At 37.6% G+C, this 115343-nt stretch carries 109 protein-coding genes, 1 pseudogene and 2 riboswitches (2 of these 112 only partly in view); of the genes and pseudogenes, 72 read left to right on the top strand and 38 right to left on the bottom strand.

What is annotated here, in order from left to right:
* The 10 genes from IGL36_RS07000 to IGL36_RS06955 form a co-directional block, all read left to right on the top strand.
* A protein-coding gene (locus IGL36_RS07000) for a YozE family protein (protein WP_002357449.1) crosses the window boundary here: on the top strand, nucleotides 1-183 show its 3' portion. It extends 36 nt beyond the left edge of the window; 183 of the gene's 219 nt are visible here — the last part of the coding sequence; its start codon lies beyond the left edge, outside the window; its stop codon occupies nucleotides 181-183.
* Nucleotides 184-270: 87 nt separating this feature from the next.
* Complete coding sequence (locus tag IGL36_RS06995) at nucleotides 271-1713, top strand: S41 family peptidase (RefSeq protein WP_002369330.1); 1443 nt, start codon at nucleotides 271-273, stop codon at nucleotides 1711-1713.
* A gap of 17 nt (nucleotides 1714-1730) precedes the next feature.
* Nucleotides 1731-2285 (top strand): signal peptidase I, encoded by a 555-nt coding sequence (gene lepB, locus IGL36_RS06990; protein ID WP_002382369.1) that lies wholly within the window; start codon nucleotides 1731-1733, stop codon nucleotides 2283-2285.
* Nucleotides 2286-2399: 114 nt separating this feature from the next.
* Nucleotides 2400-2849, top strand: a complete 450-nt coding sequence (locus IGL36_RS06985; protein WP_002357452.1) for a hypothetical protein — start codon at nucleotides 2400-2402, stop codon at nucleotides 2847-2849.
* Nucleotides 2850-2997: 148 nt separating this feature from the next.
* Nucleotides 2998-3366 carry a GntR family transcriptional regulator gene (locus IGL36_RS06980; protein ID WP_002357453.1) on the top strand — a complete coding sequence of 123 codons (369 nt, stop codon included), beginning with the start codon at nucleotides 2998-3000 and terminating at the stop codon, nucleotides 3364-3366.
* Nucleotides 3363-4217 (top strand): ATP-binding cassette domain-containing protein, encoded by an 855-nt coding sequence (locus IGL36_RS06975; RefSeq protein ID WP_002398323.1) that lies wholly within the window; start codon nucleotides 3363-3365, stop codon nucleotides 4215-4217. Before IGL36_RS06980 ends, IGL36_RS06975 begins: the two co-directional genes overlap by 4 nt.
* A gap of 1 nt (nucleotide 4218) precedes the next feature.
* Nucleotides 4219-4950 (top strand): hypothetical protein, encoded by a 732-nt coding sequence (locus IGL36_RS06970; protein WP_002398322.1) that lies wholly within the window; start codon nucleotides 4219-4221, stop codon nucleotides 4948-4950.
* A 192-nt stretch (nucleotides 4951-5142) separates the two neighbouring features.
* On the top strand, nucleotides 5143-5823 hold the full coding sequence (locus tag IGL36_RS06965; RefSeq protein WP_002357457.1) for an ABC transporter ATP-binding protein: 681 nt from the start codon (nucleotides 5143-5145) through the stop codon (nucleotides 5821-5823).
* A complete protein-coding gene (locus IGL36_RS06960) occupies nucleotides 5824-7107 on the top strand; it encodes an ABC transporter permease (RefSeq protein ID WP_002398320.1) in 1284 nt (427 codons plus the stop codon).
* Nucleotides 7108-7197: 90 nt separating this feature from the next.
* Nucleotides 7198-8166, top strand: coding sequence for an NADP-dependent oxidoreductase (locus IGL36_RS06955; protein ID WP_002398318.1), 969 nt, complete (start codon nucleotides 7198-7200; stop codon nucleotides 8164-8166).
* Between the two features lie 79 nt (nucleotides 8167-8245).
* Here the strand turns inward: IGL36_RS06955 and IGL36_RS06950 are convergent, their stop codons facing one another.
* The 4 genes from IGL36_RS06950 to IGL36_RS06935 form a co-directional block, all read right to left on the bottom strand.
* The gene (locus IGL36_RS06950) at nucleotides 8246-8848 is read right to left on the bottom strand and encodes an alpha/beta hydrolase (RefSeq protein WP_002361880.1); all 603 of its coding nucleotides are present in this window, start codon (nucleotides 8846-8848) and stop codon (nucleotides 8246-8248) included.
* Between the two features lie 12 nt (nucleotides 8849-8860).
* Nucleotides 8861-9823, bottom strand: coding sequence for a ring-cleaving dioxygenase (locus tag IGL36_RS06945; RefSeq protein WP_002381868.1), 963 nt, complete (start codon nucleotides 9821-9823; stop codon nucleotides 8861-8863).
* A gap of 10 nt (nucleotides 9824-9833) precedes the next feature.
* On the bottom strand, nucleotides 9834-10262 hold the full coding sequence (locus IGL36_RS06940) for a MarR family winged helix-turn-helix transcriptional regulator (RefSeq protein ID WP_002398317.1): 429 nt from the start codon (nucleotides 10260-10262) through the stop codon (nucleotides 9834-9836).
* A 129-nt stretch (nucleotides 10263-10391) separates the two neighbouring features.
* Nucleotides 10392-11186 (bottom strand): SDR family NAD(P)-dependent oxidoreductase, encoded by a 795-nt coding sequence (locus tag IGL36_RS06935; protein WP_002398316.1) that lies wholly within the window; start codon nucleotides 11184-11186, stop codon nucleotides 10392-10394.
* Nucleotides 11187-11382: 196 nt separating this feature from the next.
* On the opposite strand from IGL36_RS06935, the gene IGL36_RS06930 reads away from it, so the two are divergent.
* Both IGL36_RS06930 and IGL36_RS06925 read left to right on the top strand, forming a co-directional pair.
* Nucleotides 11383-12135, top strand: a complete 753-nt coding sequence (locus tag IGL36_RS06930; protein WP_002385886.1) for a DUF7006 family protein — start codon at nucleotides 11383-11385, stop codon at nucleotides 12133-12135.
* A gap of 104 nt (nucleotides 12136-12239) precedes the next feature.
* Nucleotides 12240-12962 carry a TraX family protein gene (locus tag IGL36_RS06925; RefSeq protein ID WP_002357468.1) on the top strand — a complete coding sequence of 241 codons (723 nt, stop codon included), beginning with the start codon at nucleotides 12240-12242 and terminating at the stop codon, nucleotides 12960-12962.
* Nucleotides 12963-13021: 59 nt separating this feature from the next.
* Here the strand turns inward: IGL36_RS06925 and IGL36_RS06920 are convergent, their stop codons facing one another.
* Nucleotides 13022-14053 carry a YdcF family protein gene (locus IGL36_RS06920; protein ID WP_002398315.1) on the bottom strand — a complete coding sequence of 344 codons (1032 nt, stop codon included), beginning with the start codon at nucleotides 14051-14053 and terminating at the stop codon, nucleotides 13022-13024.
* Between the two features lie 282 nt (nucleotides 14054-14335).
* Here IGL36_RS06920 and ptb point away from each other — a divergent pair, with 282 nt between their 5' ends.
* The 7 genes from ptb (at nucleotide 14336) to IGL36_RS06885 (ending at nucleotide 22203) form a co-directional block, all read left to right on the top strand.
* Entirely contained in the window at nucleotides 14336-15157 is an 822-nt protein-coding gene (gene ptb, locus IGL36_RS06915) for a branched-chain phosphotransacylase (protein ID WP_002405354.1), read from the top strand.
* An 18-nt stretch (nucleotides 15158-15175) separates the two neighbouring features.
* Nucleotides 15176-16258 carry a butyrate kinase gene (buk, locus tag IGL36_RS06910; RefSeq protein WP_002398312.1) on the top strand — a complete coding sequence of 361 codons (1083 nt, stop codon included), beginning with the start codon at nucleotides 15176-15178 and terminating at the stop codon, nucleotides 16256-16258.
* A gap of 5 nt (nucleotides 16259-16263) precedes the next feature.
* Nucleotides 16264-17673, top strand: coding sequence for a dihydrolipoyl dehydrogenase (gene lpdA, locus IGL36_RS06905; protein WP_010716999.1), 1410 nt, complete (start codon nucleotides 16264-16266; stop codon nucleotides 17671-17673).
* Between the two features lie 10 nt (nucleotides 17674-17683).
* On the top strand, nucleotides 17684-18676 hold the full coding sequence (locus IGL36_RS06900) for a thiamine pyrophosphate-dependent dehydrogenase E1 component subunit alpha (protein ID WP_002398310.1): 993 nt from the start codon (nucleotides 17684-17686) through the stop codon (nucleotides 18674-18676).
* A gap of 21 nt (nucleotides 18677-18697) precedes the next feature.
* Nucleotides 18698-19684 (top strand): alpha-ketoacid dehydrogenase subunit beta, encoded by a 987-nt coding sequence (locus IGL36_RS06895; protein WP_002357475.1) that lies wholly within the window; start codon nucleotides 18698-18700, stop codon nucleotides 19682-19684.
* A gap of 23 nt (nucleotides 19685-19707) precedes the next feature.
* Entirely contained in the window at nucleotides 19708-21006 is a 1299-nt protein-coding gene (locus IGL36_RS06890) for a dihydrolipoamide acetyltransferase family protein (RefSeq protein ID WP_002398309.1), read from the top strand.
* A gap of 144 nt (nucleotides 21007-21150) precedes the next feature.
* The gene (locus IGL36_RS06885; protein ID WP_002384478.1) at nucleotides 21151-22203 is read left to right on the top strand and encodes a PTS sugar transporter subunit IIC; all 1053 of its coding nucleotides are present in this window, start codon (nucleotides 21151-21153) and stop codon (nucleotides 22201-22203) included.
* An 8-nt stretch (nucleotides 22204-22211) separates the two neighbouring features.
* Here IGL36_RS06885 and IGL36_RS06880 read toward each other — a convergent pair whose 3' ends face one another.
* Nucleotides 22212-23102: a LysR family transcriptional regulator gene (locus IGL36_RS06880; RefSeq protein WP_002357478.1), complete on the bottom strand. Its 891-nt coding sequence runs from the start codon at nucleotides 23100-23102 to the stop codon at nucleotides 22212-22214.
* Between the two features lie 176 nt (nucleotides 23103-23278).
* Here IGL36_RS06880 and IGL36_RS06875 point away from each other — a divergent pair, with 176 nt between their 5' ends.
* The 12 genes from IGL36_RS06875 (at nucleotide 23279) to IGL36_RS06820 (ending at nucleotide 36280) form a co-directional block, all read left to right on the top strand.
* Nucleotides 23279-24220, top strand: a complete 942-nt coding sequence (locus IGL36_RS06875; RefSeq protein ID WP_010716997.1) for a 2-dehydropantoate 2-reductase — start codon at nucleotides 23279-23281, stop codon at nucleotides 24218-24220.
* 275 nt (nucleotides 24221-24495) lie between these two features.
* On the top strand, nucleotides 24496-25347 hold the full coding sequence (gene ylqF, locus IGL36_RS06870) for a ribosome biogenesis GTPase YlqF (RefSeq protein ID WP_002357480.1): 852 nt from the start codon (nucleotides 24496-24498) through the stop codon (nucleotides 25345-25347).
* Between the two features lies 1 nt (nucleotide 25348).
* Complete coding sequence (locus IGL36_RS06865; RefSeq protein WP_002357481.1) at nucleotides 25349-26116, top strand: ribonuclease HII; 768 nt, start codon at nucleotides 25349-25351, stop codon at nucleotides 26114-26116.
* 60 nt (nucleotides 26117-26176) lie between these two features.
* Nucleotides 26177-27040 carry a DNA-processing protein DprA gene (dprA, locus tag IGL36_RS06860; protein ID WP_002382350.1) on the top strand — a complete coding sequence of 288 codons (864 nt, stop codon included), beginning with the start codon at nucleotides 26177-26179 and terminating at the stop codon, nucleotides 27038-27040.
* A gap of 90 nt (nucleotides 27041-27130) precedes the next feature.
* Complete coding sequence (locus IGL36_RS06855) at nucleotides 27131-27784, top strand: CPBP family intramembrane glutamic endopeptidase (protein WP_002365693.1); 654 nt, start codon at nucleotides 27131-27133, stop codon at nucleotides 27782-27784.
* 184 nt (nucleotides 27785-27968) lie between these two features.
* Nucleotides 27969-30047, top strand: a complete 2079-nt coding sequence (gene topA, locus IGL36_RS06850) for a type I DNA topoisomerase (protein ID WP_002357484.1) — start codon at nucleotides 27969-27971, stop codon at nucleotides 30045-30047.
* Between the two features lie 107 nt (nucleotides 30048-30154).
* Nucleotides 30155-31462: an FADH(2)-oxidizing methylenetetrahydrofolate--tRNA-(uracil(54)-C(5))-methyltransferase TrmFO gene (trmFO, locus tag IGL36_RS06845; protein ID WP_010716995.1), complete on the top strand. Its 1308-nt coding sequence runs from the start codon at nucleotides 30155-30157 to the stop codon at nucleotides 31460-31462.
* 211 nt (nucleotides 31463-31673) lie between these two features.
* Complete coding sequence (xerC, locus tag IGL36_RS06840) at nucleotides 31674-32573, top strand: tyrosine recombinase XerC (RefSeq protein WP_002398307.1); 900 nt, start codon at nucleotides 31674-31676, stop codon at nucleotides 32571-32573.
* Nucleotides 32574-32601: 28 nt separating this feature from the next.
* Nucleotides 32602-33150 (top strand): HslVU peptidase proteolytic subunit, encoded by a 549-nt coding sequence (gene hslV, locus IGL36_RS06835; RefSeq protein WP_002357489.1) that lies wholly within the window; start codon nucleotides 32602-32604, stop codon nucleotides 33148-33150.
* 14 nt (nucleotides 33151-33164) lie between these two features.
* Nucleotides 33165-34568, top strand: a complete 1404-nt coding sequence (gene hslU / locus IGL36_RS06830; protein WP_002360239.1) for an ATP-dependent protease ATPase subunit HslU — start codon at nucleotides 33165-33167, stop codon at nucleotides 34566-34568.
* A 20-nt stretch (nucleotides 34569-34588) separates the two neighbouring features.
* Nucleotides 34589-35371: a GTP-sensing pleiotropic transcriptional regulator CodY gene (codY, locus tag IGL36_RS06825; protein WP_002357492.1), complete on the top strand. Its 783-nt coding sequence runs from the start codon at nucleotides 34589-34591 to the stop codon at nucleotides 35369-35371.
* Nucleotides 35372-35404: 33 nt separating this feature from the next.
* Nucleotides 35405-36280: an aldose 1-epimerase family protein gene (locus IGL36_RS06820; protein WP_002391795.1), complete on the top strand. Its 876-nt coding sequence runs from the start codon at nucleotides 35405-35407 to the stop codon at nucleotides 36278-36280.
* A gap of 41 nt (nucleotides 36281-36321) precedes the next feature.
* On the opposite strand, the gene plsY is transcribed toward IGL36_RS06820, so the two are convergent.
* Nucleotides 36322-36951 (bottom strand): glycerol-3-phosphate 1-O-acyltransferase PlsY, encoded by a 630-nt coding sequence (gene plsY, locus IGL36_RS06815; protein ID WP_002360243.1) that lies wholly within the window; start codon nucleotides 36949-36951, stop codon nucleotides 36322-36324.
* A gap of 205 nt (nucleotides 36952-37156) precedes the next feature.
* Nucleotides 37157-37316: riboswitch (cobalamin riboswitch) on the top strand.
* 118 nt (nucleotides 37317-37434) lie between these two features.
* Between plsY and IGL36_RS06810 the strand changes: the two genes are divergently transcribed.
* The 29 genes from IGL36_RS06810 to IGL36_RS06670 all read left to right on the top strand — a co-directional run bounded on the left by IGL36_RS06810 (nucleotide 37435) and on the right by IGL36_RS06670 (nucleotide 66793).
* Nucleotides 37435-38463 carry an ABC transporter substrate-binding protein gene (locus tag IGL36_RS06810; protein ID WP_002382345.1) on the top strand — a complete coding sequence of 343 codons (1029 nt, stop codon included), beginning with the start codon at nucleotides 37435-37437 and terminating at the stop codon, nucleotides 38461-38463.
* Nucleotides 38456-39463 (top strand): FecCD family ABC transporter permease, encoded by a 1008-nt coding sequence (locus tag IGL36_RS06805; protein ID WP_002361862.1) that lies wholly within the window; start codon nucleotides 38456-38458, stop codon nucleotides 39461-39463. The genes IGL36_RS06810 and IGL36_RS06805 overlap by 8 nt, the downstream gene beginning before the upstream one ends.
* Nucleotides 39460-40227: an ABC transporter ATP-binding protein gene (locus tag IGL36_RS06800; protein WP_002365688.1), complete on the top strand. Its 768-nt coding sequence runs from the start codon at nucleotides 39460-39462 to the stop codon at nucleotides 40225-40227. The genes IGL36_RS06805 and IGL36_RS06800 overlap by 4 nt, the downstream gene beginning before the upstream one ends.
* A gap of 141 nt (nucleotides 40228-40368) precedes the next feature.
* Nucleotides 40369-40812: a EutP/PduV family microcompartment system protein gene (locus tag IGL36_RS06795; protein ID WP_002363995.1), complete on the top strand. Its 444-nt coding sequence runs from the start codon at nucleotides 40369-40371 to the stop codon at nucleotides 40810-40812.
* Nucleotides 40809-41390 (top strand): cob(I)yrinic acid a,c-diamide adenosyltransferase, encoded by a 582-nt coding sequence (locus IGL36_RS06790; protein ID WP_002371113.1) that lies wholly within the window; start codon nucleotides 40809-40811, stop codon nucleotides 41388-41390. The genes IGL36_RS06795 and IGL36_RS06790 overlap by 4 nt, the downstream gene beginning before the upstream one ends.
* A gap of 44 nt (nucleotides 41391-41434) precedes the next feature.
* Nucleotides 41435-41584, top strand: a riboswitch (adenosylcobalamin (AdoCbl) riboswitch).
* A gap of 292 nt (nucleotides 41585-41876) precedes the next feature.
* Nucleotides 41877-43007 (top strand): 1-propanol dehydrogenase PduQ, encoded by a 1131-nt coding sequence (locus IGL36_RS06785; RefSeq protein ID WP_002378260.1) that lies wholly within the window; start codon nucleotides 41877-41879, stop codon nucleotides 43005-43007.
* 159 nt (nucleotides 43008-43166) lie between these two features.
* Nucleotides 43167-43514 (top strand): ethanolamine utilization microcompartment protein EutS, encoded by a 348-nt coding sequence (eutS, locus tag IGL36_RS06780; RefSeq protein WP_010716993.1) that lies wholly within the window; start codon nucleotides 43167-43169, stop codon nucleotides 43512-43514.
* A gap of 27 nt (nucleotides 43515-43541) precedes the next feature.
* The gene (locus IGL36_RS06775; RefSeq protein WP_002357503.1) at nucleotides 43542-44114 is read left to right on the top strand and encodes an ANTAR domain-containing response regulator; all 573 of its coding nucleotides are present in this window, start codon (nucleotides 43542-43544) and stop codon (nucleotides 44112-44114) included.
* Nucleotides 44115-45548, top strand: a complete 1434-nt coding sequence (locus IGL36_RS06770) for a sensor histidine kinase (protein WP_002366726.1) — start codon at nucleotides 44115-44117, stop codon at nucleotides 45546-45548.
* A 66-nt stretch (nucleotides 45549-45614) separates the two neighbouring features.
* Nucleotides 45615-47063 (top strand): ethanolamine ammonia-lyase reactivating factor EutA, encoded by a 1449-nt coding sequence (gene eutA, locus IGL36_RS06765; protein ID WP_002382341.1) that lies wholly within the window; start codon nucleotides 45615-45617, stop codon nucleotides 47061-47063.
* 17 nt (nucleotides 47064-47080) lie between these two features.
* Entirely contained in the window at nucleotides 47081-48445 is a 1365-nt protein-coding gene (locus IGL36_RS06760) for an ethanolamine ammonia-lyase subunit EutB (protein ID WP_002357506.1), read from the top strand.
* A gap of 17 nt (nucleotides 48446-48462) precedes the next feature.
* Entirely contained in the window at nucleotides 48463-49374 is a 912-nt protein-coding gene (gene eutC, locus IGL36_RS06755) for an ethanolamine ammonia-lyase subunit EutC (protein ID WP_002363986.1), read from the top strand.
* Nucleotides 49375-49387: 13 nt separating this feature from the next.
* Nucleotides 49388-50041: an ethanolamine utilization microcompartment protein EutL gene (gene eutL / locus IGL36_RS06750; protein WP_002357509.1), complete on the top strand. Its 654-nt coding sequence runs from the start codon at nucleotides 49388-49390 to the stop codon at nucleotides 50039-50041.
* 13 nt (nucleotides 50042-50054) lie between these two features.
* Nucleotides 50055-50573, top strand: coding sequence for a BMC domain-containing protein (locus IGL36_RS06745; protein WP_002357510.1), 519 nt, complete (start codon nucleotides 50055-50057; stop codon nucleotides 50571-50573).
* Nucleotides 50564-52042 (top strand): acetaldehyde dehydrogenase (acetylating), encoded by a 1479-nt coding sequence (locus IGL36_RS06740; protein WP_002357511.1) that lies wholly within the window; start codon nucleotides 50564-50566, stop codon nucleotides 52040-52042. Before IGL36_RS06745 ends, IGL36_RS06740 begins: the two co-directional genes overlap by 10 nt.
* Before the next feature lie 123 nt (nucleotides 52043-52165).
* Nucleotides 52166-52456, top strand: a complete 291-nt coding sequence (locus tag IGL36_RS06735; RefSeq protein WP_002357513.1) for a BMC domain-containing protein — start codon at nucleotides 52166-52168, stop codon at nucleotides 52454-52456.
* Nucleotides 52457-52523: 67 nt separating this feature from the next.
* A complete protein-coding gene (locus tag IGL36_RS06730; RefSeq protein ID WP_002398304.1) occupies nucleotides 52524-53087 on the top strand; it encodes a hypothetical protein in 564 nt (187 codons plus the stop codon).
* A 3-nt stretch (nucleotides 53088-53090) separates the two neighbouring features.
* Complete coding sequence (gene eutD / locus IGL36_RS06725) at nucleotides 53091-53726, top strand: ethanolamine utilization phosphate acetyltransferase EutD (protein WP_002357516.1); 636 nt, start codon at nucleotides 53091-53093, stop codon at nucleotides 53724-53726.
* Nucleotides 53727-53740: 14 nt separating this feature from the next.
* Nucleotides 53741-54340 (top strand): TIGR02536 family ethanolamine utilization protein, encoded by a 600-nt coding sequence (locus tag IGL36_RS06720; RefSeq protein WP_002398303.1) that lies wholly within the window; start codon nucleotides 53741-53743, stop codon nucleotides 54338-54340.
* A 12-nt stretch (nucleotides 54341-54352) separates the two neighbouring features.
* Nucleotides 54353-54616, top strand: coding sequence for a EutN/CcmL family microcompartment protein (locus IGL36_RS06715; RefSeq protein ID WP_002398302.1), 264 nt, complete (start codon nucleotides 54353-54355; stop codon nucleotides 54614-54616).
* A 12-nt stretch (nucleotides 54617-54628) separates the two neighbouring features.
* Nucleotides 54629-55729 (top strand): ethanolamine utilization protein EutH, encoded by a 1101-nt coding sequence (gene eutH, locus IGL36_RS06710; RefSeq protein ID WP_002357520.1) that lies wholly within the window; start codon nucleotides 54629-54631, stop codon nucleotides 55727-55729.
* Between the two features lie 12 nt (nucleotides 55730-55741).
* The gene (locus IGL36_RS06705; RefSeq protein ID WP_002357522.1) at nucleotides 55742-56185 is read left to right on the top strand and encodes an ethanolamine utilization protein EutQ; all 444 of its coding nucleotides are present in this window, start codon (nucleotides 55742-55744) and stop codon (nucleotides 56183-56185) included.
* 87 nt (nucleotides 56186-56272) lie between these two features.
* Nucleotides 56273-56701, top strand: a complete 429-nt coding sequence (locus IGL36_RS06700; RefSeq protein ID WP_002365680.1) for a CoA-binding protein — start codon at nucleotides 56273-56275, stop codon at nucleotides 56699-56701.
* A gap of 204 nt (nucleotides 56702-56905) precedes the next feature.
* Complete coding sequence (gene parE, locus IGL36_RS06695; RefSeq protein ID WP_002381887.1) at nucleotides 56906-58963, top strand: DNA topoisomerase IV subunit B; 2058 nt, start codon at nucleotides 56906-56908, stop codon at nucleotides 58961-58963.
* Nucleotides 58964-58975: 12 nt separating this feature from the next.
* A complete protein-coding gene (gene parC, locus IGL36_RS06690; protein ID WP_002357527.1) occupies nucleotides 58976-61438 on the top strand; it encodes a DNA topoisomerase IV subunit A in 2463 nt (820 codons plus the stop codon).
* A 289-nt stretch (nucleotides 61439-61727) separates the two neighbouring features.
* On the top strand, nucleotides 61728-63974 hold the full coding sequence (gene pflB / locus IGL36_RS06685; protein ID WP_002357529.1) for a formate C-acetyltransferase: 2247 nt from the start codon (nucleotides 61728-61730) through the stop codon (nucleotides 63972-63974).
* A 76-nt stretch (nucleotides 63975-64050) separates the two neighbouring features.
* On the top strand, nucleotides 64051-64815 hold the full coding sequence (pflA, locus tag IGL36_RS06680) for a pyruvate formate-lyase-activating protein (RefSeq protein ID WP_002357530.1): 765 nt from the start codon (nucleotides 64051-64053) through the stop codon (nucleotides 64813-64815).
* A 95-nt stretch (nucleotides 64816-64910) separates the two neighbouring features.
* A complete protein-coding gene (locus tag IGL36_RS06675; protein ID WP_002398300.1) occupies nucleotides 64911-65837 on the top strand; it encodes a manganese-dependent inorganic pyrophosphatase in 927 nt (308 codons plus the stop codon).
* Nucleotides 65838-65908: 71 nt separating this feature from the next.
* The gene (locus IGL36_RS06670; protein ID WP_002365679.1) at nucleotides 65909-66793 is read left to right on the top strand and encodes a DUF1803 domain-containing protein; all 885 of its coding nucleotides are present in this window, start codon (nucleotides 65909-65911) and stop codon (nucleotides 66791-66793) included.
* A gap of 58 nt (nucleotides 66794-66851) precedes the next feature.
* On the opposite strand, the gene IGL36_RS06665 is transcribed toward IGL36_RS06670, so the two are convergent.
* Nucleotides 66852-67403: a DUF2179 domain-containing protein gene (locus tag IGL36_RS06665; protein ID WP_002361848.1), complete on the bottom strand. Its 552-nt coding sequence runs from the start codon at nucleotides 67401-67403 to the stop codon at nucleotides 66852-66854.
* Between the two features lie 180 nt (nucleotides 67404-67583).
* Here IGL36_RS06665 and cls point away from each other — a divergent pair, with 180 nt between their 5' ends.
* The 4 genes from cls to IGL36_RS06645 all read left to right on the top strand — a co-directional run bounded on the left by cls (nucleotide 67584) and on the right by IGL36_RS06645 (nucleotide 72886).
* Entirely contained in the window at nucleotides 67584-69044 is a 1461-nt protein-coding gene (cls, locus tag IGL36_RS06660; protein ID WP_002371124.1) for a cardiolipin synthase, read from the top strand.
* A gap of 282 nt (nucleotides 69045-69326) precedes the next feature.
* Complete coding sequence (locus tag IGL36_RS06655) at nucleotides 69327-71207, top strand: beta-glucoside-specific PTS transporter subunit IIABC (RefSeq protein ID WP_002365677.1); 1881 nt, start codon at nucleotides 69327-69329, stop codon at nucleotides 71205-71207.
* Complete coding sequence (locus IGL36_RS06650; RefSeq protein WP_002360277.1) at nucleotides 71207-72616, top strand: glycoside hydrolase family 1 protein; 1410 nt, start codon at nucleotides 71207-71209, stop codon at nucleotides 72614-72616. Before IGL36_RS06655 ends, IGL36_RS06650 begins: the two co-directional genes overlap by 1 nt.
* A gap of 108 nt (nucleotides 72617-72724) precedes the next feature.
* Nucleotides 72725-72886 (top strand): hypothetical protein, encoded by a 162-nt coding sequence (locus IGL36_RS06645; RefSeq protein WP_002361843.1) that lies wholly within the window; start codon nucleotides 72725-72727, stop codon nucleotides 72884-72886.
* Between the two features lie 59 nt (nucleotides 72887-72945).
* Here IGL36_RS06645 and IGL36_RS06640 read toward each other — a convergent pair whose 3' ends face one another.
* Nucleotides 72946-73926 carry a LacI family DNA-binding transcriptional regulator gene (locus tag IGL36_RS06640; protein ID WP_002363973.1) on the bottom strand — a complete coding sequence of 327 codons (981 nt, stop codon included), beginning with the start codon at nucleotides 73924-73926 and terminating at the stop codon, nucleotides 72946-72948.
* 18 nt (nucleotides 73927-73944) lie between these two features.
* Complete coding sequence (locus tag IGL36_RS06635) at nucleotides 73945-75405, bottom strand: sucrose-6-phosphate hydrolase (RefSeq protein WP_002392409.1); 1461 nt, start codon at nucleotides 75403-75405, stop codon at nucleotides 73945-73947.
* Between the two features lie 242 nt (nucleotides 75406-75647).
* On the opposite strand from IGL36_RS06635, the gene IGL36_RS06630 reads away from it, so the two are divergent.
* From IGL36_RS06630 to IGL36_RS06615, 4 genes are all read left to right on the top strand, one after another.
* Nucleotides 75648-77321, top strand: a complete 1674-nt coding sequence (locus tag IGL36_RS06630; RefSeq protein WP_002390639.1) for a glycoside hydrolase family 13 protein — start codon at nucleotides 75648-75650, stop codon at nucleotides 77319-77321.
* 16 nt (nucleotides 77322-77337) lie between these two features.
* Nucleotides 77338-79266: a sucrose-specific PTS transporter subunit IIBC gene (locus IGL36_RS06625; RefSeq protein ID WP_002360285.1), complete on the top strand. Its 1929-nt coding sequence runs from the start codon at nucleotides 77338-77340 to the stop codon at nucleotides 79264-79266.
* Nucleotides 79267-79538: 272 nt separating this feature from the next.
* Entirely contained in the window at nucleotides 79539-80420 is an 882-nt protein-coding gene (locus IGL36_RS06620; RefSeq protein WP_002363971.1) for a helix-turn-helix domain-containing protein, read from the top strand.
* A gap of 132 nt (nucleotides 80421-80552) precedes the next feature.
* Entirely contained in the window at nucleotides 80553-81986 is a 1434-nt protein-coding gene (locus IGL36_RS06615) for a cryptochrome/photolyase family protein (RefSeq protein ID WP_002365672.1), read from the top strand.
* A gap of 212 nt (nucleotides 81987-82198) precedes the next feature.
* Here the strand turns inward: IGL36_RS06615 and IGL36_RS06610 are convergent, their stop codons facing one another.
* The 5 genes from IGL36_RS06610 to IGL36_RS06590 all read right to left on the bottom strand — a co-directional run bounded on the left by IGL36_RS06610 (nucleotide 82199) and on the right by IGL36_RS06590 (nucleotide 89121).
* Nucleotides 82199-83635: a catalase gene (locus IGL36_RS06610; protein ID WP_002398299.1), complete on the bottom strand. Its 1437-nt coding sequence runs from the start codon at nucleotides 83633-83635 to the stop codon at nucleotides 82199-82201.
* Nucleotides 83636-83937: 302 nt separating this feature from the next.
* On the bottom strand, nucleotides 83938-84948 hold the full coding sequence (locus IGL36_RS06605) for a hypothetical protein (protein ID WP_002357550.1): 1011 nt from the start codon (nucleotides 84946-84948) through the stop codon (nucleotides 83938-83940).
* Between the two features lie 139 nt (nucleotides 84949-85087).
* Nucleotides 85088-85513, bottom strand: coding sequence for an 8-oxo-dGTP diphosphatase (locus IGL36_RS06600; protein ID WP_002385906.1), 426 nt, complete (start codon nucleotides 85511-85513; stop codon nucleotides 85088-85090).
* Between the two features lie 88 nt (nucleotides 85514-85601).
* Nucleotides 85602-87380, bottom strand: coding sequence for an ABC transporter ATP-binding protein (locus tag IGL36_RS06595; protein ID WP_002360293.1), 1779 nt, complete (start codon nucleotides 87378-87380; stop codon nucleotides 85602-85604).
* Complete coding sequence (locus IGL36_RS06590) at nucleotides 87373-89121, bottom strand: ABC transporter ATP-binding protein (protein ID WP_002357553.1); 1749 nt, start codon at nucleotides 89119-89121, stop codon at nucleotides 87373-87375. Before IGL36_RS06590 ends, IGL36_RS06595 begins: the two co-directional genes overlap by 8 nt.
* 136 nt (nucleotides 89122-89257) lie before the next feature.
* Here IGL36_RS06590 and IGL36_RS06585 point away from each other — a divergent pair, with 136 nt between their 5' ends.
* Nucleotides 89258-90076 (top strand): helix-turn-helix transcriptional regulator, encoded by an 819-nt coding sequence (locus IGL36_RS06585; protein WP_002357554.1) that lies wholly within the window; start codon nucleotides 89258-89260, stop codon nucleotides 90074-90076.
* A gap of 54 nt (nucleotides 90077-90130) precedes the next feature.
* Here the strand turns inward: IGL36_RS06585 and IGL36_RS06580 are convergent, their stop codons facing one another.
* Nucleotides 90131-90658, bottom strand: coding sequence for a GNAT family N-acetyltransferase (locus IGL36_RS06580; RefSeq protein WP_002357555.1), 528 nt, complete (start codon nucleotides 90656-90658; stop codon nucleotides 90131-90133).
* A gap of 19 nt (nucleotides 90659-90677) precedes the next feature.
* A pseudogene (locus IGL36_RS06575) lies at nucleotides 90678-90782 on the bottom strand (GNAT family N-acetyltransferase); the annotation flags it as partial.
* Nucleotides 90783-91015: 233 nt separating this feature from the next.
* On the opposite strand from IGL36_RS06575, the gene IGL36_RS06570 reads away from it, so the two are divergent.
* On the top strand, nucleotides 91016-91624 hold the full coding sequence (locus IGL36_RS06570) for an NUDIX hydrolase N-terminal domain-containing protein (protein WP_002357557.1): 609 nt from the start codon (nucleotides 91016-91018) through the stop codon (nucleotides 91622-91624).
* Nucleotides 91625-91671: 47 nt separating this feature from the next.
* On the opposite strand, the gene IGL36_RS06565 is transcribed toward IGL36_RS06570, so the two are convergent.
* From IGL36_RS06565 to IGL36_RS06550, 4 genes are all read right to left on the bottom strand, one after another.
* On the bottom strand, nucleotides 91672-93012 hold the full coding sequence (locus IGL36_RS06565; protein WP_002361833.1) for an NADH oxidase: 1341 nt from the start codon (nucleotides 93010-93012) through the stop codon (nucleotides 91672-91674).
* A gap of 297 nt (nucleotides 93013-93309) precedes the next feature.
* Nucleotides 93310-93753 (bottom strand): Fur family transcriptional regulator, encoded by a 444-nt coding sequence (locus IGL36_RS06560; protein WP_002357560.1) that lies wholly within the window; start codon nucleotides 93751-93753, stop codon nucleotides 93310-93312.
* Between the two features lie 138 nt (nucleotides 93754-93891).
* Entirely contained in the window at nucleotides 93892-94824 is a 933-nt protein-coding gene (cysK, locus tag IGL36_RS06555) for a cysteine synthase A (RefSeq protein WP_002357561.1), read from the bottom strand.
* 228 nt (nucleotides 94825-95052) lie between these two features.
* Nucleotides 95053-95913, bottom strand: coding sequence for a glucosaminidase domain-containing protein (locus IGL36_RS06550; protein ID WP_002357562.1), 861 nt, complete (start codon nucleotides 95911-95913; stop codon nucleotides 95053-95055).
* Nucleotides 95914-96267: 354 nt separating this feature from the next.
* On the opposite strand from IGL36_RS06550, the gene IGL36_RS06545 reads away from it, so the two are divergent.
* The gene (locus IGL36_RS06545; protein ID WP_002357563.1) at nucleotides 96268-97458 is read left to right on the top strand and encodes an MFS transporter; all 1191 of its coding nucleotides are present in this window, start codon (nucleotides 96268-96270) and stop codon (nucleotides 97456-97458) included.
* Between the two features lie 51 nt (nucleotides 97459-97509).
* On the opposite strand, the gene tkt is transcribed toward IGL36_RS06545, so the two are convergent.
* Both tkt and IGL36_RS06535 read right to left on the bottom strand, forming a co-directional pair.
* On the bottom strand, nucleotides 97510-99504 hold the full coding sequence (gene tkt, locus IGL36_RS06540; protein WP_002380305.1) for a transketolase: 1995 nt from the start codon (nucleotides 99502-99504) through the stop codon (nucleotides 97510-97512).
* 71 nt (nucleotides 99505-99575) lie between these two features.
* Nucleotides 99576-99818, bottom strand: a complete 243-nt coding sequence (locus IGL36_RS06535) for a DUF896 family protein (protein WP_002384502.1) — start codon at nucleotides 99816-99818, stop codon at nucleotides 99576-99578.
* Nucleotides 99819-99968: 150 nt separating this feature from the next.
* Between IGL36_RS06535 and lexA the strand changes: the two genes are divergently transcribed.
* Nucleotides 99969-100589: a transcriptional repressor LexA gene (lexA, locus tag IGL36_RS06530; protein WP_002357566.1), complete on the top strand. Its 621-nt coding sequence runs from the start codon at nucleotides 99969-99971 to the stop codon at nucleotides 100587-100589.
* Between the two features lie 13 nt (nucleotides 100590-100602).
* Here the strand turns inward: lexA and queG are convergent, their stop codons facing one another.
* From queG to aroC, 15 genes are all read right to left on the bottom strand, one after another.
* Nucleotides 100603-101772 (bottom strand): tRNA epoxyqueuosine(34) reductase QueG, encoded by a 1170-nt coding sequence (gene queG, locus IGL36_RS06525; protein WP_002365666.1) that lies wholly within the window; start codon nucleotides 101770-101772, stop codon nucleotides 100603-100605.
* Nucleotides 101773-101795: 23 nt separating this feature from the next.
* Nucleotides 101796-102290 carry a trimethoprim-sensitive dihydrofolate reductase gene (gene dfr / locus IGL36_RS06520; RefSeq protein WP_002365665.1) on the bottom strand — a complete coding sequence of 165 codons (495 nt, stop codon included), beginning with the start codon at nucleotides 102288-102290 and terminating at the stop codon, nucleotides 101796-101798.
* 17 nt (nucleotides 102291-102307) lie between these two features.
* The gene (locus tag IGL36_RS06515) at nucleotides 102308-103255 is read right to left on the bottom strand and encodes a thymidylate synthase (protein WP_002398298.1); all 948 of its coding nucleotides are present in this window, start codon (nucleotides 103253-103255) and stop codon (nucleotides 102308-102310) included.
* Between the two features lie 17 nt (nucleotides 103256-103272).
* Nucleotides 103273-105162 (bottom strand): ABC-F family ATP-binding cassette domain-containing protein, encoded by a 1890-nt coding sequence (locus tag IGL36_RS06510; protein WP_002398297.1) that lies wholly within the window; start codon nucleotides 105160-105162, stop codon nucleotides 103273-103275.
* Between the two features lie 110 nt (nucleotides 105163-105272).
* The gene (locus IGL36_RS06505; RefSeq protein WP_002398296.1) at nucleotides 105273-107327 is read right to left on the bottom strand and encodes a cation:proton antiporter; all 2055 of its coding nucleotides are present in this window, start codon (nucleotides 107325-107327) and stop codon (nucleotides 105273-105275) included.
* 35 nt (nucleotides 107328-107362) lie between these two features.
* On the bottom strand, nucleotides 107363-107695 hold the full coding sequence (locus tag IGL36_RS06500) for an ACP phosphodiesterase (protein WP_002357572.1): 333 nt from the start codon (nucleotides 107693-107695) through the stop codon (nucleotides 107363-107365).
* Nucleotides 107696-107772: 77 nt separating this feature from the next.
* Nucleotides 107773-108249 carry a hypothetical protein gene (locus IGL36_RS06495; protein ID WP_002398295.1) on the bottom strand — a complete coding sequence of 159 codons (477 nt, stop codon included), beginning with the start codon at nucleotides 108247-108249 and terminating at the stop codon, nucleotides 107773-107775.
* An 11-nt stretch (nucleotides 108250-108260) separates the two neighbouring features.
* Complete coding sequence (locus IGL36_RS06490; RefSeq protein WP_002357574.1) at nucleotides 108261-108455, bottom strand: hypothetical protein; 195 nt, start codon at nucleotides 108453-108455, stop codon at nucleotides 108261-108263.
* A 193-nt stretch (nucleotides 108456-108648) separates the two neighbouring features.
* Nucleotides 108649-109497: a DegV family protein gene (locus IGL36_RS06485; RefSeq protein ID WP_002398294.1), complete on the bottom strand. Its 849-nt coding sequence runs from the start codon at nucleotides 109495-109497 to the stop codon at nucleotides 108649-108651.
* A 75-nt stretch (nucleotides 109498-109572) separates the two neighbouring features.
* A complete protein-coding gene (locus IGL36_RS06480; protein ID WP_002365661.1) occupies nucleotides 109573-110745 on the bottom strand; it encodes an LCP family protein in 1173 nt (390 codons plus the stop codon).
* A gap of 143 nt (nucleotides 110746-110888) precedes the next feature.
* Entirely contained in the window at nucleotides 110889-111737 is an 849-nt protein-coding gene (gene pheA, locus IGL36_RS06475; RefSeq protein WP_002398293.1) for a prephenate dehydratase, read from the bottom strand.
* A 7-nt stretch (nucleotides 111738-111744) separates the two neighbouring features.
* Nucleotides 111745-112251 (bottom strand): shikimate kinase, encoded by a 507-nt coding sequence (locus tag IGL36_RS06470; RefSeq protein ID WP_002360319.1) that lies wholly within the window; start codon nucleotides 112249-112251, stop codon nucleotides 111745-111747.
* Between the two features lie 19 nt (nucleotides 112252-112270).
* Nucleotides 112271-113557: a 3-phosphoshikimate 1-carboxyvinyltransferase gene (gene aroA, locus IGL36_RS06465; RefSeq protein WP_002357580.1), complete on the bottom strand. Its 1287-nt coding sequence runs from the start codon at nucleotides 113555-113557 to the stop codon at nucleotides 112271-112273.
* 6 nt (nucleotides 113558-113563) lie between these two features.
* A complete protein-coding gene (locus tag IGL36_RS06460) occupies nucleotides 113564-114658 on the bottom strand; it encodes a prephenate dehydrogenase (RefSeq protein ID WP_002357581.1) in 1095 nt (364 codons plus the stop codon).
* A gap of 33 nt (nucleotides 114659-114691) precedes the next feature.
* Nucleotides 114692-115343, bottom strand: the 3' portion of a protein-coding gene (gene aroC / locus IGL36_RS06455) for a chorismate synthase (RefSeq protein WP_002357582.1). 515 nt of this gene lie beyond the right edge of the window; the window shows 652 of its 1167 coding nt (coding positions 516-1167); its start codon lies beyond the right edge, outside the window — the gene reads right to left on this strand; the stop codon is at nucleotides 114692-114694.

Below are 115343 nucleotides of genomic sequence, written 5' to 3'. Positions count from 1 at the left end.
AAAGGTCCGGCTAAAGATCCTGAAACTGATTTTGCCAATGAAGCGGCCAAAGATATTCAGTTTCCAAAACAAACCGAGGATTATCATGAACTTTCTTCTTATTTAGAAATGAATGCTGACTATTTAAGCAACATGGACATCTTTGATGAGTTATGGGAAAAGTACCTTGAAAACAATAAATAAATCCAGAGGAAAAGCAAACAAAGCTTTTCCTCTTTTTTCATTCATGTTATAGTAAACAAAAGTAGTGACGAATTTGTTAGAAATGAGATGAAATCTATGAAGAACAAACGAACTGTTCCTTTTTATCAATATATTATTTCGCTCCTCTGTGTCGCATTTTTAGCTGGAGGAAGTAGTTATATTTATTTTGATCATCGTGTTAAAAAGATGAGTCAAGAAGGGGCAATTACCAATGCTGATTTAAGCAAAGTGCAGGATTTATATAATGAAATTAGTACCAATTATGTAGGTGAAGTAGATAAAAATGAATTAGTTGAAGGCGCCTTAAAAGGCATGTCTGAAGCCATTGGAGACCCATACTCAACTTATCTAAATGAATCTGCTGCCAATGATTTAAACGAAAGCTTATCTGGTGATTTTGAAGGAATTGGTGCCACTATGACAATGAAAGATGGCGAACCAGTTGTAGCAGAGGCCCCTGTAGCAGATTCCCCAGCTGAAAAAGCGGGAATCAAAGAAGGCGATATTATTGAAAAGGTTGATGGTACAGCTACAAAAGGGATGAAACTAGCAGAAGTCGTCTCAAAAGTCCGAGGTAAAAAAGGAACTTCCGTTGAATTGACTATCCAAAGAGAGGGAGAAACTAAAAATATCTCAATCAAACGTGGGAAAATTCCCGTTAAAACAGTGACTGGTGAGTTAGACAAAAATGATGCACAAATTGGCTCGATTAAAATTACGTCCTTTGGTAAAAAAACATATCAAGAATTGAAAGAAACAATCACGAATTTACGTGACAAAGGAGCTAAATCCTTTGTAATTGATGTACGCCAAAATCCTGGTGGACTGCTAGATCAAGCAGAGCGAATGGCCAGTATGTTTTTAAAAAATGGCGAAACAATTGTTCAATTTGAAGACAAAAAAGGACGTACGATGAAAGAAGTTGCTTCCAAAGAATTAGACGGCGGCTTTAAAGTAAAAGAACCTGTTGCAGTTATCATTGATGGCAATAGTGCCAGTGCATCCGAAATTTTTGCTGCAGCACTGCATGAATCTGCGAATGTCCCATTAATTGGAACGAAAACATTTGGCAAAGGAACGGTCCAAACGGTGAAAGATTTAAATGACCAAACCGAAATAAAATTGACTGTTTTAAAATGGTTAACACCAAAAGGCGAATGGATCAACGAAAAAGGAATTGAACCAACCATCAAAGCTGATTACCCCGAGTATGCCTATTTAAAATTGATTCCTCGCGATAAAACGCTAAAAGAAGGAGATCAATCTGAAGATATTCAGAACTTAAATGCTATTTTAGCTGTATTAGCGTATCCTGTTGATGAAAACAATGCAAACTACACCGCAGAAACAAAAGCAGCGGTTAGCGATCTTCAACAGAAAAATGGCTTGCCTGTAACTGGAGAAATCGACAATGAAACAGCCACAAAAATTGAAGCCACTTTAGGTAAATTAATTCTTGAAAATGACGCTGCTTACGATACAGCAGTCAAAGAAATTCAAAAAAACTAGAAAAAGGTGGCACGAAGTTGAAGAAGAAACGTGATTATGTTGGGTATTTAATGTACTTTCTGAAAATTTTAGTACCAGCAATCGTAGCCGTTTTTATTTTAAGAGGATTTTTCCTGATTCCTGTTCGGGTGGATGGCCATTCTATGCAAAAAACCTTGAATCAAGGAGATATGATTGTGATGGAAAAATTCTCCGCCATTAAACGGTTTGATGTGGTGGTCTTTAAAACAGACACAGGATCGATTCTGATTAAACGTGTGATTGGTTTACCAGGAGAAGCTGTGCGTTACGAAAACGATCAATTATATGTCAATAATCAGCCAATCGCTGAACCGTATTTAACTAAAAACAGAAAAAAAGATCATGAAACGATGCCTTACACTACGAATTTTGATTCAAAAGAATTGTTAATGCAAGAAAAATTACCTAAAGATAGCTATTTTGTGCTTGGTGATAATCGCCGTATGTCCAAAGACAGCCGTTCTTTTGGTGCAATACATGCAGATCAAATCTTAGGGAAAGCACAATTTGTTTATTACCCACTCACTCATATGAAGATCATTCCTAAATAAGTAAGACCACTAGTTCGTTTATTTAAATAACGACTAGTGGTCTTTTCTAATCTGAAAAATTGTTCTCTTAGCTGAAAAATGTTAAGGTTAAAGTAATGATAGATGTAGGAGGTCATGCAAATGATTAGAAAAACAATTTTAGCAAGTTCTATCTTAGGCGTTGGGTTGCTAATTGGTGCATGTGGGAATCAAACCCAAACTCAAATGAATTCAACTAATACCAGTGAATCATCACAGCCTAAAGTAACCGAATCAAGTCGCAAGTCATCTGAAAGTGCGTCTAATAACGAAGGTGTATCAAGCGATTCTAGTAAATCCACAAGTTCCACTACAGAATCAGAAATCTTAAAAGGTCTGGCGGAAGAAAAAACGCTAAAAGAAAAAATCCCGTCCTTAAATCAAACAACGATTAAGAAAGTCACTGATAATGAGTATAAACGCATTCTTGTGATGGAAGAAAAGGCTACAGGAACGACCTATAAAAGTATTTTGATAAAAAAACAAAATCGCTTAAAAATTGTCAACGAAACAACCGATGAATTGTTATACAATGGAACCCTATAAGAACGAAACCATTCAATAAACTCAAAAGTATAGCCATTGTTTTCAAAGAAAAATTTCTTTGGAAACAATGGTTTTTTTATTGACAAAAGAATTTCTAGGATATATAGTTAGTTACATAAGTAGTTAACCGTTTAAGCGAGGTGTAAAAATGGAATTTAATTTTTCGGGGGAAAAGCCTTTATTTCAGCAAGTAGCCGATCAGATTGCCGAAGGAATTTTTAATGGCGCTTACTTAGAAGGCGAACAAATTCCCTCAACCACAGAAATATCAAAAAGTTATCAAATCAATCCAGCCACCGTTTTAAAAGGAATGAATTTATTAGTAGAACGACAGTTGATTGAAAAGAAACGGGGGATTGGCATGTTTGTTTTACCAGGCGCTCAAGAGAGAGTAAGAAGTGCACGGAAAGAAGAATTTTTAAATAAAGAAGTCTTAGAAGTTGTCGCAGAAGCTAAAAAATTAGGGATTACAGCTGAACAATTAAAACAACTAATTGAAAGAGGGTATGACGCATGAGTTTGCGGGTGGAATCAGTAAGTAAAAAATATCATCAAAAACAAGCACTAGATAATATTTCAATTACTTTTGAAAAAGAAACGATTTATGGGCTCTTAGGCAGAAACGGGGCTGGTAAAAGTACGTTATTAAATATCATAAATAATCGAAGTTTTGCCACTTCAGGTTCCGTTCAATTGGCGGGAGAAACAGTGACCGATAATGAGGCTGCTTTGACTCATATTTACTTAATGAGTGAAGATAATTTGTTTCCTCCTCAGTTAAAAATTAAAGATATTTTTAAAACGACTGAGGGTTTTTATGGATCCTTTGACTGGTCTTTAGCCGAACAAATGTTAAGCGATTTTGGTTTAGATAGTAAAAAGACATTCAAAAAATTATCAACTGGTTATCGGAGTATTGCTAAACTAATAGTGGCGCTATCCGTCCCCTGTGAGTATATTTTTTTAGATGAGCCAGTCTTAGGTTTAGACGCCAATCATCGGGAATTATTTTATACTTATTTAATTGAGACATACCAAGAACGTCCCCGTACGTTTGTGATTTCCACCCATTTGATTGAAGAAATTGCGAATTTATTAGAAGATATTATCATCATTGATCAAGGAAAATTGATTCGCGCAGAATCTATTGAAACAATTTTGAAAAACGGTCGCATTGTTTCTGGGCCGAAAGAACAAGTAGAGCGCTATACTCAGTCATTGGAAATCTTAGGCATGGACACTTTAGGTGGGGCAGTTACGGCTTACGTGTACGGCGACTTGCCGACTGAAAAAGCAGAGGTTCAAATTGCGCCGCTAAATTTACAAACATATTTTGTGCAATTAACCAATAGAAAGAAGGAAAAGTAAAATGAAATTTAAAACAGCTTTGCAGTATCGTGTTATTTATCAAGTCCGTTCTTTAGCAATTTATTTTGGCTTTTATGCTTTGTTCGGCATTCTTTTTCCTCTTATTGGCTTGCTCTTTTCTAACGACGTAAATACTGTCAGCTCTGATGCAGTAATTCCTTGTCTGGTTTTTATGGGGATACTATCATTTTTAGGGGTAAACACAGATTTTAAACTGTTTATTCAAAACGGGCTTTCCCGCTGGACGATTTTTTTGGTGAATTTTGTAAGTAATGCTATTTTATCTTTGGTTGGATCCTTGGCTGTACTTGTACTGATTAAAGTATTTAGCGGCAATTTCATTTCTCATTTTCAATTATCAATGAAATTAATTGATGTCTATGCGCAAGGAAACTTTTTCATGTCGTGGTTGCTCTTTTTTATCTTACTAATGCTTAGCGGCTCACTTGGTTTGTTAGCAGGTGTCTTTAATGATCGGATAGATGGCGTAAAAAAACTCATTGTTTTATTGCTGTTATTAATGATTCCTATTTTACTGGGCACGATTGCACAATTAGGGGGGGCACCAATGCGCCTGAGAATGCTCCACGTCTTGCAAACAATGGTGGGTTATCAATCCACTGGTTTTACTGTCCTGCCACTTCTTCTGACAATCAGTTGCTTTGTTGGCATTAATCTTGGTTTGGCCTATTTATTGAATAAACATCGTGAAATTAAACGCGTAAATGCATAACTAATTAATAAGAACATGTTCAATGAGGTGAATTTGGAACATGTTCTTATTGTTTTAATTAAGAGATACATCGGAAGTACCATGACAAAGGAAAGGGCTTCCGTCAAAATAGAAAGAGAAGAAAGGAGTATGAAAAGAGTAAAAAACTTTGTAAATAAGTAAACGACAAAGAATGAAAAATGGAGGGGTAACATGGCGGTAATTGAAGCAAAAAATATTAAAAAAAGTTATGGAAAGAACGAAACAAAATTTGATGCGTTAAAAGGTGTTGATTTAAAAGTTGAAAAAGGTGAATCTGTGGCCATAATTGGTAAAAGTGGCTCTGGGAAATCAACATTTATGCACATTTTGGCATTGTTAGATCAACCAACTTCAGGAGATATTTATTTAAATGGTAAAAATGTTACTAGTATTAGAAAGAAAGTGCTGAATAAAACGAGAAATGAAGAATTTGGTTTTGTTTTTCAACAATTCTTTATGAATGCCAAGGATACAGTTTTAAATAATGTTCTTTTACCATTAAAAATTGGTGGAATTTCCGGTAGCAAAAGGAAAAAGATGGCTTTAGATGCGTTAAAAGCAGTCGGTTTGGAAGATAAAGTTCAAAACAAAGCGAATAATTTATCTGGTGGTCAAAAACAACGGGTATGCATAGCGCGTGCTTTAGTTAATAATCCGCAAATTATTTTTGCGGACGAACCTACAGGGAATTTAGATTCTGCCACTGGGAAGAAAATTGAAGAATTATTATTTGATTTAAATAAAAATAAAGGAATTACCTTAATTATTGTGACACATGATCCAGACTTAGCAGCACGTTGTGATCGGCAAGTTCATGTTCGAGACGGCTTGATTGTAGGAGGAGATGAGTAAATGAAATTTAGAGATATTTTAAAATCAGCTAGTACCAATTTAATGCGTAATAAAGGTCGAACCGTATTGACCATTATTGCAATCTTTATTGGAGCATTTACCATAGCTTTAACTACAGGAGTCAATATTGGTGTAAATGATTATATTGACAAACAAGTCGGTAGTGTCGGTGGTGCAAATCAGCTATTTATTCAGCCAAAAATGGAGATGAATGTTGGTAACGGAACAGAACCAAGTAAATATAATCCAGAGAAAAAAATCAGTACGATTCAACAACAAAGTATGCTTGCTGAAAAAGATATTGAGAAGATTAAAAAAATCTCGGATGTTACATCAGTGGAACCAATGAAATCCGTTGCTATCGATTATATAAAAGGATCAGATAAGCATAAATATGTATTTTCAGCTACTTCTGCGCTAGATGAGATGACCATTGATTTAGCGGCTGGCCGTAAAGTTTCGCAAACGAGCCAGGACTTCGAAATTAATTTGTCACCAGAATATGTAAAAGCGCTCGGCTATACATCTAGTAAAGCTGCCGTGGGGGAAACAGTTCAATTAGGTATCTCAAGTTCCTTGAAAGGACAAGAGCAAGTTATTGAAGCAAAAATTGTTGGCGTTAGAAATGCCAGTGTCATTCAAAATGGGCTCTCGCTGATGAATAAAGCATTGATTGATAAAGTTGTCTCAATCAATCAAGCAGATCTTCCAGAACATTTAAAAAATCAATACGCGATGATTATTGCTGAAGTTAAAAAAGACAGCACGCCAGAGCAGATTAAGGACATCAAAAAAGATTTAGACAAAGCTGGCTATTTAGCGACTACTGTCGAAGATGAAATTGGCATGATTCGTAATATAATCAATGCAATCACTGGTGTTTTAACCATGTTTGGTGCAATTGCCTTGTTAGCTGCAAGCTTTGGCATTATTAACACGCTGTATATGTCTGTCCAAGAAAGAACGCGAGAAATTGGTTTAATGAAAGCCATGGGTCTTAGCAATGGGAAAGTCTTTACAATTTTTAGTGTTGAGGCGGCTTTAATTGGCTTTTTTGGCTCAATATTAGGCATTTTAGGAGCTGTTGGGGTTGGAAATTTAGTTAATCGTTTGGCAACGGATTCTTTTTTAAAGGCTTTAACAGGATTTAAATTAATTCAATTTTCATTGCCATCTTCACTAACGATTATCTTAGTTATTATGTTTATTGCTTTTTTAGCAGGAACTTTACCAGCTCGAAGAGCAGCAAAATTAGATCCAATTGAATCTTTACGTTATGAATAATAGACTAAAAACAGCTACTTTCTCTCAATTTAACTAAAGCATATTCTTATATAAAAAGAAGGCAATAGGCGTATACTAAAAGTGTGAAAAATGAAACAAATGAGAGGAAGTTGGTTTATGAAAGCTGTTATGATTAATCAGTACGGAAGTAAAGAGGTACTTGAAGAAGCAGAAGTAACACTGCCAGAATTATCGGAACATCAAGTGTTGGTAAAAGAATACGCGACATCAATTAATCCGATTGATTGGAAATTGCGTGAAGGATATTTAAAACAGATGTTTGATTGGTCCTTTCCGATTATTCTTGGTTGGGATGTCGCTGGTGTGATTACAGAGGTGGGGAGTCAAGTAACGGATTGGCAAGTTGGCGATAAAGTTTTTGCTCGTCCTGAAACTACTCGTTTTGGTACCTATGCAGAAGTAACGATTGTGGATGATTATTTATTAGCAAAAATCCCTGAAACAATTAGCTTTGAAGAAGCGGCTGCCGTTCCGTTGGCTGGTTTAACCGCTTGGCAAGCATTGTTTGATCATGGTCACCTTAAAGAAGGAGAAACTGTTTTAATTCATGCGGGTGCAGGTGGGGTCGGTACTTATGCGATTCAACTAGCAAAAGAAGCGGGCGCACATGTCATCACGACCGCTAGCGCAAAAAATCATGCCTTACTGAAAAAAATTGGTGCAGATGAAGTGATTGATTATCATACAACGAATTTTGCAGAGGTATTAACTGATGTTGATTTGGTTTTTGATACAATGGGTGGTGAGGTTCAAAAAAATAGTTTTGACGTCTTAAAACCAAACACAGGTCGTCTTGTTTCAATTGTGGGCATTGAAGATAAACAATTGGCAGCCGAAAAAAATATTTCTGCTGAAAGTATTTGGCTTCAACCAAATGGAGAACAATTACAAAAAATTGCTGATTTGATGGCAGCTGGAAAAGTGAAATCAATTATTGGTGAAGTTTTCCCTTTTTCTAGACAAGGGATTTATGATGCACATGCACTCAGTGAAACGCACCATGCAGTTGGTAAAATAGTTGTTCAAATGGCAGAATAAAAAGAAGATCAGACAGTGAATTATCTTAAAATAGAAAAAGTGGGTCCTAAGTCATTTCGACTTAGGACCCACTTTTTTGTTAAGAGGACAGATGTGCCAACCAAGTTTGTGTTTCCTTAATTTCTTGATAGGTTAATTGATGACTTTGTGTCCAAACCTCTTGTACGGTTGCTCCATGATTCTGAAATAATTGAATCACACGCATACTCTCAGGAAGTGGGACAATCGGGTCATGCTCTCCTAGAGATAATAAAACAGAGGTGTCGGTCAAGTCTGGTTGATTGGTCAATTCAACAGGAAACATGGGATGATAGAGGACAGCTTGATGGTAACTATCGGGATGAGTAAGCAATAATTGAATAGCGATATTGGCCCCATTTGAATAGCCAATAAAAATAATTTTATCCAATGAAAATTGATGCTCGTTAGCGGCTTGTTGAATAAACTTATGAAGCGCCTCGCCGCGTTTTTCTAGATCTTCTAAGTCATAATGACCTTCCGCTAGGCGCTTAAAATAACGATTCATTCCATTTTCTGAAACATCACCACGAATACTTAGCACAGTAGCTTGTTTATTTAGTTCTTGAGCAATTGGCAGGAGAGATGTTTCATCACCACCTGTACCGTGAAGTAGCACAAAGACAGGTGCTTCAGGATGTCCTTTTTTAAAAATTGAATGCATGTTTTTTCCTCCTTAGGCTCGTTTTGTATTGAACGGCTTGATAACACTCTCAATATACTCACGACGGTTTTCTAAAAATGGTGCAAGAGATAACTTTTCTCCTAATGTTTCGTAAGGTTCATCCCCCATAAACCCTGGTTCATCGGTGGCTAATTCGACTAAAATATGCCCAATGCGAACATACAATGATTCAAAATAATAACGATCGACATAGCCAGAGTTTTGTAAGCCTAAATGATCAAAGAGCGCTTGCCAAGTCCCAAGTGATTTACGATCCGCTAGGCGGAATGCAACGTGATGTACTTCACCATATCCTTGTTGCGCTTGTGAGCTAGTATCATCGTCTACCAAAACGACTTGGGCACCATTGCCACCTTGGCCAACTTCTAGTAAATAGCGATTGCCTTCTTGTGCCACTACGTGAAAGCCTAGAATTTCTTCAAAGACTTCTTTGAATTCATGAAAATAGGAAATAGCTATTTCGACAGGTCCTAAGCCATAAATCGCAAATTCTGTTGGAACAGGTCCTTTTTTCCAAGGGGTGCCCGCTGCAACGCCCTGATTTAATTCATCAGAGATTAATTGATACGCTTGATCATCAAAATCCCAGAAGCGAAGGACTTTTTTGCCAAATTCTTCAGAAATACCTGTGTGTTTGACCGCAAATTCATTAAAGCGATTTTCATAATAAGTCAAAGCTGCATCTGAAGGAACCCGGAACCCTGTTCTTGAAATTGTATTGGTTCCTTTTAATCCTTTAGGGTTATTGGGAAAATCGAAAAAGGTCATGGTTGTACCTGGTGTACCCAAATCATCAGCAAAATAGGTATGGTAGGTATAGATATCATCTTGATTCACTGTTTTTTTGACTAAACGCATCCCTAAAACGTCTGTAAAGAAGTGATAGTTTTTTTCTGCATCACTTGTCATAGCTGTAACGTGGTGGATTCCTAATAATTGATCTTCTTTTTTCATCATTATTTCCTCATTTCGTTTCATTTGTTATTTTTCGTAAAGTTTTTTGAAGAAGTGTTAATTCTTCAGAAGAGAGTTGTTCAAATGCTTCTGCAATTCGCTTTGCATGCGTCGGGAAAATTTCTTTAATTAATGTTTTTCCAGCTTCTGTTAATTCAACGTAAGTAATGCGTCGGTCTTTTTCACTGGGGGTGCGCGTTACATAGCCTTTTTTATGTAATTGGTCAATAACATAAGTGGTGCTACTGCTAGCAATTAAAATTTTCTCCTTAATTTTTTGGATGGTCTGAGGACCTTTATGGAGTAACAGCTCTAACACTGAAAATTCTGTAATGTTTAAGTCATAACAAGTGACATCTTGCTTGGCAAGTTGCTCTAGTCGATGGCTGGTTCTTAATAAACCGATATAGGCTTTTAAAGCTTCTTGCTGTTGGCTCATTGTTTCACCTCTTTTTTATTTCGAATTCGAGATAAATATAACTTACTTTTGGTAAGTAATCAATTAATATGCTTAAAAAGACAGCCAGCAAAAAATGTGAATTTTTGCTGGCTGTCTTTTTTGTTTATTTTAGAATATTGTTGGAACTAAGCCGCCATCGATTCTTAAGGCTTCTCCTGAGAAGGAAGAAGAATCTGGGCTGGCCACAAAGGTAACAAAACGACCAATTTCTTCTGGTCGAATGAGCCGTTGGATTTGTGAACGAGAACGATGATTTTTCATGAAATCTTTTTCCCAATCCTCTTTGGGAATGTCTGAATCAGCGTACATATCTTCCAACATTTTTTCTACACCTTCGGTAAGGGTTGAGCCAGGCATAACCGTGTTAACGGTGACATGTGTGCCGACAGTTAAGTTGGATAAACTTTTAGCTAAGGAAAGATTCATCGTTTTTGTCATGCTATATTGGGGCATTTCGCCAGAAGGCATCACCGCTTCTTCGCTAGCGATGAAAATAACGCGACCAAAATCTTGTGCAAGCATTTTAGGTAGATAAGCTTTTGCTAATGCATTGCCTGACAACACGTTCACAGTAAAAAATTTTTCCCAAGTGGCATCATCGATGTCCCAGTATTCCATTGGCTCAAAAATCCCCATATTGTTCACTAAAATGTCGACTTTAGGGAATTTTTCAAGCAAAGTAGCTCGTTGACTTTCAATGGAAATATCGGCAGTCCCTGCTTGAGGATGAGTGTCTGGAAACATTGCTTGTATTTCTTCAACAACTTTGATTACTTCGGCTTCATTGCGACCATTGATAATGACATCGGTCCCTTCACGAGCCATTTCAATCGCAATTGCTTTGCCAATTCCTTTGGTTGAACCAGTAATTAATGCTAATTTATTCGTTAAGTGTAAATCCATTTAAATCCCTCCAACGTTTGTCTATCTCTAGTGTAGGTCTTTTTCTGGACTTTTAAAAGGAAAAAATTTTTTCGGCCCTCGGGAAACAAGCCCCAATAATTACTTAACAGCTAGATTTTCACTTTTTGGGCGTAAAACGAGTAATTATTGTCAGTAAAAAAGCGTCACTTTTTTGATAGAATAACTAGAGACGAAATTGGCTAAGACCAATTTTGTAAAATTGTACATAAAAAAGAAGAGTGGGAATGCTATGAAGAAACAATATTACTGGAATATACCCGATAACTTACTAAACTCGTTAAAACAGCGGAAAAAGTTATACAACTTTTATAAAAATGAACAAAATAAGGCAAGAGAATTAGTAGAAAATTGTCAGTCGGTTCTTTTTCCTGAATTAGTCGCTTCGCTGAATAAAATAGATGAGCGGATTAAATTATTGATATTCTATCAAAATTTAGAAGATTGTGAGCTTTCAGAAGAAGAAATTATTACTGTGATTGAGCGAGAATATTTTGTGACTTTTTATGAAACAATTGAAGAACCGACCACTGAAATTATTAGTAGTCATTCCATGTATTATTTATTGCAACAGCCGACTAAAGAAATGCTTTGGGATTTAGACTTTAGTAACATGTTAAAACAAGGTCAGTTAGTTGATTTAATGGATTACCAAAAATTGACCAAATGTTATCAAAAGCTACAGAATCAAGCTAAAAATTTGATTGAAAAATTAAATAAAGAAACATTTTACACATTTTATAGTCAACTTTTATTGATTGATTGCCAATGCAAATTATTAATAGAAGAGGCGCTTCTGAAAGAAGAATCATTGATGACGGTCGATGAATGCTTAATAGCCATTAAGCAAGAAATTCGAAAAATTCATTTTGAACAATTTAAATACCAACATTATTTATTCGAAGATTTATCTTTGCGGTATCAAGTTTAACGAAAGTGACAAAAAGAATGGTTGAATCTAACAAGAATGTTCGTTGTTTTCTGTTATATAAAAAGATATGATAGTTTCTGTAGAAAAAATAAAGGAGACGATTCATGAACGCAAATCGCTTAAAGTTATTGATGATGGGGTTAATGGTTCTTGACCATATTAGTTATTTTGTTCCGCCAGAATGGGCACTGATTTTTCATGTAATTACTCGTTGTGTCGGTGTGTTTTTTGGTTACATGGCTGTAGAAGGTTTCAACTATACACGGAATGTTTATCGCTACAATGGTCGTTTGTATATTTGGGCAGCAATCATGTTTGTTGGAAATACGCTTCTAAATCATTTAGTGAATAATCCAGCTGTCGCTGTTCACAACAATATTTTCTTCACCTTAGCCCTTGGTGTCAGTATGTTAATTGTGACAAAAGCGATGCTAGAGATGCCAAAAATCAGTTTAAAAATTGTTTTATTGATTAGTATATTAGCAATTTTAGGAATAGGAGCAATGTTTGCTGAAGGTGGCATTGTGATGTTACCTTTTATGTTGATTACGTATTTAGCCAGAAAGAGACTTGTCTTACGGAACTGTTTATATGGTGCATTAGCGCTCTTTTTCTTAGTTACAAGTTTTCAATGGTTGGGAGATTGGCCAACGACAATTGAAATGTTAGCTTATAATTCTGATTTTATGTTTATCACTGTGTTACCATTTATATCGCTTTACAATGGTGAGAGAGGGAGCAAAGCACCATTTTTCAAATATTTATTTTACGGATTCTATCCGCTTCATTTATGGCTGATTGCATTGATAGCCAATTACGTTCATTAAACCTTTTTATATTAAAAGAATAAAAACAGCGGCTCACAAAAATGTGAGTCGCTATTTTTTTAGATGGGTAAGATACTGATTCCTAAAAGAAGAGTGACAAGTAGAAAAACAAAAAGCACAATTCGCTTATCATGAACCAGTAAGGCAATGTATTCTCGGATTAGAGCAGTTGGTAAAAAATATAAGGCAGTTGGCGCCCCGACACCTTCAGCTTTTAAGCCGACACGATGGGCATACATAGCTCCTCGTAAGACATGATAGTTATTTGTTGAAAAAATAACAGAGGGTTGTTTAGAATCAGACGGCATCTTTTGCCAATCTGCCTGAATTATTGCTTTAGAAAACAACATATTTTCATAAGTGGTTGTGGATTGGTCCTCCATCAAAATTGCTTCTGCAGGAATATTTTGTGAAAGTAAATATTTTTTCATTGCGAAAGCTTCGGCCACAGGTTCGTCAGGACCTTGACCCCCGCTGACTACAAATTTAGCGGTGGGATTTTTTTCATAATATTCAATCCCTTTATCTAATCGACTCTTCAAAAGTGGAGGTACTTCCTCGCTACGAATTCCCGAGCCTAAAACAATGATATAGTCAACCGCTTTTTTTAAAGGAATCATTTGGTACATCCATGAATACAAGACGTAAGCAGCAAATAGAAAGGTCAGCAAAAGATCCATTAACAATAGAAAAAGTAAGAACAGAAAAAGGACATAGGGTACTTGCATTGTGCCAATCGATAATAAATAAAGAAAGGCTGGTAAAGCAATTAATAAGTTCAACCCTAAGCCCGCCGACAATTTAGCCGTGACACTTTTGCCTTCTTTCGTTTGCATCGTACGTGAGTTAAAAATAAAGTAAAGGCAAATACCGATAAACACAGCGGGAATTAATAGATAAGCAATGGCTAAGGTAATGAGGTCGCCATTCTTAAAATGTAAATAAATTTTGTCTAGTCCGATAAATAGTAAGGTGACTAATGACAATAAGGTGCCAGAAGCCAGAGTGATACCGCCGAGGATACTGCGGTTATTAATTTTTAATATACCAAATCCTAGTAGGGCGATAAACAAAAAGAATAGTAGTGCCATTTAATTCCTCCTAAAAATAAGTATCTAAAGTATAACATGGTTTAGAATCTGACATGAATAAACAGCTGTGCCGAAGCATAAGTTTTCCTTTCATTCTTAGAAAAGAAGTTTTTTCATGAAAAGTAAATTAGATAACAATTGTTTAGAGAAAGAAAAGCTTGATTTACTAAGCTTTTCCTTCTCTATAAAAAATATTAATAAGGACATAAAAATTAACAATTTGTATGCGCTTACATACTAAGGTAGATTTAAAGTGTAAAGAAGAAAAAATGAGGTGAGAAAATGATCACTGTTTCAATTGCAGGAGGTTCACAACCAGAGATTTTACAGCTAGTTAAAAAAGCGCTAAAAGAAGCCGAGCAACCGTTGCAGTTTATTGTATTTGATACAAATGAAAATCTTGATACTGAAAATCTCTGGAAATATGTTCATTGCTCAGATGAGGCCGCGGTAGCACAGGAAGCTGTCAGTCTAGTTGCAACCGGTCAAGCACAAATTTTATTGAAAGGAATTATTCAGACTCACACATTACTGAAAGAAATGTTGAAAAGCGAGCATCAATTAAAAAATAAACCGATTCTTTCCCATGTAGCAATGGTGGAGCTGCCTGCGGGAAAAACCTTCTTGTTAACCGATTGTGCGATGAATATCGCCCCCACTCAAGCGACACTCATTGAAATTGTTGCAAATGCTAAAGAAGTCGCCCAAAAATTGGGACTGCACCACCCGAAAATTGCTTTGTTAAGCGCAGCGGAAAATTTTAATCCTAAAATGCCTTCGTCTGTTTTAGCAAAAGAAGTCACGGCACATTTTAATGATCAACAAGAGGCTACGGTTTTTGGGCCACTTTCGCTTGATTTAGCGACCTCTGAAGAAGCGGTTGCGCATAAACGTTACAGCGGTCCTATCATGGGGGATGCAGATATTTTAGTGGTCCCAACTATTGATGTTGGTAATTGTTTATACAAATCATTAACCTTGTTTGGGCACGCAAAGGTGGGAGGAACGATTGTTGGCACAAAAGTCCCAGTCGTTTTAACATCTAGAAGCGATTCAACAGAAAGCAAATTCCATTCATTAAGATTTGCCATGAGACAAGTTTAAAAAAAGGAGCAGAAAACAATGGAAACAGTATTGGTTATTAATCCTGGCTCGACCTCCACTAAGTTAGCGCTTTTTGCTAATCATGATTGCTTGGCGGAAGAAACGCTTAGACATAGCGTCCAAGAATTGGCACCTTTTGAAAATGTTGTCAGTCAAACATCATTTCGAAAACAAATGATCGCGGAATTTTTAGAAACACATAACATCACACAATTAGCCGCTGTCGTGGGGCGTGGTGGTTTGCTTAAGCCTATTCCTGGCGGTACGTATCTTGTCGATCAACAAATGCTAGAAGACTTGCGGACAGAACGCTTTAATACCCATGCTTCAAATTTAGGGGCGATTTTAGCTAATGAGTTTGCAGAAAAATATCACGTGCCAGCCTTTATTGTCGATCCTGTTGTTGTAGATGAGCTACAGCCATTAGCCAGGATTTCCGGATTAAAAGGCATTCACCGGCGTAGCGTTGGTCACGCCTTAAATCAAAAAGCGGTCGCTCGAAAAATCGCTGAGGATTTAGGAAAAACATATGAGCAAAGCAATTTTATCGTTGTTCATTTAGGTGGGGGCATTAGCATGGGGGCGCATCAAAAAGGCCGCATGGTGGATGTGGTAAATGGGCTTGATGGTGAAGGTCCTTATACGCCAGAACGCAGTGGTGCCTTACCGCTCGTTGAATTTGCGCAATGGATACTTGAACAGGAGTTAACGATTAGCGAAGTGAAAAAGCTAATTGCGGGGAATAGCGGACTTAAATCATACCTAGGTGAAACAGATTTACGGCATATCCAAGCACAAATAGCTGCAGGTAACCAAACAGCAAATTACTATTTAAAAGGAATGTGTTACCAAATCGCAAAAAGTATTGGCGAGATGGCCGTGGTTCTTGAAGGCACAATTGATGCAATTATTTTAACAGGGGGCGCAGCCTATTCGCAAACCGTTGTTCAAGAAATTAGTCAAAAAGTCACTTGGATTGCACCAATTAAGGTTTACCCAGGTGAAATGGAGATGGCTGCTTTATATGAAGGCGTCAATCGAGTATTAACAGGGGAAGAACAAGCTTTAAATTATAGTGAAGCAAAAATTGAGCAGGAGTGATCAAAATGGCGGAACAAACAGATTTACTGATTTTAGGTGGCGGAACAGGAGGCTATGTAGCAGCAATTCGAGCCGCACAAAAAGGGCTAAACGTGACAATTGTTGAAAAATACAAATTAGGTGGCACTTGTTTGCACAAAGGCTGTATCCCTACAAAAGCTTTATTAAGAAGCGCAGAGGTTTTTGATACCTTAAAACAAGCGGCTTCTTTTGGGATTGAAACAGAGGCAGCGTCCATTGATTTTTCTAAAATACAACAACGGAAAGAAGGAATTATTGAGCAGTTACACAAAGGTGTTGAAGGCTTATGCAAGAAAAATAAAATCAAAATTTTAGCAGGCGAAGGTGCGATTTTAGGTCCCTCTATTTTTTCACCAGTCTCTGGCGCAGTGGCAGTTACGTTTAATGATCCAACACGGGAAGAAGAAATTATCGTTCCTAAAAATGTCATTATTGCGACAGGCTCTAGTCCTAAAACGTTACCTAATTTGCCACTGGATGAAGAATTTATCTTATCTTCTGATGGGATGCTTGAATTAGAAGAGCTACCAGAATCAATTGCAATTATTGGAGGTGGCGTTATTGGTGTCGAGTGGGCTTCTTTATTAAATAGTTTAGGTGTCAAAGTAACTATCATTGAATTTTTGGATCGGTTACTTATAAATGAAAGTGCAACAATTTCTAAAGAATTAAAGAAACGTTTAGAGCAACGAGGAATCAACATTTTATTAGGTAGCAAAGTCCAAGATGCGAAAGTTACCGGGCAGAAGGTTCAAGTAGAAGTTGCAGGACAAGAAAGCCTCGCTGTTGACAAAGTCATGGTAGCAATTGGGCGTCAACCCAATATCAATAAGTTAGGGTTACAGAATACCTCAGTGAAATATACTGACAAAGGCATTGAAGTAAATGAATTTTATCAAACCACAGAAGGACATATTTATGCGATCGGTGATTGTATCGATACACTCCAACTAGCCCATGTGGCTATGAAAGAAGGAGAGTTAGCTGTTCAGCATCTTTTAGGCGAGACAGTTGAACCTTTAAATTATACAAACGTGCCTCGAGGTGTTTATACAAATCCTGAAATAGCAAGTGTCGGCTATACTAGAGAAACTTTACCAGCAGATAAAGAAGTAGTGATTGGCACCTTTAATTTTAATGGTAATGGTAAATCACTTGTTTATGGAGAAACAGATGGCTTTATAGAAGTAATTCGTGACAAGAAGACCGATGATTTATTAGGGGTTTCTATGATTGGCCCACATGTCACGGATTTAATTGCCGAAGCAAGTACTGCCATGTATTTAGATGCCGCGCCCATTGAAATTGGTGAAGCAATCCATGCGCATCCAACAATGACAGAAGTATTGCAAGAAGCAGCCTTAGATACTTATGGCTTAGCGATTCACAAATAGAGAAAGGTTGATGAAAATGAAAGCGCTTAAAAAATCAGGTTTATCAAAAGAAGAATTGATTCAGGCATATCGTGAAGTACTAAGAGGACGTCGTTTAGACGAACGGTTGTGGCAATTAACAAGGATTGGTAAGACCTCTTTCAATATTTCTGGTCAAGGGGCAGAAGTTGCACAAGTAGCGATGGCGATGGCTTTTGATCCTCAAAAAGATTATTTTTTACCGTATTATCGTGATATGACCGCGTGCTTGGTTTGGGGCATGACCTCCAAAGATATTTTAATGGGTTCTTTTGGAAAAGAAGCGGATCCTTCTTCCCATGGTCGTCAAATGCCGAATCATTATGGTTCAAAAGAGCATAATATTGTTTCCTTCTCTTCAACAGTAAGTACACAAATGCCATTAGCGACAGGTGTTGGTTATGCAGCGCAACTTCAAAAAGCTGATTTTGTTGCATTGACCACCACTGGGGAAGGCTCTGCCAATCAAGGAGAAGTCCAAGAAGCTATGAACTTTGCAGGCGTAAAAAAATTACCCGTCATTTTTGTTGTTGAAAATAATGAATATGCGATTTCTGTCCCAATTGAAGAACAGTATGCCAATAAACGAATGGCCGATCGCGCGAAAGCTTATGGCTTTGAAGGTGTGACCGTTGATGGTAGTGATTTTACTGCAGTCTATCTAGCATTTAAAGAAGCAGTAAAAGCGGCTCGCGGGAAAAAAGGACCAAAATTGATTGAATTAATGGTTTCTCGCTTGACTTCTCATTCCGCTGACGATGATCAATCTGTTTATCGTTCAAAAGAAGAAATTGAAGAGATGAAAAAGAACGATGCAGTGAAGCTTTTTGAAAAACAATTATTAGAAGAGGGCTATTTAACAGACGAAGACATTGCCAAAATTGATGAAGAAATTCGTGCAGAAATCAATCAAGCAACGGATGAAGCAGAAGCAATGCCAGATCCTGTACCGACATCAATTTTAGAAGAAGTGTATGCAAAATAAGAGAAGAGGAGAAGAAATATAATGGCTGAGATGACTTATTTAGAAGCAATTAACTTAGGAATTTCTGAAGAAATGGCTCGTGATGAAAAAGTAGTTATTTTTGGGGAAGATGTCGGCGGCGACAAAGGCGGCGTGTTCGGTGTAACAAAGGGCTTGGCTGCTAAATACGGTGACGAGCGTTGTTTTAATACACCGTTAACAGAAGGCTTAATTGGTGGTTTAGCTGTCGGCTTAGGTTTAATGGGCTATCGCGCAATTGGTGAATTTCAATTTGCGGATTACATTTTGCCTGCAACCAATCAATTGTTATCAGAGGCTCGGACAATGCGCTATAGAACAAAAGGCGATTGGACTGCGCCAATCGTTTATCGGACCCCTTATGGCGGCGGTGTTCGTGGTGGGCTGTATCATTCTCAGTCTACAGAAAAAGTTTTTTGTGGACAACCAGGATTAAGAGTGGTGACCCCCTCTAATCCTTATGATGCAAAAGGGATGATTAAAGCAGCGATTCGTTCCGATGATCCAGTCATTTTTTACGAACATAAGCGTTTATATCGTTTACTAAAAGATGAAGTGCCTGCAGATGATTATATCGTACCAATTGACAAAGCCAATGTCGTTAGAACGGGTAGTGATTTAACCGTGATTAGTTACGGCATGACCTTGCAATTAGCTTTAGCTGCGGCGGAAAAACTAGCCGCTGAAGGAATTGATGCCGAAATCGTCGATGTTCGCTCGTTATATCCTTTAGATCGCGAAACATTAGTGGCTGCAGCTAAGAAAACAGGGAAGGTCTTACTCGTAACAGAAGACAATAAAGAAGGCAGCGTGATGAGTGAAATTGCGGCAATGATTTCAGAAGATGCTCTCTTTGATTTAGATGCACCGATCCAAAGACTTGCAGGACCTGATTGTCCAAGCATGCCTTATGCATTACCTTTAGAAAGAGAATTTTTAATCAATGAAGAGCAAGTATTAGCAGCAATGAAAGAATTAGCAGAATTTTAATTGAAGCAAGGAGGAAAAAATAAATGGCCACAAAAGAAATCAAAATGCCTCATCTAGGCGAAAGTGTCACAGAGGCAGCCATTGTTCAATGGTTAGTTAAACCAGGGGATTCAGTGAAACGCTATGATCCCTTAATGGAAGTCGTTTCTGATAAAGTCACCACGGAAGTCCCATCAGATTTTGATGGCGTAGTAAAAGAATTTCTGATTTCTCTAGATACAGATGTGCCTATCGGAACAGCGGTGATGACGTTAGAGACAGAAGAAACAACCGAAGAAACAGAAGTAGCTAATTTAGCACCAGTGAAAGAAGCAAGTGCGGAACAAACACAAGAACATGAAACCGCTGCAACAACAAGTACTGAGACGCCCCATCAAAAAAATAATGGTCGTTATTCCCCAGCAGTCCTTAAAATTGCCCAAGAAAAAAAGATTGATTTAACACAAGTTACAGGGACAGGTCGTGATGGTCGAATTACTAGAAAAGATGTTACAAACTTTACACCAACACAGGCAAGAACACCTGAGCAAGCAGTGAGTCCAGGAACTAGCCCTTCAATTTCAGAGGAGCCAGTTGCTTCGCAAAATGAAAGCGCCACAATAGCTAGTCCAACTGAAACAACCACAGATAAAATTGTCTCTGCAGATCCTGTACGTAAAGCAATTGCTAAAAAAATGGTCCAAAGCGTCAACGAAATCCCTCACGCTTGGTTAATGGTGGAAGCGGATGTGACCAACTTAGTCCAACTTAGAAATTCATTAAAAGATGAATTTAAACAACAAGAGGGCCTATCTCTAAGCTTCTTCCCATTTTTTGCCAAAGCAGTCATTCAAGCGTTAAAGAAAAATCCAAAAATCAATACATCTTGGGATGATGGCTCAATTATTTATCATAAAGATGTTAATTTATCCATAGCTGTAACGACAGACGAGCATCTTTATGTGCCAGTGATTCAACAAGCGGATAACTATTCGATTGCAGGGCTAGCTAAAGAAATCAATCGCTTGGCACAAGAAGTCCGACAAGGAACGCTGGCAAGCAAGGAAATGCAAGGAGGGACCTTTACCCTTAATAATACTGGGACACTAGGTTCCGTCCAATCGATGGGAATTATTAACCATCCACAAGCTGCGATATTACAAGTAGAGTCAATTAATAAACGCCTTGTGCCAACCGCAGATGGAGGCTTTAAAGTGGCAGATATGGTTAACTTATGTCTTTCTATTGATCATCGAATTTTAGATGGACAACAAGCAGGTAAGTTCTTGCGAGATGTTAAAGATAATTTAGCGAAATATAATGCGGATACGGATGTATATTAAAAATCGTTCCTTGCTTTAGTTAAATAAAAAGCGCCTCAAAGAAATAAGCGCTCTTCTTTGAGGCCGCTCTTTATCTAACAGAAAGTTCAATCATTCTCAAACTTATTCTAAAAAAAACAAAAATAATCAATAGGAGTGTTGAAAATGCCCACTGATAAACTGGATGCTCAATTAACCCCAAGAATATTTTTTAACAAAGTGTTAGCTGGAACAGCTTCCGGCACCATTATCGCCTTAATTCCCAATGCTGTATTAGGAGCCATTTTAAAATATTTTGCAGAATACAAGATTATCGAAATGATTATTCATGCGGCGCAAATTTTCCAACTAGCCACCCCTTTAATTATTGGTGGACTGATTGCTTTTCAATTTGGCTTAACGCCACAGAAAATGATGATTGCTGGCGGTGCAGCATTTGCTGGCTCTGGCGTGATTAAATTTAATTCAGAAGTGAAAGGCTTTATTGGTGCAGGCACTGGTGACATCATTAATATTATGATTACCGCTTCTGTTGCAGTCTTACTTTTATTAGTCATCGATAAAAAATTCGGTTCAGTGGAAATCATTGCTTTACCGATCGTTGTTGGAGTAGGTGCAGGCTTGTTTGGCATGTTGATTTACCCATATGTGACACAAATCACGGTCGCCATCGGGAAAGTGATTAACAATTTTACTGATTTTCAGCCAATTATCATGAGTATTTTAATTGCTTGTTCATTTGCTGCACTGATTATTTCGCCAATCACTACTGTGGCAATCGGTTTGGCGATTCAGTTGAATGGCTTGTCTGCAGGTGCTGCTGCAATGGGAATTGCAGCCACAACTGTTGTTCTTGTGATTAATTCTTGGAATGTCAACCAATCGGGAGTGACACTGGCTGTCTCTTTGGGCGGCATGAAAATGATGATGCCTAATTTATTTAAATACCCAATTATTTTAATTCCTTGTTTATTTACAGCGACTATTTCAGCAATTCCTGTGGTTCTATTCAACATTTCAGGAACCCCACAATCGGCTGGATTTGGCTTGGTTGGACTCGTGGGACCACTTGCTTCATTGGATGCGGGCTTAGGGATCTTACCCTTACTCTTTTCTTGGTTTGTTGTTCCAATTGTCGCGGGTTTATTCTCAAAATTCTTATTTGAAAAAGTGTTGAAACTTTATGATAGTAAAGTCGTCTTTGCTTATCAAGGCTAGATTATCCATTAATTTTCTTTAATGATTTGGATAAAATCTCTAACATCTTCTGTCATACTAAAATCGCGGCGCAAAGCAATGCCGATGGGGAAATAGTCAAACTTATCTTTTAAAGGAATCCATTTCAGTCCCTGACTTTTTCCCACTTCATAATATTCAATCGGCAGCAAACAAATCGAATTATTTTTTTGCAAACTATAAAGAAGTACTTGTAAATCATCGTTATGCAAAATGATATTCGGCTCATAACCGAAGCTCCGAGTCCGATCTAGTAGTAGGCGACCAATCATAAAATTATCACTTAACGATGAAAATCGTTGATCTTTCAAATCTTTAAAAGTTAATTTTTCATATTGGGAGAGAGGATTTGATTCTGGTACCACGACATAAACATGGTAGCCTTTGGTAGTCGTTTCTAAAGGTTCAATATGAATAATTTCAGGTAAGGTATTTGGGAAAGAAATTAGTCCCATATCAATTTCTTTATTTGCTAACATCGTTTGTAATTTTGGCGAGCCATCTTGCTGTAATATTAAATTCACATGTGGATGGGTTGTTAAAAATCGTGAAATTTCTTTCATAAATTGTACAGCAAATAAAGTAGTTAAGCCTAAACGCAATTGCTTTTTAACTGGTTTCTGGTTCATTTCACGAATATCTGTTACCAATTGATCGAATTGAAAAACAACTTCTTGGCCATGTTCATATAAATAAACACCAGTATCGGTCAATTGAAACGGTTGATCAGAATGATCAAACAACGCTGTGCCTAACTCAGATTCCATTTTTTTCAATGCTAAAGAAAGTGTTGGTTGGGTGACAAATAAATTGCGAGCGGCCGCCGATAAACTGCGGGTATTAACAATTTCAATGAAGTACTTTAAAAGCTGAATATTCATCAGAAACTCCCTTTCTTTTTAAAAGCGCTTACACAAATGCGCTTGGATAAAAAATAACAAATAGATCACTTATAATATAACATATGTTTTGCCTTTTTATTGCTATAAAAGTAAGAGATAGAGATTTTCTTAGCAGATTTTTACCTAAAAATAAAAAATTGAACGGAGGAAAAGAAATGAAGATTATTATCGCAGGTGCTGGCGCTATGGGCAGTCGCTTTGGACTAATGTTACATCAAGCAGGAAATGATGTTATTTTTGTCGATGGTTGGCCAGAACATATTGAAGCAATGAGAAAAAACGGGTTAGTTGCTGATTTTAATGGCGAAGTGGTGACCGCTAAAATTCCTATCTATCCTCAGACAGAAGTAGCAAGCATCGATTTTACAGCAGACTTAGTTATCCTATTTACAAAAGCAATGCAACTGGCAGGAATGCTTGAAGCATTAGAACATTTCCTTAATAAAAATACGAAAGTTTTATGCTTGTTAAATGGAATTGGGCACGAAGATATTATCAAAAAATACGTGCCTTACGAAAATATTTTATTAGGAAACACAATGTGGACCGCTGGGTTAGAAGGACCGGGCAAAGTAAAATTATTTGGTAATGGTTCGATTGATTTACAAAATTTAGGGGCGCAAAGTGAACAAGCAGCAGAAGCAGTCATTAAGGTATTAAATAACGCTGGCTTAAATGCTCGTTATTCTGAGAATATTTTATCATCCATTTATAAGAAGGCCTGTGTGAATGGAACAATGAATGGTTTATGTACTTTGTTGGATTGTAATATGGCAGACTTTGGCGAAACAGAGCAAGCAGATCAAATTGTTCAACAAATAGTTAATGAATTTTTAGCAGTCGCTGAAGTGGAACAAGTTACGTTAGATAAACAAGCAGTGCTTCAACAAATCCGCTCGTGTTATAATCGAGAAACAATTGGTTTGCACCATCCATCGATGTATCAGGACTTAATAACCAATCATCGTTTAACCGAAATTGATTATATCAATGGAGCAATTGTTCGCAAAGGGAAAGTCTATGGGATTGCTACACCGTACTGTCAGTTTTTAACAGAGTTAATTCATTGTAAAGAAAATTTACTTCATGCTAAATAACAAGTAAAAACAGAAATATTCTTGAGTCGGTCTTGAGAAGAGCTTGACCTACTTCTTTCTATACTTTGCCAGTGTACAAGGCTGAGACAAAATCCAAAGTGAGTTTGTCTCAGCTTTTTTGTTTTTTAAAGAACACTACAGAAAATAAATCAAATCCGTGAAAAATATGTTAAACTAGAGAAGGTGTTTTTTCGCAAGAATCTACGCGGAACACAGGACTCGTTGAAGAATTGAATCAAAGAAACAATGTGTTAAAGAAGGGATTTGAACAGATTATGACCATTCAATGGTTTCCCGGCCATATGGCCAAAGCAAGAAGAGAAGTTTCTGAAAAAATCAAATATGTCGATATTGTATTTGAACTAGTTGATGCGCGGTTACCGCTTTCTTCCCGTAACCCAATGATGGACCAAATTGTCCAACAAAAACCACGATTAGTCCTTTTAAATAAAGGGGACTTAGCAGATAACGACCAAAATAAAAAATGGCAACATTACTTTCAAAAGAAAGGATACCAAACCCTAGTCATCAATGCCCAACAAAATAAAGGAATCAATAAAATTGTGCCAGCAGCCAAGGAAGCGTTAAAAGAAAAATTGGCTCGTGAACAGGCGAAAGGCTTGAAACCGCGTGCGATTCGCGCCATGTGTATTGGGATTCCCAACGTTGGTAAGTCAACCTTAATGAATCGTTTAGTCGGAAAAAAAATTGCGCAAACTGGGAACAAGCCAGGCGTGACAAAAGGACAACAATGGTTACGCTCTGGTTCCCAATTGGAATTACTGGATACACCAGGGATTCTCTGGCCAAAATTTGAAGATGAAGAAATTGGAAAAAAATTAGCTTTAACTGGCGCTATAAAAGATCAATTATTGCATCTAGATGATTTGGCGATTTATGGATTAGAATTTTTTGCACGTTTTTATCCGCAACGTTTGACGGAACGATATGGTTTAACAGAGGAAGAGCTATTTTTACCTGCCCCAGAACAATTGATGTTAATTAGCCAAAAACGTGGTTTTAGAGATGATTATAATCGAGCCAGCGAAATGATTATTTTAGAAATTCGCAGTGGAAAATTAGGTACGTATACTTTGGACCGCTGGGAAGAACTAGGAGACGAATAACATGGCAAAAGAGTCGATTCAGGCAATCAAAGAAGCGTTGTTAACTGTCACTGATGCAACCGATGAACGATTAGCAAGCTGGCGAGAAGATGAACGTTCAGGAGTGCAACAAGCGATCAAACAATGGGAACGTCGCCAGTTAGCCAAAGAAAAAGAGTGGCAACTTTTTAAAGAAATGAGTCAATTTGAGGAAGCGGCCTATAAAAAAGGCCATCGTTTAATTGCAGGAATTGATGAAGTAGGCCGCGGACCATTAGCTGGCCCTGTTGTGACAGCTGCAGTTATTTTACCGAAAGATTGTCAATTATTAGGCTTAAATGATTCAAAAAAACTATCTGCTAAAAAACGGGAAACGTTATATAACCAGATTCAAGAACAGGCTGTCGCTATCGGGTTAGGTATCGCTGATCAAGGAGTCATTGATCAAATTAATATTTATCAAGCAACTAAACAAGCGATGAAAATGGCAATTGACGATTTAGCTTTTGCACCAGATTATTTATTAATTGATGCAATGCAGTTAGACGTTCCCCAACCACAAGAAAGTTTGATTAAAGGGGATGCACGCTCCATTTCGATTGCAGCAGCCAGTATTATTGCAAAAGTAACAAGAGATCGATTAATGGAAGAATATGATGAATTATATCCTGGATATGGATTTAAAAACAATGCAGGCTATGGAACAAAAGAACATCTTCTCGGGTTAGAAAAATACGGTGTAACACCCATTCATCGACGTACGTTTGCGCCAATAAAAGATATGATTTAAAAATAAAACACTTTTTTTACGTATTCTTATTTTAAGAAGATGTGAAAGAGGTGTTTTTTGTTGGAAATTTTACAACGACAATTATTATTTAAATTAGCGGTATGCCAAGGAATTGGCAATTTAGGTATCTTAAAAGTGTTACAAGAAGCTATCGCACAAAAGCGTGTTGATTTTTCCAGTACAGAAATTATTAGAATTGCTGAAATCAAGAAATATCGTGAATTATTTGAACAATCTTGGTTACACCATACGATTCATAGTGAAGCGTTATATATACGACAATGCCAACACCAATTTATGACAATTTTAGATGCCGTCTATCCTAAATTATTACGAGAAATTTATAATCCACCAGCAATTCTTTTTTATAGAGGAAATTTACAATTGTTAAGTAGAAGGAAAATTGGCATCGTCGGCGCTCGCTATGCCACTTCGTATGGGTTAAGAGTGACTGAAGCTCTGGTTCCTAAAATAGTCAAAGAAGGATTCACAATCGTCAGTGGTCTTGCCAAAGGCATTGATAGTCGTAGCCATGAGATGGCCATCCAGAACGGGGGTCAGACAATTGGAATTTTAGGCACTGGATTAGATGTATATTATCCGTATGAAAAGAAAGAATTACAGCAAACTATGAAGCAGAATCAGCTTGTTTTAACAGAATATGTGAATGGGAGTGGGCCGAAAAAATATCATTTTCCTGCACGTAATCGCATTATTGCTGGATTATCTTTAGGGGTCTGCGTGATGGAAGCTCGTAAGAATAGTGGCTCTTTAATTACTGCACAAGCGGCGATGGATTACGGGCGCGAGGTATTTGCCGTACCGGGAAGTATTTTCCAGTCTTTTTCAACAGGCTGCCATGAATTAATTCAGGACGGCGCTAAATGTGTTCAGACAATTGATGATATTTGTGAAGAATTGTGACTTTTACTAATTGTGAATTGACAACCTACGTTCACTTCGGTACTATTTAATCAGATTTTAATCTTTTGGTTGGTAGTTAGGAGTGTCTAAATGGAAACGGTTGTTAGAAAAAGATGGTTGTTTGGTATGCAGCTACTGGGCTTTTTGATTTTGGATCAAATTCCTTTGATGATGGTCTCAGTTGTTCAATTTTCTACAGAAAATTTTTGGTTTCGCTTTGTTAGTGGATTAGTGGCTGTTGGACTTGGTGCCTATTTCGTCTATCTATTTGTTGCTTTTTTGAAAAAGAAAAAGCTCATAACTTGGACTTTTTTAGGAATCAAAGAAACCTTGCCAGTGGTCTTGTTAGGTTTGGTGATAATCTTTTGTGTGGGAATATTTGGTGATTTCTTATTACGTCTGGAAGGACTAGAGACGACCTCTAACCAACAAAGTGTTGAAGAAATTGTCCAAGCCATTCCTAAAGGGCTTATACTTATTTTTGCAGGTGTGATTGGGCCAATTTTCGAAGAGGGAATTTTTCGTGTCGGGATTCAAGCGTTTTTCAAGCCAGCTTCAAAAATAGGCATACTCGTTTCTTCTATTTTATTTGCACTTGTGCACACGCCCACAGATATAGGTAGTTTTATTATTTATTGGGGCATGGGTTTAGCGTTAAGTTGGGTCTATCTACGCACGGGTCGCTTTGAAGCTGCTGTCTTGACTCATTTTGTTTGGAATGTTATAGGTATTTTAATGCTTTAGGATAAAATCTATAAATCATAGGCATTTTTTATTTATAAATTCGGACAGTCAAACAGAAATGACAGAAATGTTAGAAAGCCTAGTCTTGACAAACCTGTTCTATATAGCATATGATGTATTACGATTTGTGCGTTTTTTACATATATTATATAGTAGGAAAGCGAACGCGAAAGGAGCTAATTGAATGGCCTATAAGTATCTCGTGATTGTAGAATCACCTGCCAAAGCCAAAACAATTGAAAAATATCTAGGAAGAAACTACAAGGTGGTTGCCAGTGTTGGTCACATTCGCGATTTACCAAAAAGTAAAATGGGGATTGATATTGAAAATAATTATGAACCTCATTATATTTCGATTCGCGGAAAAGGCGATGTCATCAAAAGTTTAAAAGCGGCTGCAAAAAAAGCTGAAAAAGTCTATCTCGCAGCCGATCCGGACCGAGAAGGTGAAGCAATTGCTTGGCATTTAGCTTATCTTCTTGGCCTTGATTTAAAAGATAAAAACCGTGTGGTATTCAATGAGATCACTAAAGAAGCGGTAAAAGCGGCATTTAAAGAACCTAGAACCATCAACGTTGATTTAGTTGATGCACAACAAGCACGGCGCATTTTAGACCGTTTAGTCGGATACTCGATTAGTCCTATTTTATGGCGTAAAGTCAAAAAAGGTTTGAGTGCTGGTCGTGTGCAATCTGTTGCTTTAAAAATGATTATTGATCGAGAAAATGAAATTCGAGAATTTAAACCTGAAGAATATTGGAGCATTGATGGGAATTTCCAAAAAGGTCGCAAGAAATTCAAAGCAAATTTCTGGGGCGTAGATGGTAAAAAGAAAAAATTACCAAATGCAGAAGCGGTGAAAGAAATCACTTCTCGGATTGACGGTAAAGATTACGATGTTACAAAAGTTGAGAAAAAAGAACGGAAACGTAATCCTGCATTACCTTTTACAACCAGTAGTTTACAACAAGAAGCGGCACGTAAATTAAATTTCCGTACCCGTAAAACCATGATGGTTGCGCAACAATTGTATGAGGGAATTGCTTTAGGGAAACAAGGCACTGTGGGGCTGATTACATACATGCGTACAGACTCAACCAGAATTGCCGATTCCGCCAAAGCAGAAGCTGCTGAATTCATTGAAAAGACCTACGGAGATGAGTTCTCAGCACATGGCGGCCGCAAAGCAAAAAATACGCAAGGTGCACAAGATGCCCATGAAGCGGTTCGTCCGTCAAGCGTTTTAAGAACACCTGATGAAATGAAGAAGTATTTAGATAAAGATCAATTAAAATTATATACTCTTATTTGGTCGCGCTTTGTAGCTAGTCAAATGACACCAGCGATTTTAGATACCATGAAGGTCACGCTTCAACAAAACGGCGTAACGTTTATTGCCAATGGCTCCAAAGTGAAATTTAAAGGGTTTATGCAAGTATATGTTGAAGGTCGCGATGATGGTAAAGAAGACAAGGAAAATATTTTACCTGAATTAGTGGAAGGTGACGTTGTTAAATCGGTCGATATCGAACCGAAACAACACTTTACTCAACCACCGGCTCGTTTTAGTGAAGCCACGTTAATCCGGACTTTAGAAGAAAATGGTGTGGGCCGACCATCAACGTATGCGCCAACATTAGAAACCATTCAACGGCGTTATTACGTGAAGCTAACCAATAAACGGTTTGAACCAACGGAATTAGGTGAAATTGTGAATTCTCTAGTTTCAGAGTTTTTCCCACAAATTGTCGATACACATTTTACAGCGACAATGGAAACGGACTTAGATAAAGTCGGTGAAGGCCAAGAAAAATGGGTTGAAGTTGTCGATCGTTTCTACAAGCCCTTCGAAAAAGAATTAACAAATGCCGAAGAAAAGATTGAAAAAATCCAAATTAAAGATGAACCAGCAGGCTTTGACTGCGAACTATGTGGACATCCAATGGTGATTAAACTGGGTCGCTACGGAAAATTTTATGCATGTAGTAATTTCCCAGATTGTCGGAATACAAAAGCGATCGTTAAAGAAATTGGCGTGACGTGTCCTGTGTGTCACGAAGGACAAGTTATCGAACGCAAATCAAAGAAAAATCGGATTTTCTATGGCTGTAGTCGGTACCCAGAGTGTGACTTCACTTCTTGGGACAAACCAGTAGGCCGACCATGTCCAAAATGTGGGCAATATTTAGTAGAGAAAAAAGTTAAAGGCGGCAAACAAGTCGTTTGTATCAATGGCGATTATGAAGAAAACGTCCAAAAATAAGAAAAATTGAGACCGAAGAATTTACTTCGGTCTTCTCTTTTAGTAAAATGAATTGAGTTTGTAAGAGACAGCTCTTAACTTCTTGACATAGAAAGGAATTTTTATACATGACAAAAAAAGTCACAATTATTGGTGCCGGTTTAGCCGGAAGTGAAGCGGCATGGCAAGTGGCCAATGCTGGCGTACCAGTTGATTTATATGAAATGCGCCCTGTCAAAAAGACACCAGCGCATCAAACAGAAAATTTTGCAGAGTTAGTTTGTTCTAATTCATTACGTGGAAATAGTTTAACCAATGCGGTAGGTGTTTTGAAAGAAGAAATGCGCCGTTTAAATTCAATCATTATTGGTAGTGCAGATCAAACCGTTGTACCAGCTGGCGGCGCCTTAGCAGTTGACCGTGATTCTTTTTCTGAAACAATCACTGAAAAAATTAAAAGTCATCCATTAATTACAATCAAAAATGAAGAGATCACCGATATTCCGGAAGGGATTGTAATTATTGCAACGGGTCCCTTAACCTCTGAAAGCTTATCTCAAAAAATTCAAGAATTTAATGGTTCTGAAGGCTTTTATTTTTACGATGCAGCAGCACCAATTATTGATAAATCAACAATTGACATGGATAAAGTTTATTTAAAATCTCGTTATAACAAGGGGGAAGCGGCTTACTTAAATTGTCCGATGACTGAAGAAGAGTTCAATGCTTTTCATGAAGCACTAGTCAATGCAGAAGTGGTTCCTTTACGCACGTTTGAAAAAGAGAAGTTTTTCGAAGGCTGTATGCCCATCGAAGTAATGGCGCAACGTGGCATTAAAACCATGTTGTTTGGCCCAATGAAACCTGTCGGACTAGAAGACCCTAAAACAGGTAAACGCCCTTATGCTGTAATTCAATTACGTCAAGACAATGCTGCAGCTTCTTTATACAATATTGTTGGTTTCCAAACGCATTTAAAATGGGGTGAACAAAAACGAGTATTCCGTATGATTCCGGGATTAGAAAATGCTGAATTTGTTCGCTATGGCGTCATGCATCGTAATAGTTTTATGAATTCTCCAGAGTTGCTAAAACCAACCTACCAATCAAAAAAACGTGACGATCTGTTTTTTGCTGGACAAATGACTGGTGTTGAAGGATATGTTGAAAGCGCGGCAAGTGGTTTACTCGCAGGTATTAACGCAGCTCGTCTTGCCAAAGGGGAAGAGCCGATTGAATTCCCTCGCGAAACGACTTTAGGAAGTATGGCTTATTATATTACACATGCAGAAGGCAAACATTTCCAACCAATGAATGCAAACTTTGGGCTTTTCCCAGAGTTACCTGAACGAATTCGTGACAAAAAAGAACGCTATGAAGCAATTGCTAATCGGGCCTTAGATGTCCAAGCTCAAGTTATCCAATCTTTAGACTAAATTAGAAAAAATATGAGAAAAGACTGAGCATCATTGCTAAGAAATGCGATGATACTCAGTCTTTTAATTTTTAGAAAAAAATAACAAAAGCTAAAGAATAGTTAAAATTGTGAACATATTTAGAAATATTGATTAAATTCTGACAACTTAATTGTCTTTTGAAAAAGGTTATGCTAAAGTTACTTTGTAATCGAATGAGGAGGGCTATCACATGGAAGAAAAGAATTGGCCTGAGTTATTTGCTCGTTATCTTATTGTCGAAAGAGGCTATTCAGAAAAAACAAAAAAAGCATATCAAGAAGATATACAACATTTTTTTTCGTTTTTAAAGACTTCAGGTAGTGACAATTATTTGACTGTGGAACATTTGGATGTTCGGGCTTATTTGAGCGAATTATACGATCAGGAATATAGCCGCAATTCGATTAGTCGAAAAATTGCCAGTCTGCGTTCTTTTTATCAATTCTTATTAAAAAATGAAGCAATCCAAGAAAATCCTTTTTCCTATGTTCATATGAAAAAGAAACAGTTACGGTTGCCCCGTTTTTTTTATGAAAAAGAAATGGATGCATTATTTGAGAGCGCACAAGGTGAGCAACCTCTTGATTTGAGAAATCAAGCGTTGCTAGAAGTTCTGTATGGGACTGGCATTCGGGTCAGTGAATGTGCGAACTTAACGGTGGACGCAGTTGACTTTCAAGCTTCTGTTTTATTGGTTCACGGAAAAGGAAATAAAGACCGCTATGTGCCTTTTGGTTCATTTGCACAAGACGCCTTAAAGGATTACTTAGAGAATGGCCGCGCGCTATTAATGACAAAATATCAAAAAAAACATCCGTATGTCTTTGTTAATCATCATGGTGAACAAATCACGCCAACAGGGATTGAATATGTCTTAAACCAACTAATTAAAAAAAGTTCATTAAATGCGGAAATTCATCCCCACATGTTACGCCATACATTTGCGACACATTTATTAAATAATGGCGCCGATATGCGGACAGTTCAAGAATTATTAGGACATGCTAATTTATCAACAACTCAGATATATGCGCATGTGACAAAAGAAAGTTTACAAAAAAATTATCGAACGTTTCATCCTCGTGCATAATGGAGGGAAACGTCTAGGAGGAACAATAATGGTTGAATCACAATTTCACTCTACAACAATTTGTGCAGTCGAAAAAGATGGAAAATTTGCAATGGCTGGTGACGGCCAAGTAACAATGGGCGAATCTGTCGTTATGAAAGGTACAGCCAAAAAAGTGCGCCGTATTTACAATGATGAAGTCGTTGTCGGTTTTGCAGGAAGTGTGGCAGATGCCTTTACATTAGAAGAAAAGTTTGAAGGAAAATTAAATGAATACAACGGAAACTTAACGAGAGCTGCGGTTGAGTTAGCCCAAGAGTGGCGGACACAACAGTCTATGCAAAAATTAGAGGCTATGCTGATTGTGATGAATAAGGAAGAAATGCTCTTAGTTTCAGGAACTGGGGAAGTCATCACACCAGACGATGGTATTTTAGCAATTGGTTCTGGCGGTAATTTTGCTTTGTCCGCTGCAAGAGCCATGAAAAACTTTGGCGATAAAGAAATGCCAGCGAAAGAGATTGCTAAAAATGCCTTAAATATTGCTGCAGATATCTGTGTATTTACGAATCATAATATCATTGTAGAAGAATTATAAGCGAGGGAAAATCCATGAATGAATTAAACAAAACACCAAAAGAAATAGTCAAAGAACTAGATCAATATATTGTTGGACAGCAAGCTGCCAAAAAATCAGTGGCGGTAGCTTTACGTAACCGCTATCGTCGCTTGCAATTAGAAGAAAATATGCAACAAGATATTACGCCTAAAAACTTACTAATGATTGGACCAACAGGTGTTGGTAAAACTGAGATTGCTCGTCGTCTCGCAAAAATTGTCAATGCGCCTTTTGTAAAAGTTGAAGCAACCAAATTTACAGAAGTAGGCTATGTCGGTCGGGATGTCGAATCAATGGTTCGGGATTTAGTAGAAAATGCGATCCAAATTGTTGAAAAACAACAATACAGTCGCGTGTATGCGCAAGCGTTAAAAAAGGCCAATCAACGTTTAGTCAAAGTATTAGTGCCTGGAATTAAAAAAGAACAAAAACAGGCTGGCGGTAATCAATTTGAACAAATGATGAACATGTTTAACATGGCTCAGCAACAGCAAGAAGCACAAGAAGAAGTAACGGAAGATATTCGAACGAATCGCCGAACAATTTTGGAACAGCTGGAAAAAGGTCTATTAGATAATCGTGAAGTAACAATTGAAATTGAAGAACCGAAGAAAACGATGCCAGCTATGAACAATGGCCTAGAACAAATGGGTATCGACTTAAATGAAACGTTAGGCGCTCTGTCACCAAAGAAAAAAATCGAACGTACTGTAACGGTGAAAGAAGCACAAGAATTATTAGTGAAAGAAGAATCAGCAAAAATTGTCAATGACGCTGATATCCATAGTGAAGCGATTCGTTTAGCTGAATCAAGCGGAATTATTTTTATCGATGAGATTGATAAAATCACCTCTAAAAGTCAACAAAATTCGGGCGAAGTCTCTCGTGAAGGAGTACAAAGAGACATTTTGCCGATTGTTGAAGGCTCCCAAGTTAACACGAAGTATGGTCCTTTACAAACAGATCACATTTTATTTATCGCTTCAGGTGCTTTCCACTTGTCAAAACCAAGTGACTTGATTCCAGAATTACAAGGCCGCTTCCCAATTCGAGTTGAATTAGATGATTTAACGGCGGATGACTTCGTAAGTATCTTAACTGAGCCAAACAATGCTTTAATTAAACAATATGTAGCATTAATTGGCACAGAAAATGTTTCAGTCATCTTTACAAAAGAAGCAATTGAACGGTTAGCACACATCGCTTATGATGTAAACCGTGATACAGATAATATTGGGGCGCGTCGTTTACACACAATTTTAGAGCGTTTATTAGAAGATTTATTATATGAAGCACCAGATATGCAAATGGGTGAAATTACGATTACCGAAGCATATGTCAATGAAAAATTGAATGACATTGTTCAAAATGAAGATTTAAGTCGTTACATCTTATAAAAAAGGCTGGAGGAGAAAAGATGGCTACATTATTAGAAAAAACACGTCAAGTGAACGAGCTTTTGCAAAAAAATAATCTGTTTGACGTACAAGCAGAACTTCCGTACAACAAAATGGCAATGATTTTAGGGGATATTTTAGAAAGTAATGCGTATATTATTAGCAGTTCAGGGGATTTGTTGGGGTATACTGAAAAATTAGATGTTAATAATGCCCGTATCAAAAATATGTTTAAAGAGAAAAAATTTCCTCAAGGATACACCGAGGCCGTGGATATGCTCAAAGTAACCGAAGCAAATATTCCAATAGATAGTGATTTAACTGCATTTCCTTTTGAATCACGAGAGCTGTATCCGTTTGGGTTAACCACTATTGTGCCTTTGTACGGTGCTGGCAAACGCTTGGGTACGATTATTTTAGCGCGTGTTGAAAAATCCTTTAACGAGGATGATTTAGTGTTAGCTGAATATAGTGCGACCGTTGTCGGCATGCAAATTTTGTATCATCAATCCAGAACAATTGAAGCAGAAGTTCGCAGTGCGACTGCCGTGCAAATGGCCATCAACACTCTTTCCTATAGTGAATTAAAAGCCGTCCATGCCATTTTTGAAGCCTTAGATGGCGAAGAAGGTCGTTTAACTGCTTCAAGTATTGCAGATGAAATAGGCATTACTCGTTCCGTAATTGTGAATGCCTTAAGAAAATTAGAATCAGCTGGAATTATTGAATCACGTTCTCTTGGTATGAAAGGGACTTATTTAAAAGTATTAAATCAACAATTTATTAAAGAGTTGGAAAAATAAGCAATTGCTCGTATCAACTAGGAGGACAACGCAATGACTGTACAAATTGAAAATGAATTTCTAATCGCAACATTTGCTGAAGAAGGAGCAGAATTAGTAAGTTTACAATCAAAAGAAACCGGCATTGAATATATTTGGCAAGGAAATCCTGAATTTTGGGCCCGCCATGCGCCCGTACTTTTTCCGATTGTCGGTCGTCTAAAAGAAGATACGTATATGTACCAAAATCAAGCGTATCATTTAACTCAACATGGTTTTGCTCGTGATCAAGTATTTGATGTGATTGAAAAAGGTGGAGAAGAAGTTTCTTTTTCACTAAAATCAACAAAAGAAATCAAGAAGAAGTATCCTTTTGATTTTGAACTAGTGATTACTTATACATTAGAACACCAAGAATTGACTGTAAACTACCAAGTAGAAAATACAGGGAAAGAAGAGATGTATTTTGGGATTGGTGGTCATCCAGCCTTTAATGTACCTTTAGAATCTTCACTAACGTTTGAAGATTATTATCTAAGTTTTTCACCTAAAAAATCACGGACACAAATTCCCTTAGCAGGCCCGTTTATTGATTTAGCGAATAAAACGCTAGCCCAAACGAATACCAGCTTTGACTTAACGCATCAATTATTTGAAAATGATGCAATGATTTTTGAAACAAAAGGTCAAACAGCGATTACAATTGCCACAGACGAAAGTGAGCATCAAGTCACTTTGAGTTATCCAGAAATGCCTTTTGTGGGGATTTGGTCACCGACACCGAAAGAAGCGCCTTTTGTCTGTATCGAACCTTGGTGCGGGATTGCTGATGCTGTCGACGCAACTGGCCAACTTGCTGAAAAATTTGGCATCAATAAGTTACCAGCTAACGAACTATTTAAAACACAGTATATGATTAGTGTAAAATAAAGAAAAAGGCTGTGAACATTATTTGTTCACAGCCTTTTTCTTTATTTTTTTGCACGTAAGCCAAAAGAGAGGCGACTTTCTGTTCCATTTTTAATTCGCTGAATGTTTTCACGATGACGGACAAAGATAAAAGTAGTCAAAGCAATCGCAATCACGGTTAATAACCAGTTAAATGTTGGTAAAATAGCTGGGACAGTGAAAGGCAAAATAATAGTAGAAAGTGTAATTAGTACAGCGCTAATCATACTTGTTAAACTCACCATACTGGTTAGATACAGACAAATCACAAAAATAAGAGCAGAATAAATAAAAAATGTGGGGCTGTATGCTAATAACATGCCAGCGCTAGTGGCTACGGCTTTACCACCTTTGAAATTGGCAAAAATAGGGAAGGTATGCCCTAAAACAGCTGCTACCCCAAAGAAGAGCGGATTCACGCCTTGTAAACCAAACAAATAGGGTAATGAAGTGGCTAACGTTCCTTTCAAGATATCCATTAATAATACCGTAATTCCGGCAGGTTTCCCTAAGACACGAAATGTATTGGTTGTTCCTGTATTCCCACTCCCAAATTGGCGTATATCTTTTTTAAAGAAAAGTTTACCAATCCAAACACCTGAGGGAATTGAACCTAATAAATAGGCAACAAGTAACAAAATGACGATTTTCATCAAGTTAACCTCTTTCTTATTCAAACTAGGATTTATTTTATCATGAATAGAAAAACGGAACAACGTCTAATAACTAAAACAAGAAAAGTTTTTCTTTTGCTTGAGGAAGCGTTGACAAATGGTTGATAACCGTTATAATAAATGTGTGTCATTAGACAAAGACGTCTAATCACTGGTTTGAAAATTAGTTATCAACGAAGATACAATATATATGTACTTATGAAGTGTCAGGGAAAGAGGTGCGAATCCTCTACAGACCTACCTACTGTATGGTGGATGAAACCAATAAGACCACAGATTATTCTGGAAGGATTGGGAGTAAGAAGAAGCTAAGTCAGGATACCGGCTTGATAAGTCTAATCATTCTTTTGTAGGAAAAAGAAGGGGCTTTGAAGATAACTGGCTGAGTATATCATTAGCATAGTTAAGTGACTGCTTTTTTTCTATTGGAGAAAAAAGTGGTTTTTTTGTATTGTTTTGACGTTGAGACAAAGGAGGTTCATTTCAGAAAATTTTCCCCAAAATAAAATAGACGAATGCGAGGATGAAAAAATGAAAAAATTTACTTTAACAATGATGACTTTAGGTTTAGTAGCAACACTTGGCTTAGCAGGGTGTGGTAAACAGGAAAAGAAAGCAACTACCTCTTCTGAAAAAACAGAAGTAACGTTACCAACCAAAGACCGTAGCGGCAAAGAAATTACTTTACCCAAAGAAGCAACCAAAATTATTTCCCTAGTACCATCAACAACAGAAGTGATTGAAGACTTAGGTAAAACCGACCAATTAATCGCAGTTGATACTCAAAGTAGCACAATGATGACTGATTTAAAAAAATTACCACAAATGGATATGATGGCTGTCGATGCCGAAAAATTGATTGCCTTGAAACCACAAATTGTTTATGTGAATGACATCAATTTAGCTAGCTCAGAAAGTGTTTGGAAACAAGTGGAAGATGCTGGAATTACAGTCGTTAATATCCCCACTAGTACAAGCATCAAAGCAATCAAAGAAGACGTCCAATTCATCGCGGATAGCTTATCTGAACATGAAAAAGGACAAAAGTTAATCAAAACAATGGATCAAGAAATCGACGAAGTAGCCAAAATTGGGAAAACTATTAAAAAACCAAAAACTGTTTTGTTTGAAGTGGCTGCCTTACCAGACATTTATAGTTTTGGTAATGGGACATTTTTAAATGAAATGATTGAAACAATTGGGGCAAAAAATGTTTTGGCAAATGAAAAAGGCTGGTTACCAGTGACAGAAGAAGCGGCCATTGCTGCAAAACCAGAAGTCATTTTAACCAATGTTAACTATATGAAAGATCCCGCCAAAGAAATTTTAGCTCGTAAAAACTGGGAAAGCGTTCCAGCAGTTCAAAACAAAGAAGTTTTCGAAATCGATAACATGTCTAGCTCTTTACCAAATAACCACATTACCAAAGCATTAAAACAAATGGCAAAAGCTGTTTATCCAGAGGAATATAAGGATTTAAAAGATGAGTAAAAAAACGTGTCTCATACTGATGCTCTTGATCAGTATGAGCATGCTCTTTTTGGGTATTAAAATTGGAAGTGTTCAGATTTCGTTAACGGATTTGCTTCAAATTTTAGTGAAAAAGACGGTTTCAGAAGACGGGATTTTAGAAGGAATCATCTGGAATGTTCGGTTACCGCGTGTCGTGATGGCCTATCTCGTGGGCGCAGGCTTAGCAGTAAGTGGCACGGTGATGCAATCGCTCTTAGGTAATCCTTTAGCTTCTTCGTATACTTTGGGCGTATCAGCGGGAGCATCCTTAGGCGCTGCGTTAATCATGGTAACTGGAGTAACTGCTTCGATCTTAGGGGCATTTTTATTGCCTTTAACTGGTTTTATCTTTGGCTTAGCAACGGTCTTTTTAGTTTTGTTATTTACGCAAACAATGGATAGTCAAATGTCCAATCAAACAGTTGTTTTAGTGGGAATGATTATGACCTTGTTTGTCGGTGCTATTTTGACGTTGATTACAGCACTTTTCCAAGATTATTTGAAACAATTAGTCTTTTGGCAAATGGGTAGTTTTTCTGGCAGTAATTGGCAAAAAATTGCTATTTATTGTCCAATCTTGCTTGTCAGCAGTCTGTTTCTTTGGTTTGATGCCAACGCATTGGATGTTCTCGGTTTAGGAGAAGAACATGCGATGTTAGCGGGAGTAGAAGTCAAAACAGCAAAACTACGCATTATTCTTTTGGCTAGTTTACTAGCAGGAAGTGCGGTTTCATTTGTCGGTGTGATTGGTTTTGTTGATTTAATAGCACCACATATTGTCCGTCGCTATTTAGGGGCGACTCATCGCTGGCTGATTCCCGGTTCAGCAATCTTAGGTGGGACCATCATGGTAATAGGGGACACAATTGCTCGCACGATTTTATCACCAAGAGAAATTCCCATCGGGGCCGTAACAGCCTTGATTGGAGCGCCATTCTTCTTGTATATTTACTTTAAAAAAAGGGGCGTTGCTGCATGATTGAATTAAAAGAAACAGCTGTAACGCTCCAACAAACCCCCATTTTAAAAGATATTTCCCTCGTTTTTCCGACAGGTAGTAAAACTTGTATTTTAGGTCCAAATGGTTGCGGTAAAACGACACTTTTAAAAACGATTGCCGGACTTGTCCCTTATAGTGGTTCTGTTTTAATTGATGGTCAAGAAGTTCATGGACAAAAGCGGAAGGAATTGGCAACGAAAGTAGCGATGATGAGTCAATTCACGACAGTTGCTTTTGATTATACGGTTTACGAAACAGTTTTGATGGGGGCGTATCGACAACAAGCACAACGTTTTTTACCTATTGTTTCTAAACAAGAAAAAGAACGAGTCCTTTATTATTTAGAACGCACGGGTTTATTGCCTTTAAAAGATAAAGTTGTCAATCAGCTTTCAGGAGGACAACAACAACGAGTATTTTTGGCTAAATTATTTGTACAAGATCCAGAAATTATTTTATTGGATGAACCCAATAATCATTTGGATATTCGGTATCAACAAGAATTGATTCAGCAGTTAAATGAGTGGAGTGCGCAAGAAGGGAAAACGTTAATCGGGGTGTTTCATGATATCCGTTTAGCGTTAACGCTAAGTGAAAAAATTGTGTTTATGAAGCAAGGGAAAGTGGCCGCGCAAGGTGATTTTCAAACGTTGGCTTCCAAAGAATTTTTACAAACGATTTTTGAAACAGATATTGTCTCCTATTTTCAGAAACAACATAAAGTTTGGGAAACTATTCAATAATTTTGACAAGTTTTTTGGAAACAGGTAAGATAAAGGCAAAGAAGCAGAAACACAATGGCGTGTTTTAACAAATCGGCAAAGGAGCCCAAGACTAAGTACGTGATGGTACTTGCTTTGGGCTCCTTTTTTATGGAGGTAGCGATGAAACGAATCATTTTAATGGGAGCTATCGGTTGTGGCAAAACCACGTTATGTCAAGCTCTGCAAGGCAAAGAATTAATTTATGATAAAACACAGGCGGTGGAATTTCATACAGAAATGATTGATACACCAGGCGAGTTTATTTTGCATCGACAATATTATAATGCGTTAAACGTCACAGCGGCAGAAGCAGATGTGATTGGTTTGGTTCAAAGTGCTGTAGAAACACAACAAGTTTTTTCACCAGGATTTGGTAGTATTTTCCCGAAAGAAATCATTGGTATTTTAACCAAGATTGATTTAGCACAAGATTCTCAGCAGTTAGAGATTGTTCGGCAACAATTAAAAAGTGCGGGTGCAACAAGAATTTTTGAAATTTCTTCTGTTGAAAAAATTGGCTTGCAAGAATTAGTAGATTATTTAGAGGAGGATGAAGCAGAATGAAAATTTATACAAAAACTGGCGATAAGGGAATGACGAAATTAGTCGGCAGCTCAACCGTCGCTAAGGATTCTGATCGAGTTGAAAGTTATGGAACGATTGATGAATTGAATTCTTGGGTCGGCTATATTATCAGCCAACTTCCACAAGAAAATCAAGAAATTAAAGAAGAACTAGAAGCTTTACAACATTTACTTTTTGATGCGGGAACAGATTTGTCAACACCGATTGAAGCACAACGACCATTTAAATTACAAAAGGAAAGTGTGCATTGGCTAGAACAGCGGATTGATTTCTACACTGCACAATCACCAGATATTGATCGTTTTATTTTACCTGGCGGAACCCCAGCAGCCAGTATGGTTCATGTGGCTCGGACGATTGCACGGCGCGCAGAACGCATCATTGTTCGTTTAAATTGGACAGCCAAAATTAACGAAGAGGTATTAATTTTTACCAATCGTTTATCAGATTATTTTTATGCGTTGGCTCGCTATTTAAATGTTCAAGCACAACGACCTGATGTTTTTTATGAACGAAGCGAAATGGTTTTCCATAAAATTAAAGAAGATGGATTGTAAACAGTTGCTTTTCTAAAAAACTTATGGTAAATTTCAGATAGATTAAACGAATATTTTATGAAAAATATGAATGGAAGCCAGTGAGAATCTGGCACGGTCCCGCCACTGTGAAGAAGCAAGGTTGCTTTTAAGTCAGGTCTTTTCATTTTTTCATTATTGGGCATGCTGTTTCGAGGCAAAACAGGATGTTTATTAACAACGCTTGTGTTGAAAATCCAGCCCAAGATATTTGTATTAATCCAATTAATGGCACGAGGAAGTGCTTTTGGGAATTTTGGGCTGGTCTTTCAATGTTGAAGGAGATTTCAGGTACAATGACGTACTGCTATATTCCCTTTTTTTATTGACAATTAATTAAAGGCGTTGTACTCTATGGATAAGGTTTCGTGTACAATGGCGTATACATAAGGAAGCAAAGACGCTTCAGACAGATGATTTTTCGTTTGTTTGAAGTGTCTTTTTGTATTTTATTAAGGAGGAATTGAGATGAAAACAATTCATTTCCCTACCGAACTATGGGTAGGAGAAGGCGCATTAGCCAATTTGGAAACACTTCATGATAGACGTGTTTTCATTGTCACAGATCCATTCATGGTTGACTCTGGATTTGTGAATGAAGTGACAAAGCATTTAACAAAAAGTGAATGGCAAATTTTTAGTGATATCATCCCCGATCCACCAATTGATAAGATTGCTGCGGGAATTAAGCATTTAGCGACATTTCAAGGAGATACGATATTAGCTTTAGGTGGGGGATCCGCTATTGATGCGGCCAAAGCAATGAAATTTTTTGGCAAACGTACTTTGCAAACTCAGATTGCTGAGTTTATTGCGGTTCCTACAACTAGTGGAACTGGTTCAGAAGTTACGAATTTTTCAGTGATTACGGTTGCTGAAACTGGCACCAAAATCCCGCTTGTAACGGATGAAATTCAACCAGAAATTGCGATTTTAGATACAAATTTAGTGATGAGTGTGCCACCAAAAATCACAGCGGATACAGGAATGGACGTCTTAACGCATGTTATTGAAGCGTATGTTTCAACAGAAGCAAATCCGATTTCAGATGCGTTGTGCGAAAAAGTCGTTCGCTTAGTATTCGACAATTTAGAAATAGCCTTTAATGAGGGTAGCAACCAACAAGCCCGTGAAAATATGCATTTAGCTTCATGTATGGCAGGGATGGCGTTTAATGTTACTTCGTTAGGCTTGAATCACGGTATTGCTCATGCGGCCGGTGCGCGTTTACATGTGCCACATGGACGAATGAATGCGATGCTCTTACCGGAAGTCATTGCATATAACAGTGGCTTAGCGAATGGCAAAGTCACCAACGAACCAACAGCTAAACGTTATGCGCAGTTAGCAAATTGTCTAAATGATACACAGACAACCAATGCACGGATTGGTGTTCAACAATTTATTCGACAAATCAAGCAACTCCGTCAAAAATTAAACATGCCTGCCACTTTTAGTGATTATGGTTTACCAAAAGAAGAAGTCCAAGCTGCAATCCCAAAAATAGCTGAAGGCGCATTGATGGATGGCTGCACCAAAACAAATCCTGTCCAACCAACAACAGAAGAAGTGACAAAAATTTTAAATTCTATCTTATAAGCGATTGACAGGATGAAATCGATAACATATAATGTGGGTAGCACAACGGCGTGCTTCAAAATTTAAGAGCAAAGAAGCTCCTTAGTAGAAAGCGAAAGTGGAACCTTTACGTTTTTTATTGAGGATTTTTTATTTGCTAAATTAAAGGAGCGAGTCTGGTTGGAAGAAAAACAACGAATGATTCAAGAATATGTTCCTGGGAAACAAGTAACGTTAGCGCACATCATTGCTAGTCCTAATAAAGAAATTTATACAAAATTAGGGTTGCCAGAAGGCTCCAGCAATGCACTAGGTATTTTGACAATCACTCCGAGCGAAGCGGCAATTATCGCTGTTGATATTGCGACTAAAAGCGGAGATATCCAAATCGGTTTTATTGATCGTTTTTCTGGATCGGTGGTCATTTCTGGTGACGTAAGCTCAGTGGAAGCGGCCTTACAAGCGGTGATTGAAGGTTTACAACAGATTTTAAACTTTTCTGTAACTTGTAAAATTACCAGAACATAGCGTTGAAAGGACAAGGGCGTGAAGAAAATGGATGGACGAATTGTAATAGTCGATGATGAACCTATTACGAGACTCGATATTCGTGATATTGTGATAGAAGCAGGGTACGAAGTAGTCGGTGAAGCGGCCGATGGTTTTGAAGCAATTGAAGTATGTAAAAAAACACAACCTGACCTAGTATTAATGGACATTCAAATGCCAATTTTAGATGGTCTAAAAGCAGGTAAAAAAATTGTTCAAGACCAACTAGCCAGTAGTATTGTCTTTTTATCTGCATACAGTGACGTACAAAATACGGACAAGGCTAAAAAATTAGGCGCACTGGGTTATTTAGTTAAACCTCTAGATGAAAAATCATTAATACCTACAATTGAAATGAGCATTGAACGAGGCAAACAAACGCAGCTGTTACTAAATCAAATCGATAAATTAAGTTTAAAATTAGAAGAACGTAAAATTATCGAAAAAGCCAAAGGTATTCTTGTAAAAGAAAATCATATATCGGAAGAAGAAGCCTACCAAATGTTGCGTACGTTAAGTATGAACAAACGCGCACGTATGAGTGAAATTGCAGAATTGATTGTAATGGATGATGAATAAATGAAACGATTAGAGCAATTATGTCACCAATATACCAATCTTTCAGAATCAGACATTAAAGAATTACAACGTACAGCACGTTATCTTTCTTCGACGACACTGTATCAAAGTGCAGATGTTTTTATTGATGTGTATAAGGAAATGTCACAGCAAGCACTAGTCGTTTATCATAAGCCGCCTGCGAAGACAACTTCTTTATATAGCGGAGATGTCGTCGGGATGGAAGCTTTATTAAAAAATGAACCTGGTGTTCTGCGTACCATGCAGACTAGCTTAAATAGCATTGGTTTGTTAGCAGTGACTCAGGAAAATCGTTTGATTAAGCAAAATATCTATCCCATTCGCAATGAACATCGAACGATTGGTGTCATTATTGTCGAGATTGCGGCAGATGAAGAGATTCAAGCGGACTTACAAAAAGAGGAGCTAAATAACTGCCAGTTAGCAAAAGTAGCGAAATCAACTAGTCAAGTCGACGCATTATTTATTGATCAATTGGCAGAAGCCGTTTTGATTTTTGATGCGGCGGGTCACTTATTAATTACCAATCACAATGCACAAGAGCTTTATCGCAAACTTGGTTATCGGGATAATATCATTGGAATGAATTATGACAATTTGTCCATCGATTATACAACTTTTGAATATGTGTTGTATCAAATGAAATATAAAATGAGTAATCAACCAATTGAAAGCAAAACGACCTACCTTAATTATTATTTTAAGGTTCGGAAAGTGTGGTTGGCATCAGAAGAACAACTGATTATGATTATTCAAGACAATACAGAATTTAAAGAAAAAGAAGCGGAAATTATTTCCAAATCTGTTGCGATTCGTGAAATTCATCATCGTGTTAAAAATAACTTGCAATCGGTGGTTTCCTTATTGCGTATTCAAGAACGGCGAACGCAAAGCCCCGAAGCAAAGAAAGTCCTTCATGAAAGTGTCAATCGAATTATGGCGATTGCAGCCACCCATGAATTGCTGTCAAAACAAGTCAAAGATGACGTTGCTTTACGGCAAACATTGGAAGCAGTGATGTATAATTTTAGACATCTTTTTCAAGGCGCACAACCCATTGAGATGATGATGGATGTTGATCCAGCCATTATGGTTTCTAGCGAACAAATGGTCACCATTTCCCTTGTTGTCAACGAACTATTACAAAACATTTTTGATCATGCATTTGAGCCACAAACAAGTGGCGTTGTTAAACTTAGTGGAACATTAGATAATAAGATGATTACCATTACTGTTACAGATAATGGTAAAGGCTATGACGTTCATCAAAGTAACGAGACCAGTTTAGGTTTGATGATTGTCAAAAGCTACGTAAAAGATAAATTAAAAGGAAAAATTACAATTGAATCCAATAAACAGGGAACTAAAACCTGTTTCTATTTCGAACAGAACACCAGTGATGTTGTTCATTGATTAAGCAAAGGCGCTTAAAGAAAAGTAGAAAGAAATTTTCTAACGATTCTTTAAGTGCCTTTTTGTATGCAAAAGGAGGCGAGTCAGGCGATGTCGAAGGAAACACTTTTAACCGTAGGGATTGATTTAGGGACGTCTACAACCCAATTAGTCTTGTCAGAATTAACTGTTGAAAATTTTGCCTCTGCGTTTACAGTACCACGTATCAGCATTTCTGATAAAAAAGTCATTTACCGAAGTGACATTATCTTTACACCCTTACTTAACCAATCAGAAATTGATGCAGAACCTATCAAAGCGTTTGTAGCGGAGCAATATCGCCAAGCAGGCATTCATAAACAAGATATTCAAATGGGTGCGGTAATTATCACAGGTGAAACTGCTCGAAAAAGCAATGCCAACAATGTGCTACGAGCACTTAGTGGCTATGCAGGTGATTTTGTCGTTGCTACGGCCGGACCTGATTTAGAAAGTATCATTGCCGGGAAAGGCGCTGGTGCTCAAACTTATTCTGAAACGAAACGCAAACCAGTGGTTAATTTAGACATTGGTGGTGGAACGACAAATTTAGCTGTCTTTAAAGATGGTGAAGTGATTGATACGGCTTGTTTTGACATTGGCGGACGCTTAATTAAATTAGATCAACAACAAAAAATCACCTATATAGCTCCGAAGATTCAAGAAATTATAAATAAAAAAGGGCTAACCTTGCACCTTGGTGACCAAGCCACCGAACAAAACTTACTGCCAATTATTTCGGAATTAGTTGCCGTGTTAGAAAATAGCATTGGCTTGGGGACACAAAGTCCGTTCTACCAGTTATTAGTAACGAACCATCCACTACGAAAAGGTGAGGAATTACCAATTGTAACATTTTCTGGTGGTGTGGCTGATTGCTTAAATACGACAAGTACGAATCTCTTTAAATATGGGGACATCGGCTTACTTTTAGGGAAATACTTGAGAAAGTCACTGATTTTTTCGGAAAAAGAAGTCTTAGAAAGCGCAGAAACAATCCGAGCGACGGTCGTCGGAGCAGGTTCACATACTGCTGAAATTAGCGGAAGCACGATCGCTTATCGTGAGCAAATTTTGCCGGTAAAAAATATCCCAATTCTAAAATTAGCGCAAGAGGATGAAACCCTTACTGTGACAGAATTAGGCCAGCGAATCCAAGAAAAACTCAATTGGCATCGTATTGAAGAAACACCCCAGATTGCCCTAGCAATTAGAGGCATGAGCAATCCAACATTTGCTGATATTCAACGCTATGGTCAAGGGATTGTGGAAGGATTAGCTAGTTTAGTTGCTGAACAAATTCCCATTATTGTTATGGTGGATGAAGACATGGCGAAAGCTTTAGGGCATGCCTTAAGTGCCCATCTGCCAAAAGACTATCCGTTTATCTGTCTTGACTCGGTCAAAGTAGAAAACGGTGATTATGTAGATATCGGCTTACCAGTGGCAGAAGGGGCCGTCCTTCCAGTCATTGTTAAGACCTTAGTATTTAATTAAAAAGGAGCGACACAAAGATGATTTTAAAAACCAAACTATTTGGCAAAGTCTATCAATTTACATCCGTTAAAGAAGTCTTAGCCAAAGCCAATGAAGAAAAGTCTGGCGACAAGTTAGCTGGCGTAGCTGCTAATTCAGCCGAAGAACGCGTGGCGGCGAAAGTCGTTTTATCAGAATTGTCCTTAAATGACTTGTTTAACAATCCCGTCGTTGATTATGACGAAGACGAAGTGACACGCATTATTATTGACCAAGTCAATATGCGAATTTTTGAAAGTATTAAACATTGGACAGTCGCAGAATTACGCGAATTTATCTTATCTTCGGAAACAACCGATTTTGATATCAAACGAATTTCCCGTGGACTCACTTCTGAAATGATTGCTGCTGTCTGTAAATTAATGTCCAACATGGATCTAATTGTTGGCGCAAAAAAAATCAATATTGAAAAAACCGCCAACACAACGATTGGCCGTCCCGGAACTTTTTCAAATCGTTTACAGCCGAACCATCCAACCGATAATGTCGATGGCATTATGGCTTCAGTTATGGAAGGTCTTTCTTATGGCGCCGGTGATGCTTTAATTGGTTTGAATCCTGTTGATGATTCTACAGAAAGTGTTAAACGAATCTTAAACAAATTTGAAGAGTTCCGTAGCGAATGGGAAATTCCAACACAAACTTGCGTGCTTGCTCACGTAACGACACAAATGGAAGCCATGCGTCAAGGCGCGCCAACTGGCTTAGTCTTTCAATCCATCGCTGGTTCAGAAAAAGGGAACACAGCATTTGGTTTAAATGCAGAAATTTTAGCTGAAGCACAAGATTTAGCACTTCACAGTGGTCAAGCAGCTGGTCCTAATGTGATGTATTTTGAAACAGGTCAAGGCTCAGAACTTTCTTCTGAAGCGAACTTTGGCGCAGACCAAGTCACAATGGAAGCGCGTTGTTATGGCTTAGCCAAAAAATTTGATCCGTATATTGTAAATACCGTTGTCGGCTTTATTGGACCAGAATATCTTTACGATTCAAAACAAGTCATCCGCGCTGGTTTAGAAGATCATTTCATGGGCAAATTAACAGGAATTTCAATGGGCTGTGATGTCTGCTACACCAACCATATGAAAGCTGATCAAAATGATATGGAAAACTTAGCAATGTTATTAGCAACAGCTGGTTGTACGTATATCATGGGGATTCCTCATGGCGATGATGTCATGTTAAATTATCAAACAACTGGGTTCCATGAAACTGCGACGATTCGTGAAACATTAGGCTTACGTCCAATTAAAGAATTTGAAGAATGGATGGAAAAAATGGGCTTAATGGAAAACGGAAAATTAACAAGTCGCGCTGGCGATGCATCTGTATTTATTAAATAAACGAGGTGAGAATACAAATGAACGAAAAAGAATTAAAAGAAATGATTGCCGGAATTTTAACAGAAATGGTCGCTGACAATCAAGCGGTTTCGACTGCCACTGTGACTGCTGAAGAAAAACCAGTCACAACACACGTCACTGAAACGACAGAAATTGAAGAAGGCCTAATTCCTGACATTACTGAAGTAGATTTACGTAAACAATTACTATTGAAAAATGCCGTTGATCCTGAAGCACTATTAAAAATGAAAGCTTTCTCGCCAGCTCGTTTAGGCGTTGGTCGTGCAGGGACGCGTTATATGACTAGTTCAACATTACGTTTCCGAGCGGACCATGCGGCAGCACAAGATGCGGTCTTTTCAGACGTAAGCGAAGACTTGGTAAAAGAAATGAATTTTATTTCTACAAAAACAATCTGTAACAGTAAAGATGAATATTTAACACGTCCAGATTATGGTCGTCAATTTGATGAAGAAAATAGTGAAATCATTCGGAAAAATACGACACCAAAAGCCAAAATCCAAATGGTCGTAGGGGATGGCCTTAGTTCAGCTGCTATCGAAGCGAATATTAAAGAAGTCCTACCAGCAATTAAACAAGGATTAAACATGTACAACTTAGATTTCGACAATGTAGTTTTTGTTAAATATTGTCGCGTGCCAGCAATGGATAAAATTGGTGAAATCACTGACGCTGATGTTGTTTGCTTGCTAGTTGGCGAACGTCCTGGTTTAGTAACAGCTGAATCTATGAGTGCCTACATTGCTTACAAACCAACTGTTGGTATGCCAGAAGCCCGGCGGACAGTTATTTCAAATATTCATAAAGGTGGGACACCGGCTGTTGAAGCAGGGGCCTACATTGCCGAAATTATTAAAAAAATGTTAGACAAGAAAAAATCTGGTATTGATTTAAAAGAAGCTGAATAAAGGAGGATTTCTCATGAAAAATGATCGTCTAGGCGCAAATGTCCTAAGTATGAAAGTCATTCCCAATGTCGATCCGGCATTAGCAAAAGAATTATCATTGAAACCAGAACATCGCTCATTAGGAATTGTTACTTCCGATTGTGATGATGTCACTTATGTTGCATTAGATGAAGCAACCAAAGCCGCCGATGTTACTGTAGTTTATGGTAAAAGTATGTATGCTGGCGCAGCAAATGCTTCAACCAAATTAGCCGGTGAAGTGATTGGCATTATTGCTGGTCCGAGTCCTGCCGAAGTCAATAGTGGCTTGAGTGTCATTACGCAAGTCATTGAAGAAGAAGCCAGCTTCTATAGTGCTAACGAAGATGACAGCATTGTTTATTTTGCACATGTAGTATCAAGAACGGGTAGCTTTTTATCTGAACAAGCGAATATTCCTGAAGGTGAAGCGATTGCTTATCTGATTGCACCACCGCTAGAAGCAATGGTTGGCTTAGATGCAGCAATGAAAGCTGCCGATGTTCAAATGGGTGTCTTTTATGGCCCACCTTCTGAAACGAACTTTGGCGGCGCCTTATTGACAGGTAGTCAATCTGCATGTAAAGCTGCTTGCAGTGCGTTTGAACAAGTCATTCAAAATATCGCTGACAATCCGTTGAGTTATTAAGGATGTGACCTGAATGAAAGCATTAGGAATGGTCGAAGTCAAAGGATTTTTAGGTGCCATTAGTGTGGCCGATGCGGCATTGAAAGCCGCCGACGTTACTTTGTTAAAAGCTGAAATTATTAATGGCGGTTTAACAACTGTGGAACTGATTGGTGACGTTGCCGCGGTTCAAGCTGCCGTTGAAGTAGGCACGGAAGTAGCTAAAGAATTAAATTGTTTAATTGCTCATCATGTGATCTCACGGGTTGATGCTCAAACGGAAGTAATTTTATCAGATCCAGAACCTAAGTCAGCACCTGAACCGATGGAACAAGTAGAAGTAATTGAAGAAGAGATTGAAACACCAGATTTGGAAGAACACACTGGCACACGCCAAAAATTAGAAACACAACGCGTGGTTGATTTACGCAAACAAGCCTACAAAATGAACCTAAGTAGTTTAAAGAAAAGTGAGATTAAATTTGCCAATAAAGAAGCTTTAATTCAAGCAATCATGGCTGAAATAGAAAGAAGTGAAGACGAGTGGAATTAGTAGATAAAGACTTACGTTCCATCCAAGAAACAAGAAATTTAATCAGAAAAGCCAAAGAGGCACAGCAAGTATTAGCAACATTTTCGCAAAAACAAATCGATGCGATTGTTCAAGCGGTTTCAGAGGCTACATTTAACCAACGAGAAAAGTTAGCGAAAATGGCCAATGAAGAAACAGGATTTGGTATCTATGAAGATAAAATCATCAAAAATGCTTTCGCTTCAAAAGTAGTATATGACGAAATGAAGGACAAAGCTACAGTTGGTGTGATCCATGATGATGCTGCCAAAAAAGTCACTGAAATTGCTGTCCCAGTTGGTGTAATTGCAGGATTAATTCCTTCTACCAACCCGACATCAACAGTCATTTACAAAGCATTAATTTCATTAAAAGCTGCCAACAGCATTGTTTTTTCACCACATCCCAATGCGTTGAAATCGATTATTGAAACAGTGGAAATTATCCAAAAAGCGGCTATTGCTGCAGGGGCACCAGAAGGTTGTGTCTCGGTCATCAAAACGCCAACCATGCAAGCGACCAGCGAATTAATGAAAAATAAAGAAACAAATTTAATTTTAGCTACTGGTGGAAACGCAATGGTTAAAGCAGCGTACTCTTCTGGAACACCAGCAATCGGTGTTGGGCCTGGTAATGGACCAGCCTACATCGAACGAAGCGCAAATGTTCCTCATGCAGTGAAACAAATAATGGATTCAAAAACTTTCGATAACGGTACAATTTGTGCATCGGAACAATCAATTATTGTTGAAACTGTCAACCGTGAAGCGGTCAAAGAAGAGTTAATTAAGCAGGGAGCGTATTTCTTAAGTCCAGCCGAAGCCGACAAATTAGCTAAATTTATTTTACGACCAAACGGTACAATGAACCCGCAAATCGTGGGTCGTTCCGTTCAACATATTGCTTCATTAGTTGGTTTATCTATTCCAAAAGATCGCCGCTTAATTGTTGCCGAGGAAACACATGTAGGCTTGAAATATCCATTTTCAAGAGAAAAATTGGCACCGATTATTGCTTTCTATACAGTTGAAAACTGGGAAGCAGCTTGCGCGTTATCAATTGAAATTTTGAAAGGTGAAGGTGCGGGTCATACGATGGGTATTCACACAGAAAACAAAGAAGTCATTCGTGAATTTGGCTTAAGAAAACCCGTCTCTCGTTTGCTTGTTAACACCTCTGGTACACTTGGCGGAATTGGTGCTTCAACTAACTTAGTGCCAGCATTAACACTTGGTTGTGGCGCAGTTGGTGGCAGCTCAACTTCTGATAATATTGGGGTTGAAAATCTGTTCAATTTACGTCGTGTTGCATATGGCGTGCGTGATTTAGAAGAGATTCGTCAAGAATTTGGTCAAACATCAACCACATCTGTGGCTACTTCTTGCGAAACAACCAATCAAGAAGAACTAGTAAATGCCGTGGTAGCTCAAGTTTTAGCTCGCTTAAACTAACAAGAAACGAGCGAGTAAGAGTAAAACAAATAAATTATTGGATTTAGGGTTTGGGACCTAAGTCAAATTGCTAATTGTCCCAAATTTTTAAAAATAAAACATACATCTTAGGAGGAAATTATAATGTCAAGTACAAATGCTTTAGGAATGATCGAAACTCGTGGTTTAGTAGGTGCTGTTGAAGCAGCCGATGCAATGGTGAAAGCGGCAAACGTTACTTTAATTGGAAAAGAACAAGTCGGTGGCGGTTTAGTTACAGTAATGGTTCGCGGTGACGTTGGTGCCGTGAAAGCAGCAACAGATGCTGGTGCTGCTGCAGCAGAACGTGTTGGCGAATTATTATCTGTCCATGTAATTCCACGTCCACATACAGAAGTAGACGCTATTTTACCACACGCAACAACTGAATTATAATTTTGATTTTTTGGGGCAGAGGTAGGTTCATTACTTCTGTCCTAAACTTTCATTGAGGAGGGGTGTTATGACAGTTATTACAGAAGATATGCTTCGCATCAAAAGGCTAAAAAAAGAACTAGAAGATGGCACGGATTTTGTGTTTCCTGTAGGCAGTTTTCTGACGCCAGCCGCCAAAAGCTATCTACGCGAGCATCGGATTAATAGCAGCTTCTCTTCAACAAACCCATTGCTTTCTGAGGTTCATTCAGTGAAGGCCTCCTCACAAAAACAAAAACATTTATCAAAAGAAACAATTTATGAGATTCGGCACTTAAGCCATCTATTGTATTTGCCTTTCTTAACGAATGAAGCGTTATCAACAGAAGGTTGGTTATATTTCGAACAACAACAACTGTGGTTAGAGAAATTTATTTTAGAACAGTCGCTTGTAATGGAACCAGTCATTTTGGAATCAAAGGTAAGTATTCTAACTAACCAACAAAGACAATGGCGCTATTCCTCAAAAGAAGTTCAATTACAACTAGATAAAATTATTCTCCAGTTAAAAGGAGAATCACAACTGTTCGGCCTTTTTCAATCTTGGGCTACAGAATTAATTAGCACCATGGCTGAAATATCACGAAACTAGGAGATGAACAAATTGGATTCAATGAATGAAATTGTTGAAGAAGTTGTTAAACGAATTCAGCAACAACAACAAAATACTTTTGAAGTTGAAGCTTCTGGCCGACATGTTCATTTGTCTCGTCAAGAGATTGATGCATTATTTGGACCAGGATATCAACTAACAAAAGTGAAAGATTTATCACAACCTGGACAGTTCGTTTGTAAAGAACGAATTACGGTTGCTGGACCTAAAGGACTTTTTCAAAATGTGGTTATTTTAGGCCCTGAACGTAGCGAATCACAAGTCGAAGTTTCTATGACAGATACGCGTATTTTAGGAATTAATGCCCCAGTTAGAGAGAGTGGCAAGACAGAAGGGACACCAGGCGTCACGCTGATGAACGGATCAGCAGTTGTGACATTAAGTCACGGCTTAATTGTTGCCAAACGTCATATTCACATGACACCCGAAGACGCCTTAAAAAATAAAGTAAGCAATAGCCAAATTGTACAAGTCAAAGTGGAAGGCACACGTCCGTTAATCTTTGATGATGTGGTTGTGCGAATCAGTCCGCGATTTGCAACGTACATGCACATTGACTACGATGAAGCCAACGCTTGCGGCTTAACCAAAGGAGCTCGTGGCTATATTCTTAAGTAAAAGGAGGCAAGACAATGAACGTTTCTGAAATGGAAAATTTGATTCAACAGATTACTGATCAAATTTGTCAACAATTGCTGTCGTCGTCTTATTCAGTGGCTTTAGCAGAAGCAAAAGAAGCATTTCCTGAAGAAATGTTTGTTCGTTTTCCTGATGTAAATTGGGTAACCAAGGAGCAGAAGCTAGCACGAGGCTTGGTTGTAAAGAGGCTAACGATTTCCCAAGTAAATGCGATTGCGCATTTACAGGAAACGGATGAATTAGTCAAAAACATCTTAGCATTCTTATTTGAAGGTAAGCCGGTATTGATTTTAACCCCAATACCTTCAGTGACTAAAAATTCACGATTGAAGTATCGTTTGAAACAAACGATTCAGGAAAACGTGGACATGTGCCAACAGTTTGGGATGATTTTTTATCATGATTCAGAAAATTACGCTGTGTTTCAGGCGGCCTGTCAAAAACAACTTCGTTCTTTAGCTGAGACCAAACGAACCTACATTACTGAAAAACAATTGATAAGAATGACAGAATCAGGTGTTTCTTTAAGTAAAAACGCCTATTTAACCCCGTTAGCGAAAGATTATGCTAGGAAACATCAATTGCTGACGTAAGGAGGAAAAACGATGCTTTTAGGAAAAGTGACTGGTAGCCTTTGGTCAACAAGAAAAGATGAAAAATTAAATGGCTGGAAATTTATGAAGGTTGATATTTTGAATCAAGAGGACGAAAAGCAAGGATTTTTAATTGCTGCTGACAACGCTGGAGCTGGTGTCGGGGACAAAGTGTTAATTAGTCAAGGCAATGCTGCCCGTATTTCGGCAGAAGATCCGAATGTCCCAATTGATGCAATGATTGTTGGTGTCATTGATTCTACAGAGGAAGAATAGGGAGGACGAGACATGAGCATTAATGAAATTATTATGTATATTATGGTTCTTTTCATGATTATTGGAGGAATCGATAAATGTATTGGCAACAAACTAGGTTTAGGGGAGCAATTTGAGGAAGGGATTATGGCTATGGGTTCTCTAGCGCTTTCTATGGTAGGGATTATCACTTTAGCGCCTGTCTTAGCCAATCTTTTAAGTCCGATTGTCGTTCCTGTCTATGAATTACTAGGGGCTGATCCAGCAATGTTTGCCACAACCTTATTGGCTAATGATATGGGCGGCTTTGCGTTAGCGCAACAATTAGCCAATGATCCACAAGCTGGTTTATTTGCGGGGGCAATCTTAGGCGCAATGATGGGGCCAACGTTAGTCTTTACAATTCCAGTAGCGCTTGGCATTATCCAAAAAGACGACCAACAATTCTTAGCAACGGGTGTTTTGAGCGGGATTATTACAATTCCTTTTGGTTTATTAGCAGGTGGTTTAACAGCGGGCATGCCATTGTCATTGATTATTCCTAACTTAATTCCAATTATTATTGTTGCCGCTTTAATTATTTTAGGTTTATGGTTAGCGCCAAAAGGCATGATTAAAGGCTTCCAAATTTTTGGTCAAGGCGTAGTGATTGTCGCTATCTTTGGTTTAGTTGTGGGGGCGATTCAACTATTATTAGGAATTACAGTGATTCCTGGCATTGCACCAGTTACTGAAGGAATTGAAGTCGTTGGCGGGATTGCTTTAACTTTAGCTGGCGCTTTCTGTTTAGTAGCTGTGATTACGAAAGTCTTTAATAAACCATTGATGAAACTAGGAAAAGTTTTAGGAATGAATGAAGTAGCGGCTGCAGGAATGGTTGCTACATTAGCTAACAATATTCCCATGTTCCAAATGTTAAAAGACATGGATAATCGAGGAAAAATTATTAATATCGCTTTTGCTGTTTCGGCTTCTTTCGTTTTAGGTGACCACCTTGGTTTTACTGCAGGCGTAGCAAAAGAAATGATTTTTCCAATGATTGTTGGCAAATTAGTTGGAGGGATTACCGCCATTTTTGTGGCTATCTTTATGGCAAATCGAATGCTAGGGAAACCCGAAACAGAAGTGAAATAATGAGGTGTAAATATGACAGAATTAAATCGTGAAATGATTGAAACGCTTGTTCGACAAATTGTCACAGAAAAATTAATGCCGACTAAACAAGTGGATCCAAGTGGAATTATGTCCATCAAATTACCCGAAATCGACGTAACAGAAGACGATCGCTTAGATACAGGCAACCCAGCGGACATTGTTTACACAAAAGATCTGTTTTCTTTAGAAGAAAGCCCGCGCCTTGGTTGCGGTTTAATGGTGATGAAAGATACCACCTTCGACTGGACACTAGAATACGATGAAATTGATTATATTATTTCAGGACAATTAGATATACTGATTGACGGACGTAAAATTTCTGCAACAGCCGGCGAAATTATTTTAATCCCGAAAAGTAGCAAAATTCAATTTTCAGTGACGGGTGATGCCCGCTTTGTCTACGTGACTTATCCAGCAGATTGGCAAAGCCAATAATTATTTTACCGGCAGTCAGAGAATTATTTTGCCAAAACCCTTTACTCAGCGTTATAATAAATAAGAACGAAAAAAGGGGTTGAGTGAATGACATTTGAGAATCCAAGTCAAAATCAAATTTTTGATATTCTAAAACAAGCAAAAAATATTGCGGTGGTTGGTTTGAGTAACAAGCCCGACCGCACGAGTTACAAAATTGCGGAAATTTTACAGCAACATGGCTATCGTGTGTTACCTGTCAATCCAGTTTTAAAAGGTGAAACGGTGCTTGGCGAAACGGTTTATGGGACATTAACAGAGATTCCTGAAAAGATTGATATTGTTGACGTCTTTCGGCGGAGTGAATTTTTGCCAGAAGTGGCCGCAGAAACATTGAAAACAGAAGCGCCTGTCTTTTGGGCCCAACTAGGTTTGGAAAATGAAGAGGCAGCGAACTTGTTATTAAATGAAGGTCGTCAAGTTATTATGGACCGTTGTATTAAAATTGAATTGGCAAAAATGGCAGATGCTGAATAAACACGTGTAATTTTATAAAGAAAGAGCGTCCTGAACGGAAAGCTCTTTTTTTTTTGACCCAGATAGAGTATTATTGTAATGATGGTTTTAGAAGGAGCGAACGGAAAACGCAAGAAACCGGCTCACTCTTCTTCTAATTCTTTAAGAAATAGTTAATGTACGCTTATTAACTAAACGAGAATCTAAGTATAAGGAGTTTTTTCTTTGGCTAAAAAAATTAACAATGAGTACAATGATGCCTCTATCCAAGTCCTAGAAGGATTGGAAGCAGTGAGGAAAAGACCTGGTATGTATATCGGTTCAACCGATAGCCGTGGACTCCATCACTTAGTCTATGAAATTGTCGATAACGCAGTCGATGAAGCGTTATCTGGCTACGGGAATGAAATCAACGTAACTATCCAAAAAGATAATAGTATTTGTGTTGCAGACTCTGGCCGCGGAATGCCAACAGGGATGCATGCTTCTGGTATCCCAACAGTAGAAGTAATTTTTACTGTCTTACATGCGGGTGGTAAGTTTGGCCAAGGTGGCTATAAAACTTCAGGCGGACTCCATGGGGTGGGTGCCAGTGTTGTTAATGCCTTATCTAAGTGGTTAGAAGTTCATATTGTTCGTGATGGCGTAGAATACATGGAACGATTTGAGGACGGCGGTAAACCAGTTGGTACCTTAAAAAAAATCGGAAAAACAAAAAAACGCAACGGCACCTCCGTTACTTTTTTACCTGACGACACCATTTTCTCTACGACAAATTTTTCTTACGAAATTTTAGCAGAACGTTTGAGAGAATCAGCTTTCTTATTAAAAGGCGTCAAAATTACTTTAACAGATGAACGTGGGGAAGAACCCAAAGAAGAAGTCTTTCACTACGAAGAAGGCATTAAAGAATTTGTTGCCTATCTAAATGAAGAAAAAGATACATTAACACCCGTTGTTTATTTTTCAGGAGCCAAAGAAGGTATTGAAGTTGAATTAGCTTACCAATACAACGATGGCTATTCTGAAAATGTTTTATCTTTCGTTAACAATGTCCGCACAAAAGATGGCGGTACCCACGAAGTCGGTATGAAAACGTCAATGACAAAGGCGTACAATGAATATGCACGGAAAGTGGGACTATTAAAAGAAAAAGATAAAAATTTAGAAGGTAGCGACTTCCGTGAAGGCTTAGCAGCCGTCCTTTCTATTCGAGTACCAGAAAACTTACTACAGTTCGAGGGCCAAACCAAAGGGAAATTAGGTACACCTTTAGCAAGAACCGTTGTCGATAACGTCGTAGGCGAACAAATGGGCTTCTATTTACAAGAAAACAGTGAAATGAGTCAATCATTAATTCGGAAAGCGATTAAAGCCCGTGAAGCCCGTGAAGCGGCTCGCAAAGCCCGTGAAGAAAGCCGGAACGGTAAAAAACGGAAAAAAGGTGAATCGTTACTTTCTGGAAAATTAACACCGGCTCAATCTAGAAATCCTAAGAAAAATGAACTATATCTTGTCGAAGGAGACTCGGCCGGTGGCTCAGCAAAACAAGGACGCGACCGGAAATTTCAAGCCATTTTACCGCTACGAGGAAAAGTCATTAATACGGAAAAAGCGAAAATGCAAGACATCTTGAAAAACGAAGAAATCAATACTATGATCTATACAATTGGCGCAGGCGTCGGTCCTGAATTTTCAATTGAAGATTGTAATTATGATAAAATCATCATCATGACCGATGCGGATACCGATGGTGCCCATATTCAAGTGTTGCTATTAACGTTCTTCTATCGTTATATGAAACCATTAATTGAAGCCGGCAAAGTCTACATTGCCTTACCACCTCTTTATAAAGTCTCTAAAGGAACTGGAAAAAAATCAGTCATTGAGTATGCTTGGACTGATGGTGAATTGGCAGAAGTGATTGATAAAGTTGGTAAAGGCTATATGCTCCAACGCTATAAAGGTTTGGGGGAAATGAATGCAGAACAACTTTGGGAAACAACGATGGATCCTGAAACTAGAACCTTAATTCGTGTTCGGATTGATGATGCAGCTCAAGCAGAACGCCGTGTGACCACATTAATGGGCGACAAAGTCGAACCTCGTCGAAAATGGATTGAACAACATGTTCAATTTACGTTGGAAGAAGATGGCAGTATTTTAGATCGTTCAGAAGAAGACACTTCTGCACCAACAGGAGAAAGTCTTTTAGATGCGGAAAAAACAAAAGAAGCAGAACAAACCGATGACACTGAAATCAGTTTGTTTGACATAGAGTAGGGAGTGACAATTTTGGAAAAACGCCAAGAAGTTCAAGAATTAACCCTTGAAGAAGTAATGGGCGATCGTTTTGGAAGATATTCCAAATACATCATTCAAGAACGGGCCCTACCAGATATTCGAGATGGGCTAAAACCAGTACAACGCCGCATTCTCTTTTCAATGAATAAAGACGGCAATACCTTTGATAAAGGCTTTCGTAAATCAGCAAAATCTGTCGGAAACATTATGGGGAATTATCATCCCCATGGCGACAGTAGTATTTATGAAGCGATGGTCCGTCTAAGTCAAGACTGGAAATTACGGGAAGTACTAATTGAAATGCACGGAAACAACGGAAGTATGGATGGCGACCCGCCAGCGGCGATGCGTTATACAGAAGCTCGTTTATCACAGTTAAGTGGTGAGTTGTTAAAAGATATCGACAAAAATACCGTCGATTTCGTCTGGAATTTTGACGATACAGAAAAAGAACCCACTGTTTTACCAGCCAAATATCCTAATTTATTGGTAAATGGCTCAACGGGGATTTCAGCAGGTTATGCAACAGAAATTCCTACACATAATTTAGCGGAAATTATTGATGGGACCGTGTATTTAATTGATCATCCTAATGCAAGTTTAGAGAAATTAATGGAATACATTCCAGGACCAGATTTCCCAACAGGTGGGATCCTACAAGGAAAAGCAGAAATTAAAAAAGCCTACGAAACCGGCCGTGGTAAAGTAATTTTACGTGCGAAGACAAAGATTGAGCCCTTAAAAGGCGGCAAACAACAAATTGTCATTTCTGAAATTCCTTATGAAGTCAACAAAGCAACGCTAGTGAAGAAGATGGATGAAATCCGTTTAAATAAAAAAGTAGACGGCATTGCCGAAGTTCGTGACGAAAGTGACAGAACTGGCTTGCAAATTGTTGTTGAACTAAAAAAAGATGTCAATGCAGAAGGTATTTTAAATTATCTATTTAAAAACACTGAATTGCAAATCAATTACAACTTTAACATGGTAGCCATCGACAACATGACCCCGCAACAAGTGGGCCTAAAACGGATTTTAGAAAGTTACATTACGCACCGCAAATCAGTTATCATTAACCGTTGTCAATTTGAGTTGGACAAAGCTCGCAAACGTGAGCACATTGTTGCTGGTTTAATTAAAGCATTGTCTATCTTAGATAAAGTGATTGCAACAATTCGTGGCAGTAAAGATAAAAAAGATGCGAAGAAGAACTTAGTATCCGACTATGCGTTTACTGAAGAACAAGCTGAAGCAATCGTTACTTTACAGCTATACCGTTTAACTAATACAGATATTACTGATTTACAAGAAGAAGCGAAAACTTTAGAACAACAAATTGCTGAGTTATTGAACATTTTAAACAATGAAAAAGAACTATTCTCAGTCATGAAAAAAGAACTTCGCGAAGTTAAAAAGCAATATGGCAATCCGCGCTTAACTCAAATTGAAGAGGAAATCCAAGAAATCAAGATTGAAACAGCCGTGTTAGTTGCGCAGGAAGACGTGGTCGTAACCGTGACGCACGAAGGCTATATCAAGCGGAGTAGTATTCGTTCTTATACAGCATCAAAACCAGAAGAAATCGGCATGAAAGAAGGCGACTTTTTACTATATGCTGGCGAAGTCAATACATTAGATCATCTTTTACTAGTAACAAATAAAGGGAATATGATCTATCGCCCCGTCCATGAGTTGCCAGATTTACGCTGGAAAGAAATTGGCGAACATATTTCTCAAACCATTTTAAATCTTGCTATCGATGAATCGATTATTGCTGTATATCCTTATAAAGAGTTAAGTCCGACAAAAACCTTTGTTTTCATTACAAAAGCTGGCATGATTAAACAAACCAAAATGGCTGATTTTGAGCCTTGGCGCACTTATAAGAGCCGCCCGACATCTTGTATGAAATTAAAATCAGACCAAGATGAAATTACCAATGTTTATTTAACAAATGATCAAGACTTATTGGATGTTTTCCTCGTGAGCAATCGCGGTTTTGGCTTACGCTATCCATTATATGAAGTACCTGTTGTGGGTAGTAAAGCGGCTGGAGTTAAATCAATGAACCTCAAAGAAGACGATTATGTCGTTAATGGTTTACTGGTTCATTCTGAAGGGGATACACCGATTGTCATCGTTACCCAACGTGGCGGTGTTAAACGCATGTTAGCCCAAGAATTAACACAATTAGGACGAGCAAAACGTGGATTAATGGTCTTACGAGAATTGAAGAAAAATCCACATCGTGTTGTCTTTATGTCTGAAAGTACCGATTTAGATTTATTAGTTACTACGCAAAAAGGCACACAAGAAGTTATTCAGTCGAAAAACTATCCAATCAGTGAACGAACATCCAACGGTTCCTTTGTCATCGATGAACAAAAAGATGGCCAAGTAATGGAAGTCCACGAGATGCATTCTGCAGTGATTGAAGAAGAACAAACAAACTAAACTGTGTTATAAATATCTCCACAGCAGCCATCTGTATTAATACAGATGGCTGCTGTTTTTAATACAGAAGTACATTTTTCACAAGTGATAACAACTATAAATCGTTCTTATTTTCACAAGTATAAATGTTTATATATCAGCGTTTAGAATCTTCGCTCCCCATTTATTTATTAAGAAAGTGCAATAAATAATAAAAAAACGCTTGCATCTAAAAGGTTATGTGTTATACTAATCACATAAAGCTGTTACATACAATCAAGTAGCAGTTAACTAAGGAGGCAAACACTTCATGAAACAATGGGAAGGCTTTAAAGGCGACAAATGGAGAACAAGCGTTGACACTCGTGATTTTATTCAAAACAACTACACAGAGTACAAAGGCGACGACAGTTTCTTAGAACCAATCGCTCCGAGCACTGACAAATTATGGACAAAACTACAAGAATTATTTGAAATCCAACATGAAAAAAATGGCGTTTATGACATGGATAGCGATATCCCAGCAACTATTACGTCACATGAACCTGGTTACTTAATCAAAGAAGAAGAAAAAATTGTCGGTTTACAAACAGATGTACCATTAAAACAAGCATTTATGCCATTCGGTGGTATTAAAATGGCGAACAATGCCTTAGTTTCAAATGGTTATGAAACTGACGAAGAAATGACAAAAATCTTCACAGAATACAGAAAAACACATAACCAAGGTGTTTTTGATGCCTACACAGCTGAAATGCGTTTAGCACGTAAAAACAAAATCATTACTGGTCTTCCAGATGCTTATGGCCGTGGCCGTATTATCGGTGACTATCGTCGTATCGCATTATATGGTATCGACTACTTAATGGAACAAAAGAAAAAAGATCATGATAACACTGGTAACAAAGAAATGACAGACGATGTTATTCGCTTACGTGAAGAAATTTCTGAACAATACCGTGCGTTAAATGACTTAAAACAAATGGCTGCTTCTTATGGTTTCGATATTTCTCGTCCTGCTGCAAATGCGCAAGAAGCAATCCAATGGTTATACTTTGGTTACCTAGGTGCCATTAAATCTCAAAATGGTGCGGCAATGTCAATTGGTCGTATCTCAGCATTCTTAGATATCTATATCCAACGTGACTTAGAAGCAGGTTTAATCACTGAATTTGAAGCACAAGAAATGATTGACCATTTAATCATGAAATTACGTATGGTTAAATTTGCACGGACACCAGAATACAACCAATTATTCTCTGGTTATCCAATTTGGGCAACATTATCTATTGCTGGTATGGGTATTGACGGTCGTTCATTAGTTACCAAAAATGACTTCCGTATCTTACACACCTTAACAAACATGGGACCATCTCCAGAACCTAACTTAACTGTATTGTATTCTTCTCACTTACCAGAAGGCTTCAGAACATATGCAGCTAAAATCGCGAAAGAAAGCTCATCTATCCAATTTGAAAACGATGACTTATTACGTGAAAACTGGGGCTCTGACGACTGTGCAATCGCATGTTGTGTTTCTGCAACAGTTATGGGTAAAGATATGCAATTCTTCGGCGCTCGTGCGAACTTAGCGAAAGCTGTTCTTTATGCAATTAACGGCGGAGTCGATGAAAAAACTAAAATGCAAGTAGCACCAAAATATCGTCCAATGACTGGTGACAAATTAGATTACCACGAATTCATGGAACGCTATAAAGACATCTTAGACTGGTTAGCTGAATTGTACGTTAACACATTAAACATCATTCATTACATGCATGATAAATATGCATATGAAGCACCACAATTAGCTTTAATGGATACTGATTTACAACGGACATTCGCAACTGGTATTGCTGGAATCTCTCATGCGACTGATAGTATCATGGCAATTAAACACGGTGAAGTAGAAGTAATCCGTGACGAAGATGGTATGGCAATTGATTATGTACCAACAAAAGAATTCCCAACATACGGAAACGATAACGAAGAAGCCGATGCAATGGCTAACTGGATTTTAGATTACTTTATGACACAAATTAAACGTCAACACACATACCGTAACTCTAAACCAACGACTTCATTATTAACAATCACTTCAAACGTTGTTTATGGTAAAGCAACAGGGAACACGCCTGACGGACGTCGTGCCGGCAAACCTCTTGCACCAGGTGCGAACCCAAGTTATCAAGACGGTAAATTCTTAGGTGAGAAAAATGGCTTGTTAGCTTCATTAAACTCAACAGCTCGTTTAGAATATACAATCGCTTTAGATGGTATTTCTAATACACAAACCATCAACCCTAATGGTTTAGGTAAAGACGACGACACAAGAATTAACAACTTACGTAACGTATTAGATGGCTACTTCGATAAAGGTGGTTACCACTTAAACGTAAACGTATTTACAAACGAATTATTATTAGATGCACAAGCACATCCAGAAAAATATCCAAACTTAACTATCCGTGTATCTGGATATGCCGTGAAATTCCGTGACTTAACTCCTGAACAACAAGCAGACGTTATTTCAAGAACTTCACACGACAGACTATAAAAAACATTTACATTATTTAACTGAAAGGGTGACATTTAACGTGTCATCCTTTTCGTTTGAAAGAAGAGGGATCATTATGACAACACCAGTTACAGGTAGAATTCATTCAACAGAAAATTTTGGTACCGTTGATGGCCCAGGTGTCCGTTTTATCGTATTTACACAAGGGTGTCGCATGAGATGTCAATTCTGTCATAATCCAGATACTTGGAAAATTGGTTCCGGTGGTCGTGTGGTGACGACTGACGAAGTATTAGAGGAAGCATTACGTTTTCGCTCTTATTGGGGCGAAAAGGGTGGTATCACTGTCAGTGGTGGTGAGCCGCTATTGCAAATGGACTTTTTAATCGATTTATTTAAAAAAGCCAAAGCACAAGGCATTCATACAACCTTAGATACGTGTGGCAAACCTTTTACTCGGGAAGAACCCTTCATTAGTCAATTTGATGAATTGATGAAGTACACAGATTTACTCTTATTCGACATCAAACATATTGATAACGAGCAGCATAAACTGTTAACAACGCAATCAAATGATAATATTTTAGAGATGGCTACCTATTTATCTGAAATTGATAAACCTGTTTGGATTCGCCACGTATTGGTGCCTCAACGTAGTGATTACGACGAATATTTAATCCGTCTGGATGCCTTCATAAAAACATTAAACAATGTAGATAAAGTTGAAGTGCTTCCTTACCATACGATGGGCAAGTACAAATGGGAAGAACTAGGTATTCCTTATCCATTAGAAGGAATTGAACCTCCTAAAAATGATCGTGTTGAAAATGCGAAAAAACTACTACATGTCGAGGACTATCAAGGTTATCTAGCACGTTAACAAACGAAAAAATAGAAAAGAAGACAATTTTTTTGTTGTTTCTTTTCTATTTTTTGTTATCATTAAGAGTGAATCAAAACCAAGGAGTGTGTATTATGTCAAAAATTTTAGTTTTTGGACACCAAAATCCTGATACAGATGCTATCGGAGCGGCAATTAGTTTTGCTTACTTACAAAAAGAATTAGGAAAAGAGACAGAAGCTGTCGCTTTAGGAACACCAAGTGAAGAAACACAATATGCCTTAGATTACTTCAATATTGAAGCACCACGTGTTGTCACTGAAGCAGCTAGCGAAACAAACCAAGTCATGTTAGTGGATCATAACGAATTCCAACAAAGCATTTCAGATATCGCTGAAGTAAACATTTTAGCAGTAGTGGATCATCACCGGATTGCCAACTTCGAAACAGCAGATCCATTGTATTATCGTGCAGAACCAGTAGGGTGTACCAGTACAATCATCTATAAAATGTTTAAAGAAAATAACGTGACAATTCCAGCTCAAATTGCTGGTATGATGGTCTCAGCGATTATTTCTGATACATTATTATTTAAATCACCAACTTGCACACAAGAAGACATCGATGCAGCGCACGCCCTAGCTGATATTGCTGAAATTAATTTAGAAGGCTATGGTCTTGACTTATTAAAAGCAGGAACAAATTTAAGCGATAAATCAGCTGAAGTCCTTTTAGATTTAGATGCTAAGAGCTTCCCAATGAACGGCAAAACAGTTCGCGTTGCTCAAGTAAATACCGTCGATTTAGCAGAAGTTTTAGATCGTCAAGCTGAATTAGAAGCAGCTATGGCCGCAGAAAATGCAGCCAATAATTATGACTTGTTTGTCTTAATTATTACGAATATCCTAGACAGTGATTCTGAATTATTAGCGATTGGTGCGGAACAAACCAAAATTGAAGCAGCGTTCAATGTAACATTAGTTAACAATCGTGCGTTCTTACCCGGCGTTGTTTCTCGTAAAAAACAAGTAGTACCACAATTAACAGAAGTCTTTAACTAAAACCGTAAGCGCCTAAGCAACGCGATAAATTCCTTGTTGCTTAGGCGCTTCAATAGTAAAGGGGCGTTAACATGAATGATTTAGCAATTTACTATCATTCTCCGCAACAAACGAAACAATACAATCATTTGCTCAACCAATCACTTTTTTTCCCTCTTGTTACTTTTATGTATGAACATCGGGAAGAAAGAATCATTTTAAGACAATTAAAAGCGGCCTTTGCAACAGAAGCCAAGTTAGAACAATTTTTATCAGAAATGATTGATTGTCAGTTAATCATTCGGGAAAATCGTCAATATCGTTTGAATTTTCCTATTTATACGGCAGCTGAAGTTGCGAGTTTGCCCTTGGCTGAAGACGAACTTCCTAAATTTAAAGGAACTGTAACAGAGCAATTATTTTGGCTAGCTGAATCTTTTTGGCCACAAGTGTTTCCAGAAGAGGAAGACTATTTTTTTGGCGTGAGCGGTGGCCCCTCATTTTATCAAAAACAAAGATTGGCCTCGGCACAACTATCTATAATTACGCTTGAAAAAGAAAAGACAGAGGTTCCAACAATGCCTCGTTATTTTGATTACTTGGGCAAAGAGCAATCCTTGCCAGAAGCCTTCAGCGCTTTATACGACTTGCTAGGGGACGTAAATCCTGAATACTATCTTTCGCAAGCGAGAAGAGTCATTAAACAAGCTCTGCGAGGCCGCAAAGTCAGTACTGTGCCTAATATTTTTCAAGAAAGTTTGCACTTGACCCAAGTGATTACGATTGACCAGGACCACTTAAAACTCCTTTTACCAGTAGCAACGGAACAAGCCGAGCCTTTAGAAGCACAGTCGGATATTCTAGCATTTTATTATGAAAAAATTGCTAACCGATCGGCCATCGAACGCTTAGTTTTTATGCAACAATTGATTGAGCAACTAGGTACGAACTCTCTAAGTTATCTTAGAATAAATTAAAGTTACGATAATTTTATTATGTAAACTAAAAATCAATAACAAGAAATGACGCCGCTTCTTAGTGAGAAATGGCGTCATTTCTTTTACGAACTTTTTTCGTCCAAAAACCACCAGAAATGAACTTAGGCTCATAGGAAATGATAAATGCTCTCGGCTCTAATTGATTGATTAATTTGTACAATGTACGTTCGTTTTTTCTTGGGGAAAGGATTTCTAAAACCATTCGTTCTCCTTCGCGTCCGTAGGCGACACTTTGTGTAACACCATAGCCGTGTTCACGAAGTGTTTCTGGTAAATGAAATTGTTCAGTAGTAGAAGGGAGGATAACCGATACCATAATATAACCCAAGGCCAAATAGTCTTCGATTTTAATTCCTACACTAATGCCAACAGCGTAACCAAGCGCATAAACAAGTAAATTTAAAGGATTGTCTAACCGATTCAGAACCATACTCAGCCCTAAGACATAAATTGTTATTTCAGCCATACTAACCAGCGGTGCAATAACCCGATAACCTTTCATCGTTAACATAAAACGAATAGTATTTAAGGTAATATACGCAAAATTAATGATAAAAATCATAGCTAACATTTTCAAATCAACGACCATAAAATAAGTACCTCTTTTCAAAATCTTTACATCCAGCCCTCATTATAGTACAGAAAAACTGAGAATCAAAGGCGAAACACTTATAGAAATGAATTCTTTTTTGAATACTCGCTCATATTATTCGCCTAATTTAACTGTTATTTGATATAATCTTAGTATGAAGTAAAAAGGAGGTAAGCGATGAAAATTTTTGTTTGGATTTTGTTATTTTTATTAGTAATTAACGTTATTGCTGCCTTAATTACTGTTTTTAGAAAACCTCGTAGTATTTCCAGCGTTTTAGCATGGATGATGACGTTGATTTTCTTGCCTGGTATCGGCTTTATTATTTACTTATTCTGTGGGCGAGGTATCGATGGACAAGAAGTTTTTAAATTGTCTGATGATGAAAAACAAATGGTTCAACGAATTAAAGAAAAAGTGGACGTTGATAACAAAAAAGCAGGGCGCGATAAACGTTATGATTTACTTTATGATGCGAAAGTTTTAAATCGTTATTTCCGGAATATGGACGCATCACCGTTGGCCAAAAGAAATAGTTTGCAATTATTCACAGATGGCCAAGAAAAATTCCAAGCATTATTTGAAGATATTCGTGCAGCGAAAGAAACCGTTCATGTGGAGTATTATGCGTTTTTTAATGACACAATTGGCAATCAATTTTTAGATGTATTAATCGAAAAGTTGCATGAAGGCGTGGAAGTTTACTTAATTTACGATCCTTGGGGTTCACCCGGCGCAAATAAAAAGTTTTTTGCTCGTTACGTTGACGCTGGAGGAAAAGTAGCTCCCTTTATTACTTCTCGCGATATGATCCGTAAAACACGTCTAAATTATCACTTGCATCGGAAAATTGTTGTCATCGATGGGAAAATTGGCTGGACCGGCGGGTTCAATGTTGGGGATCAATATTTGAATGTCACCGAAAAATTTGGTTACTGGCGAGATACCCATATTCGTTTGGTCGGGACGGCCGTATTTTCATTGCAAGAGATATTTATCATGGATTGGAATGCTTCAGTCAAATATCCTGAAGAACGTATGACGTATCATGAAAAATATTTTAAATTACCAGAAGATCATGAAGTGGAGCATTTGTCCTTACAAGTTGTTTCAGATGGTCCTGATTCAGAAGAAGAAATTTTGAAAAGCGGGTTTGTTCGGATGATTTTTTCTGCAGAAAAGAGTGTCTGGATTCAAACACCGTATTTAATCCCTGACGATAGTATGATTAATGCGTTGTTAGTGGCGGTTCGTTCAGGTGTCGACGTGCGAATTATGATTCCTTGTATGCCTGACCATCCCTTTATTTACCGCGCAACACAATATTACGCGAATTACTTACACAAACGCGGCATTAAAATTTATATTTATGATAGTGGGTTTATTCATGCAAAAACAATGGTGATTGATGATGAATTAGCTATGGTTGGCACAACAAACCAAGATATTCGCAGTTATTCATTGAATTTTGAGGTGAGTACGTTTATTTACAATCCCGACATTGCGTGGATGTTAGCGCAAGTCTTTGAAGAAGATATAGAAAAAAGTGTCTTACTAACCGACGAGATAATTAAAAAACAAGGGTACTGGCTACGCTTCAAGCAAAACTTTTCACGCTTGTTGTCCCCAGTCTTGTAATCAAATAAATCAGCAGTGAATGTAGTAAACTACTATTTTCACTGCTGATTTTAGTAACAAAACACTGAGGTGGTCTACCTAATTCATTGATAATCCCTCTAAATAATGGTAAATTAAAAATAAATTCAATCAGCTATTCTATCGTGAGAAACATAGTTATTACGTAGATCAGATCAAAGGGACATTCACGACGAGCAAATATTGAGTGTGTTTGCTGAAACGTGCATGTGTGATTTGGTCTTTTTTATTGAGCTGTTATTTTATAGATAAGGAGTGGTCACCATGGACTACCAAGCAATAGCAAAAGAAATTTTGAAAGACGTAGGTGGCAAAGACAATATCGTGGATGTCACACATTGTTATACACGATTGCGTTTCGTATTGAAAGATACGAAACAAGCGAACAAAGAAGCCTTACTACAAACAGAAGGTGTCATTTCTGTTGTTGAAAGCGGCGGGCAGTATCAAGTGGTTTTAGGCAATAAAGTCGCGCATGTCTATAATGCTCTAGAACCTTTGTTGGCTCAGCAACTTACGACCAAAACATCTACAAAAGAAAAAAATTCATTAGGTAATCGAATTTTAAATACTGTTGCCGCGATTTTCACGCCTGTCGTACCAGCAATTGCCGCTTCAGGCATGTTAAAAGGAATTCTAGCCATCGCTGTGATGGTCGCAAACAATTTTTACCAGGTCGATTTAAAACCTTTGAATACGTATATTATTTTAAGCGCCGCTTCCGATGCACTTTTTTATTTTATGCCAGTTATTTTAGGTTATTCAGCTGCTAAGGTTTTCAAAACAAACGAATATATCGCCATGGTAATTGGTGCCACCTTATGTTATCCAACCATCGTTTCATTAATGACTGAAGAATCAGCGGTTACCTTGTTTGGATTACATGTGACCAAAGCCAATTATGTTTCCACAGTAATTCCTATTATTCTTGCAATTTTTATTTTAGCTTATGTGCAACGCTTTTTGGAAAAAGTCATTCCAGAAGTTCTAAAAATTATTATGGTTCCTACGCTATCATTACTTTTAATGATTCCAGCCACTTTATTATTATTTGGACCGATAGGGATTTATTTAGGTGACGGCGTGAATTGGTTGTATTATTATATAATGAATTTGAGTCCCATCTTGTTAGGCGGTTTTATCGGCGGAATTTGGTGTGTCTTAGTCATTTTTGGGGCTCACCGTGGGCTTGTGCCAATTGGGATTAATGATGTCGCTCGAACAGGACGGCAAAATTTGCTAGCGTTTGCTGGTGCAGCGAACTTTTCTCAAGCGGGCGCCGCATTTGGCGTGTTTGTCCGTACAAAAAATAAAGACTTGAAAGCTGTTGCTGCCTCTGCAACAGTGACTGCATTATTTGGTATCACAGAACCAGCCATTTATGGGGCAAACTTGCGGTTAAAAAAACCGATGATTTATGCGGTGGCTAGCGGAGCAGCAGGCGGGGCCTTAATGGGCTGGGGCGGTTCCTACGGGACAGCCTTCGCTAACCAAGGACTCTTGACCATCCCAGTTTACGCAGAAGCAGGAACCAAAGCCTTTATTTGTTATTTATTAGGTTGTGGCATTGCTTTTTTTGGTGCATTTCTATTAACGATTTTTCTAGGCTTTAATGATTTACCGCTTGACGAGTCACGTCAAGAACCCGGCTTAAAGACAGAGGCAGGGACAGTCAAAGAAAAACAACGGATTCAAGCACCTGTTCAAGGACAACTCGTATCTTTAGACCAAATCAACGATGAAGTCTTTGCTTCTCAACAAATGGGAAAAACGCTAGCTATTTATCCGACAGAGGAACAAATTGTTTCACCAGGAAATGGGCAAGTGACGGCTTTATATCCAACTCATCATGCAATTGGCTTAAAGTTAGACAATGGTGCTGAAATCCTCCTTCACATTGGAATCAATACCGTCGAATTAAAAGGGCGGGGATTTGAAACGTTCGTAAAAGTAGGAGAAAGAGTCAGGCTAGGACAAAAGCTGCTTTCTTTTGATAAACAAATCATCCAAGCTGCTGGTTATGATCCAACCGTCTTAGTCATCGTAACAAATACTGCGGAAATGGCTGTAATTGAGACAACCAAACAAACAGAGATTACACCACAAACAAATTTATTTTTCATGCAAGTAAAGGAGCAAAACTAATGGTTAAACAATTTAAGAACGATTTTTTATGGGGCGCTTCTTCCTCCGCTTTTCAAATTGAGGGCGCTTGGAATGAGGACGGCAAAGGCCTAACAGTTGCTGATTACAATTCTTTTAAAAAGTCAGCTGTACAAGCAGATACGAAAGTCGCCAGCGATTTTTATCATCATTTCAAAGAGGACATTGCGTTAATGAAAGAATTAGGCTTAAAAACCTATCGTTTTTCTCTTTCATGGGCACGAATCATTCCAACAGGTGATGGCGAAATCAATCAAGCCGGCATCGATTTTTATAATGCCGTCATTGATACACTTTTAGAAAACGATATTTTGCCGTTTGTCACACTTTATCATTTTGATTTACCTTTTGCATTGGTGGAAAAATACAATGGTTGGGCGGATCGTCGCTGCGTTTCCGCATTTCAACGCTATGCGCAAGTTTGTTATCAAGCGTTTGGTGATCGAGTCAAAAATTGGCAAGTTACAAACGAACAAAACTTAATGATTCGTGTTGATGAACGAATGAATATGTACGATGTTGCACCAGAAAATGCTGAAAAAATTCGTGCACAAATGGATTACCATATGTTTGTTGCCCATGCGTTAGCGACGAATGATTGTCACCAATTGGTCGCTGGGGGAAAAGTCGGTCCCTCTGTTTCCTCAACGATGACTTATCCTAGTTCTAATAAGCCTGAAGATGTTTGGGCGGCTCGTATGAATGATAACTTTAAAACGAATTACGCTCTAGAAATGTATTGTTTTGGCGAATACCCAGGTTACTATCAAGAGTATTTGACCAAATGCGGCATTTATCCCGAAACACAGCCAGAAGATCAAGCAATTTTGAAAGCCGCTAAACCAGATTTTATCGCTCTTAATTATTATCGGACGTTAGTCGCTAGCTATTTACCGACAGATGAGCAACACCCATTGGGTACGAAAGAAAAGGACATTGATTTTGATCTATACGGTTATTTTAAAATCGAAAAAAATCAACATTTAAAAACCTCTAAGTATGGTGCCCAAATTGATCCAACTGGTCTACGTTTAGTTTTAAATGATTATTATCGTCAATACCGTTTGCCATTAATCATTACAGAAAACGGTTTAGGCACACCCGATCACCTAACAGAGGACGGAAAAGTTCATGATGACTATCGAATTGCGTATTTGCATGATCATATTGCTGCTTGTCATGCGGCTATTTCTGACGGTGTTGAGTTGTTTGGCTATTGCCCTTGGTCGGTCATGGATATTTTAAGTTCTCATCAAGGATTCAAAAAACGCTATGGTTTTATTTACGTCAATCGTGAAGACCATGAGTTAAAAGATTTACGACGCATTAAAAAAGATAGTTTTTATTGGTACCAATCAGTAATTAAAAATAATGGGTTACCAGAAGAATAGTGCCCAAAAAGGATCATCCATTGCATACGCGGGTGATCCTTTTGTTTTCAAGTTCTGTCATTCCGTGTTAGATTTAAGTTAATAAACCCATTAAAGGTGGTGAGAGAGATGAATAATTACGATTTATGGAAATGGGCTGCCGGGAAACGAACCGAAAAAGATAAAAATGAAACCTATAGCGCCAAAAATTGGTGGTATGTTTTACTAATGCTCGGTGTATTTGTAGGGATCATGTTGTTGTATTATTTAATCTCTGTACTTTGGAATTAAGGGAAAATAGGCAAATGAGGAATTAAGAATAAAAAAAGACACCTGAAAAGGTGTCTTTTTTAACAGGATTCAGACAATGATAGCTGAATTGGAATAGGATAATTTTCCTCGAGTGCAACATCAGGATCCTTCATTCTACGAAGCAGTAAGTCAATCATAACGTCACACATCTCGTCGATTGGCTGCACAATGGTTGATAGTTGTGGGGCAATTCTTTTGATTAATTTTGTCCCATCATAACCAATTACTTTTAATTCTTCAGGAATGGATATCTTCAATTTTTGAGCAATATTCATAACTGTAATTGCTGTCAAATCATCGGTACAAAAGATGCCGTCTACAGTTTTATTTTGAAGCAAACGTTCGATTTCTAGATTTTTTAATGTTGTTGAGGTTCCATTATCAATTTGTAGAATCGTTTTTTCTGCGCCATATTTTTCCATCGTTTGTTTATAACCAGCCAATCGATAATCGCTAGGTGCGCCTGTGTTATTAGCACCAGTAATAATTGCAATCTTTTGTGCACCACTTGCAAATAAGGCTTCAGTGGCTTTTTGGCCACCTTGAAAGTTTTGCGAAGAGACAATTGGAATGCCAGGTGCCAAGAAACGGTCAAAGGAAACAATAGGTAGTGAAACATTTTCATATTCGTTAATAGCTAAGTTATGGCTACCAGTGATTACACCGTCCACTTTATTTGCAGCGAGCATTCGTAAATAGGCGCGCTCTTTTTCTGGATCTTTTTCACTATCACATAAAATCACTTTATATCCTTGAACAAAGAGCTTTCTTTCCAGTGTTTCAATTAATTCACCAAAAAATGGATGACTAACAGAAGGGAAGACTAAACCAATCAGCTGCGTACTTTTTCCTTGGAGGCTTCTGGCTAATCCATTAGGTTGATAATTTAATTCTTCCATCGCTTGATGAACTTTATCAATTGTTTTTTGACTAAGATAACCATAATTATTAATCACGCGGCTTACCGTTGTCGGGCTCACCCCAGCAAGCTTAGCTACATCCGTTAATTTAACCACCATCAAAATTCACCATCATTCCTAATTATTCGTATTTTCCAGCTCATAAAAACAAGCTTTTGCCGTCTTGGATAGATGAAGATACTGTTGCGCTTTATCTGGAAAGAAGCGACCAGTCATCGTTTTTTCACCTTTATTTACATAGATTTCTGCAACAGAACAATCAACAAAAATAGTTAACTGAACTGACTTATTTTTCCTAATTTTAGTTTCACGAATTGTGCCATACTTTTCAGCAAAAGGTTGGCCAGCAAATGTTCGATCAAGGGTTATTTTACCATGAATCGTATCAATTGTAATTAAAAGTCCTTTTGAACCCGTTTCGTTCGCTAAAAGCCGAATAAAAGCAATCTCATTTTTGGGAATATCCACTTCTAATTCAAAAGAAGCAGTAGATAAAAAATGGCAGCCATTTGATAAAGTAGTGGCGGATTGACGAAGCATTTCTGTTTCAGAAACTGGATATTGAAATAGTTTCCCGTTGTGAATTGTGAGTTCTTTAACCAGACTTAAGCCATTTGCCCAACCCTCCACATCACTTGGGTAAGTGATTTCTGGCAACCCAATCCAACTGACCGCAAGTGCACGACCATCTGGCGCATTAAAGGCTTGAGTGGCGTAGACATCAAATCCTTCATCTAAATTTTCAAAAGGCCCAGCCTGAACTAAAGAAAGATTCTCCAAATCAAACGTTTCGGCCAATGTGTACATATTCGGATAGATATTCTGATAACTTTTTACAGATGGAGATAGACCTTGTGGGCAAAATAATAAGACAGGCTGGCCATCAATAAATACCAAATTGGGGCATTCAACCATGTAGCCTAATTCTTGGTCGGTGAACGTCAATTCGCCAAGTTGATGAAAATTGTGTACGTTTCGATCTTTAGAAAAATAGACCACAATTTTTCCTTGTCCATTTAAATCACTAGCACCAATTAATAAAACAAGTCCTTCTTGATAAGGAAATACCATCGGATCACGAAAATGGGAAGAATAATTGGGGTCAATAGGTAGGAATGGTGTTGATTCCTTTGTGATCGCACCTAAAGAATTCAGCCATGCAATATTTTGATATGCAAATCGTTGCCAAGTTTGATCACGAACATTTCCTGTATAAAATAAACATAGTTGGTTATCTATTGGTAAAGCTGAGCCTGAATAGACGCCATGAGAATCATATTCAGAGTCGGGATAAAGGGCAATTCCTTCATAATCCCAGTGAATTAAGTCGGAGGAAGTTAAGTGGGCCCAACTTTTTAGTCCGTGAACACTCCCGAAAGGAAACGCTTGATAAAATAAATGCCACTGGTTATTGAAATACGAAAAACCGTTGGGATCATTTAGTAGTCCTGTCTGTGGTTGAATATGATACTTAAAACGCCAACTAGATTGCGCGATAATAGAAGTTAGATTTTCGAGGTGAGCAGATGTCCAAGAAGAATAAGGCGCATAACGTAATTCATCAGTCCATTGGTTCATGATGCTTGACATAAGTAATGTCTCCTTTGTTAGAAAATAGTAGTTAGTCTAATAGTATAAACAAATCAGAAAAAAGTCAAACGTATAACATATATAAATCTGTTTAAATCAAAAGAATATTATAATTTACATTTATTTATGATAAACGTTTGACATATTACGCAAAAACGAGTATCATACAAAATGTAAAAACGGTTACAGAAAAAATTAACAGGACTAGTTTAAGAGTGAGGAGAACCAGAATGAACAGAAATTGGTGGCAAAAAGAAGTGGCCTATCAAATTTATCCACGTAGCTTTTCGGATAGTAATAATGACGGAATTGGTGATTTACAAGGCATTATTCAAAAAATGGATTACTTAGAAAATTTAGGAATTACGCTGATTTGGCTGAGTCCAATGTACCCGTCGCCAATGGCTGACAATGGATATGATATTTCAGACTATTATGGTATTTCTAGCGATTTTGGTACAATGGCAGACTTCGATGAACTCATTGAAGAAGCAAAAAAACGAAACATAAAAGTTATTTTAGATTTAGTGGTAAACCATACATCTGATGAACATGCTTGGTTTCAAGATGTTTTAAAAAATCCTCAAAGTCGTTTTCGAGACTTTTATATTATAAAAGAAGGACGAGAAGTACCTACAAATTGGCGGTCTAACTTCGGTGGTAGTGTTTGGGAAAAATTACCTGGGGAAGATGCCTACTACTTTCATGCCTTTCATAAAAAACAGCCGGATTTAAATTGGGAAAATCCTGAACTACGCAAAGAAATCTACCAAATGATCCGTTTTTGGTTAAACAAAGGAATTGCTGGTTTTCGTGTAGATGCGATTAATTTTATTAAGAAAGATTTGACTTGGACAAACTTACCTGCTGATGGGGCAGATCAATTAGCCAAAGTAACAAAAGCTAGTAGAAACATGCCAGGAATGAGTGACTTTCTGAACGAATTAAAAGAAAAAGCTTTTGCTGGCTTTGATATTGTCACAGTTGCCGAAGCGGCCGGCGTCAATTATCCAAATTTATCAGAATTTATTGGAGAAACAGGGTATTTCGACATGATTTTTGACTTCAAATGGGCTGATTTGGATGTGAAATCAGGAAGCGAATGGTTTTATAGAATCAATTGGTCTTGGAATGATTTACGCACATTAATTTTCAAACAGCAAGAAGCCATGCAAGAGGCTGGTTGGAGTGCAAATTTTATTGAAAATCATGATCAACCTCGAGCGACAACGAAATATTTAAAAGAACAGGCTCAACAGCCAAATGCGGTTAAAACATTCGGCGCCATGTATTTCTTTTTAAGGGGCACGCCTTTTATTTACCAAGGACAAGAATTAGGAATGACCAATTTTGAAAGGGGTTCGATTGATGAATTCGATGATATTTCTAGCATTGATCAATACTATCGAGCAATAAAAGAAGGATTTACGCCCAAAGAAGCCTTGTCACTTGTCAATTTGCGTAGTCGAGACAATGCCCGCACGCCTTTTCCATGGAATGATTCTATGTATGGCGGTTTTTCAAGCGTCAAACCTTGGTTAGGAATGGCGGATAATTATAAAGAAATCAATGCCGAAGCAGAAATAAAAAATAGTCAAAGTATTTTTCATTTCTATAAGCGGATGATTGCATTTCGTCAAAAGAGTCCCTATACAGACATCTTACTTTATGGAACATTTGAGGGTCTATCAAATCTTCCAGATAATGTTATTGCTTATAAACGCAAATTAAATGAAAAAACGATTTACGCCTTTTTTAATTTTGGTGAGGCGGTTCCAATCCCTCATTATTTAGTTAATGGCACAGTTATTTTTGATACACAGTCTGAAGAACGAGAGCAGTTAGTTCAGCAGGGAACATTATTAAAAAGCTATCAAGGACTATTGATTACTATAAATGAGTAGCTAGGAGGAGTATAACATGGCAGAAAATTATCAGCAGGCAGCCAAAGACATTATTCAATTAATCGGTATGGATAACATTATATCGGTCACCCATTGTCAAACGCGGTTACGTTTTATTTTGAAGGACCACGAACAAGTAGATGGTAAACAACTAGAAAAAATCGATTTAGTCAAGGGTGTTTTTTATAATGGTGGTCAATACCAAGTGATTTTAGGAACTGGTATTGTGACTAAAGTGTATGATGAAATAGAAAAACTTGGAATCAATGTTGTGTCAAAAGCAGAGCAAACAGCAATTTTAAAAAATAATGAAACAGGCATGCGCAAAACAATGCGCATTTTAAGTGAAATATTCATTCCAATTGTTCCAGTAATTGCAGCAACAGGATTGTTCCTAGGGTTAAAAGGTGTTATTTTTAACGATACTTTTTTACAATTATTCGGAGCAAGTGTAGCCAATATTCCTGAAAGCTTTCAACAAATTGTCTCTGTCATTACAGATACCGTCTTTGCCTTTTTGCCAGCTTTGATTGTTTGGTCTACCTTTAAAGCATTTAATGCGACACCTGTAATCGGGATTGTTATTGGCTTAATGATGGTATCACCCATTTTACCAAACGCTTATGCAGTTGCAACACCAGATTCTGGCGTGAAAGCTATTATGGCTTTTGGTTTTATCCCAGTTGTCGGTGCACAAGGGTCCGTTTTAAGTGCAATTGCTGCTGGTATAATTGGCGCAAAGATTGAACTTTTTTTCCGAAAAAAGATGCCGAATATTCTTGATCAAATTTTTACACCCTTTATGACTATGTTAATTACTTTTTTAATCATGATTCTCGGAATTGGCCCAATTTTGCATACCGTTGAGTTAGGCATGGTAGATGTTGTCCAATGGTTGATTGGGTTACCCTTAGGATTAGGTGGTTTCGTGATTGGTGCCTCATATCCTTTAATGGTTTTGATTGGTATTCATCATACACTAACTATGGTAGAAACATCATTATTAGCAAATACAGGATTTAATGCATTGATTACAATATGTGCCATGTATGGGTTTGCCAACGTTGGCAGTTGTTTAGCTTTTGCGAAAAAAGCGCAAGATAGCAAAGTGAAGTCGACAGCCATTGGTTCTATGTTGTCTCAATTATTTGGAGTTAGTGAGCCTGTGTTATTTGGATTACTTATTCGTTGGAACTTAAAACCGCTGCTATGTGTCTTGTTTACATCAGGTTTAGGCGGAGCAATTTTAGCTATTTTTCATATTCAATCAAATTCTTATGGCTTAGCCGTTATTCCTTCTTTCTTAATGTATATCTATAGTGCACATCAATTAGTGATCTATTTATTAGTCGCACTTTTATCTGTCGGTGTATGTTATGCATTAACCAGTCTATTTGCAATTCCGCAAGAAGTTTTGATTTCAGATAAAGTAATCGAAGAGGAAGAACGCGAAGTCTTTGAAATGCAACACAATACCTTAGATGAACAACTTTTTTCTCCGGTAACTGGTTACGCCATGAATCTTACTGCTGTTAATGACCCAGTATTTTCAAGCGAGATGATGGGCAAAGGTTTAGCAATCATGCCAACAGCGAACAAGGTTTACGCGCCTGCAGATGGTTTATTAAACTTGGTTGCAGAAACTGGGCACGCTTATGGTATCCAAACGGACGCAGGAGCTGAAGTATTAATTCATATAGGAATTGATACTGTCACATTGGGGCAGGAGGTCTTTCAGACACAAGTAACCCAAGGTCACCGTGTTAAAAAAGGAGATCTTTTAGGAACGTTCGATCGAAAAGCCATTAAAGAAGCTGGGCTTGACTCAACTGTCATGGTTATCATTACAAATACTTCAAGTTATTTAAGCGTAGAGCCAATGATGTCAGATCATAATGAAATTACGCCGGAACAAATCATTTTAAATCTAAATACACCTAACTAAACAAAAGAACAGCAAGAAGTAGTTATCACTTCTTGCTGTTCTTTTTCTTAATAAAAAACCAATGATTTTCGGTTGTATTTGTCTATCCGTTTGTAGTATGATTGAGTCAGTTTTAAAGGAAACATGCCAAGTATGGAAGACCATACTTGACACGCATTGACTAATTAAACATGGGGAACGTTGCCATAAGTTGATGTTCCAGTCAATAATGCAAGTAAATCAAACATAGCATGTACCTCCTTTAATTGATAATCAAAGTATAACATTTTTTAATGAATTTACATAATAATACAAGTGGAGGTCTGTTCGTGAAGGTAGCAGGAGACAAAATAAAACAAGCGAGAAAACTTAAAAAAATCACACAATCAGAGCTGGCTAACGGCATCTGTACGCAAGCAACAATTAGTAATATTGAAAACCGTAATCTATGTGACAGTTTAGATATTTTCTCATCTATTTGCCTCCGATTAGATTTAGAAGTAGAAGAATGCATGATGATTTCTGAAGAAAAGAAAATTGAAAATCTACTAAACAAAGTCGAGGATTTATCTTTACGGTTATTTCACTTAGAGGCCTACAATTTATTACAAGAAGTGCCTGAAGGTCTTATCTTATCTAATAATGAACTAACGACTAAATTGTTATATTATAAGGGAATTACTTGTTTATTAGGAAAAAAAGATAAAGCAGAGGCCTTGTTTTACCTATACCGGGGCGCGGAAATTGACCGTAAAGTCAATATTTACAACATTTTAAGCCTGAATGCGCTAGGTACGCTATATGAACTGGAAAAAGATATGAGAAAAGCGCAAGTGTATTACGAAAAATCATTACAAGAATTGGAACAATTTAAATTAGAATGTTCCTTGGAGCGTTGTAGAATTTATTATAATTCTGCTAAATTCTACTCGGAAATGAAAGACTACCAAAAAAGTGTCATTTTAAGCGAAAAAGGGATTCAGATTTGTCGTGACAAACACTCCATTTATTTGCTAGATTATCTTTTATATGAAAAAGCCTTTAATAAACAAATGCTCGGGGAAGACACAGCCGATGACTATCGTCAAGCCTATTATTTTACACAATTTTTTGGCAATACAGAAGTCCTACAATATATTGAGAAAGATATGAAAGCTTTTAATATTTCCTATTAATTTAATCAAAAAGCCGATAAAAGCTGAAAACCCAGTTTTTATCGGCTTTTTGAAAAGTCTAGGCAAGTTGCTTTTAAAAATCAGCAGTCACGGTTACGATAAGCAAGACGAAGTATTTAGGAGGATTTAAAAATGAAAAGAGTAATGTGGTTTAGACGTGATTTACGATTACAGGATAATAAAGCATTAGCACACGCGTTACAAAATTCTGCAGCTGATGAATTGATTTTATTATTCCAAATGAATCCTCAACAATTTATTCAAGAAAGTGCTAATCATAACGCTTTTTTTGCAAGTTTAGCCTCGCTTAAAGAACGAATCGATCAAGAGGCACATTTACAAATCATGGTCGGCGAACCATTAGATTTATTTTCACGTTTGAAACGCAAATTACCCGATTGGCAGGCCATTTATTTTAATGAAGATACTTGTGGCTTTGGGGCAAAGCGGGACCAGCAAGCTATGCGCTTTTTTGAAGAAAATAATATTCAGTCTTTCTCTTTTCAAGATGCCTATTTGCATGGCTCTGAAGAAATTAAGAAGAACGATGGCAGTAAGTACCAAGTGTTTACGCCCTATTACAATAAATGGAAAGAGGCGCCTAAAGAAACCCCGATTCCTGTTTCCTATACAGCTGAAAAAATTTTTAGTGCGTGTCTTTTTCCAGAAGAGGAAGCAGCTTATCGTGAACAGATTGCGAGGATTCCTTTAACACACTATAGTGTCGGCGAAAAAACAGCCAGAAGGTGCTTAAATACTTTTATTGATCAAAAACTTCAATCCTATGAAAATAAGCGTGATTTCCCTTATCAGGATCAAACGAGTCATCTGTCTACTTTTTTAAGAACGGGAGAACTTTCGATTCGCACTATTTGGCAAGAGCTTGCATCTGTGCCTTCTAGCTTAAGTAAAGAAACCTTCAAAAAAGAATTAGCTTGGCGCGACTTTTACAATATGATCTATAGTGCGTTTCCACAACAAAAAGAGGAAGCTATTCAAGAAAAATTTCGTTATATTCAATGGACAAATGACCCAGAAATGTTTGTCAAGTGGCAAAAAGGGGAGACGGGGTACCCTATAATTGATGCCGCAATGCGACAACTGAATCAAACTGGTTGGATGCACAATCGCTTAAGAATGATTACTGCCTCTTTTTTAGTTAAAAATTTACACATCGATTGGCGTTGGGGTGAAAAATACTTTCAAAAAATGTTGATTGACTATGATGCTGCCAATAATATCGGTGGCTGGCAATGGGCTGCTTCAACAGGAACGGACGCTGTCCCGTATTTTCGGATTTTTAATCCAATTATCCAGTCAAAAAAATTTGATAATGACGGCCAGTTCATCAAAAAATATGTTCCAGAACTTAAGCAAGTGCCACAAAAGTATATTCATCAACCAAATCTAATGAACGAAGCCTTACAAACGCAATATCATGTACATTTAGGAGAAAATTATCCAAAACCCATTGTCGATTATGCATCAAGTAAAAAACAAACATTGTTTCTATATGAAGCGAGCAAAGAAATTCATCAAGAAATGAACAATCCAACGTTTCAATAAACAGTAAACCCAACTAGCTTAGCAAACAACTTGTAAGGTTAGTTGGGTAAATTAATTAGTCGAAAGAGAAGTGCAATTTATCGGCTAAAGTTTTTTATTTTATTCTAGTTTACATAATATACATTATACAAAGTAGAGTAGAAAGCATTGAAAAGCAAACAAAACCAGTCTTTAGTTTATCTAGACTGGTTTTGTCACGTACGTTATATAAATTATGCTTGTTGCTTGATGGCTTGTGCGACACGTGCTCCATATTCTGGATTTACTCTAGTGAACAAATCAATTTGACGCGCGATGATTTCTTGATTTTTCACTTGACCTAAAGATGCCGCTATATTGTTAATTAAGTTTTCTTTTTCTTCGCTTGGCAGCAAATTATACAAAGCGTTTGCTTGTGTAAAGTGATCTTGATTATAGCTATAATTACCAACATTTCCCTCAACTTCAAAAGAACTAATTTTCGCCGTAGGATCTTCTTTTGGTGTTTCAGTATAACTATTTGGTTCGTAATTAATTTCGCTATTGCCATTGTCAAAACGCATATTGCCGTCTTTTTGGTAGTTATTTACAGGCGCTTTTGCTTGGTTGATCGGCAATTGGTGACTATTAGCGCCCACGCGATGACGATGCGCGTCCCCATAAGCGAACAAACGTCCTTGCAATAATTTATCTGGAGAAGCTTCAATACCAGGAACGAAATTCCCTGGTGAAAAGGTTACTTGTTCAACCTCTGCAAAATAATTCTCTGGATTTCTATTTAAAGTCATCGTGCCAACTTCAATCAGCGGATACTCTTTTTGAGAAACCGTTTTTGTTACATCAAAAAGTGTTTCTTTCATTGTTAACGCATCTGCATACGGGATAATTTGCACAGATAATGTCCAAGAAGGAAATTCTTGATTTTCAATTGCATTATGCAAATCTTCAATATGGAAATCGGGGTTTTTCCCAGCAATTTCTTCTGCTAATTGACTCTCTAGATTTTTGATTCCTTGATTCGTCTTGAAGTGATATTTAACAAAAAATACTTCTCCAGCAGCATTGACCCATTTGAATGTATGGCTACCAAAACCATGCATGTGACGGAACGACAACGGAATGCCACGATCACTCATTAAAATTGTTACTTGATGAAGGCTTTCCGGTGAATGAGACCAAAAATCCCAAACAGCTTCTGGACTTTTCAAATGCGTCCGTGGATTTCTTTTTTGGCTATGAATAAAATCTGGAAACTTAATTGCATCACGAATGAAAAAAATGGGCGTATTATTGCCAACTAAGTCGTAATTTCCTTCGTCTGTATAGAATTTAAGCGCAAAACCGCGAGGATCACGCAATGTATCTGATGAACCTAACTCTCCAGCTACAGTTGAAAAACGAGCGAATAAAGGTGTTTCTTTGCCAACTTCAGATAAAAAATCGGCTTTAGTATATTGTGCCATTGATTGGCTCACCTTGAAAATTCCATGAGCACCAGCACCTTTGGCATGAACAACCCGTTCTGGTACGCGCTCACGATTAAAATGAGCTAATTTTTCTAATAAATGAACGTCTTGGATTAGGACAGGACCAAATTCTCCTGCAGTTAGCGAATTTTGATTATCGCCAACTGGACTTCCTTGTGACGTAGTTAAATGTTGATTTTTCACCTAAAACACTCCTTCATCTAAAATTATACTCATTGTATAAAAAAACCACTCTGCATAACAAAAATAATGCTTAAAAACACTCAAAAACATTTGTTATTTAATAGAATGATTAAAAATAGCAGTAGAATTTAAATCAAAAACAAATGTATTAACTTTAAACTGTTTACACCACCAAAAATAACAACCAATAATTCAAAGAAAACTAAAATGCTGTTTTTTTATTCAAAAAAGACCTAGCATCCCAATCATGCTAGGTCTTTCGTTACTTTTTTTGAGCGGCCGTTTTTATTGGTCATTCAGCGTTATTGATTGATCGCAACAGTCGTGTCTTCAGTGGATAGACCTGTCATAGAGGTGCTATCGGAAAATATTTTTTCAACTTCTTGTTCTGATAAAATATTTTCTTTCTTAGGCATTGAAATCGTCGCTTTTTTGGCTTTTTGTGTAATGCTAATTTTACTAGATAATGATTCAAGTCCCATGTCAACGTTCTTGTCTTGCTGCGGTTTCACATTAATCAACATATTTGTTTTATTTTCTTTTGTATTAACAGAAACTTTGGCAGAAACATCTTTGATTTTTTCGAAAGGATCTTGTTCTTTACCTTTTTCAGATGTTTCTGTCGTAATTTTGATTAACTTTTGTAATTCTTTTTTTGTAAACGTATGGGTAATGGTGTCCCCTTTTTTCTCGAACGTATCCTTGTCTAATCCTTCTAAAAACTCTTTGTATTCCTTAGCAGACTGTTTTCGTTCTTTTTCCGATTCTTGATACTCTTTGATTGTATCTTGCCATTCTTTCGTACTTTCCTCGTTCATGGCTAAAAGATCAATGTATTTTCCTTTTAGTTTTTCTGTATCTAACTGAGAACTATCGATAGCACCGTCAGTCATTGAGTCTGCGACAGCGACAATATATTCCATCATATCTGTTGCTAAATAGAGTTTTGGCTCTTTGCCCTCGTTATCTAATGATCCAACCAATGAAATCGGTACATCCATTCCCATCGCTTTTAATTTCATCTCTAAGTTGAATGCTTTTTCTTTTTTGGCATCTACTTGAATCTTCCCAGAAAGCGATGCGTCTTTGATTTGCGTGATGAGCATCCCAATCATAGGATTCGTTTGTGCACTATCTTCTTGTGAAAATTTCATGTCACTAATTGACATAGAGAAATCCCAAACCCCAGATTCTTGTGCGTTTTGATTGCCAATCCCTTGAATGAACTCATCTTTCGCACTTTTGCCACAACCTGTCAGTAACAAAGCTGAACAGAAAACGCCTGTAATAATCCCCACTTTTCTTTTTAACACACTTTTTCCCCCTCATTATATAAAAAATTAATTCCCTTTTATTAAGAATAGCAAACATTACTTATAAATAGCAATGTTTAATTTTAGATTTCCTCTCTTTTAATAAGTGGGATTGATTTAATCTTTTAGGTTTGAATCATTAAGCTGTATTATTTTTAAAATAAAATTGCTTTTCGCCAAAAAATACTGGGAAAAGTTCTGCTAAACTGCCAGCTAAAGGACCTTCTCGCAATTCTTTTTCAGTGACCCAAAACAAGGGTTGTTCCGTTTCTTCTGGTAGTTCATCCGCTGTTTCTGCAATGAATAATGTGGCTAATTCCCGCGCACCTGAACAATCATTCAGCCATTCTGCAACACCTACTAATTGTGGCTTCAGCACTAATCCTGTTTCTTCAAGGAGTTCGCGAACCATGGCTGTTTCCATGCCCTCGTTTTTTTCAACATGTCCGCCAGGGAACGTCCAACCAGGCCAATCCTTTTTTTGTCGTTCTTGCACAAGGATTTCATTTTTCTGATTTCTAATCATACATAATGTTGTTAATTCTACTTCAAAATTCCGATTCATTTGGCACCTCATCATTTTTTCCTTTGTTAAGGTTACGATACAGAAAAACAGAGAAAGATTCAACTAAGAATTTTCTCTGTTTTATCATCTAGCTCTTTAATAAGTCGTATTGCGATTGATATAAATGATGATATAACGCATGTTTTGCCATTAGTTGATCATGAGATCCTTCTTCCACAATACGACCACCATCAATATAGAAAATTTTATCGCTATTTTTGATGGTAGAAAGCCGATGAGCAATAATAAACGATGTCCGTCCTTTTAGAAGTTGTTGTAGTCCTTCTTGTAACAACTCTTCTGTTTTTGTATCAATACTGGAGGTTGCTTCGTCTAAAATTAAAATTTTGGGATCTGCCAGTAAAGCACGAGCAAATGAAATTAATTGGCGTTGTCCTGCCGAGAGTGTACTACCCCGCTCTTCCACAACTGTTTCATAGCCATCTTTTAAATCCTTGATAAAGTCGTGCGCACGAACAATTTTTGCGGCTTGGATGACTTCTTCCTCTGTGGCTGCTAAATTTCCGTACCGAATGTTTTCAATAATCGTTCCTGAAAAAATAAACGTATCTTGAAGCATTACCCCCATTTGTTTTCTTAACGAACGGAGTGTCACATCGCGAACATCATAACCATCAATTTTAACGGCCCCTTCATTCACATCATAAAAACGACTTAACAAATTGATGATTGTTGTTTTACCCGCACCTGTTGGCCCAACCAAGGCGATTGTTTGTCCTGGCTCAATATGAAAACTAACATCGGTCAAAATATTTTTTCCTTCTTCATAACGGAAATAAACATGCTGAAAGTCGACGGTTCCTTTAATTGGCGGCAACTCAATAGCGTGCGGCGCATCTTGAATTTCTGGAACAACATCCATCGTTTCAAAAATCCTTTCCAAATAGGCAGTTGCAGTAATCAGAGAATTGTAGAAGTTACCAATATTGATGACTGGATTCCAAAAGTTATTGATATAACCGATAAAAGCAATTAGCGTCCCAGTGGTAACGGACACACCTAATTGACGGATTCCTACGAAATAGATAAAACAAGTCGTAATGACGGATATATTTTGCACTGCTGGCCATAATAAATACTGGACACGCACAGCTTTCATAAAGGATTGACGATATTCTTCGCTTACCTCGTTAAAAATCTGGAAATTTTCATCTTCTCGTGCAAAAGATTGTGTAATTTTAATTCCTGAAATACTTTCATGAATATAGGCATTTAAGTTTGATTGTTTATTGCTAAGCTCTTGGTAAGCTTTCCGTTGTTTCCCTTGGATAAACAGAACCATCACGAACAACACAGGCAATAGCAGTAAACTGTATAAGGTTAATTTCACATCAATAAATAACATGAAAATTAAGGTAATAATCACATTAAATAAATCAGAAATTAAATTGATCAATCCGTTACTTAATAAATCACTTAACGTATTGATGTAATTGACCACCCGAATTAAGATTTTTCCATGCGGCCGACTGTCAAAGTAAGAAAATGGTAATTTTTGTAGATGCTCAAAAATTGAAAAACGCATATCTTTTAAAATATCTTGTCCAATTTCTGTGATGGCATATATTCGATAACGCATACACCAACCAATAATCACCAAGGAAAATAGGAAAATAGCCCCTAGTATCAAGAGTAACGAGAGATTCTTTTGTGGAATTACTTGGTCAATCGCAATTTTAGTAAAGTAAGGGCCTAACATACTTGCCAGATTAGCTAATATGATGACAAATAATGTTTTAAAAACAGCTTTTTTGTAAGGCTTAATATAGGCGCCTAATCGTTTATAATGAGACCAATTAAATTCTTTTTCTAAAGTCTCATCCACATCAAACGTATTTCTAGCCACGCGACTCACCTTCCTTTGTCAGACCTAATTGTTTTTGATATACGTCAAAATATTTGCCTTTTTGTTCGACTAATTCGCTATGCGTACCGCTTTCCACCACACGGCCTTTTTCCATCATCAAAATTAAATTGGCCTCTCTCACAGAAGAAATTCGGTGGGCAATAATAAATGTCGTTTTCTTTTCCGTCAAACGACCTAGTTCTTTTTGAATTTTTGATTCTGTTTCCATATCAACAGCGGAAGTTGTGTCATCTAAAATTAAAATAGCTGGATCTTTGGTTAAGGCACGGGCCAGTGAAATCCGCTGTTTTTGGCCACCAGATAGGCCAACGCCGCGTTCACCAACAATTGTTGCATAACCTTCGGGCATTCTGGAAATAAAGCTATGGGCATCAGCAATTTCAGCCATCATTTGCACTTGTTCCAAGTTAGCCAATGTGTTACCAAAAGCAATGTTATCTTCTATTGTATTGGAAAAAAGAAAGACATCTTGCATAACCATGGAGATATTTTCTCGCAATTTACGAACAGAATAGCTTTTAGCATCTTTTCCATCAATATAAACAGTGCCTTTTGTTGGATCATAGAACCGAGCGATTAAGTTAACTAAAGTGGTTTTGCCTGAACCAGTTTCCCCTAAAATACCAATTGTTTCACCAGGTTTTGCTGAAAATGAAACATCCGATAAAATGGGGGTTTCTGGATCATCTGAAAAATGAAAGGACACGTGATCAAACGTCACATAGCCTTGGATTGGTTCTGCTTCTTTTTCCCGAGCAATGGGAATCTTCGGTTTCGTTGCTAATAACTGACGAATTTTAATGGACGATGCCGTAAAGCGTTGCACATCATTGATCAACCAGCCACTCATTCGCATCGGCATGTTCAACATCCAGAGAAAACCGTTAAAGGCCACTAAATCACCAATTGTCATCCGACCTTGAATTACAAAGAGGCCACCAAGAACTAAGGCAATAACATTTAAACTACCTGCAAAACCGTCTAACCACGGTAAATATTTTTTTGAGACATCTGCAGAAGCCATATTCCATTTTTTATAGTCTTCATTGTGCTTGTTAAACTTTTCAATTTCATAAGGTTCTTGAGAAAAAGCTTTAACCACCCGATTTCCACCAATATTTTCTTCGACCATCGAATTTAGCCGAGAAAAACTTTCCCGGATCTCAAAAAATACCGGATGCGATTCCTTCGACATTTTTTGTGTTAACAGAAAAATCAAAGGTGTAATTAAAATTAATGCTAGCATCAATTGCCAATTGATCGTCCCCATCACAATCACGGCTGCGATGAACCATAAAATACATTCTAAGAGGTTATAAGTGACCCAAGAAACAAAATGGCGGATAGCGTCTGTATCCCCTGTCATTCGCGCCATAATGTCGCCAACACGTGTATGATTAAAGAAATCAAAATCTAATTCTTGAAGTTTGACATACATATCTTTTCTTAAGTCAAATAACGCAGATTGTCCAACCGATTCAAACAAGACTTGATAACTATAACGAACAACTGTCCGAATAACGGTCACTCCAATCATAATCCCAAGAATTGGGACAAGCTCTTCAGTTTTCCCCTGATTGATTACTTGGTCTACAATTCTGCCAGATAACAATGGAATAATAACAATTAAAATAGCGTTAATAACGACAAAAATAACAGCTAGCAGTAACTTATTCTTATTTTTTTTAGCATATTGCCAAATCCATTCAAAACTATTCATTTTCTCCCCTACTCTCTCTTGTTTTTATGGACGTGTATAAGATTACTGTTTTTTTATAGGAAAAGAAATGGGCATTCTTGTATATTTTGATGTACAATATAGTATAGAAAGCGGATACAAGTAGGAGTGATTTTTTATGAACTACACAAATAGTCGAACGTTTAATCCTGAAATTTTATATGCCTTTGATCCTTGGAACGAAGAGACCCACCCTTATAATTGTCATCATCATGAATTTCTGGAAATATCTATTCTTTTAGAAGGTGAATCTGAATATATTGTTCAAGGGCAACAGTACCATGCCACTGCTGGTACAGTGTTTCTTTTTAATCCGCGAACGGAACATGGTGAGCAACAAAAAGCAGGAACTTACTCACATCAACTACACATTGGCATTTCAAATCTCTATTTAGAAGGCTTAGCGCGAAACGTATTTCCAAATAAATCAGCTTTATTAGATTTAAGTCATTTACATGGTGCTTTTTTAGAAAAAGCTTGGCAAATTGTTCATGAATTAAACCATCAAGAAGTTGAATCAGCGTTACAAATTAAAGCTTTAGTTATTGAACTATTGGTCTATATTTTAAGAAGCTTAGCAGTTGATCAAGAAAATAAAATTGAAACTCGGCTATCGAAAACGGAAAAAAGAAAACGAAATTTAGTCAATCATACGATTTATTATCTGGAAACGCACCATGACGAAGAAATTACTTTGGAACAGTTAGCTGAAATGCTATATGTGACCCCGACTTATTTGTCGAAAACCTTTAAAGCGGCCACAGGCGTTGGGCCAATCAATTATTTAATTCAAATCCGCTTAAACCATGCGAAAGAATTGCTGAAAAATGATTCCCTAAGTGTCAAAGAAGTGGCAAAAACGGTTGGTTACGAAGATGCCTATCATTTCAGTAAATTATTCAAAAAATATTATGGAAAATCCCCTTCACAATTTTAAGATAAAAAAACAAGGAATCGTCGGCTTCATTGCGTCCGTTTCCTTGTTTTTGCTTTACGTTGACTCTTTTAACTGTTTCGTCATTGTATAATCGGTATGGCGTTCATTTCCCATATAAAAATCATGTTCATCTGTTTTGACGAAGCCTAACGATTGATAAAATTTTTGCGCTGGATGATTATGTTCCCAAACACCTAACCAAACCGTCTCTTTTTCTGCTTCTTCTGCTAATTCAATTGCTTTCGTAATCAAATGTTTGCCTAAGCCTAAACGCTTAAAAGATTTACGAATATAAATGCGCTCAACTTGTAACGCTTGTGGATGTTGATAGGTAATCTGAGCATCACCGTGATTTAATTTCACATAACCTGCAAGTTCATTATTATAAAAAGCAAAGAAATATTGCGAATCTTTATGTAAGATTTCGCTTTCTAAAACTGCTGGACTAAATTTCCTCTCATAATGTGCCTGTAAATCCTCTTCGTTTTCGCCATCTCCATAAGTATCTGCAAAAGTCTCTTGGCAAATGGCCTCTAATTCTGGTACGTCTGCGACGGTACACTCTCTAATAAATACTGACATACTAAAACTCCTTTGTAGATTAAATCAACTGTTTAATTAAAATTAAACAAGGATTCCAAGCGTCCCATAATGTCGGAAAAACCTCAAGGCGCTTAAAACCCAATGATTCGTAAAAACGAATAGTATGATATTAACCTGTCTAGCGAATGACGTCAATCTTTTTGCTTTGTTTACATAACAAAATTATTGTATACCCAATCTTTTTTATTAAATAATAGCATAGGTAGTTTAAAAATGTAAGTTAGTCATTTATTCTTTATTATTTCCTTAAAACGACGCCTTTTCTCGCTAAATCTGCCCTTTCTTTATTTTTTTCTGTTAAACTAAACGTATTAAGTCTATGAGGAGCGTGCGTATATGGATTATCTGAACACTTATAAGCGGTTGCTAGCATTGGCAGATGCTGGTCTTTTTTACGGGAAAGATGCTTTTGATCAAGAACGTTACCAAGAACTACGAGAACTTACGTTACAACTTATTAGCGCAACCGGACACGAAGCGACTGTCTTGCCCGACTTAGAAAAAATCTTAACTAAAGAAGAAGGTTATCCAACACCGAAAGTAGATGTTCGCGGTTTGATAAAAAAAGAGAATCGTTTTTTATTAGTTGAAGATTTACGGACCAAAGAATGGTCATTACCTGGTGGCTATGCCGAAATTGGCTGCTCTCCTAAAGAAAATATTGAAAAAGAAGTATTGGAAGAAACTGGCTTAGTTGTTACAGCAAAAGAATTGCTTGCTGTTTATGATACAGATAAACGAAAAGACATTCCTCAACTATTTCAGTACTATAAAATGATCTTTTCTTGTGACATTCTAGAAAATCATCCCTTTGAAAAAAACATTGAAACCTCGAATTGTGCTTATTTTTCTTTAGATAATCTCCCCTCTCTTTCTATCAAACGAACAACGAAAGAGCAATTAATGGCATTAATGAACCAAACAACTGGAGCGCTTAGTGACTAACAAAAAGGATGAAGAACTTCTGTTCTTCATCCTTTTTCTATTATTAATTACATATTTTCTAAAGCGGCTTGGGCTAATAAGTTTAAGTAGTTCCAAGGGCGATCAAAATGTGGTTGGAAGAAGAAATCAGAAATCGCTAAATCTTCGACAGTCATTTTATTTTGGACCGCTAATGATAAAGTATTGGCAGATTGTGTGATATCATATTTAGACATCAATTGACCACCAACAATGCGTTGTGTTCCTTTTTCATAGACTAATTCCATCAGAACTTTTTCAGTTGTTGGCATAAACTCTGGACGATAGTTATCTTCGAAAACAGTCGCTTCGACATCTAGTCCGTTTAATTTGGCACTTTCTTTTGTCACACCTGTTGAACCAATTTTCCAACCGAATAAATATAAACCAGAAGTTCCCTGTGTGCCACGATAAGCCAATTTTTGTTCAGTCAAATTACGACCTACTAGCATACCTTGACGAACAGCATTCGTTGCTAATGGGATATAATTTTTTGTTTGACTTGGGTTGTAGTGAACAACTGCACTATCACCCGCAGCAAAAATATCAGGATTGCTTGTTTGCATATACTCATTGACTTCGATTGCACCATTTGGTAACATGTCAACTTTATCTTTTAATAATTCTGTATTTGGACGGAAACCAACACACATAATCACCATATCTGCTTCGAATTCTTGACTTGGTGTAATGACTTTTGCTACTTTTCCTTGCTCATCTGCTACGAATTGTTGGACATTTTCACCTAAAGCTAAATTAACGCCACGATCAACTAATTCTTTTTCTAGAACATCTGTGAATGGCTTATCTAAATATTTATTTAAAATGCGGTCTAACCCGTCAACTAAAGTAACTTGTTTACCTGATTCTACAAAAGCTTCTACTAATTCAATACCAATATAACCGCCACCAACGACAACGACACGTTTGGCATCTTTCGCTTTTTCGATGATCACGTTGGCTTGTGAATAGTTTTTACATAATAAAATATTTTCAGCATCAATTCCTGGAATTGGTGGAATAATTGGCCAAGAACCAGTTGTCATTACTAATTTATCATAAGAAACGGTCTCAGTTGCGCCCGTTTGTAAGTTTTTCGCTGTAACAGTTTTGTCGTCCACGTTGATTTCTTCAACATTGTGTTCCATCTTCACTGTTGCTCCTAAAGAAGCCAGTTCTTCTGGATTTGAATAAAATAAATCAGCAGCATTTTTAACTACGCCTCCAACGTACAAGGCAATTCCGCAAGATAGGAAGGAAATATTGTCATTTCTTTCATATACAGTGACTTCCGCCTCCGGGTGATTTGCTAAAATACTTTTAACTGCTGAAGTTCCAGCATGGGTACATCCTACGACTACGACTTTCATGTTGTAAATCCCTTCTTTCACAATCTTTGTTTTGCAGAGGTGACGTCTCCCTCTGTCTGTTTAAAATATATCAGAGGAATCAAGCTTATTCGAGTTCTATGCTTGTGAATCGCATATAAAAAAATTCACAAACTGTTGCTAATTCTTAATAATAGCTAGTTAATTTTTTGTTTTTAAGAATTTAAAAGTCAATAACCACACAAAAAAACAAGCATAAGAGTGAAAACTCTTACGCTTGTGAAATTTGCCTAGACAAGTGACTTATCTTTTGATAAATTTTTAACAGTATGTAATTTTTTACACATTCTCCTGTTGTGCTTGTTGGCAATCTGGACATAATCCATATAATTCTAAACGATGTTCATTAATTTCGAAGCCTGTTAATTTACTAGCGGCCATTTCAACGTCCTCTAACCCTGGATAATGAAAATCAACGATTTTACCACATTTTTGACAAATCACGTGATAATGTTTCTTCGAACTAAAATCAAAACGACTAGATGCATCGCCATAACTCATTTCTTGAACGAAACCGATTTCAGTAAATAAACGTAGATTGTTGTAAACCGTTGCTACACTCATATTTGGAAAATGATCTTCTAGTGCGCGATAAATTTCATCAGCTGTTGGGTGTGTATGATTTTCGATTAAATATTCCAAGATAGCATAACGTTGCGGAGTAATTCGGATATTGGCTTCTTTTAATTCAGCAAGTGCATTTTTAACCAATACGTTGTCCATCTTTGTATCCCTCCCCTGTCTATCTTTCTTAAATAATACTATTTCTTATTACGATTGACAAGAATTATTGTAGGATTCTCGTGGAAAAAACGAGCATTTTACTAAACTAAGAGAAATGCTCGTTTTTTGGCGTGTTTTTTATTCTGGAAATTCGTAAAGAGCTGTCGAAAGATAACGTTCACCGTTATCTGGAACCAGCGCTAAGACACGTTTGCCTGCGCCTAATTCGACTGCCAAATCAATGGCAGCTTTAATTGCTGCCCCTGCTGAAATCCCCACAAGGATACCTTCTTTTGGCCCCATTAAACGAGCAGTTTCTAATGCGTCTTCACTAGAAACAGCGGCAACTTTTTGATAAACGGTGGTGTCTAAAACTTCTGGGACAAAACCAGCGCCTATTCCTTGGATTTTATGTGGACCTGGTTCGCCACCTTCTAAAACAGGCGACTCCGTTGGTTCTACTGCAACAATTTCAATATCTGGAAAAATCCGTTTCAATTCATGGCCAACTCCTGTAACGGTTCCTCCAGTGCCAACACCAGAAACAAACGCATCTAAGCCACGTTTACCAAAGACATCAACAATTTCTTTTCCTGTTTTTTGTTCATGTACCATTGGATTAGCTGGATTATTAAATTGCAAAGGCATGAAGTACCCGTGTTCTTCTGCTAATGCTGTAGCTTTTGCAATTGCCCCTTTCATTCCTTCGGCACCAGGGGTTAATAATAGATCAGCCCCATATGCTTGCATTAATTTGCGGCGTTCAATACTCATAGTATCTGGCATCACAATCTTAACTGGATATCCCAACGCAGCACCTACCATTGCTAACCCAATGCCTGTATTACCACTAGTCGGCTCAATAATCGTTTGTCCAGGTTTTAGGCGACCATCTGCTTCGGCTTGTTGGATCATGCTTAAAGCAATTCGATCTTTCACACTGCCACCAGGATTAAAGAACTCTAGTTTAACAAAAACATCTGCAGCTCCTTCTGGTACCATCCGTTTTAATTTCACAACTGGGCTTTGACCAATTAACTCTGTTACTGATTTTACATAACCTTTAGTCATAATCCTACATCCTCCAATTTTACAAACAATATAATAATTCTTTCTCTAAGCATAGCTCAAAAAAACGATTTCTACCAGAAAAACGAATTTTAGTTTGTGAAAAATTAAATAAAAAAACGGATTATACTCATCCAATAATTGCTGCTAGCCCTACCTATTTTCACGATAAAAGACCTTACAAAAACTGCCGCTTTTGTAAGGTCCTTCTTCAACTAAATAATTGCAAAATTAACCGATTTGGATGGTTTGACCCACCGATAAAACAGAATCCAATGTTAATCCATTTAGTGACATTAAATTATCAACTGTCGTTCCAAAACGTGCAGCAATGTCCCACAATGTGTCGCCGTTTGCGACAGTGTAACTTTGACTAGCCACAGTTTCTGCTGTTGCTGTTGCAGAAGCCGCTGTATCGATTGTTGTATCAACGGTTCCCGTTGTATCTGAATAACTAGTGGTTTGAGCGACTGGTGCTCCCCAATCATATTGAGTTAAATTATATGCTTCAATTAACCAATTCAATTTTTCGGCATAGCCTGGATCAGTTGCATAACTTCCAGCTAAAGCGGCTGTTGCATCGCGATAACTGCTAGTATTACTCTTCCAAACGCCTGAATAATGGTATGTATCCCCAAAAGCAGTGGAACGAATAACATTGGCATGATCTTGGAACGATTCCGCATAAGAATTATAACTTCTAAATGCTGCTGTGACGGTCACCCATTGTCCGTCTAAATATTCTTTTGTTGGCATATAAACAGATTGTCCATTATAACTTCCTTTTACACCAAACAAGTTATAGTTCGGTGCAGATGCTAACCCAGAACTACCATAACTACTTTCTAGCAACGCTTGAGCAATCATGACGGAAGCATACATATCATTGCTATTGGCAACGGCTGCTGCTGAATTTCCGATTTCATTAATAAATGCTTGCTGGCTTGATTCTGCTTGGGCAGGTACCGCAGCACCAACCACAGGTGCTAAAATCATTGAAGTCCCCGCAACGGCGGTAGCACGTTTATAAGCTTTTTGCTTTTTAAGAGCTTTTTGAATATGTTTACTACTTCTTGTTAACTGTTCGCTCATTCATTTTTCCTCCTCACTGTCTCACTTTTCTATTTTACCGTTAATTTCCTATTGAAACAAGAAATAAACGTATTAAATTTTGAGTTTTAAAATTTCTGTAATGTAATTGAAATCTTGTTTGTATTTAATTAACCCTCTTCACACTTGTGAAAACAACCACTTCTTCTTTTCATTTTGATGAGATTTTTGTTATTTATCCTCTTACTTTTCTTTATTTATTGTGATAAACTTTTTAATGGACTTGTCACTTTTTGAACAAACTTTATAAGAGAAGTCTGTTTTTGTAGTCAAAACAACTATTACCGAGTAGTTGTTGTATTACAAAATGAATTACATAGAAATGTAGGTGGTTAGATGAAGAAACAACAATCGGGTTTAACAAATCAAGTGACGTTTTTATTAGCGTTAACTTGCGGGGTCGTGGTCGCCAATATGTATTATATTCAACCAATTGGCACCCAAATTGCTCAGGCCTTTCAAGTCAGTATTGGTTCTATTGGTTTTGTTACTATGCTGACCCAATTAGGGTATGCGCTAGGCTTACTTTTTCTTGTTCCATTAGGCGATGTCGTTGATCGCCGCAAATTAATCATTCGAGTAGCTGCGCTCTCCTCGCTGTCTCTAAGTGCTGCGTTTTTTGCACCAAGTTTTCTCCTGTTTGCACTCTCTTCTTTTTTTATTGGGTTGCTCTCTATTGTCGCCCAAATCATTATTCCTTATGCAGCGGTCATGGCGGGGCCAGCGAACCGTGGTAAAGTAACAGGTCGAATGCTTGGCGGACTATTGACAGGGATTTTATTGTCTCGAACGATCTCGGGTTTCATTGCTAGTGCAGCTTCTTGGCGAACAGTCTACCTAATCGCCGTAATATTCGTGTTAGCATTGGTCGTTCTACTTCAATTAAAATTGCCCAAAACAGTGATACATACTCAAACTTCAAATCGATTAACTTATTTAGGTTCTTTGAAAAGTCTTCCTAAGCTAATCAAATCGCAACCTTTGTTAAGAGAAGCAACTGTCAATGGCTTTTTTATGTTTGCAACCTTTTCAATCTTTTGGTCTACATTAATTTTCTTTGTTAGTAGTCCAGCTTATTATTGGGGACCGAAAGAAGTCGGTATTTTAGCAATTTTTGGTTTATCGGGAGCATTCGTAGCACCCATCATTGGTCGTCTATCCGATTATTATCCAGAGCGGAAGATTGTTTTGATTGGCCTGTTGATGCAGTTCGGTAGTTTTATCTTACTTTTTCTAGGTGGAACACATGTGGTCTTACTAATCTTAGCAATTATTGTTTTAGATATCGGTACTCAATTTGGGCAAGTAGCCAATCAAACACGCGTCCAAAATTTGGGAGAAGAAGCCAGCAATCGTAACAATACCGTCTTTATGTTTTTCTATTTCATCGGCGGTTCACTGGGTTCATTGATTGGTACATTAATGTGGCAAAACTATGGTTGGTCTGGTGTTACTTTAACTGGTATTGGGTTCCAATTGTTCGCATTATTTTTTCACTTTATGCTCTTTGCTCCCAAAAAGAAATGAAGCAAAAAAACCTGAATGCTATCACAAGCATTCAGGTTTTTTAATCTTTATTTATAGTGATTTATAGGTATTAACCACATTTTCAGGAGTAAAGCCGAATTTTTCAAGAACTAGACCGCCAGGTGCAGAAGCGCCGAAGTGATCAATTGTGATTGTTTTGCCTTCTGTTCCTACATAGCGTTCCCAACCAAAGCTTGCTGCAGCTTCAATCGCCACACGTTTTGTCACAGCTTTAGGTAACACACTTTCTTTATATTCAGCAGATTGTTTTTCAAATAAATCAAAACTTGGCATTGACACGACAGATACATCGATGCCTTCTTCCGCTAATTTAGCTTGTGCTTCCACTGCTAGATTTACTTCAGAACCAGTCGCAATTAAAATCCCTGATGGTTGTTCACCTTTTTGTGGTGACAATACATAAGCACCTTTTTGAACAGAATCAGAAGCGTGTTCTAACGTTCCTTCTAAAACAGGTAAGTTTTGACGACTTAGAACTAAAATAGTTGGTGTTTCCGTAGAAGTCATAGCAATTTTCCAAGCAGCAACAGTTTCATTGCCGTCTGCTGGACGAATCACATGAACATTTGGAATGCAACGAACACTTGCTAATTGCTCAATTGGTTCGTGTGTTGGCCCATCTTCACCCACCGCAACAGAGTCATGCGTTAAGACGTAAGTTACAGGAACTTTTTGTAAAGCGGCTAAACGGATTGCTGGACGCAAGTAGTCAGTAAAGACGAAGAATGTCCCGCCATAAACATGGCTACCACCGTGTAATTGAATCCCGTTCATTGCTGCAGCCATTGCAAATTCGCGAACACCAAACCAAATATTACGGCCTTCGTATTGACCAGGTTCAAAATCTTTTTCTGCAGCAACCATTGTATTATTTGAGGCAGATAAATCAGCTGAACCGCCCCAGAAACTTGGAACAACTTTTGAAATAGCTTGAATCGTTTCTTTACTTGTTACACGACTTGCGGCACTTGTTCCTAGTTCATATTTAGGCAATTCTTGTTCCCAACCTTCAGGTAATTGGTTGGCAAAAGCTTCTTTAAATTGTTTGGCTAATTCTGGATGCGCATGTTCATAGTTCTTAAACATCTCATTCCAAGCCGCTTCTGCTTTTTGGCCTTCGTCAATCATCGTTTCTTTAAAACGAGCAGCGACTTCCTCTGGCACAGTAAAGTCAGGGTATTCCCAACCATAAACAGCTTTAGCCGCTGTAATGCCCTCTTCACCAATTGGCGCGCCGTGAACGGAAGATGTTCCTTCTTTTGGTGCTCCGTAACCGATGACTGTTTTAACTTCAATCAGTGTTGGTTTATCTGTTTCAGCTTTAGCCGCTTCAATCGCAGCCTCTATTTCATCTAAATCATTGCCGTCTTTAACTAAAATATGTTGCCATCCATATGCTTCATAACGAGCCCCAACATTTTCAGTAAAGGCTTTAGAAGTTGGTCCATCTAATGAGATGTCATTTGAATCGTACAAGACAATTAATTTACCTAATTTCATATGACCAGCCATTGAACTTGCTTCTTGAGAAACACCTTCCATTAAATCGCCATCACCACAAATTGCGTACGTATAATGATCCATAATAGGGAAACTATCACGATTATAAGTTGCAGCTAAATGCGCTTCAGCCATTGCCATACCAACAGCCATAGCAATCCCTTGTCCTAGAGGTCCTGTTGTTGCTTCAACACCATCTGTGTGGTGCACTTCTGGATGCCCTGGTGTTTTACTATCCCATTGACGGAAATTTTTCAAATCGTCAATTGTTACGTTGTATCCTGATAGATGTAATAAGCTGTACAACATTGCAGAGCCGTGGCCTGCTGAAAGTACAAAACGATCACGATCAACCCAGTTTCTAGAAGTTGTTGGGTTCACCTTTAAATGTTTTGTCCAAAGTGCATACGCCATTGGGGCAGCACCCATTGGTAAACCAGGATGTCCTGAGTTCGCTTTTTGTACGGCTTCAATACTTAATGTCCGGATTGTATTAACGCCCAATTGATCTGTCTTGTCAAACAAAAAAATCATCTCCTAATTTAGGTTTTTTTTACCTTTATTCATAGTGTAGCTTATTTCGACAATGAAAGCAATTACTTTCTGTTGTGAAGTCCTTTTTCACGTTGAATTTGTTTTAGTTTTTCAGGAGTCACATCGGTCCCTTCTTGATCCACGACCTTCATTCCTTCGATATGGTGACGCATCCCTCCACGAAATGCTTCTAAATACTCTTTACGTAATTCTTGTTGTTCGACTTTTTCTTTCGCACTAAGTTCTTCCACTTTTGCTTTATTCGCTAATTCATTTATACGGGCAATTTTTTCTTTCGATAACATCAAAATCCCTCCTTACTCTCACTGTCTATATTATAAGAACTGCCTTAAAAAAACAACTATATTCTGATATTTATAAAACACGAACGCTTGTTTGATTTCGTTCGCATTTTATGGTACACTAATTTTATCAATTGAAAGAAGGTGCGGGTTTTGGCGAAACGTACAGAAACAAGACAATTAGAAGTACTTAAATATATATACGAACAAGTCGAATTAAAGGGTTATCCGCCAACCGTTCGCGAAATTGGGAAGGCTGTTGATTTATCCTCAACTTCTACCGTTCACGGACATTTAGCTCGTCTTGAAAAAAAGGGTCTAATCTTACGTGACCCAACAAAACCGCGAGCAATCGAATTAACACCAGAAGGCTTGGAAAAGATCGGGATTCAACCGACAACTATTCCGATGTTAGGTGTCGTAACTGCTGGTGAACCAATTTTAGCGGTGGAAGAAGCATCAGATTTCTTCCCGTTACCTCCTGATTTACGTACAGAAGAAAATGCTTTATTTATGTTGACGATTCGAGGAGAAAGTATGATTAACGCAGGTATTCTAGATGGCGACCAAGTGATTGTTCGTAAGCAATCGAACGCCAATAATGGCGACATCGTAATCGCAATGACCGATGAAGATGAAGCAACCTGTAAACGATTCTTCCGAGAAGTAGATCATATCCGCTTGCAGCCTGAAAATGATGCATTAGCGCCTATTCTTTTAGATAACGTTACAATTTTAGGTAAAGTTGTTGGTTTATATCGCAATCATATTTAATAAAAAAAGGAAGTCACTCCGTTGAGCGGCTTCCTTTTTTGCTTGTTAACAAGTGAATAGCCTTTTGAGCTTCCTCGATAACCTCTTCTTCAGTTTCTACAGAAAGTAGATAATTTAAAGCTTCTAAACTTTGCTCAGGTTCTCTTTTTGCGAGCTGACCTAACGACCAAGCAGCTGTTCCGCGAATGACAGGACGCTGATCATTTAAACAGAGAATAATTTGTGGGATAGCTTCACGGCCGCCCAAATTCGCTAACGCAATCAAGGCATTCCGTTGCAATGGTTTTTTACCACGCCAAGAGCCTGCTAAGTGTCCGAATTGCTGTTTAAACTCTTTATTGGAAATAGTTAATAACGGTGCCAATTTGGGATAAACTTCTTCAATCTTTGGCTCCATCTCTTCATGAAAATGAAAATCTTTTCCTTTATTATAAGGGCAAACCAGCTGACAAATGTCGCAACCATAAATAACGTTACGCATTTTTTTCCGATACTCTTCAGGCATCATGCCTTTTGTTTGCGTTTGATAAGACAAACATTTTTGAGCATTCATTCGACCGTCCCCTAACAAAGCCCCTGTAGGACACCCTGTGATACAACGAGTACAATCACCGCAACCATTTGGAACAGGTTCATCTGGTTCAAATTGAATATTGGTGGTCACCTCACCTAAATATACAAAGGAACCAAATTCTTCGGTAATCAGTAGACCATTTTTACCAATGAATCCTAAACCCGCCCGCTGAGCAACAGCGGTGTCAACATATTCGCCAGTATCCACCTGCGGCCGAAAGCGCCAGTGTTCTTTTTCTGCTTCAGTGGCAGCTTGCTCTTCAATAAAAGCAATTAATTTTTGCAACCGATCCTGCAAAATGTGATGATAGTCAATTCCCCAAGAGGCTCGCGCAAATTGTCCACGCTTTTCATCTCTAGGCATTTTTCCCTGAGCTTTGGTGGGATAAGCTAAAGCAATGGAGATAATACTTTTAGGATGCTCAAACGTTTTTTCTGGGTAAATTCGTTCTTCCACATTTTGATGTTCAAACCCCGAGTTATATCCTCGCTCTCGTTGTTCATGCAGAGAATCTTCTAATTCAATAAATGGTTCAGCATGAGTAAAGCCGATTTTATCGATGCCTAAACGTTGACTCTCTTGAATAATTTTTTCTTTCAATGTCGGCATTGCTCATGCCTCCCTTCATTTTATTATTTATCGTTTCGATGATACGTTTCATAGTCATGTGCATAGAGATTTTTCTCGTCCACGATGCCGGGAACAGTGGCAACTTTTTCCCAAACAGACCAGTCGATTTCTGGAAAGAAGGTGTCGCCTTCAAATGTTTCATGAATCATCGTCCGATATAAGACATCGCATGCGGGAATCAGTTCTTTAAAAACGACAGAACCTCCACCAATAACGGTCACGCCTTCATACTTGTCAGCATACGCAAGAATTTCCTCTACGGAATGCATAACCAAAACGCCTTCAGCTTGGTAATCCGGATTACTGGTAAGAACAATCGTTGTTCGATTTGGTAACGGACGACATCCCATACCTTCGAAAGTTGCACGTCCTAAGACCAATGTATTATGAATTGTTTTTTCCTTGAAAAATTTCAAGTCGTTGGGTAAATGCCAAGGCAATTTGCCTTCTTTACCAATCACTCCTTGTTCATCTTGGGCCCAAATGGCTGCTAACATAGCTTCTCTCTCCTTTTTTATACGGCAATCGGCGCTTTAATCGTTGGATGTGGGTCATAGCCTTCTACTTTAATATCTTCCATATCAAAATCAAAAACAGAAGCCTTGTCTGGATTCAAAACGAGCGTTGGAAAAGAACGAACTTCTCGTGATAATTGTTCTTGCATTTGCTCCACATGATTTTGATATAAGTGGGCATCTCCTAGCGTGTGTACAAACTCCCCCACTGCTAAACCTGTTTCATGTGCAATTAGATGTGTCAATAAAGCATAGCTTGCAATGTTAAAAGGAACACCTAAAAAAACATCGGCACTGCGCTGATAAAGTTGACAGCTTAATTTTCCTTCATTTACATAAAATTGAAACATAGTGTGACAAGGCGGCAACGCCATTGAAGGCACATCTTCTGGATTCCAAGCAGAAACAATTAAACGGCGAGAATCAGGATTGGTTTTAATCATTTCAATCACATTAGCTAATTGATCGATAAAGCTACCATCTTTGGTTTCCCAGTGACGCCATTGCGCACCATAAATATTCCCTAATTCACCATATTTTTCTGCAAACTCTGCATCATTTAAAATGGTGTCACAGAACTTTTGATGTTCTTCTTTGTATTGTTCTGCAAACGCTGGATCTTGTAAGACACGATGCCCAAAATCCGTCATGTCTGGTCCTTGATAATCTGCGCTTTTTACGTAACGTTCGAACGCCCATTCATCCCAAATATGATTATTTCGCTCTAACAAATAGCGAATATTCGTGTCGCCTTTTAAAAACCACAATAACTCACTTTTAATCAAGCCAAACGGTACTCGTTTGGTTGTTAGTAAGGGAAATCCTTTGGCCAAATCAAAACGCATTTGATAGCCAAATAAACTATACGTCCCAGTTCCTGTACGGTCTTCTTTAAAATGACCTTCTTCTAAAATCTTTTTTCCTAGCGCTAAGTATGCTTCTTCCATCTTATTCCCTCCGTCTCTTAATCCGCGTATTCACTCAAGTATTCCCAACGATTCATTTTTTCTTCTAACAATTGTTCCGTTGCTGTTACTGCTTCTTGCAATTCTTGTAAACGAACAAAATCATCACCCTGATGATTCATTTCTTCAGTTAATGTTTCTAATTTCGTTTCTAATTGTGTGATGTCTTCTTCAATTGTTGCCCACTCTTTTTGTTCCATATAAGTCAGCTTTGTTTTTTCTTTCTTTTCTGTCGATGCTTCTTTTAATGGTTTATTAAGCGGTTTTTCTTTGACCTTTTCTTGTTCTTTTTGGTTCGCCAAATATTCACTCATCGTGCCATAAAATGATAGGATCTGACCATTTCCTTGAAAAACTAACAATTTATCCATTGTTTTATCCAAGAAATAACGGTCATGAGAAACCGCAATTACCGCTCCTTTAAACGTTTGGATATAATCTTCTAAAATGGTCAACGTATCAATGTCCAAATCGTTGGTTGGCTCATCCAATAATAACACGTTAGGCTGACTAATTAATAATTTTAAGAGATATAACCGGCGTTTTTCTCCACCAGACAGTTTGCCAATCAGTGTGCCATGCATAAAACGAGGAAATAAAAAGCGCTCTAACATTTCAGCGACCCCAACGCTGCTTCCATCACTTCGTTTCACTTCTTCTGCTGCTTCTTGCAAATAAGCAATCATCCGTTGATTAGGATCCATTTCTTCGTTTTGCTGGGTATAATAGCCAATTCGGACGGTTTCACCGATACTATATAGGCCACTCTCTAAAGGAATGCGTCCAGCTAAAATATTTAATAACGTGGATTTGCCTGCACCGTTTTTACCAGTAATGCCAATTCGATCGTTTGCTTGAATGAGTAAATTAAAGTCTTTCAAAAGCTGTTTATGATCAATGGCATAATTTCCTTCCTTGATTTCCAGAACTTTTTTCCCTAAACGCTGCGTGGCAAAGTCTGCTTCTAAGGTGCCATTGGTTTGTACCTGATGCAAGTTTTCTTTTAAATCCTGAAACCGATCAATTCTTGCTTGTTGTTTCGTTCCTCGTGCTTGAACGCCTGCTCGCATCCATGCAAGTTCTTGTTTGAAGAGGCGTTTTCTTTTTTCTTCTTGTTCTACAGCGACACGTTCACGTTCGGCTTTTTCCATCACATACGTTTCATAGTTTCCTTTGTATTCATACAGTTTTCCAAAAGAAAGTTCGAAAATCCGATTGGTTACTCGATCTAAAAAGTAGCGGTCATGGGTCACCATTAAAACCGCACCACGATAGTTATTTAAAAAGTTTTCCAGCCATTCAATCGTTTCATAATCCAGATGGTTCGTTGGTTCATCCAATAACAGTAAATCAGGCGCTTCAATTAAGACTTGCGCCAAGCTTACTCGTTTTAACTGCCCACCAGAAAGCTCCCCTATTTTCTTTTCCAATGTGGGAATGCCTAATTTTTGTAAAATAATTTTTGCATTGGTATCTGCTGTCCAAGCATCTTGTTTATTCATGGCTTCTTCTGCTTGCGTGTAACGTCTTTGAACCCCTTCGTCTAAACCATTCTCACTTAAAGCAGCTAACGCTAATTCATAATTTTTGACTGCTTTTATGATCGGGCTGTCTCCCTGAAACACGGCTTCTGCAATCGTAATATTCTCGTCAAATGTTTGATTCTGGGAAAGGTACCCAATTTGATAATCACTTGGCTGCTGAATCGCAGCAAGATCACCATCACCGCTATCTACGCCTGCAATAATATTTAATAAACTGGTTTTCCCTGTGCCGTTAATCCCAATTAAACCAATGCGATCTTTTTCATGAATCAAAAAAGAAAGATGATCAAATAGTGTTTTTTCCCCATATGTTTTGGTTAAATCTGTTACTTTTAATTCTTTCACCGACACTACCAACTCCTTCTATTTTGGTCTTGCTTATTGTATCAAAAATTGGATTATAAAAAAAGTGCATGAGATAAAAATCGTCTTGGTTTCATCTCATACACTATTACTTATTCTTTATTAAAATTTTTAACAAATCGTTTCAGCGGAACGTTATTCACTTCGCCGCTAATCGAATAACTCTCTAATAAATTGACATTTTTTCGTAACTCGTTCGCTTCGATACTTGAAATGCGTTCAGATTGTTCGTAATGATCAATCATCCGTCGTTCTTCTTGGAAGCCTAATAATAGGTCTTTGACATAGTCTGTCTCCGTATGAACAATATACGAATCAATAAATTCGCCTTTTTCAAACTTATGGGCTAAATCCAAGCGTCCGTCAATGAAGAAATCAATTAAATCATCATCATAGACACCGCGCAAATTATCTAAACTCTTCAGAATAACTTGAGAATTTCTTAGAAAAACTTGGCGAATATTTTCTAGTTCTTCATTTCGTAATTCTTTTTCTTCTTCAGAAGCTTCATCACGATTGAAAAATAGCTTAGGATGTAAAAGAATCGAAATGATTTGTCGAGCAAATAATAACCAAAAGCCTACAATCGATAATAATTGTTTGGCAATCGACCGTTGCATCCGTGTAATTAAGCGTTGATACATACGATAACTTCTGACACTAATTTCTCCTTGTTTCAGACTTTCTTCTAAGCCGTCTCGTTCAATGGACACAATTAACGTCCGCAACTCTTGCACTTCTTGTTTTCGTTCCGCACTTAGCTGCTCGGTATACAATTCTTTTAAACGATCTTGATAATTTTCAATGACCGCATTCATTTCACCACGAGGATTCTCTTCATTTTGCTGTTTTAAGACATCAATGACATCACGTAATAAATCAATTTCGACTGACTCTTCATTTTCCACTTCCGTCTCTGAATCAGTTAAAAATGGTAAAACTAGAATCCCGCCAATCAGAGTCACCAAAATAACACAAGCCGTAATGAATAGTAATAACGGTCGTTCTTTAAAATGCTCGCCGTTAATCGCTGTTGGCAAAATAAAGATGGTGGCTAAACTCACTGTTCCTTTAACACCGCCAAAAGTTAAAATCAGCATTTCATTCATTGCGTTTTTAACTTTTTTAAGGCCATGTTGAAGCGTGTAAACACTGAAAATGGCTAAGAAACGAATCAAAAAGACAACGGCGCTAATAATTAGAACAACCATTAGTAGGAACCAGTTTGAATATTGTTGGTCAATCCAAATTGGCGAAAACACTTGAGAAAGTTCAATTCCTAAGAATAAGAAAACTAAGGCATTTAAAGTGAACTCAATCATACTCCAAATACTTTCGCCAACATTTGACAGCTCTGCTTCAAAAAGCGAAACTTTTTTCAAACTAGACGCTTGCATAATTCCAGCAATCACAGCGGCAATAATTCCAGAAACGCCAATCAACTCTGAAATTAAATAAGCAATAAATGGCAAGAGTAATTCAATCAACAAGTAGCCTGTAACATCTTTTGCCACTGCAGTTTCAAGTAAATGAACAATTTGCTGTTTTAATAGAACTAACACGATTCCGACTACCGCTCCACCAATGCTGGAAATAACCAAGGTCCCTGCCGCTTCCACCGGCGAAAATGAACCCGTTAATAAAGCCGCTAATGCAAATTGAAAGGCTGTAACGCCTGATGCATCATTAATGAGTCCTTCACCAGATAAAATGTTCATCGAACGTTCAGGAATGTCAATTCGACCTGATAACGAACCTACCGCCACCGCATCCGTTGGCCCTAGAGCCGCCCCAAAAGCGAAGCAAGCGGCTAATGGTAAAGTAGGCAAAATCATATGCAAGGTCCAGCCGACTCCGACTAAGGTAATTAACACACCAAAAAAGGCCAAGAAAAGAATCATCCCGAAATTTTTCATCATTGCTTTCAGATTGATTAGCTCCCCTTCTCTAAATAAAAGCGGTGCAATAATCATTACTAAAAACACTTCAGGCTCAAATTCAATTTCCTGCCCCATTTTAGTTAAACCAATTAGAACGCCTACAATAATTTGCACAATTGGCAGCGGAATGACGGGAACAATCCGGTTGAATATGTTTGAGAAGGTAATAGACAGTGCAAAAACAATGATTAGAAAGGTAAATTCCATCCTATCATTCCCTTCTATATTAAATTTTTATTGACTTACCGATCAAAACATTTAAGTAATTTTTTCTTTTTAAGAATAATTTTCTTTTCAACTTCTTCTAACTCAGAACTGCGTTCGCAAAGTTCCAATTGAGCGCGTCGTGCTTCTAAACGAAGAAGTTCTCCTTTAATTAATTCAATTTTTTTGTAGCGTAAGAAATTTTTCTTTTGCATACGTTCTGCAAAGTGTTGTCGTTTTTCTTCAGGGATTGCTTGATATTTCTTTTTCAAGTCAGCGACACACTTTTCAAATTCTTCACTCACCGAAACAACTTCCTTCCAAAATTTAATCTGACTAATTATAACAAATTTTACCAAAAGTACAAGCAAAATTGCTTTCTTTTTTTCAAAAGAAATTCAGACAAAACTTAACGCGGGAAAAGCTGATTTCTAGGAGCTGAACATGGTTAATCTTCATTAACAATAATATCAATTTCTGCCTCTTCATTCATCCGTGTTGAAAGAAAAAGAACCATTTCTTCTAGTGGCGCAGAAAAGCGTAAAACCACCCCTCTTCTGCCTTTTTTTAAATACCCTAAACGAATACCGTTCGGTTTTTGAACAAGGACAATCTTTTCGATATCTTTAAAGGCCGTGCCCCGATTGTCAAAAGGATGCGTAATAATACAATTCTCCGCAAAACCTCTTGCATCGTAAAGAAAACTGAAGATAATCAAAATATATAACACACTTCGAATCATTTCAATTTTATCTCCTGCCGAAAATGCATTGGCCAGAATCATTAAACTAAAAAAAGCAACTAGATATTTTGTTGTAGGATGTTTTGCAGCCGGAATTACAATACTTTTACGTACGAAGTAAAAGTAACCATACATAACGACGACAAATAAAAATAGCAATAACGTAAATCCATCGATAATCACAAACGACTCCTTTATTTCTTTTTCTTTTGAATATCTGTTAATATATCATTTATTTCTTTAATTTCTTTTTTTGATTCGTTAATCTTTTTGATAACCGCCTCACGGTTTTTTCCAGGCGGTAAGTCAATTGATTCTTGGTAGTAGTTTGCTAAAGCTTGAACTTTTTTCATTTTTTCGCTTTGCAACAAGGCTATATTTCTTTTCATTTAACCGCCTCCTCTTCCTTAGTATACATTACTTTGTAAGGAATTGCTTAATTTGCAAGATATTTTCTAATAAAAAGGAGTAATTTTACATTTTCTTATAAACAAAAAGTATTCGGCTGAGTAACAGCAGCAAACGACAAAATAATAGAATAAAAGATGAGACAGAAGTAGTTTACTTTTGTCTCATCTTTTATTATTGAGCTGAAATCGCTAAACCAATTGCTTTTTCCCCTAGATGGGTCCCAATAACTGGACCAAAATGACCGATTTCAATTTCTGCATTTGGGTATAGCTTTTGTAATTTTGCTTGTTCTTTTTCAGCAACGATGCGGTTATTGGCATGAATCACATACAGTTTAACTGGCGCTTCAATCCCTGCGTTTCGTTCACCAATAATCTTTTCTGCACGAGCAAAAGATTTCTTTGTTGAACGGATTTTTTCAAATAATACAATCTTTCCATCTTCAAAAGTCAAGATAGGTTTAATCTTCAATAGCCCAGCGATCAAGGCTGCGCCATTCGTTAAGCGACCGCCACGAACTAAGTTGTTCAGATCTTCTACAATTAGATATGCATACGTATTGTCACGAATTAAATCTAATTTGGCAAAAATTTCTTCTAAGCTGGCTTTTTCTTCTGTTAAATCTAAAGCAGCTTCTACCATGTGTCCCATTGGCATACTTGTAATTTTTGAGTCATATGGATACAAAGCAACGCCTGGGATTTCATCAGTAAGTCCGTGCAATGTATGAACAAAACCAGAGATTCCTGAAGAAAGATGAATGCTGATGATGGTGTCGTACCCTTGTTCAGCGATTGATTTGTAAAGCTCTAACACTTCTCCTAAAGCAGGTTGTGAAGTCGTCGGAAATTCTTTACTATTATTTAGCAATGCATAATATTCATCTGCTTCAATGTCAATGCCTTCGTTGTATATTTTTCCATCTAAAATGACTGGGATGGGAATTACAAAAAGATTCGGATGATCTTTAATGCGCTCGGGTAAATAAGCTGTACTATCTGTCACAATAGCAATTTTCATTTTGTAACCTCGTTTCACTAATTTTCCACGTTGTTTCTAATATAGCATAAAAAAGGATATTTTAAAATGCTTTCCTTATTCGTTCAGGAATTTTTCGATGGCGTCAGCATTTTTTTGTTCATCTACTTCTAAAATACTGCCTGCATAAGAGGATTCACCAAAATTCCAAGAATCTGGTACCGGAACCGATAATGACTCAACCCCTGCTTTTCCTTTAATCAGCAATGATGGTCCGTTCGTTAGCATGAAACTAACAGGCACATCTGTCGACATATAGCCGACTAATTTCCCAAGTGATTCTGGGGTTCTTAATAAAGTCATTGGGTTTTTCATTTGGCTCATTACAGCTGACATAACTTGTTGTTGGCGACGAACCCGACCAAAGTCGCCTTCTTCATCCATCCTAAAGCGAGCGTATTGAAGTAAGACATGTCCATCCATGACCTGTTGCCCTTTTTCAATATCAACGCCATCTAAATTCAGTGATTTTTCTGCATCGATTTTGACACCTTTTGGAAACATAGAGTCAACAATTTTTTCAAATGATTGGAAATCTACCTTAGCATAATATTTCGTATCTAAATTAAAGTTTTGTTTTAACGTTTCACGAACCAATTCAGCACCGCCATAAGCGTATGCGGCATTAATTTTATTCGGCCCGACACCAGGAATGTCCACGAATGTATCACGCATAAATGAAATTAATTTCGGTTTTTTTGATGGTCCATTTAGTTGGAGAACCATTATTGTGTCGGCTCGTCCAGCATCTTCCCCACGTGTATCGCTGCCAAGAATTAAAATATTCTTAGCTCCGTTGCTACTTTTGACGCCATTAAATGTTTCTACTTTTTCTTGAGGCAACGAGTCATCATGTTCTGCTGCAGATTTTCCTTTTAAAAACATGACTGTACTATAAGCAAATAACAGAATCAATAGGATTACTAGCCATTTGAAAAAGCGTTTTGTTTTTGATTTTTTACGTTTCTTTTTTGGTTTCTTGTCTTTTTTTCCGCGGGGTGGTTGGTCAGAACCGTTGCCACCACCTGAATCTGTTTGATGTCGCCTCTCACTTCTGCGACTGTCCTCAGTATAGCTGTCTTCGTAAACTGGCTCTTGAAGGCTTTCAGCTAGTTCTTCTGGTTCTTCTTCTCTATGTTCACCCATTGATTTTCGGGGATTAAAGGTCTTTTTATGCTCTGCTGGTCTCGATTTTTCATGAATATGTTTATAACGATCTACACGACTCATCGTGTCACTCCTTTACCTCTGTGTTTTATCACCTTTCTTAGGATACCTCATTTCGCAGGAAATTCCTATTACAAATATGTAATTTAATAAAAAATGAAACTCACTTTATCTAATAAGTAAGCTTCATTTTCATTTTTAACTCTTTAAAGTGTGGACAAAACATAGATCGGGTAATCCCCTAAAATTTTTATTTCTGCGCCAATGAGTTCCAGTTCTGTTAAGGCTGCTTCAATTAATTTTTCTGGTTGATCATTCACTAAGTCCATTAAAAAGAAGTACTCTCCTAGCTTTGTTTTCAACGGCCGCGATTCTATTTTGCTAAGATTAATCCCTCGCCAACTAAACACGCTTAATGCTTTGTGTAAAGAGCCAGGAACATTACTTGGCATCGTAATCGCCAGCGTTATTTTTTTCTCAGATAGCGGGAAAGAAATCGCTAAATTTTCAGAACCAAGAACCCAAAATCGGGTTTGATTTACCGATAAATCTTGTATATTTTTTTCAACAATGGTCAAATCATACATTTCCGCAGAAAGTTTTGGTGCAATAGCTGCAAAAGGTAATTCTGGATGTTCTGCAATGTATTTGGCGGCGTAAGCTGTTGAAGGCGTTGCTTCTAAAATCGCTTCTGGAAAGTTTTTCGCTAGAAACATCTGCGATTGAGCTAATGCTTGCGGATGTGATAAAATTTTCTGACTTTGTTGCCAGATCAATTGATTCTCTTTTGTCACCATTAATTGTTGTTGAATCGGTAAAACCAACTCTGCTTGGACAGGTAACTGCGCTTGATGATACAAATAATCTATCGATGCGTTAACAGTTCCTTCAATCGTGTTTTCTATTGGGATAATACTACATGCCACTTCTTGCTGTTTAATTGCTTTCAAGCAAGCTGGAATCGATGCGTACGGTATCAATATAGCTTCAGGAAAAGCAGCCAACGTTGCACTGTACGTAAAGGAACCAATCGGACCTAAATAACCAACTTTCATCGTTTCTCTACTCCTTTAATTGTTGCAGAATTTCATTGATAATTTCTTCTGGTGAGCGATTGGTCGTATCAATTGTCATCTTCGCACATTCTTCATAAAAATTTTTACGAGACTCAAATAAAGTAATGATTTCTTTTGAAGAACGTTCTATAGCTAAGGGGCGTTGGTTTTCAGTATCTTCTGCGATTCTTTTTAACAGCTCTTCTGGTGTCGCATGTAAATAAATCACTTGCTGAAAAGATTTTAATAAGCTACGATTTTCTGGTCCGACAACAATCCCGCCCCCAGTTGAAAGGACGGCTGTATTTTTTGACAGCTCCTTTAAAAGTTGGGTTTCCTGTTCTCGGAAAGCTGCTTCACCATATTTTTCGAAATAGTCAGGAATTGAGCGTCCTATTTTTTCAATTAACGCTGTATCTAAATCAAGATGAGGCATCTTTAGTTTATTGGCCAAACTTTGGCCGATAGTTGTTTTACCCGCACCCATGAAACCAATTAAAACAATGCTTTCCATGGTTCGTTATCCTCCTTCGTTAACAACTTAAACGTTCTAAGTCGTCAAAAAATGCTGGATAAGAAACTGAAACTGCTTCAGCCTTATCTAATTCAACAGTGCCTTCTTTTACAAGTAATGCAGCAATTTGTAACATCATCCCGATACGATGATCCCCATAACTGGTAACTCTTCCACCATGTAAAGAAGTTGGTCCATGTATAATTAAGCCATCATCAGTAGGCGTGATGTCGGCGCCTAAAATTGTTAATTCTTTCGCTACTGCATCAATCCGATTGGTTTCTTTGACTTTCAATTCTTCTGCATCTCGAATGATTGTCGTGCCAGTAGCCTGAGTAGCTAACAAAGCAATAATCGGTAACTCATCAATTAAACGTGGGATAATAGCGCCACCAATCTCTGTAGCTGTTAATTGACTCGTTTTTACAAGTAAATCGCCAGAGTGATTGGCCTCATCTTCATTTAAAATAGTGACGGAACCACCCATGTTTTTAATCACATCTAAAATACCTGTCCGCGTTTGATTTAAGCCAACATTTTTCAGAAGTATCTCGCTATCTGGGACTACTAAACCCGCAACTAAAAAGAAAGCTGCAGAAGAGATATCACCAGGAACTACCACATTTTGACCTGTTAATTGTTGCGGTCCAGTTAACATAATTTTTTTGCCGTCTACTTCAAGTGTCCCACCAAATTGTCGAATCATCTCTTCTGTATGATCACGTGTCTTTTCTTTCTCAACCACTACAGAAGTGCCCTCGGCTTGCAAAGCGGCGAATAAAATAGCCGATTTCACTTGAGCACTCGCAACAGGCATTGTGTAGTCAATCGGTTGCAAATTTTGAGTCCCGCGAATAGAAATTGGCGGAAACTCCGTTTGCTGAACCCCTTGACATTCCGCTCCCATTTGGTTTAAAGGAAGCATCACACGATTCATCGGTCGTTTAGAAATAGACGCATCACCAGCTAGGCGCGTTTCAAAGGGACAGCCAGCTAAAATGCCCAGCATTAGGCGAATTGTTGTCCCTGAATTTCCAACATCAATTGTATTCTTCGCCTTTTTTAAACCTGCAAATCCTTGCCCCTCAACGGTGATTGTCGTCCCGTCATCTTCAATGTTCACACCCAAAGAACGAAACGCCGCTAAGGTACTTAAACAATCTTCGCCTCTTAGAAAATTTGTAATCGTCGTTTTTCCAGAAGAAATTGCTCCAAACATAATACTTCTATGGGAAATCGATTTGTCGCTAGGAACCATCAGAGTCCCTTGTAAATGTTTCACATTTGTACGTAGTTGCACCCTCATCACCTCTTATTTTTCATAACACGTATAGTTCGTTTCTTTAGATAAAATTTGTTTTGCAGCTTGGCAGTCTGGTTGATTTTTAAAAGACAATTGAAGAATCCCATAGATTTCTTCTCTCGTTTCTAAAATTTTAATATTTGTAAGAGAAAGGTCCGCTTCGCCTAAAATTTGCGTAATTTCAGCAATGATTCCTGGTTGATCTGGTACATCAACAAACAGATCATAGAAAGCTGGGATTACGCCTTCTTTATGAATGGGCAACTGAGCACGTGTTTCTTTGGCCTTATCAAAAAAATTACGAATAGCTGGGGCATTTTTTTCTGTTAACCATTGGCAAACAGTAGTCATCTCTTTTTGCCAATTTTCTAGTAAGTCCAATAATACTAAGCGATTGCTTAATAAAATATCCGTCCACATCGTTACATCAGAGGAAGCAATTCGAGTAATATCTCTAAATCCTCCAGCCGCTAGCTGCTGTGCTCTAGGGTAAGTGGTATTCAGTTGCTGACTTTCGTTCACTAAAGCTGCGGCAACAATATGTGGCAAGTGACTTAGAGCACCAGTAATTTCATCATGTTCCTGTGCAGGCATCGTAATAAACTTCGCATGCGTTCCTTTTAGTAACGTTTGTAACTCCTGAATCTGTTTGTTTTTTTCGCCATGGTCATCGGTAAAAATATAGTAGGCATTTTCAAACAAACGTTCATCAGCGGCTGTTACGCCGGATTTATGTGAACCAGCCATTGGATGACCACCAATAAAATTTTTCATGTTAAGCTTTGTTGCTAACTGATTAATTTCCACCTTGGTACTACCCACATCTGTGATCAGAGCAGTTTCTAGTGATAATTGGTTTAATTCTTCTAGTTGTACTAAAGTTGCTTTAACTGGGGAACAAAGAAAAATAATCTCTGCTCGTCTTGCCCCACTTGTTAAAGATTCAGCTATCTCATCAATTAGACCCGTTTTCTTAGCAAATTCAGTTGACTCCGCTTGATTATCGAAACCGATAATCTCACTGTTTGGATGCCCTTTTTTGATACACAAAGCCAGTGAACTCCCGATTAGCCCTAATCCTACGATTAAAATACGTTTCTTCATTTTTCCCTCCATATACCTTGCGACTTTTTTCCATTAAAAGTTTTGAGTATATAGACGATAACGTTTCACTGCTTCTTTCATTTGTTCAAATGAGTCACTATCAAATTTTTCGAGCATAGCCTTCGCTACTTCCGTTGCAACAACGGCTTCACAAACAACGCTAGCGGCCGGTACCGCCGTGCTATCAGAGCGCTCAACGCTGGCCTTATAAGGCTCTTTTGTATCAATATTCACGCTTTGTAATGGTTTATAAAGGGTTGGAATAGGTTTCATGACACCACGAACGATGATTGGCATTCCGTTGGTCATTCCTCCTTCAAAACCGCCTAAATTGTTGGAAGTTCTGGTATAACCAGTACTTTCGTCCCAAACAATCTCGTCCATCACTTGACTACCAGGGCGTTGCGCCATTTCAAATCCAATGCCAAACTCAGCACCTTTAAAAGCATTGATGCTTACAACAGCTTGCGCAATTTTGGCATCTAGTTTACGATCCCATTGAACATAGCTACCTAAGCCAGCTGGAACGCCACCCACAAGTACTTCTACTACCCCACCAATTGTATCGCCATTTTTCTTGGTTTGGTCAATTAGTTCTTTCATTTTTTCTTCTACGGAAGGATCTAATACGCGAACGGCAGATTGTTCAGATCGTTCTTGAATTTCACGAATCGTTAAATTTTCA

It is taken from the genome of Enterococcus sp. AZ011, from assembly GCF_050548355.1.
In the GTDB taxonomy this organism is placed as follows: Bacteria; Bacillota; Bacilli; order Lactobacillales; family Enterococcaceae; genus Enterococcus; species Enterococcus faecalis.
This window is presented reverse-complemented; position numbering and strand designations above follow the sequence as displayed.

Bases quoted from the DNA above. Each gene is read 5' to 3' on its own strand.
- IGL36_RS06720 (WP_002398303.1), top strand. From the start codon at position 53,741: ATGAACGTTTCTGAAATGGAAAATTTGATTCAACAGATTACTGATCAA.
- IGL36_RS06480 (WP_002365661.1), bottom strand. From the start codon at position 110,745: ATGAGTCGTGTAGATCGTTATAAACATATTCATGAAAAATCGAGACCA.
- pflB (WP_002357529.1), top strand. From the start codon at position 61,728: ATGAAACAATGGGAAGGCTTTAAAGGCGACAAATGGAGAACAAGCGTT.
- IGL36_RS06890 (WP_002398309.1), top strand. From the start codon at position 19,708: ATGGCCACAAAAGAAATCAAAATGCCTCATCTAGGCGAAAGTGTCACA.
- IGL36_RS06980 (WP_002357453.1), top strand. From the start codon at position 2,998: ATGGAATTTAATTTTTCGGGGGAAAAGCCTTTATTTCAGCAAGTAGCC.
- IGL36_RS06925 (WP_002357468.1), top strand. From the start codon at position 12,240: ATGAACGCAAATCGCTTAAAGTTATTGATGATGGGGTTAATGGTTCTT.
- IGL36_RS06600 (WP_002385906.1), bottom strand. From the start codon at position 85,513: ATGAATCGGAATTTTGAAGTAGAATTAACAACATTATGTATGATTAGA.
- IGL36_RS06460 (WP_002357581.1), bottom strand. From the start codon at position 114,658: ATGAAGAAACGTATTTTAATCGTAGGATTAGGGCTAATCGGGAGTTCA.
- codY (WP_002357492.1), top strand. From the start codon at position 34,589: ATGGCTACATTATTAGAAAAAACACGTCAAGTGAACGAGCTTTTGCAA.
- IGL36_RS06670 (WP_002365679.1), top strand. From the start codon at position 65,909: ATGAATGATTTAGCAATTTACTATCATTCTCCGCAACAAACGAAACAA.
- IGL36_RS06550 (WP_002357562.1), bottom strand. From the start codon at position 95,913: ATGAGCGAACAGTTAACAAGAAGTAGTAAACATATTCAAAAAGCTCTT.
- IGL36_RS06675 (WP_002398300.1), top strand. From the start codon at position 64,911: ATGTCAAAAATTTTAGTTTTTGGACACCAAAATCCTGATACAGATGCT.
- IGL36_RS06955 (WP_002398318.1), top strand. From the start codon at position 7,198: ATGAAACAAATGAGAGGAAGTTGGTTTATGAAAGCTGTTATGATTAAT.
- IGL36_RS06945 (WP_002381868.1), bottom strand. From the start codon at position 9,823: ATGAAAAAAGAAGATCAATTATTAGGAATCCACCACGTTACAGCTATG.
- IGL36_RS06665 (WP_002361848.1), bottom strand. From the start codon at position 67,403: ATGGTCGTTGATTTGAAAATGTTAGCTATGATTTTTATCATTAATTTT.
- IGL36_RS06535 (WP_002384502.1), bottom strand. From the start codon at position 99,818: ATGTTATCGAAAGAAAAAATTGCCCGTATAAATGAATTAGCGAATAAA.
- IGL36_RS06635 (WP_002392409.1), bottom strand. From the start codon at position 75,405: ATGAACCAATGGACTGATGAATTACGTTATGCGCCTTATTCTTCTTGG.
- IGL36_RS06975 (WP_002398323.1), top strand. From the start codon at position 3,363: ATGAGTTTGCGGGTGGAATCAGTAAGTAAAAAATATCATCAAAAACAA.
- trmFO (WP_010716995.1), top strand. From the start codon at position 30,155: ATGACAAAAAAAGTCACAATTATTGGTGCCGGTTTAGCCGGAAGTGAA.
- IGL36_RS06795 (WP_002363995.1), top strand. From the start codon at position 40,369: ATGAAACGAATCATTTTAATGGGAGCTATCGGTTGTGGCAAAACCACG.
- IGL36_RS06875 (WP_010716997.1), top strand. From the start codon at position 23,279: ATGAAGATTATTATCGCAGGTGCTGGCGCTATGGGCAGTCGCTTTGGA.
- buk (WP_002398312.1), top strand. From the start codon at position 15,176: ATGGAAACAGTATTGGTTATTAATCCTGGCTCGACCTCCACTAAGTTA.
- IGL36_RS06920 (WP_002398315.1), bottom strand. From the start codon at position 14,053: ATGGCACTACTATTCTTTTTGTTTATCGCCCTACTAGGATTTGGTATA.
- IGL36_RS06655 (WP_002365677.1), top strand. From the start codon at position 69,327: ATGGACTACCAAGCAATAGCAAAAGAAATTTTGAAAGACGTAGGTGGC.
- IGL36_RS06950 (WP_002361880.1), bottom strand. From the start codon at position 8,848: ATGCATTCAATTTTTAAAAAAGGACATCCTGAAGCACCTGTCTTTGTG.
- lpdA (WP_010716999.1), top strand. From the start codon at position 16,264: ATGGCGGAACAAACAGATTTACTGATTTTAGGTGGCGGAACAGGAGGC.
- IGL36_RS06895 (WP_002357475.1), top strand. From the start codon at position 18,698: ATGGCTGAGATGACTTATTTAGAAGCAATTAACTTAGGAATTTCTGAA.
- IGL36_RS06770 (WP_002366726.1), top strand. From the start codon at position 44,115: ATGAAACGATTAGAGCAATTATGTCACCAATATACCAATCTTTCAGAA.
- IGL36_RS06570 (WP_002357557.1), top strand. From the start codon at position 91,016: ATGGATTATCTGAACACTTATAAGCGGTTGCTAGCATTGGCAGATGCT.
- IGL36_RS06900 (WP_002398310.1), top strand. From the start codon at position 17,684: ATGAAAATGAAAGCGCTTAAAAAATCAGGTTTATCAAAAGAAGAATTG.
- IGL36_RS06715 (WP_002398302.1), top strand. From the start codon at position 54,353: ATGCTTTTAGGAAAAGTGACTGGTAGCCTTTGGTCAACAAGAAAAGAT.
- IGL36_RS06565 (WP_002361833.1), bottom strand. From the start codon at position 93,012: ATGAAAGTCGTAGTCGTAGGATGTACCCATGCTGGAACTTCAGCAGTT.
- eutH (WP_002357520.1), top strand. From the start codon at position 54,629: ATGAGCATTAATGAAATTATTATGTATATTATGGTTCTTTTCATGATT.
- IGL36_RS06615 (WP_002365672.1), top strand. From the start codon at position 80,553: ATGAAAAGAGTAATGTGGTTTAGACGTGATTTACGATTACAGGATAAT.
- plsY (WP_002360243.1), bottom strand. From the start codon at position 36,951: ATGAAAATCGTCATTTTGTTACTTGTTGCCTATTTATTAGGTTCAATT.
- IGL36_RS06515 (WP_002398298.1), bottom strand. From the start codon at position 103,255: ATGGAAGAAGCATACTTAGCGCTAGGAAAAAAGATTTTAGAAGAAGGT.
- IGL36_RS06760 (WP_002357506.1), top strand. From the start codon at position 47,081: ATGATTTTAAAAACCAAACTATTTGGCAAAGTCTATCAATTTACATCC.
- IGL36_RS06650 (WP_002360277.1), top strand. From the start codon at position 71,207: ATGGTTAAACAATTTAAGAACGATTTTTTATGGGGCGCTTCTTCCTCC.
- xerC (WP_002398307.1), top strand. From the start codon at position 31,674: ATGGAAGAAAAGAATTGGCCTGAGTTATTTGCTCGTTATCTTATTGTC.
- IGL36_RS06585 (WP_002357554.1), top strand. From the start codon at position 89,258: ATGAACTACACAAATAGTCGAACGTTTAATCCTGAAATTTTATATGCC.
- IGL36_RS06940 (WP_002398317.1), bottom strand. From the start codon at position 10,262: ATGAGCCAACAGCAAGAAGCTTTAAAAGCCTATATCGGTTTATTAAGA.
- IGL36_RS06560 (WP_002357560.1), bottom strand. From the start codon at position 93,753: ATGGACAACGTATTGGTTAAAAATGCACTTGCTGAATTAAAAGAAGCC.
- IGL36_RS06545 (WP_002357563.1), top strand. From the start codon at position 96,268: ATGAAGAAACAACAATCGGGTTTAACAAATCAAGTGACGTTTTTATTA.
- IGL36_RS06590 (WP_002357553.1), bottom strand. From the start codon at position 89,121: ATGAATAGTTTTGAATGGATTTGGCAATATGCTAAAAAAAATAAGAAT.
- IGL36_RS06630 (WP_002390639.1), top strand. From the start codon at position 75,648: ATGAACAGAAATTGGTGGCAAAAAGAAGTGGCCTATCAAATTTATCCA.
- IGL36_RS06580 (WP_002357555.1), bottom strand. From the start codon at position 90,658: ATGTCAGTATTTATTAGAGAGTGTACCGTCGCAGACGTACCAGAATTA.
- IGL36_RS06775 (WP_002357503.1), top strand. From the start codon at position 43,542: ATGGATGGACGAATTGTAATAGTCGATGATGAACCTATTACGAGACTC.
- queG (WP_002365666.1), bottom strand. From the start codon at position 101,772: ATGCCGACATTGAAAGAAAAAATTATTCAAGAGAGTCAACGTTTAGGC.
- IGL36_RS06970 (WP_002398322.1), top strand. From the start codon at position 4,219: ATGAAATTTAAAACAGCTTTGCAGTATCGTGTTATTTATCAAGTCCGT.
- cls (WP_002371124.1), top strand. From the start codon at position 67,584: ATGAAAATTTTTGTTTGGATTTTGTTATTTTTATTAGTAATTAACGTT.
- IGL36_RS06935 (WP_002398316.1), bottom strand. From the start codon at position 11,186: ATGGATTTACACTTAACGAATAAATTAGCATTAATTACTGGTTCAACC.
- IGL36_RS06805 (WP_002361862.1), top strand. From the start codon at position 38,456: ATGAGTAAAAAAACGTGTCTCATACTGATGCTCTTGATCAGTATGAGC.
- IGL36_RS06855 (WP_002365693.1), top strand. From the start codon at position 27,131: ATGGAAACGGTTGTTAGAAAAAGATGGTTGTTTGGTATGCAGCTACTG.
- IGL36_RS06700 (WP_002365680.1), top strand. From the start codon at position 56,273: ATGACATTTGAGAATCCAAGTCAAAATCAAATTTTTGATATTCTAAAA.
- IGL36_RS06745 (WP_002357510.1), top strand. From the start codon at position 50,055: ATGAAAGCATTAGGAATGGTCGAAGTCAAAGGATTTTTAGGTGCCATT.
- IGL36_RS06730 (WP_002398304.1), top strand. From the start codon at position 52,524: ATGACAGTTATTACAGAAGATATGCTTCGCATCAAAAGGCTAAAAAAA.
- IGL36_RS06800 (WP_002365688.1), top strand. From the start codon at position 39,460: ATGATTGAATTAAAAGAAACAGCTGTAACGCTCCAACAAACCCCCATT.
- IGL36_RS06790 (WP_002371113.1), top strand. From the start codon at position 40,809: ATGAAAATTTATACAAAAACTGGCGATAAGGGAATGACGAAATTAGTC.
- IGL36_RS06885 (WP_002384478.1), top strand. From the start codon at position 21,151: ATGCCCACTGATAAACTGGATGCTCAATTAACCCCAAGAATATTTTTT.
- eutC (WP_002363986.1), top strand. From the start codon at position 48,463: ATGAACGAAAAAGAATTAAAAGAAATGATTGCCGGAATTTTAACAGAA.
- eutL (WP_002357509.1), top strand. From the start codon at position 49,388: ATGAAAAATGATCGTCTAGGCGCAAATGTCCTAAGTATGAAAGTCATT.
- IGL36_RS06865 (WP_002357481.1), top strand. From the start codon at position 25,349: ATGGCAAAAGAGTCGATTCAGGCAATCAAAGAAGCGTTGTTAACTGTC.
- pheA (WP_002398293.1), bottom strand. From the start codon at position 111,737: ATGAAAGTTGGTTATTTAGGTCCGATTGGTTCCTTTACGTACAGTGCA.
- IGL36_RS06985 (WP_002357452.1), top strand. From the start codon at position 2,400: ATGCAAATGATTAGAAAAACAATTTTAGCAAGTTCTATCTTAGGCGTT.
- IGL36_RS06505 (WP_002398296.1), bottom strand. From the start codon at position 107,327: ATGGAATTTACCTTTCTAATCATTGTTTTTGCACTGTCTATTACCTTC.
- eutD (WP_002357516.1), top strand. From the start codon at position 53,091: ATGAACAAATTGGATTCAATGAATGAAATTGTTGAAGAAGTTGTTAAA.
- IGL36_RS06640 (WP_002363973.1), bottom strand. From the start codon at position 73,926: ATGGTGGTTAAATTAACGGATGTAGCTAAGCTTGCTGGGGTGAGCCCG.
- aroA (WP_002357580.1), bottom strand. From the start codon at position 113,557: ATGAGGGTGCAACTACGTACAAATGTGAAACATTTACAAGGGACTCTG.
- IGL36_RS06965 (WP_002357457.1), top strand. From the start codon at position 5,143: ATGGCGGTAATTGAAGCAAAAAATATTAAAAAAAGTTATGGAAAGAAC.
- IGL36_RS06960 (WP_002398320.1), top strand. From the start codon at position 5,824: ATGAAATTTAGAGATATTTTAAAATCAGCTAGTACCAATTTAATGCGT.
- dfr (WP_002365665.1), bottom strand. From the start codon at position 102,290: ATGTTAGCAGCCATTTGGGCCCAAGATGAACAAGGAGTGATTGGTAAA.
- pflA (WP_002357530.1), top strand. From the start codon at position 64,051: ATGACAACACCAGTTACAGGTAGAATTCATTCAACAGAAAATTTTGGT.
- eutA (WP_002382341.1), top strand. From the start codon at position 45,615: ATGCAAAAGGAGGCGAGTCAGGCGATGTCGAAGGAAACACTTTTAACC.
- cysK (WP_002357561.1), bottom strand. From the start codon at position 94,824: ATGACTAAAGGTTATGTAAAATCAGTAACAGAGTTAATTGGTCAAAGC.
- IGL36_RS06490 (WP_002357574.1), bottom strand. From the start codon at position 108,455: ATGAAAAGAAATATAGCCTTGTTGCAAAGCGAAAAAATGAAAAAAGTT.
- IGL36_RS06620 (WP_002363971.1), top strand. From the start codon at position 79,539: ATGAATTTACATAATAATACAAGTGGAGGTCTGTTCGTGAAGGTAGCA.
- IGL36_RS06785 (WP_002378260.1), top strand. From the start codon at position 41,877: ATGAAAACAATTCATTTCCCTACCGAACTATGGGTAGGAGAAGGCGCA.
- IGL36_RS06880 (WP_002357478.1), bottom strand. From the start codon at position 23,102: ATGAATATTCAGCTTTTAAAGTACTTCATTGAAATTGTTAATACCCGC.
- IGL36_RS06705 (WP_002357522.1), top strand. From the start codon at position 55,742: ATGACAGAATTAAATCGTGAAATGATTGAAACGCTTGTTCGACAAATT.
- hslU (WP_002360239.1), top strand. From the start codon at position 33,165: ATGAATGAATTAAACAAAACACCAAAAGAAATAGTCAAAGAACTAGAT.
- IGL36_RS06995 (WP_002369330.1), top strand. From the start codon at position 271: ATGAAATCTATGAAGAACAAACGAACTGTTCCTTTTTATCAATATATT.
- hslV (WP_002357489.1), top strand. From the start codon at position 32,602: ATGGTTGAATCACAATTTCACTCTACAACAATTTGTGCAGTCGAAAAA.
- IGL36_RS06470 (WP_002360319.1), bottom strand. From the start codon at position 112,251: ATGGAAAGCATTGTTTTAATTGGTTTCATGGGTGCGGGTAAAACAACT.
- ptb (WP_002405354.1), top strand. From the start codon at position 14,336: ATGATCACTGTTTCAATTGCAGGAGGTTCACAACCAGAGATTTTACAG.
- IGL36_RS06820 (WP_002391795.1), top strand. From the start codon at position 35,405: ATGACTGTACAAATTGAAAATGAATTTCTAATCGCAACATTTGCTGAA.
- ylqF (WP_002357480.1), top strand. From the start codon at position 24,496: ATGACCATTCAATGGTTTCCCGGCCATATGGCCAAAGCAAGAAGAGAA.
- IGL36_RS06735 (WP_002357513.1), top strand. From the start codon at position 52,166: ATGTCAAGTACAAATGCTTTAGGAATGATCGAAACTCGTGGTTTAGTA.
- IGL36_RS06625 (WP_002360285.1), top strand. From the start codon at position 77,338: ATGGCAGAAAATTATCAGCAGGCAGCCAAAGACATTATTCAATTAATC.
- IGL36_RS06485 (WP_002398294.1), bottom strand. From the start codon at position 109,497: ATGAAAATTGCTATTGTGACAGATAGTACAGCTTATTTACCCGAGCGC.
- IGL36_RS06645 (WP_002361843.1), top strand. From the start codon at position 72,725: ATGAATAATTACGATTTATGGAAATGGGCTGCCGGGAAACGAACCGAA.
- topA (WP_002357484.1), top strand. From the start codon at position 27,969: ATGGCCTATAAGTATCTCGTGATTGTAGAATCACCTGCCAAAGCCAAA.